This window comes from Lysobacter sp. P5_B12 (assembly GCF_056400425.1).
This window is the reverse complement of the sequence record NZ_JBFULG010000007.1, coordinates 1-113,185: the sequence shown is the minus strand read 5'-3', so window position 1 is coordinate 113,185 and position 113,185 is coordinate 1. Positions and strand designations below refer to the sequence as shown.

Genomic DNA, 113,185 nt, shown 5'->3' with positions numbered 1-113,185 from the left:
CCGGCCACCCGGGCGAGGACGCGAAGTTGTTCGACGCCGTGCGCGCGGTCGGCATGGAACTGGCGCCCGAGCTCGACCTGAGCATCCCGGTCGGCAAGGACTCGCTGTCGATGCAAGCGCAGTGGACGGCCGACGGCATTGCGCAGAAGTCGGTGTCGCCCGTTTCGCTGATCATCTCCGCGTTCGCGCCCGTCGACGACGTGCGCCAGCAGCTCACGCCGCTGCTCGTGCGCGAAGCCGACACCGAGGTGTGGCTGATCGGCCTGGGCGGCGGTAAGCAGCGCCTGGGCGGTTCGATCCTCGCGCAAACGCATCCGGCCTCCGGTGTCGGCGCGGCCGCGGCCTTGCCTGCATTCGCCGGCCCCGTGCCAGACCTCGATGATCCGCAGCGTTTGCGCGCGTTCTTCGAATTGATCCGCGATGCGCGCCAGGCCGGTCTTGCGCAGGCGTACCACGATCGTTCCGACGGCGGCGCGTTCGCGGCGCTGTGCGAAATGGCGTTCGCTTCGCACCTGGGCCTGGACATCTCGCTCGACAACTGGGGCGAGGATCCGTTTCGCACGCTGTTCAACGAAGAACTCGGCGCGCTGGTGCAGATTCGCGCGGAGGATCGCGCGGAGTTCGCCGACCTCGTCGCGCGCCATGGCCTGATCGATTGCGCGCAACGCATCGCGCGCCCGACCACGGCGCCCGCGATCCGCGTGCTGCGCGAAGGCGCGGTGCTGACCGAATGGCGCTGGGAGGCCTTGTTCGACGCATGGTGGTCGGTGACGCACGCGATGCAGCGCCTGCGCGACAACCCCGAATGCGCCGATGAAGAGCAGGCGACCGCGCGCCGTTTCGACGCGCCCGGCCTGCAGCCGCGCCTGAGCTTCGATGCGTCCGACGACATCGCCGCGCCCTACATCAACACCGGTGCGCGCCCGCGCGTGGCGATCCTGCGCGAGCAGGGCGTCAACAGCCAGATCGAAACGGCCTACGGTTTCGACCGCGCCGGCTTCACCGCCGTCGACGTGCACATGAGCGACCTCATCGCCGGCCGCGCGACGCTGGCGGACTTCAAGGGCTTCGTGGCCTGCGGCGGCTTCAGCTACGGCGACGTGCTCGGCGCGGGCCGCGGCTGGGCGACCTCGGTGCTCGAACGTCCGGAGATGCGCGAGCAGTTCGCGCGCTTCTTCGAACGCGCGGACAGCTTCGCGCTCGGCGTGTGCAACGGGTGCCAGATGCTCGCGCAGCTCAAGCCGATCATCCCCGGCGCCGAACATTGGCCGCGCTTCCTGCGCAATCGCAGCGAGCAGTACGAAGCGCGCCTGGCCTTGCTCGAAGTGTTCGACTCGCCGTCGGTCTTCCTGCACGACATGGCGGGCGCGCGCATCCCGGTGGCGGTGGCGCACGGCGAAGGCCGCGCGGCCTTCGTCGACGAGGCGGATGCGAAGCGAGCGCTCGTCGCCCTGCGCTACGTGCATGGCGACGGCAAGCCGGCGACGCTGTATCCCGCGAATCCGAACGGTTCTCCGGATGCCATCGCGGGCCTGACGACCGCCGACGGCCGCGTGACCATCCTGATGCCGCATCCGGAACGCACGCTGCGCAGCGCGAACTACAGCTGGGCGCCGCGCGACTGGCCCGACGACAGCCCGTGGATGCGGATCTTCCGCAACGCGCGGAAGTGGGTCGGCTGAAACGAGAAGGGCCCGCGAAACGCGGGCCCTTCTGCATTGCGGCGAAGGCGCGTTACTTCTTGAAGATGAAGTTCGCCACCTGCGTGGTGCCGTCGGAGAACTTCAACTGCAACTGCCGGCACGAGTTCGCCCACGCCTTGTCGGTTTTCCAGACGTAGTTGTACTGGCCGTCCGACGAATACGACAGGCTGCTGTTGCCCGCGGTCACCGTTTCCTCCACGACATCCTGCACGCTGTTGGCCTGGCAGCTCATGACCGCGACCTTCGGCCAACCGGCCGTGAAGATCGACAGGCCCTGGTCGCCGCCCAGCGAGAACTTCACCGGGATCGCCTGGCCTGCATTGACGCTGTTGACGATGGGCAGGTTGTCGATCGGCCGGAAGAAGCCGTTGAAGGCGTAGCGCACGTTGACCTTGAAGGTGCTCTGTCGGCTGTTGCCGGCGGCATCGGTCGCGGTGCAGGTCACGGTGGTCGTGCCGGCCGCGAAGCTCGAACCCGACGCCAGCACGCATGTGGTTGCGACGTTGCCATCGACCAGGTCGGTGGCGCTCGGGTTCACATACGTCACCGCCGCCGTCGAATGCGACTGCGCGGTGGCGTCGACGTCGGCGTGCGCGGCGATCGTCGGCGCGGTGGTATCGACGATGCGGATCTTGAACGACCCGGTGGACGTATTGCCTGCATCGTCGGTCGCGCTGCACGACACCGTGTTCCAACCCAGCGCGAACGTGCTGCCCGACACCGGCAGACACGCGGCGGCGACGCTCGTGTCGACGATGTCATCGGCAGTTGCGACATATGTCGCGACCGCGCCGGCGGCGGAGGTCGCTTCGCGCGTGAAGTCGACTGGCAGGTGGAGGTTCGGCGCCGTCGTGTCGCGCACGGTGACCGTGAACGATCCGCCGCTGCTGTTGCCGGCATCGTCCGTCGCGCTGCACGACACGGTGGTGATACCCAGTCCGAACGTGGCGCCGGAGGCCGGCGTGCAGGCGATCGCGACGCTCGCATCGACCAGGTCGGTCGCGCTCGGCGTGAAGTGCACGGTGGCACCGGAGGGCGAGGTCGCTTCGGCGACGATGTTCGCCGGCACGGTCAACTGCGGCGGCGTCGTGTCGACGACCGTGACCTGGAACGTCGCGGTCCCGGTGTTGCCCGCGCCATCGGTGGCGCTGCAGGACACCGTCTTGGCGCCCAGTGCGAACGTCGTCCCCGAGGCCGGCACGCATGTGGTCGGCAGATTGCCGCTGACCAGGTCGCTCGCGCTGGTCGCGAAGGTCACCGACGCCCCCGCGGCGGAGGTGGCTTCACTGACGATGTCGTCGGGAACGTCGACGGTCGGCGGCGTCGTATCGACCACCGTGGCGACGAAGCTGCCGCTGCCCGTGTTGCCTGCGTCGTCCGTTGCGCTGCACGAGACGGTATGCGGGCCGAGTGCGAGCGTCGTGCCCGAGGTTGGCGTGCACGTCACCGGCACGTTGCCGCTCACCAGGTCGCTGGCGGAGGCGAGGAAGTTCACGGCTGCGCCGGTCGGCGCGGTCGCTTCGACGTCGAAGGCATCCGGCAACGTAAGCGCCGGCGGCGTGGTGTCCTGCACGCGAACGTTGAAGTCGCCGCTCGCGGTGTTGCTCGCGCCATCGGTGGCGGTGCAATGCACCGTCGTGTCGCCCAGCGCGAACTGTGCGCCCGACGCCGGCGTGCACACGACCGGGACATTCCCGCTGACGATGTCGCTCGCCGTCGCGGTGAATGTCACGTGTGCGCCCGCGGCCGTGGTCGCTTCTTCGATGCGGTCATCGGGAAGCGTGAGCACCGGCGGCGTGGTGTCGCGCACCACGATGTCGAAGGCGGCACTGCCGGTGTTGCCGGCGGTGTCGGTGGCGGCGCACGACACATGGTTCGTGCCCAGCGGGAAGATCCCGCCGGAGGCAACCACGTTGCCGCCGAGTTTGCAGACGGGCGTCAGGTCGCCGTCGACGAGATCGCTCGCCGACACCGCGAATGTCGCGGCCGCGCCCTGCGGCGACGTCGCTTCGCGGGTGATCGTGTCGGGCACGACGACGTTCGGCGCCGTCGTGTCTTCGACGCTGAAGGTGAACGTTTTGTCGACCGCGGCGTTGTGGTGCGCATCGCTCGCCGAACAGGTCACCAGCGTGTCGCCCAGCGGGAAGACGCTGCCGGACGGCGGTATGCACGTCGCATTGTCCGGACCGTCGACGCTGTCGGACGTGGTGGCGACGTAGGTGCCGATCGCACCGTCCGGACCGGTGGCTTCGACCATCGTGTCGCCGGGCACGGTGAGCGTCGGTGCGGTCGTGTCGACCACCGAGATCTTGAAGCTCGCGTGCGACGCGTTGCCCGCGGCGTCGACGGCATCGCATGCGACGGTCGTGCTCGCATCCAGCGCGAAGACGTTGCCGGACGGCGGCGCGCATCCGATCGGCACGGGCAGCGCGTCTTCGACCGCATCCTGTTTCGTCGCCGTGTAGAACACCTGGGCGCCGGCCGACGAAGTCGCTTCTTCGACCTTGTCGTTCGGCACCATGAGCACGGGCGCGGTCTTGTCGTTGATGAACAAACCGCACGCCGCCGATGCCGAGACGCCGCTGTTGTCCGTCACCGTCGCGGTGATGGTCATGGCGCCGAGTTGATTGAGGCCCAGCTGCGGCGCGGTGAACGTGATCGAGGGTGTGGTGAGGGAACCGATGCCGAGGTTCGGCAGGCCGATGTTCTGCGCCCACGCATACGCGGCGATCGCGCCTTCGGAATCGCTCGATCCGCTGGCGTCGAAGGTGACCGACTGGCCTTCGTCCACCACGCGCACGCCGCCGGCGGGGCAGGTGAGCGCCGCGAGCGGGGGATCGTTCGTCCAGACGATGCTGACGGTGCGATCGGCGATGCCGGACAACGTTCCGTCCGACACCGTGAGGCGGAAGCCGAGCGTGCGCGTGGTCGGCACGTTGGGCGCGATGAAGGTCTTGATCGAACCGTTGCCGCTGGCGTTGGTGAGCGTGACCGTCGGCGTGCCGGAGATCTGCGTCCACGCGTAGCTGAGGGTCTGGCCCGGATCGGGGTCGAACGAGGCCGACCCATCGAGCGTGACGAGCTGGCCTTCGGTCGGGTTGACCGGCGAGATGAAGGCCGACGCGGTGGGCGGCGAGTTGGTGAAGACGTCGGTGACGTTGACGACGGTCTCGAGCGAATCGGTGCCGTTGCAGGTCACGTTCAACTTGAACCGCAGGGCCGCGCCGCCGACGCCGACGTCGGGCGCGGAGAAGGTCGGGGTCCGCGAGGCGGGGTTGTTCAGCGTGACCGACAGCCCGGCCGGGGTGCTCCCCAGGTATTGCCAGCCGACCACGACGTCGTTGTTGTTGGGGGTCGAACCGCTGCCGTTGAGCGTGACCACCGTGGGCACGCCCCCGGTGCGCTCGGGCACGGTCTGGGTGCCGGGGTCGATGCGGGCGTGGGGCGTGGCGTTGCAGGCGGCCCAGGCCGGTGCTGTGATGGATGAAGCGAGGAGTGCGAGGGTCAATAACCCCCATCCCCGGCCATTGGCGAGGTGCGTGTGCATCCGACGGTCCCCTGTTGATCCCTGTGTTCAGCGCCAACGGTGCAAATTCGGGGAACCGGTCACAGTTTTCGTGCGACTGGGCGGGAAAGGCCGTCGAATCGGCCGCCACGGACCCTCTGCTACAGTCGCGACCCGGGATGTGAAGGCCCGCCGTCGCACCGCACCGAGTACGCATGAACGCCATCGTCGACACCACGGAACAACCGGGCGGCACCGAGGTTGCGGCCGACGACCGCATCGTCGCCGCCCTCGTCGAACGCGGCCGCCTGAAGGACGCCGACCTCGCCCGCGCCCGCCGCCTGCAGGAAGAAACCGGCGGGAGCCTGCTCGGCCTGCTCGCGCGCCTGGGCCTGGTGTCCGAACGCGACCATGCCGAAACCGCGTCCGCCGTCCTCGGCCTGCCGCTGGTCAGTTCGAAGGACGCGCCCGAGTTGCCGCCCGAATCGGTGGTGCTCTCGGTGAAGTTCATGAAGCAATTCCACGTCGTGCCCGTCGCCGAGCGCGACAACGTGGTCGACGTGCTGATCGCCGATCCGCAGGATCTGTACGCGCTCGACGCCGTCCGCCTGGCCACCGGCCGCGACGTGCGCCCGAACATCGCGCTGCGTTCGGAGATCGACGACCTCATCGAACGCTGGCACGGCCAGGGCCGCAGCGCGATGGGCGCGATCATCGAAACGGCCGAGGGCGAAACCGGCGACATGGACGATGTCGAGCACCTGCGCGACCTCGCGTCCGAGGCGCCCGTCATCCGCCTGGTGAACCTGATCATCCAGCGCGCCGTCGAATTGCGCGCGTCGGACATCCACATCGAACCCTTCGAAAACCGCCTGAAGGTGCGCTATCGCGTCGACGGCGTGCTGGAGGAATCGGAAAGCCCGCCGGCCAACCTCACCGCCGCGATCATCAGCCGCATCAAGATCATGGCGAAGCTCAACATCGCCGAACGCCGCCTGCCGCAGGACGGCCGCATCATGCTGCGCGTGCAGGGCAAGGAACTGGACCTGCGCGTGAGCACGATGCCGACCTCGCACGGCGAGAGCGTGGTGATGCGTTTGCTCGATCGCGAGACGGTCGTGTTCGATTTCGAGCGCCTGGGCTTCACCGAGGAATTCCTGCCGCAGTTCCGGCACGTGCTCGAACAACCGCACGGCATCCTGCTGGTGACGGGCCCGACCGGTTCGGGCAAGACCACCACGCTGTACACCGCGCTGAGCAAGCTCAACACCAGCGACGTCAAGATCATCACCGTCGAGGATCCGGTCGAATACCAGATCGAAGGCATCAACCAGATCCAGGCCAAGCCGCAGATCGGGCTGGACTTCGCCAACGCGTTGCGCTCGATCGTGCGACAGGACCCGGACATCATCATGATCGGCGAAATGCGCGACCTGGAAACCGCGCGCATCGCGATCCAATCCGCGCTCACCGGCCACCTGGTGCTGTCCACGCTGCACACCAACAACGCGGCCGGCGGCATCACGCGCCTGCTGGACATGGGCGTGGAGGACTACCTGCTCACCTCGACGGTCAACGGCATCCTCGCCCAGCGCCTGGTGCGCCGCCTGCATACCGAAAGCGCGGAGCGCTATCGCGCTTCGCCCGAGGAAATCGAGAAGTTCGGCCTGCGCAAGTACCAGCCTGAAGGCGACATCCACCTGTATCGCCCACGTCCTTCGGAGTTTTCGCCCTCCGGTTACCTCGGGCGCACGACGATCATGGAGTTCCTCGTGATGAACGACGAACTCCGTCGCGCCGTCATGCGCCACGCAGGCATGGGCGAACTCGAACAACTGGCGCGCACCTCCGGCGGCATGCGCACGATGTACGAGGACGGCATCGTCAAGGCGCTCGCGGGCGTCACCACCATCGAAGAAGTCCTGCGCGTCACCGAAGACGCCTAAACCCATGCCCTTATTCCGCTACAAGGCGCTCAACAACCGCGGCGAAATGCTCGACGGCCAGATGGAAGCCGGCAGCGCGGGCGAAGTGGCCTTGCGCCTGCAGGAACAGGGGCATCTGCCGGTCGAGACGCGGCTGGCCTCCGAAGGCGGCGGCGAATCGGCATGGCGCGCCTTGTTCAAGCCCAAGCCGTTCGCCGGCGAACGCCTGGTGCAATTCACGCAACAACTGGCGACCTTGCTCGGCGCGGGGCAACCGCTCGATCGCGCGCTGACCATCCTGCTGGAACTGCCGGAAGACGAAGCGGCCAAGCGCACCATCGCCGACATCCGCGATGCGGTGCGCGGCGGCAGCGCGTTGTCCACCGCGCTGGAGCGCCAGCACGGCACGTTCTCGCGGCTGTACGTCAACATGGTGCGCGCGGGCGAAGCCGGCGGCACGCTGCACGAAACCCTGCAGCGCCTGGGCGAATATCTCGAACGCAGCCGCGCGCTGCGCGGTCGCGTGGTCAACGCGCTGATCTATCCGGCGATCCTGCTGCTCGTCGTCGGCGGCGCACTGTTGTTCCTGCTGGGCTACGTCGTGCCGCAGTTCTCGGCGATGTACGCCAGCCTCGATGCGCAGCTGCCGTGGTTTTCGCGGATGGTGCTGGGCTTGGGCCTGTTCGTGCGCGACTGGTGGATCGTCATCGTCGTGCTGCCGGCGCTGGCGCTGTGGTGGTTCGATCGCAAGCGGCGGGATCCGGCGTTCCGCGCCCGGTTCGACGAATGGCTGCTCGGCAAGAAGATCGTCGGCCCGCTGATCGCGCGGCTGGAAACCGCGCGGCTGGCGCGAACGCTGGGCACGCTGCTGCGCAATGGCGTCCCCTTGCTGACCGCGCTGGGCATCGCGCGCAACGTGATGGGGAACCTCATGCTGCAAGCGGATGTCGAATCCGCCGCCAACGACGTGAAGAGCGGCGTCGGCCTGTCGACGGCACTCGGCAAGGGCAAGCGTTTTCCCCGCCTGGCCCTGCAGATGATCCAGGTGGGCGAGGAATCCGGCGCGCTCGACACCATGCTGCTGAAAACCGCCGACACGTTCGAAGCCGAAACCGGACAAGCGCTGGACCGCATGCTGGCCGCGCTCGTCCCCGTCATCACGCTGGTGCTCACCGCCGTCGTCGGCGTCGTGATCATGGCGGTGCTGATGCCCATCTACGACCTCACCAACGCCATCGGATGACCGCCATGAACCGAAACGCCAGGGCCCCCGTCGCCCGCGCAGCACAGTCGGGCTTCAGCCTGATCGAAATCATCATCGTCGTCGTGCTCATCGGCGGCATCGTCGCCTTCGCCGCCACGCGCATCCTCGGCGGCAGCGATCGCGCCAAGGTCAACCTCGCCAAGGCGCAGGTGCAGACCATCGCCGAGAAAGTGCAGCAGTACGAACAGGACACCGGCACGCTGCCGCCGACGCTCAACGCGCTCGTGCAAAGCGATGCGAGCGGCTGGCTCGGTCCCTACGCCAAGCCCGCCGAGCTCAACGATCCCTGGAACCATCCCTTCGCCTACAAGACGCCGGGCGAGGGCAAGCCGTTCGACCTGATGAGCCTGGGCAAGGATGGCAAGCCGGGCGGCACGAGCGTCGACGGCGACATCGCGTTCGAATAAGCGCATGCGCCCGGTCGCGTTACCGCGCGGCTTCACGCTGCTCGAAGTGCTGATGGTGCTGCTGCTGATCGCAGTGGCCAGCGGCATCGCGGCCGCGGCGATCACCGGTGGCTTCTCCGGCATGCGCCTGCGCGCCGACGCCAAACAGATCGCCGCGCAGTTGCGCTACACGCGCGCGCAGGCGATTTCGACCGGTGAATCGCAACGCTTCATCATCGATCCGGCCGCGCACACCTGGGCGGCGCCGAACGATCGCGGCGGCACCGTCGACAAGAAATTCGGCATCACCTTCACCGGCGCGCGCGAAGTGAAGCCGGCCAACGGCATCGGCGGCATCGTGTTCTTCTCCGACGGCGCTTCCACGGGCGGGCGCGTGCAGCTCAGCGAAAAGAACGCGGCGTGGAATATCGATGTCGCGTGGCTCACCGGCGAAGTGAAAGTCCGTCGCGGGGAGGTGGCGCGATGAACCTGCGTCGCCGCGCAACCGGTTTCACGTTGATCGAAGTGATCCTCGCCTTCGCGTTGCTCGCGCTCGGGCTGACGATCCTGTTGGGTATCCTGTCCGGCGCGACCAAGCAGGTGCGCTGGGCCGACGACGCCGGGCGCGCGGCGATGCACGCGCAGACACTGCTCGCGCAGCAGGGCGTCGGCGAGCCGCTCGAACAGGGGCACAAGGAAGGCGATTTCGAGCAGGGCCGTTACCGCTGGACGATCGACGTCGAACCCTGGCGCGACCCGAGCATCGTTTCTGAGAATCCGCAGCCGCAGGATCCGAGCGCGGCGAAGATGTATGCGATCGACCTGCAGATGCAGTGGGGCGATGGCTCGCCGCGCAATCGCTTGCACGTGCAGTCCTTGCGCCTCGTCGCGCCGACCCTGCAGGGAGGCATGCGATGAGGGCAGAGCGCGGCTTCTCGCTGATCGAAGTCCTGCTGGCGACGATGCTGCTCGCCGCGGGCCTCGCGCTCGCGTTCGCATCCCTGCGCGCGGCGACGGCCACCGCCACGCGCGGCGAAAACATCGCGCAGCGCAACGAACACATGCGCGCGGTCGAACTGTTCCTGCGCAGGCGCATCGGCGGCGCGCGCCCCGTGCAGTTCGGCCTCAACCAGGACACCGGCATGCCGCGGCGCTTCGAAGGCGACGCCACGCACATGCGCTTCGTCGCCGACCTGCCCGATTACCTCGGGCGCGGTGGCCCCTACCTGCACGAACTCACGCTCGTCGATGGCGACGACGGGCAACGCCTCGAAGTCACCTTCACCCTGGTGCTCGCGGGCGAAACCAAGGCCGAGACGCCGCCGCGCGCACCGGAAATCCTCGCAGGCCCGTTGCGCGAGGCGACGTTCCGCTATCGCGCGATGAAGGCGGACAACACGCTGGGCGATTGGCAGGACCAGTGGACGGCGGGCGATCGCCTGCCCTTGCAGGTCGAAGTCACGCTGCGCGACGCCGATGGGCGCGCGTGGCCGCCGATGGTGATGGCGCTGCCGCTCGCGGCGGGTTACGTGGGGTCGGCGTTGTGAGCGCGCATCGTACGCATCGCACGCAACGCGGCATCGCGCTGCTGCTCGTGCTGTGGATGATCGCCTTGCTCACCGCGCTGGTGGGTGCGTTCGCGCTGACGGCGAAGATCGAAGGCCTGCAGGGGCGCGTGTTGCATCGCGGCGTGATCGCCGACGAAGTGGCGCGCGCCGGTTTCGAATATGCACTCACGCGCGTCGTCGAACCCGACCCGCGCCGCCAGTGGCGCCCCGACGGCCGCGACTACGACTGGAAGTTCGCCGACGCCGACGTCAAGGTTTCGCTGACCGACGAGAACGGGAAGATCGACCTCAACCAGGCGGACATGCCCTTGCTGGCGGCCTTGTTCCAACAGCAGGGCGGGATGTCGATGGAGGACGCGCGCAAGATCGCGGCCGCGGTGATGGACTGGCGCGACCCGGACGTGCTCACGCAGCCCGAAGGCGGCGCCGAAGACCCCGATTACGCGTCGGCCGAACGCCCCTACGGCGCGAAGGACGCGCCCTTCGAAAGCGTCGCCGAACTCGAACAGGTGCTGGGCATGACGCCCGCGTTGTACGCGAAGGTCGCGCCGGACCTGACCGTCTTCAGTGGCCGCACGCGCCCGGACCCGGCCTTCGCCTCGGCGCCGGTGCTGCAGGCGATGGGCCTGGACCCCGAAGCCACGATCAAGCGCCGCCGCGCATGGGATCCGTCTTCCGGGCAACCCGCGCCGGTCCTGGAAGGCGGCGAACCTTTAGTGAGCAGCGGCAGCGGCACGTATAGTATCGACAGCCGTGCACGGCTTCGCGATGGACGCGAAGCGAGGCTGCGCGTCGTGGTGCGTGCGGGGGGCAACGGCCTGCCGGGCTCCGCGTACACGCCGCTGCGCTGGGAGGAGGGAGCATCGCCGCGATGAATGCACTGCGCGACCGTATCGGCCGCATCCAGACTCGTGTCCTTCCGGGCGCGGGCGGATGGCTGTCGTGGTGGTCGCGCGCGCTCGCGGCGTGGTTGCCGATGCGCTGGCGCACCGCGCTGGGCCTCGGCCGCGATCGCCTCCTGCTCTCGCAGGACGCCGGCACGGGCGAAGATGCGTTGCAGGTTCGCCTGCAGGCCGGCGACATCGACGCCGCCGCGATCCGCGACATCGGCCGGCTGCCCGCCGGCGAAGACCTCGGCATCGACGCCGATCCCCTCGCCACCGTGCTCACCCCTTCGATCGCCGACCTGCCGCGTTGGCTCGTCATGCCCGCATCGACGGGTTTGCGCCGACGCCTGACCTTGCCCGCCGCCGCCGCCGAACGCCTGCGCGACGTGGTGTCCTTCGAAATCGATCGGCAGACGCCCTTCACCGCGGAGACGGCGGCCTTCGACGCGCGCATCCTCGGCCGTCGCGCGAGCGACGGCCAGCTGGATGTCGAACTCGTCGCCGTTCCGCTCACCGCGATCCAGCCGCGCATGGCCGCGCTGGGCGGGATCCAGTCGACGCTCTCGGGCATCGACCTGTCCGACAGCAACGGCGTCCCGCTCGGCGTCAACCTGTTGCCGCCGGCGCAACGCCGCCATCGCGCCGATCCGCTGGCGCGATGGAACTGGGTGTTCGGCGTGGTCGCGTTGCTCGCCCTCGGCCTCGCGCTCTGGCAGATCCTCGAGAACCGCCGCGCAGCCGCCGATGCCTTCGAAACGCAGGTCTCCGCGCAGAGCGCGAAGGCGCGCACCGCCTCGCAGCGTCGCCAGGAACTGGTCGACATGGTCGAAGGTCAGGCTTATCTCGACCAGATGCGCCGCGGCCGGCCGAGCGCGATCGAAGTGATCGATGAACTCACGCGACGCCTGCCCGACTCGACCTACATGGAAAAGGTCGCCATCGAAAACGACAAGCTCACGCTGATCGGATTGAGCAGCGAAGCCTCCTCGCTCGTGCAGCGCCTCGAAGGATCGCCCCTGTGGCGCGCGCCGGCGCTGACCGGCGCGCTGCAACCCGATCCGCGTTCGGGCCGCGACCGCTTCACGCTGACGGCCGACATCGCGGTCGTGCAACCCACCGTGCAGAACCGCCAGGAGACCGCGCCCAGTGGCCCCGGCAACGACTGACCGCGATCGCTGGCTCGCGCTCGGCCTGCTCGTGGCCGCGCTCGCGCTCGCGTACTTCGTGCTGCTGCATCCGTGGTGGACGGTGCCGATGATGGACACCGAAGACCGCATCGCGACGCTGCAGGCGCGCGAATTGCGCGTGCGCACGCAACTGGCGCAGGCGCCCGCCGTCGAACGTCGCCTGGTGCAAGTGCGCGAAGCGCTGCGCGGCCGCCCCGGTTTCCTGCCGGAGGCCACGCCGGAACTCGCGACGGCGGGCCTGGTGAAACGCCTGGAAACCGTCGTCGTGCAGGCGAGCCCCGGCAATCGCAGTTGCGCGATCACCAATCGCTCGCCGCTGTCCGAACAGCGCCCCGCCGAACGCTTCCCGCGCGTCACCGTGCAAGTGCGCCTGCGTTGCGGCGCGGGTGAACTCGCGAGCGTGCTGCATTCGCTGGAGAGCGGCAGCCCGCGTGTGTTCATCGAAAACCTCAACATCCTCGCGCAGCGTTACTTCTACATGCCGGGGCAGGGCAAGGCGCAGAGCGGCGGCCTGGACGTGAGCTTCGACCTGTACGGTTACATCGCCCCGCGCCCGGCCGGGAAGACGGCGCGCGCGTCGGCGCCGACGCAGGCACCGGCGCCGGAAGACATGCAAATGTCGGAGCCGGGAGGTCTCAATGAGACTGAGTGACGCTGGCCCGCGCACCTGGCTGCTTGCGACCGTCGCCGGCTGGGCCTTGCTCGCCTGGGTGCTCGCACTCGTGGGCATGGGCGGGCGCATCGGCACCTTGCCCGACGATCCCTCGCTCTCGCGCGCCTTGCCGGACGTGCCGAAGGTGCAGCCCGAACGCATCGGCCCGATCGCGCAGTACGCCGAAACGGCGCAGCGTCCGCTGTTTTCCGAAGATCGCCGCCCGCAGCCGTTCTCGTTGCAACCGCAAGGCGATGAGAATGCAGCGCAGCAGTTCGAATTCGTGCTCACCAGCGTGTTGATCACGCCGAAACTGCAGATGGCGATCATCACGCCCACCAACGGCGGCCAGCCGATCCGCATGAAGCAGGACGAAGCGCCGGCCGAAGCGCAGGGTTGGCGCCTGGTGTCGCTCGAACCACGCGCGGCCACCTTCATCGGCCCGCAGGGCGAGAAGCGCATGGAGTTGCGCACCTTCGACGGCAAGGGCGGCACTGCGCCGACCACGACGGCCGCACCCGACATCACCATGGATGCGCCGGCCGACGCGACGTCCGTCGCCGCGCCCCCGCCGGTTCCGCCGCCGGCCGCCGCCAACGCGGCTGCACCGCAACAAACGGGTTCGACCCTCGAGGAAGCCCCGATGACGCCCGAGCAACAGATGGACGCGATCCGCAAACGCATCGAGCAACGTCGCGCGCAGCTGCGCCAGGAAGCGCAGCAACAAAACAACCAGAAGACTCCGGCGCAATGAGCAGAGAGCGAGCCATGACGAATTTCCGATCCAGACTCGCGACGCTCGCGATCACCGCCTGTCTCGTGGCACTCGCCGGTTGCACCTCGCAACCGGTGGCCACGATCAAGAAGGAAGGCGATCGCGGCGTACCGGTCATCCAGTCCAACCTGCCGCGCCCGCAGATGGACACGACCACGGGCACGACGACCACGCCCGTCGGCGAGACGCCACCGGCCGAAGGCGCGCCGACGGCGCAGCTCAAGCGCGGCACCGGCGAAGTCATCAACCGCAGCGCGGCGAGTGCGCCGCCACCGAACCTCGGCGGCAGCTCGGGCGCGGCGACGTTCAACTTCGAAGGCGAATCGCTGCACGCGGTGGTCAAGGCGATCCTCGGCGACATGCTCGGCCAGAACTACGTGATCGCGCCGGGCGTGCAGGGCACCGTGACGCTGGCCACCCCGCGCCCGGTGAGCCCGGCGCAGGCGATGTCGCTGCTCGAACAGGTGCTGGGCTGGAACAACGCGCGCATGGTGTACGCCGACGGCCGCTACAACATCGTCGCCGCCGATGCCGCGCTCGCCGGCACCGTCGCGCCGCGCACCGGTTCGCCCGCGCTCGCGCGCGGTTACGAGGCGCGCGTGGTGCCGCTGCGCTTCATCTCCGCCGAGGAGATGAAAAAGGTGCTGACGCCCTACGCGCGCCCGAACGCGATCATCACCACCGACAACGCCCGTAACGTCATCACCATCGGCGGCACGCGCGCCGAACTCGAAAACTACATGCGGACGATCGAGATCTTCGACGTCGACTGGCTCAAGGGCATGTCGGTGGGCGTGTTCCCGCTGAAGTCCGGCAAGGCCAGCAAGGTCGTCGGGGATCTGGAAAAGGTGTTCGGCGAAACGAGCAAGTCGCCGGTGGCCGGCATGTTCCGCTTCATGCCGCTCGACGGCGCGAACGCGGTGCTGGTGATCACCTCGCAGCCGCGTTACCTCGACGAAATCCAGTCGTGGCTCGATCGCATCGAAGGCGCGGGCGGCGAAGTGCAGCTGTTCTCCTACGAGCTGAAGTACGTCAAGGCCAAGGACCTCGCCGATCGCCTCGCGCAGGTGTTCGGCGGCAGCAGTCGCGGCAGCTCGGACCAGGGCACGGGGTCGCCTTCGCTGATGCCGGGGCTGGAGTCCACCGAAATCAAGGACGCCGGCGTCGACAGCAACGGCACGAGCAATGCCTCGCTCGGCGGCGATTCCTCGGACAGCTCCGGTGGTGGGCTGGGTGAAGGCATGTCGCTCAATCCGCGCAACGGCGGCGGCAACGGCAACGTCACGTTGCAGGTCGACGGCGGGACCGTCGGCGTTGCGGCGGTCGATGAAACCAACACGCTGCTGGTGCGTGCGAACGCCGGTGCGTGGGCCTCGATCCGCGACGTGATCGAACGCTTGGACACGATGCCGCTGCAGGTGCATATCGAGGCGCAGGTGGCGGAGGTGAAGCTCTCCGGCGACCTGCGTTATGGCGTGAATTGGTATTTCGAAAATGCGATTCCGGATCCGACCCTGCGCGCGCTCGCCTTGGGACGTTCGATCTGGGGGTCGACAGCCGGTTCCGCGGGCGGCGTGTCGATCGGCGCCGACAACTCGATCAGTGGCGGCTTGTCCTTCACCTTCCTCGGCCCGAACGCGATGGCGGTGATCAACGCGCTGGATCGGGTTTCGGACGTCAATCTGTTGCAGACTCCGTCGGTCGTCGTGCGCAATAACGCCGAAGCGACGTTCAACGTGGGCAGCCGCATTCCGATCCAGTCGGTGAGCGTGAACACCGGTACGTCCGATCCCACGAACACCATCAGCCAGGTGCAATACCTCGACACCGGCACGATCCTCAAGGTGCGCCCGCGCATCACCAAGGACGGCATGGTGTTCCTCGACATCGTGCAGGAAGTCAGCACGCCGGGCGCAATCGCCGCCGACGCGCAGGGCAACGTGCGCATCGACACGCGACGGCTGAAGACCGAAGCGGCGATCCAGAGCGGTGAAACCGTGATGCTCGCCGGGTTGATCCAGGATCAGCGCGAGAAGGGATCCTCGGGCGTCCCCGGCCTGGCTCGCATTCCGTGGATCGGTGGTCTGTTCGGCACGCAGACCAACGCGACGACGCGAACCGAGGTGATCGTGTTGCTCACCCCGACGATCATCCGCAATCCGCAGGAAGCACGCGACCTGACCGACGAATACGGTCAGAAATTCCGCGCGCTGGAGCCGCTGTATCGCAAGTAAGCGGAGCGCTCTTCCACTGGCGTTCGCAGAAGCAGGGCGGCGACGACACGTCGCCGCCTGATAGGCGCAGGACAGGTTGAAAGCGAATCCTCCGGGCAGGAGACGAATCCACGTCTCACCTCGGAGGAACGATGAACTTACGGATCCTGATCCTGGCTGGGTTGGCGGCGATGCCGGTGCCGGCGCTTGCGCAGGTCGTCAACGGCCACTTCGACCAAGGTGTCGCGAACTGGACGTGGAGCGATTCCACGTATGTCCTGGCCGCTGGCACGGATTGCTCGAACGTCCCGTACGTGCCGGCGACCGCCAACAGCACCAAGGTCACCAACAAGGGGGCCGCGCCCGCTGCGGGGCCTGTCGGCTACCTGATCCCGCCCAAGCCCTACGCCGTGGGGACTTGGGGCATGTGCAGGTTGATGGAGCAGCACGTCTACGTTCCGCACGGCGCGAAGTTGACCTTCGCGGCGCGCATCGGCGACAGGCTGAGCGCCAATCCACCTTTCATCCAGAGCGCAGGTTTTGCCGTCCTGGTCGACGACGGGACGACGACGACAAACCTCTACGCGTTCTCCGGAGCCTCGCGCGTGTGCGACGGGTGGTCCGTGCCGTGCCCCGTTTACACGACGCGCACCGTGGACTTGGCCCCTTACTGGGGCAAACACGTAAGATTGATCTTCAGGGGCGCCACATCGGGGCAGAATACGTCGACGTCCCAGGTCTTCGGAGAGCCGTCGCCAGTCTATGTGGACAACATCCGCATCCAATGACGCAAGGGGCGCAGCCGCGAGGCTGCGCCTTTCCTGAACTTGGCGCCCATCGTCGTCCTGCCCGTATCGGTCGACGATGGCGCGCTCGATGCGTGCCTGGCCGCCATCGACGCCGGCACGCAGCCGGGGACGCGGGTGTGGCTCGCCGACGACGCACGCGCCGGTCCGCGCGAACACGCCATCATCCAGGCCTGGCTCGCGCGGACGCCGATGGAAGCCCACTACACGCGCCGGCAGCGCATGGCCGGCGACGTCGCGCATCTCGACGAAGTGCTCAACGCTTGCGGCGATGCCGATGTCGTCGTCCTCGCGCCCGATGCGCAACCCGCGCCCGGTTGGCTCACGCAACTCACCGCGTGCCTGGCGCGCGATGCGGCGATCGCGACGGCCACCCCATGGAGCAACGCCGGCGAAGTGGCCGCATGGCCCCGCGTCGGCGAGATCGCCCCGCTGCCCGCCGACCTCGAACGCATCGCGCGCGCCTGCGCCGCGATGGCGCCCACGCATCCGGAATTGCCGGCCGCCGTCGGACACGCCGTGTTGTTGCGCGGTCGCGCGCGGCAACGCGCGGGCGGGCTCGACGCCGCGAGTTACGCGTCGTGGATGGCGGCCCTGATCGATCTGTCGCTGCGCCTCTCCGGGTTGGGCTGGCGCAACGCACTGTGCGAAACCGCGTTCGTCGCACGCCCGGGCGAAGGCTTTCCGTTCGACGGCGACATGGATGCGCTCGCGGCGCGCTGGCCGGCGTGGCACTCGCGCCTCGCGCAATTCCTGATGAACGATCCCTTGCGCCACGTGCGCGAGGAACTTACCGCGACGCTCTCCACAGTCGGGCCGCCGGCGCCGCAGCGGGAGTTGTTCGCATGACCGACGGCCCCATCGCCGTGGTCGTCGTCGCGCACGAAAGCGCGGACACGCTCGAGGATTGCCTCGTGCGGCTGCGCCAGGCGCGGGAGGTCGGGCAGGTCCGCATCATCGACAACGGTTCGGGCGACGGCACGCTGCAGATCATGCAACGCCACGCCGCCGCGGATCCGCGCGTGCGTTTCGTCGCCAACCCCGACAACCCCGGCTTCGCGACCGCCTGCAACCAGGGCGCTTCCGAATGCGACGCGCCATGGCTCGCCTTCGTCAATCCGGATTGCCTGGTCGAACCCGACACGCTGCAGCGTCTGCGCGAGGCTGCCGAAGACCTCGGCGGCGCAGCCATCGTCGGCGCCGACCAGGTCGACGCCAATGGCGTGCGCGACGCCGCGGCGCGCCGACGCGACCCGGACTTCGCGGCGATGCTGCATTCGCCGTCGAACGCGAACCTCGGCGTGCCGATGGACCCCGACGAACCCCTGCAACGCGTCGATGCCCTCTCCGGTGCGTTGATGTTGCTGCCGCGCGCCCTGTTCGAACGCCTGCAGGGCTTCGATACGCAGTATCGACTGCATGCCGAAGACCTCGACCTGTGCCGTCGCGCGCGTGCGCTCGGCGCCACGGTGGCGGTCGCCAACGACGTGCAGGTCGTGCATGTGCGCGGCGTGTCGTCGCGCGCGCGGCCCGTGTTCGTCGAATGGCACAAGCATCGTGGGCTGTGGCGCTATTTCCGCAAGTTCGAAGCGCTGCAGCGATCGACGTTGCAACGCCTCGGGGTGTTCGCGCTCATCTGGGCGCGCTTCCCGTTCGCGACGGCGCGCGCGCTGTGGCGCGCGCTCGCCGGTTGACGCCTTTAGTACTTCACGAACTGCCACTTCACGTTGTCGGAGGCGTCGCACGCCCAGGCCGTGATCGTTTCGCCTTCCGGAACGGCGCTGCCGCGACGCGCGTGGAGGCATTGCCCGGTGCCGACGTTCTGCACCTGCCAGAACGCCCGCATCTCGCCGATCGGCGCCGGCGATTCGAAGCCCGCTTCGACCATGCGCCATTGGCTGTTCAAGCCGGCGATGCAGGTGTCGTAAACAACCGCGCTGCCACCGTCCATCAGGCACGTGCCGTCGACGGGGCCGTCGAAGCGGAAGGTCGTGGCGGCCGCATCGACCGGAACGAAGCGCAGGTTGCTGCGACCGTTGTTGGAGCACGCCACCGAGACGGGAAACTCGTCGAGGCTCATGCATTGACCGTCGATGTCCGAACGCAATGCGAGCGCACCGCTCGGAACGCGCGCGCCCTGGCGACCGACCATCCACGTCGGGCCCTGGCCCAAGCCGAAGCTGCACGTCGTCTGCGCCGCGACACCCAATGAGAAGTCCAGGCACATGCCGGTCTGCTGGCTGCGGATCATCGCGTTGCCCGGGTTGCCTTCCGAGTGATTCACGTCCCAGCGTTGCGACAGCGCGCCGTCGCAGGTGAAGGCTTCAACCATGTCGCCGGGCGCCGAACCGGATTCGGCATTCAGGCAGCCCTGCGATTTCACGTTGCGGATCTGGTAACCGCCCTGCACGGCGGGTTCGAACTGGAACATCTGCCCGTGGCCCACTGTCAGGCATTGGGCCTGCATCACCTTGAAGCCGTAGTCGGGCGGGTCGGGGATGTGCAGGCAGGCATTCGCGGCGGGCCCGTCGAACATCGCCAACTGCACCGGCACGTTGGCGGGCGGCGCATCGGCGAAGGCGGGCAGGGCGGCGCAACACAGGGACAGCGCAAGCATCGTTCGCAGTGAATGCAACATCGGAACCTCCTCTCCTGAAGGAAGTCCAGCGTCGCGCACCGACCTGCGTTGCGTCGCTCAGCGCACGGCGCGACATTCGCGCGCCGATTCGCCCGACAAGTCGGAATCAGCCGCGTGCGGCGTTGATTGTGTCCCGCAGCTCGCGTGCAGCGCGCCCTGCGGCGTCGGCGAAATCGGCGCCGGACGAGGCGTAGAGGATCGCGCGCGAGGAACTCACCAGCAGGCCGGTGCCGTCTTTAGTCGATGCATTGCGCACGACCGCTTCGGCATCGCCACCCTGCGCACCGACGCCCGGCACGAGGATCGGCATTTCACCGATGATGGCGCGTACTTCGCGCAGTTGTTCCGGCCACGTCGCGCCGACGACGAGCGCGCAGTTGCCGTGCGTGTTCCATTCGTTCGCGACTTTTTCCGCGACGCGCTGGTAGAGCGGACGCCCATCGACGAGCAAATCCTGCAGATCGCCCGCGCCGGGATTCGAGGTGCGGCACAGGATGACCACGCCGCGGTCGGCGCGATCGAGGAAAGGCTGCACCGAATCGCGGCCGAGATACGGATTGGCGGTGACCGCATCGGCGGCGTAGCGATCGAACGCTTCGCGCGCGTATTGCTGCGCCGTGCTGCCGATGTCGCCGCGCTTGGCGTCGAGGATCACCGGAATGCCGGGATGCCTGGCATGGATGTGCGCGATGAGGCGGGTCAGCGCGTCTTCGGCGCGCAGCGCCGCGAAGTGCGCGATCTGCGGCTTGAACGCGCAGGCGAACTGCGCGGTCGCATCGACGATGTCGCGGCAGAAGGCGAAGACCGCGTCGTCGTCTTGCGCGAACGACGCGGGGAACTTCGCCGGCTCCGGATCGAGCCCCACGCAGACGAGGGAATTGCTGGACGACCAACGATCCTTCAGCGCCTGCATGAACTGCATCGATCGCTCCTTTACTTGAGGGCCTTGAAACGCAGGCGGTGCGGCTTGGCGCCTTCTTCGCCCAGGCGACGGCGCTTGTCTTCTTCGTACTCGCGGTAGTTGCCCTGGAAGAACTCCACGTGCGAGTCGCCTTCGAAGGCGAGGATGTGCGTGGCGATGCGGTCCAGGAACCAGCGGTCGTGCGAGATGACGAAGGTGTTGCCGGGGAATTCGAGCAGCGCGTCTTCGAGCGCGCGCAGCGTTTCGACGTCGAGGTCGTTGGACGGTTCGTCGAGCAGCAGCACGTTGCCGCCCTGCAGCAGCGTCTTGGCCAGGTGCAGGCGGCCGCGTTCACCACCCGACAAGGCGCCGACCATCTTCTGCTGGTCCTGGCCCTTGAAGTTGAAGCGGCCGATGTAGGCGCGCGACTGGATCTCGATGCCGTTGATGTTGAGGATGTCCGCGCCGCCGGAGACTTCCTGGAAGACGTTGTGGTTGCCTTCCAGCTTGTCGCGGCTCTGGTCGACGTAGGCGAGCTTGACCGTCGAACCCATCTCGATCGAACCGCTGTCCGGCGTTTCCTGGCCGATGATCATGCGGAACAGCGTCGACTTGCCGGCGCCGTTGGGGCCGATGATGCCGACGATCGCGCCCGCGGGGACCATGAAGCTGAGGTCGTCGATCAGCAGGCGTTCGCCGAAACGCTTGGAGACGTTCTTGAACTCCAGCACCTTCGCGCCGAGGCGTTCGCCCGGCGGGATGAAGATTTCATTGGTTTCCTGGCGGCGCTGGTAGTCGACCGACTGCAGTTCCTCGATGCGCTGCAAGCGCGCCTTGCCCTTCGACCGGCCGCCCTTGGCGTTCTGGCGGGCCCATTCGAGTTCCTTCTGGATCGCCTTCTGGCGCGCCTTTTCGCCGGACTCTTCCTGCTTCAGGCGCTCGTCCTTCTGGATGAGCCACTGCGTGTAGTTGCCCTTCCACGGAATGCCGCGGCCGCGATCGAGTTCGAGGATCCACTCGGCGGCGTTGTCGAGGAAGTAGCGGTCGTGGGTGACGGCCACCACGGTGCCCGGGAAGCGGGCGAGGAATTGCTCGAGCCACTCGACCGATTCGGCGTCCAGGTGGTTGGTCGGCTCGTCGAGGAGCAGCATGTCCGGCTTCTGCAGGAGCAGGCGGCACAGCGCGACGCGGCGCTTCTCGCCACCGGAGAGTTTGCCGACGATGGCTTCCCACGGCGGCAGGCGCAGCGCGTCGGCGGCGACTTCGAGCTGGTTTTCCAGGGTGTGGGCATCGCCGGCGGCCAGGATCGACTCCAGGCGCTGCTGCTCGGCGGCGAGCTTGTCGAAGTCCGCGCCTTCCTCGGCGTAGGCCTCGTAGATGCGGTCGAGCGCGGCCTGGGCCTGCAGCACCTCGCCGACGCCTTCTTCCACGGCCTCGCGCACGGTCATGGCCGGGTCCAGCTGCGGTTCCTGCGCCAGGTAGCCGACCTTGATGCCCGGCTGCGGGCGGGCTTCGCCGCTGAAATCGGTGTCCGCGCCGGCCATGATCTTCAGGACCGTCGACTTGCCGGCGCCGTTGAGGCCCAGCAGGCCGATCTTGGCGCCCGGGAAGAAGGACAGCGAGATGTCCTTGATGATCTGGCGCTTCGGCGGCACCGTCTTGGAGACGCCGTTCATGGTGTAGATGTATTGCATCGATGCTCCGCAGGCGGGCGCGGGCGAGCTGCCAGGGAGCAGGGCCGCGAGGGGTATTCGGGATCGCGGGATTATAGGGGACGCCGGCCGCCGGGGCGCCCCGAAACGCTAAACTTGCCGCCTTTCCCCACGCCTCCGGACCGCCGAATGTTCCCTCGCGACGCCCGCATCGAAGGTTTCGACCCCGAACTCGCAGCTGCCATCGCCGGCGAGAACCGCCGCCAGGAAGACCACGTCGAGCTGATCGCGTCGGAAAACTACGCCAGCCCGCGCGTGATGGAAGCGCAGGGCAGCCAGCTGACCAACAAATACGCCGAGGGCTATCCCGGCAAGCGCTATTACGGCGGCTGCGAATACGTCGACGTCGCCGAGCGCCTGGCGATCGAACGCTGCAAGCAGCTGTTCGGCGCCGACTATGCGAACGTGCAACCGCATTCGGGTTCGCAGGCCAACCAGGCCGTGTACCTGGCGTTGCTGAATCCGGGCGACACGATCCTCGGCATGTCGCTCGCCCACGGCGGGCACCTCACGCACGGTGCGAAGGTCAACATCAGCGGCAAGCTCTTCAACGCCGTGCAGTACGGCGTGGACGAGAAGGGCCTGATCGATTACGCCGAAGTCGAACGCCTGGCGCTGGAACACAAGCCGAAGATGATCGTCGCCGGCTTCAGCGCCTACTCGCAGGTCGTGGACTGGGCGAAGTTCCGCGCCATCGCCGACAAGGTCGGCGCGTTCCTGTTCGTCGACATGGCGCACGTCGCCGGCCTCGTCGCCGCCGGCGTGTATCCCAACCCCGTGCCGCACGCGCACGTGGTCACCTCGACCACGCACAAGACGCTGCGCGGCCCGCGCGGCGGCATCATCGTGGCGAAGGCGAACGAGGAACTCGAAAAGAAGCTGCAATCCATCGTGTTCCCCGGCATCCAGGGCGGCCCGCTGATGCACGTGATCGCGGCGAAGGCCGTGGCCTTCAAGGAAGCGCTGGAACCGGAATTCAAGGCCTACCAGCAGCAGGTCGTGAAGAACGCGCAGGCGATGGCGAAGACCATCATCAAGCGCGGCTACAAGATCGTCTCGGGCGGCACGGAAAACCATTTGATGCTCGTCGACATGATCGGCAAGGGCATCACCGGCAAGGACGCCGAAGCCGCGCTCGGCAAGGCGCACATCACCGTGAACAAGAACGCGGTGCCCAACGATCCGGAAAAGCCCTTCGTGACCTCGGGCCTGCGCCTGGGCACGCCGGCGGTCACCACGCGCGGCTACGGCGAAGCCGAGTGCGTCGCGCTGGCCAACTGGATCTGCGACGTGCTCGATGCGCCCAACGATGCGGACGTGATCAAGCGCGTGCGCGGGGAAGTGACGAAGCAGTGCAAGGCATTCCCGGTGTACGGCTGACCGATGCATTGCCCCTTCTGCCAGCACGTCGACACCCGCGTCATCGATTCGCGCGTGTCCGAAGACGGCGCCACCATCCGGCGGCGCCGTGAGTGCGAGGCGTGCGGGGAGCGGTTTTCGACGCTGGAAACGATCGAACTGAAGTTGCCGCTGATCATCAAGGGCGATGGCCGGCGGGAAGCGTTCGATGCGCGCAAGTTGCGCCTCGGCTTCGATCGCGCGCTGCAGAAGCGCCCGGTGTCGGAAGAACAGATCGAAGCCTCGGTGCGCGCGGTGGTGCATCAACTGCGCATGACGACCGAGCGCGAACTCGCATCGCGCCGCGTCGGCGAATTCGTCATGGCCGAACTGCGCAAGCTCGACCACGTCGGTTACGTGCGCTTCGCGTCGGTCTATCGCTCCTTCGAGGACGTGGCCGATTTCCGCGAGGAGCTCGACCGCCTCGAACGCGAGTTGCCGCCGGGCGAGGGGCAACTGCCCCTGCTCGAAGGCGAGCCGAGCGAGAAGGCGCGGCGCCGGTGAACGCGCTGCGCGCCTTGCTCATCGCCGTCGCGCTGGCCTGGGCGCCGGGGGCAATCGCGCAGGATGCAACGCAGCATGCCGCGCCTGCGACGCAAGCCGCGCTCGCGGGCGATTACCATCTCGACGGCGTGATGGAGACCGGTTCGGGCCTGCGGTTGAAAGCCGACGGCACGTTCGAATGGTTCTTCACCTACGGCGCGCTCGACCTGGCCGCACGCGGCAAGTGGTCGCGCGCGGGCGACGGCATCGACCTGGTCGTTGCCGAAATGGGTTTCCCGCCGCAAATGCCCGAAACGAAATTCGACCGCATGCACCTGCGTATCGACGACGGCGAGCTCGTGCCGGCGTGGCCGTGGGACATGGATGATTTCCGCAAGAACCAGGAACGCGGCGCTTACGTGCGCGAAGAATGATGTCGCAACCGCAACAGGCCTACACCGCCACCGACCACGCGATGATGGCGCGCGCGCTGCGCCTGGCCGAGAAGGGCGCGTACACGACCCGGCCCAATCCGATGGTGGGCTGCGTGATCGCGCAGGGCGAAGAAGTCGTCGGCACCGGCTGGCATGAGCGCAAGGGCGGGCCGCACGCGGAAGTCTTCGCGTTGCAGGCCGCGGGCGAACGCGCGCGTGGCGCGACGGCCTACGTCACGCTCGAACCGTGTTCGCACGTCGGCAGCACCGGCCCGTGCGCCGATGCGCTGATCGCGGCGGGCGTGACGCGCGTGGTGGGTGCGATGCGCGATCCGTTCCCGGAAGTGGATGGCAGCGGTTTCGAAAAGCTGCGCGCCGCCGGCATCCAGGTCGACATCGGCCTGATGGAAGCGCAGGCGCGCCAGCTCAACAAGGGATTCCTCTCGCGCATCGAACGCGGGCGTCCGTGGGTGCGCGTGAAGCTCGCGACGAGCCTGGATGGCCGCAGTGCGCTGGCCTCCGGCGACTCGAAGTGGATTTCCGGCGAAGCCGCGCGACGCGACGTACAGAAGTGGCGCGCACGCGCCGGCGCGATCCTCACCGGCGCAGGCACCGTGCTGATCGACGATCCGCATCTCACCGTGCGCCTGGGCGACGACACGCCCTTCGTGCCGCCGCTGCGCGTCGTACTCGATCCGGGCCTGGCGACCGTGCAACGCGGCCATGTGCGCGAGGGCGGTGCGCCGACCTTGTACATCCACGCCGCCGATGCGCGCATGCCGCGCGGCGTGGAAGCCGATCACGTCGGCGTGCCCGTCGAAGCGGGGCGGATGGACCTCGCCGCCGTCCTCAAGCTGCTCGCCGAGCGCGGGATCAACGAAGTGCAGGTCGAAGCGGGCGCCACGCTCGCCGGCGCCTTCCTGACCTCGGGCCTGGTGGACGAATTGCTGTTGTATGTCGCGCCGGTGATGCTGGGCGAACGCGCGCGGCCACTGTTCGACAACCTGCACATCGACGAAATGACCGAGCGCCTGAACATGCATGTCGCCGAAACGCGCCGCATCGGCGAGGACATCCGCGTCTTCGTCCATCCGGGCCGCGCGCCGCAATGAACGACAGTTTCAAGGATCACTTTTCCGCCGTCGCCGCGCAGTACGCGCAGGCGCGGCCGGACTATCCGCCCGAGCTGTACGGCTGGATCGAATCGATCGTGATGGTCCATGGCCTGGCGTGGGAACCGGGGTGCGGCAGCGGGCAGGCGACGCGCGATCTCGCGCCGATTTTCGACCGCGTGCATGCGACCGATCCGAGCGCCGCGCAGATCGCGCAGGCGCATGGGCCTTCGAATGTCACCTTTCGCGTCGAGCCCGGCGAGGCGACGACGCTCGGCGACGGTACGGTCGATGCAGTGTGCGTCGCGCAGGCGTTGCACTGGTTCGACCAGTCGAAATTCTTCGCCGAATGCGCGCGCGTACTCAAGCCCGGCGGCGTGCTGCTCGCGTGGGGCTACCAGGACATGATCGCGCCGTCCGAATTGGACGCGGCCTTGCAGCCCTTCCGCGACGCCATCGAACCGTATTGGCCGCCGGAACGGCGACTGATCGACGAGGCCTACCGCGATTTCGCGTTCCCGTTCGACTGGATCGAACCGCCCGTGTTCGAACTGCGCGCACAGTGGAACCTCGCGCGCATGCTGGGGTACTTCTCCAGTTATTCGGCGACCAAGCGTTTCATCGATGCGAACGGAAGCGACCCGGTTGCGGCGCACGCCACGGCGATCGCGAAGACGTGGGGCGACCCCGAACAGATTCGCCTGCTGCGCTGGCCGATGTTCGTGCACGCGCGCAGGAAGTTGGAGGACTGATGTTCACCGGATTGATCGCCGGCGTGGGCCGGCTGGCGGCGCGCGAGATGCGTGGCGGCGACGCGCGCTTGCGCATCGAAGTCGGCACCCTGCCGTGGGGCAAGGGCGCCGATGTGCGCATGGGCGAAAGCATTTCCGTCAACGGCACGTGCCTGACGGTCGTGGCGTTCGACGAAGCAGGTTTCGAAGCCGATGCGTCGAACGAAACGCTCGCGCTGACGACGCTGGGCGATTTGCCCGTCGGCCGCGCGTTGAACCTCGAACGCGCGATGTTGCCGACCGATCGCCTCGGCGGCCATCTCGTCAGCGGGCACGTGGACGGCGTGGGCACGGTCGCCCACACGTGGGACGACGGGCGCGCGCAACGCTGGGTGTTCGCGGCGCCTGCGACGTTGCGGCGTTACATCGCGGCGAAGGGGTCGATCTGCGTCGACGGCGTGAGCCTCACGGTCAATGCCGTCGACGATGCGGGTTTCGAAGTCGCATTGGTGCCGCACACCATCGCGCACACGGCCTTCAGCGAGACGAAAGCCGGCGATGCGGTGAACCTGGAAGTGGACATGCTCGCGCGTTACGTCGAGCGCTTGATGAAAGAACGAGACCTGCACGCATGAGCTTCGCCACCATCCCCGAACTGCTGGACGAACTGCGCGCCGGCCGCATGGTCGTCATCGTCGACGACGAAGACCGCGAGAACGAAGGCGACCTGATCATGGCCGCAGAAGTCGTGCGGCCCGGCGACATCAACTTCATGGTCACGCATGCGCGCGGCCTGGTGTGCCTGTCGCTCACGCGCGAGCGCTGCCGCCAACTCGGCCTGCCGCCGATGGTGCGCGACAACACTTCGCCGCACGGGACCAACTTCACCGTGTCGATCGAAGCGGCCGAAGGCGTCACGACGGGCATTTCCGCGTACGACCGCGCGCACACGATCCGCACGGCGGTGCAGCCCGACGCGAAGCAGGACGATCTCTCGCAGCCCGGCCACATCTTCCCGCTGCAGGCGCAGCCCGGCGGCGTGCTCAGCCGCGCGGGGCACACCGAGGCGGCGAGCGATCTTGCGCAGTTGGCCGGATTCGAACCGGCGGGCGTGCTGGCGGAAATCCTCAATCCCGACGGCAGCATGGCGCGTCGCCCGGAGCTGGAAGTTTTCGCGCGCGAGCATGGTTTGAAGATCGGCTCGATCGAAGACCTCATCCGTTATCGGCTCACCACCGAGCACACCATCGAGCGCGTCGACCGGCGCGAGATCGACACCGAGCATGGTCCCTTCACGCTCCACACCTATCGCGATCGCGTGAGTCGCGCGCTGCACTTCGCGCTGTTGCGCGGCGATGCGGACGCAAGCGTGCCCACGCTGGTGCGCGTGCATGCGCTCAATCCGCTCGCCGACGCGGTGCATTGGCGCCGCCCGGATTTCGGTCCGGCCGTGGGCGACGTGCTGCAGGCCATCGCCGCCGAAGGCCGCGGTGCGCTCGTCCTGCTGGGCGAGGCCCCGGACGCCGAGGCGGTGCTGGCCCGCATCCGCGAGCAGCCCCCTGCGCCGCAGGATCGCGCTGGCGCGCTGGCCGAGTGGCGCCGCACCGGCGCCGGTTCGCAGATCCTCGCCGACCTGGGCCTGGGCAAGCTCCGCGTCCTGGGCACGCCGCGCAAGCAGGTGGGCCTGGCGGGCTTCGGCCTGGAGGTCGTGGCGCATGTCGAATGGCCCGCGCGCTAAACTGCGCGCCCCCCGCGGCCCCGCCACCGACGCCCCCCTCATGAAGTTCATCGAAGGCGACCTGCGCGCCGCACCCGGCGCCCGCTTCGCCATCCTCGCCGCCCGCTGGAACCCGCGCATCACCGATGCGCTGGTCGAAGGCGCGCGCAAGGCGTTCCTCGACAACGGCGTGCCGGCCGAGTCGCTCGACTTCGTGCGCGTGCCCGGTGCGTGGGAACTGCCGGTCGCCGCCGCGCGCCTGGGCGCCGCCGGCAAGCATGTCGCGATCGTCGCGCTGGGTTGCGTCGTGCGCGGCGACACGCGGCATTACGAACATGTTGCCGATGGTTGCGCCGAAGGCCTGATGCGCGTGTCGATCGACTATCGCGTGCCGGTGCTCAACGGTGTGCTCGCGGTGGAAATGTTCCAGGACGCCGAAGCGCGCGCCGGCGGCAGCCACGGCAACAAGGGCGAAGAAGCGGCGCTGGCCGCCATCGAAATGCACAACCTGCTGGAGAAGCTGCCTTGAACCGACGCCGCGACGGCATCGACCCGGTCCACCGTTCGCGCGCGCGACGCCGCGCGCTGCAGGCGTTGTATGCCTGGCAGATGTCGGGCGGCACGGCGCAGCAGATCATCGCGCAGTTCGCGCACGAGCAGGCGCACGAGATCGCCGACCTGGTGTATTTCGAAGACCTCGTCACCGGCGTGATGAAGAACGTGCGCGAACTCGATGCGGCCTTGCAGCCGTTCCTGGATCGCACGGTCGAGGAAGTCGACCCCATCGAACGCGCCGCGCTGCGCATCGCCGCGTACGAACTGCGCCATCGCGTCGACGTGCCGTATCGCGTGGTGCTCAACGAAGCCATCGACATCACCAAGCGCTTCGGCTCCGAGCACGGCCACACCTTCGTCAACGGTGTGCTCGACCATGCAGCCGCCGCGTGGCGCACGGCGGAGTTCGACGCCACGCGCAAGTGAGCACCAACGAGTTCGACCTGATCGAACGCATCCGCCGCCGCGCGACGACGACGCGCGAGGACGTGCTCCTGGGCATCGGCGACGATGCCGCGCTGCTCGAAGTTCCCGCCGGCCACGCCCTGGTGGTGGCCACCGACACGCTCAATGCGGGCGTGCATTTCCCCGTCGAAACGCCGCCCGCCGACATCGGCTGGAAGGCGCTGGCGGTGAACCTGTCCGATCTCGCCGCGATGGGCGCCACGCCCGCGTGGTGCACGTTGTCGGTGTCATTGCCCGACGCCGACGCGGAGTGGATCGACGCGTTCCTCGAAGGCTTCATGCGCCTTGCGGTCCTGCATGACGTCGCGTTGGTCGGCGGCGATACGACGCGCGGGCCCTTGTCGATTTCCGCGACGGTGCACGGTTTCGTCGACCCCGCGCGCGCATTGCGTCGCGCCGCGGCGCGCGAAGGCGACCTGGTGTGGGTGAGCGGCACGCTCGGCGACGCTGCCGCCGCGCTGGAACAGTGGCGCGCAGGTGCATTGATCGATCCGGGCCTGCGCGAACGCCTGGATCGCCCGACGCCGCGCGTTGCGTTGGGACGCGCCCTGGGCGGGATCGCGCGCGCTTGCATCGACGTGTCGGACGGATTGCTCGCGGATCTGGCGCACGTGTGCGCGGCGAGTGGCGTGAGTGCGCAGATCGATGTCGATGCCTTGCCTGCGTCGGACGTGCTGTGCGCGGAGTTCGGCGGCGACGCGCGGCGCCATCTGCAATCGGCGGGCGGCGACGATTACGAGTTGTGTTTCACCGCGCCGGCGGCAGCGCGCGAGGCGGTGGAAACGGCGGCGCGCAACGCGGACGTCTGCATCACTCCGATCGGGCGCATCGTGCCGCGGACGGCGGGCCCGGTGATGGCGCGCGATGCGCACGGCGCGGAGTGGATGCCCGGGACCACGGGCTGGCGCCACTTCGCCTGACTATTTCGCAGCGGCGATCACCACCGACATCGCGTCGGCTTTCACCACGGTCTTCTTCGGCGCGCCCTTCAATTGCGCCTGCGATTCCATCGGCGCGTCCGGCGTGACCGCGGCATTCGCCGGCAACAGCGCGAACGCCAGCGTGACATCTGTCGGCACCGGCCACGTACCGACGATGGCGTGGTGGAGTTGCGTCGCCATCACGAGCGTGGCGATCAGGCTGGGATGCAGGCCGTCGGGGAAGGTCGATTGCGTTCCGTTGCGATGCGCCAATGCGCGCAACGCCGTTCCCGCCGGGACCACGTTTGCATCGATACGCGCCGCGATCTGCTTCGCCCCGCGATCGAGTTTCGCTTGCCACGCATCGTCGGGTCCCCAGGTCGCGAGCACGTAGACCTTCGTGCCCGCCGCCTTGGCGCGCGCGGCGAATTCGCGATGCGCGCGTTCGCTCGCGCGGCACGCGGCGGAACTGCGTTGCTCGCTGTCGACCACGCACGCGAGCACGCCGCCGCGTTCCTGCAGGACCAATGCATCCCAATGCCCGGCGCCGAGCGCGGCGGCGGCCTTGCCGTCGTTCCAGCGATCGGCGAGCGAACCGCCGGGCGCCACGAAGGTCTGCGTTTCGATCGTCACCGGCGTGGGCTGCGTTGCGGCGATCGCGCGCAGGGTCGACGGCAGATCGTTGACGTAGGTCAGGCTGTTGCCGATGAACATCACGCGCAGGGTGCGCGGAGCAGTCGCCTGCGCGTTTCCGACGCCAGACAGCGCCAGCAACACGAGCGCAAGGACGGTGCGGCGGGCAACGAACGACATGGCCACCTCGCGGGGCAGGATGCGTGCATCGCACGCCCGGGGGCGGCCAGCGTCAAGTGCGCTTCGGCAGGTCGATGGCCTCAGGCCGTGAAGGCGGCGCGGATCCAGCGCAGGTCGGGCGCGTCGGGGTCGCCGCTCGCGTCCACGACGTCGAAGCGACACGGCGATTGCGACAGCGCCGGGTTTCGCATCAGGAAGACCTGCGAGGCGCGCACCAGTTTGCGCCGCTTGCCCGCGTCCACGGACGCCGCACCGCCGCCGTAACCGACGTGCGCGCGATAGCGCACTTCGACGAACACGACGGTCGCGCCATCGCGCAGCACGAGGTCGATTTCGCCGACCTTGCTCGCGGCGTTGCGCGTGACCAAGCGCAAGCCCCGGTCCTGGAGATACGCGAGCGCGGCGGCCTCGACGGCGGCACCGCGCGCGCGGCGATCGAGGGTCGCCTCAGGGCGCGGGCGCATCCGCGAGCGGAACCTGCGAACCGCCGCGGAACGTCGACCACGTGGGCGTATGCAGGATGTTGCCGACCGGATCCAGGCGCAGCGTGCCGGTCGCGCCCTGCACGACGCCGTTGGGATCCAGCGCGAGCTTTTCCAGGTACGCCGTGATCAGCCACGCGTCGTAACCGAAGGCGAACAAGCGCGCCGCGGGACCGCGCGCGGTCTTCAGTTGCGAAGCGACGCCCGCCGCGGAGGGCAGGCCGGAAATGCCGCGCACCGTCCACGGTTCGGTGGGATAGGCGATGCCGTCGAGTACCAGGTCATCGGCGGGCTTGCCCGTTCCCGATGCCAATGCGGACGTCGCCACCAGCGGTTTTCCGCCGAGGCCGGTCGAGCGCAGCAAGGGCGCGACCGCGCGCGCTTCCGATGCGCGCGTGGCGAGGAACACCGCGTCGACCTGCCCGGCCTTCTGCACGGACGCTTGCAGGCGCGCGAGTAGCGATGCGGCATCGCCGCCCATGTCGAGCGTTTCGACCACGGTGCCGCCGCGCTCGGCCAATGCGTCGCGCATCGCGGACACCGCACGGTGCATGCCTTCGTCGACGCCGGCGACCACGAGCACGCGCTTGGCGTTGTGCGCACGCAGGAATTCGGCGGCGGCGATGCCGTCGTCTTCCGGCGACAGCGAGAAACTCGCGTTGCCGGCCGGCGGCGGGATCGACGCGCGGTTGAGCGCGAGCATCGGCACGCTTGCGCCGGCATCGCGGAACACCGCGTTGACCTCGTCGCGACCGAGCGGACCGACCACGAAGTCGTTCCCTTCGGCGACCGCCTTCTGGTACGCGGCCACCGCGCCGCCCGGCGTGCCGGCGGTGTCGTAGAACGCGACTTCCGGGCGACGCCGCGATTCACTGTAGTAACCGGTGAGGAAGCCATCGCGCACCGGCGCCGCGGCCGGTGCCAGGCTGCCCGACAGTGGCAGCAGCACGGCGAGTTTCACGGGCGGGCGATAGCCATCGCGTTCGGCGGGCGGGCGGGCGCCCGCGTCGAATTTCCACGCACCGCGATCGAAGGGACGCGGCAGCGGCAGCCCGCGACGCTGCAAGGCGTGGCCGGCCTGGGGATACAGCGGGTCGCCGGCGGGCAAGGCCGCGGCGTCGGCGGACAGCGCGGCATCGTCGAGGCCGGCGAGCAGCTTCTCGATCGCGCGGTCGTTCTCGGTGCGCTGCGCCGCGGGAAGCGTGGCGGCGTTGCGCGCCATCTCGCGCGCCTGCGCGAAGGCCGGCGAAAACACATGGCCGGCGGTTTCGGGCCCGGAGACCTTCACGGTCGCGCAACCGGCCATGCCGATCGCGAGCACACCCAGCACCACGGCACGCAGCCAATGGGCCCGGGTCAACATCCTGTTCCAACGCATCGATACCTCGGCCGCGGGCGCGGCGTGGGGGGAAGCGGCTAGGATTCTACCCGCCCGCCCGTCGATGCCATCGTCGACGTGCGCATTTCGCCGAAGGGTTCCCGATGTCCTCCCCAGTTCGACCCGGCACGCTCCACGTGATCGCGACGCCCATCGGGAATCTGCGCGATCTCTCGCCGCGCGCGCTCGATACCCTGCGCAACGTCTCGGCGATCTGCGCCGAGGACACACGCCACACGCGCCAATTGCTCGCGCACTACGGGCTCGAACGGCCGTTGGTGGCGCTGCACGAACACAACGAGGAACAACTGGCCGACAAGCTCGTCGCGCGGTTGCAGGCCGGGGAATCGCTGGGACTGGTGTCGGACGCAGGCACGCCGCTGGTCAGCGACCCGGGCTTTCGCCTCGTGCGCGCGGCGCGCGCGGCGGGCATCGCGGTGAGCCCGGTGCCCGGTGCGTGCGCCTTCGTCGCCGCGCTGAGCGTGGCCGGCTTGCCGAGCGATCGCCTCGTGTTCGAAGGCTTCCTGCCGGCGAAGGGCAACGCGCGCCGCGAACGCCTCGCGCCGCTCGCGTCGGAAACGCGCACGCTCGCGTTCTACGAGTCGGCGCACCGCATCGAGGAAGCGCTGGCCGACATGGCGGCGATCTTCGGCGCGCAACGCCGCGCGGTCATCGCGCGCGAGCTCACCAAGCTGTTCGAAACCGTCCTGGACGGCACGCTGGAAGACCTGCAGGCGCGCGTGGCCGCCGATGCGAACCAGCGCAAGGGCGAGTTCGTGGTCCTGGTGGAAGGTGCGGGGGAGGACGAGGATGCGCGCCTCGCCGAAGGCCGCCGCCTGTACGCGAAACTGGGCGAGCATCTGCCGCCCTCCACCGCCGCGAAACTCGCAGCCGAATTGAGCGGCGCCCCCCGCAAGGCCTTGTACGGCAGTTGATCGCCCACCAAAAAGCCCGCGCAAGCGGGCTTTTTGGTGGCGGAGCCGGCCGATAAGCCGGGTTCTGTCGTGGACAACCATTCCTCTGGACGCATCGTCGCCGATGCGCCTCAAGCAGCCTACCCGGACCCGACGCGGGCAACGTCATGGGGTCCCTATTTGGCCTTGCTCCCGGTGGGGTTTGCCGTGCCGGTCCGTTACCGGACTCGCGGTGCGCTCTTACCGCACCATTTCACCCTTGCCTGATCCCCGAGGGGCCATCGGCGGTTTCTTTCTGCTGCACTTTCCGTCGGCTCGCGCCGCCCAGGCGTTACCTGGCACCGTGCCCTGTGGAGCCCGGACTTTCCTCGGCGCGCTTGCGCGCGACGCGGTTGCCTGGCCGACTCCGCCGCCGGGGATTGTGTCAGAAGCGGCGCCCGGCGGGTGGGGGCGGGTCCGGGGGCGGGAGGGGCCAAATCTCAAAATTTGAGACGGATCAGCGCTTAGTGGATAACTCTTGATCCAGTCTCTGAAGTTCGCTGCAAGCCATTGATGGCAAAAGCGAAATCTTGTCCCCAAGCCTGTTGACAACCCTGTGGGCGGGGCCTAACGTGGCGACTCGTGGGGATTCCGGGAAATCCGTGGAGACCCATCCTAACGAGCCCGCGGCAGACGGGCAAAACCGGGCAGGGCGATGTTCCAGGGTGAGACCGCCATCACAATCGACGACAAGGGCCGGCTGGCCATTCCGACCAGCTACCGGGATGTCGTCGCGCGCGAATGCGGTAACCGCCTGGTCGTCACCTACAGCCCCTTCGATGCGGGTTGCCTTTACATCTACCCGATGCCGGCCTGGGAACGCGTCCGCGACCAGGTCAATGCCTTGCCGCGCACGAAGAGCGTCAGCCGCAACCTGCAGCTGAAGCTGGTCGGCGCGGCCACCTTCGTCGAACCCGACGCCAGCGGCCGCATCTCGCTGCCCGCGAGCCATCGCAACGCTACCGGCCTGGAAAAGAAGGCCGTGCTGTTGGGCATGGGCGACAAATTCGAACTGTGGAGCGAGCAGTCGCACCTCGCGCAGATCCGGCAGACCTTGTCGGACGACGACCTGGGCGACGGGTTGCTGGAATTGCAGTTGTGACCGGCGGTGGCGCGGATGCCCGGTCCGCCCACCTTCCGGTCTTGTTCGCGCAGGTCATGGAAGGCCTGCGTGTGCGCAGCGACGGACGTTACTTCGATGGGACTTTCGGCCGCGGCGGCCACGCCGCCGGCGTGTTGGAACGGTTGGGCGCAGGAGGGCGCTTGCTGCTGATGGACAAGGATCCCGAGGCGATCGCCGAGGCCGGCCGCAAGTTCGGCACGGATGCGCGCGTCGCGATCCGCCGCGGCAGCTTCGCCGACCTCGCGCACTGGGATCTCGTCCGCGAAGGCCTCGACGGCGTGTTGCTCGACCTCGGCGTTTCCTCGCCGCAGCTGGATGTCGCCGAACGCGGCTTCTCCTTCGCGAAGGACGGCCCGCTCGACATGCGCATGGATCCGGATTCGGGCGAAAGCGCCGCGCAGTGGCTCGCGCGCGCCGACGACCGCGAAATCGCCGACGTGCTGTTCACCTACGGCGAAGAACGCCAGTCGCGCCGCATCGCACGCGCGATCGTCGCGCGCCGCGCAACGCAACCGCTGGAGCGCACCGCGCAACTGGCCGAGCTCATCGCTTCGGTCATGCCGCGCGGCGACTCCAAGATCCATCCGGCCACGCGTTCCTTCCAGGCCATCCGCATCTTCATCAACCGCGAACTGGCCGATCTGGAAACCGGCCTCGACGCGGCGCTGGCCTGCCTCAATCCCGGCGGTCGCCTCGCGGTGATCTCCTTCCATTCGCTCGAAGACCGCATCGTCAAGCAATTCATCGCGCGCCACGCGAAAGCGCCGCCGACCAATCGCCGCATGCCGGTGGTGCCCGATTTCGTGCCCACGCTGCGCATGATCGGCGATGCGACCAAGGCCGACGCCGCCGAGCTCGCGGCCAATCCGCGTGCGCGCAGCGCCGTGTTGCGCGTCGCCGAAAAGCTCGGGGAGGCCGCGTGATGTTCCTGCGCAGCCTGATGTTCCTCCTCGTCGCGGCGAACGTGGCCTCCGCCATCGGCGTGGTGTACGCACGCCACGAACACCGCCAGTTGTTCGTCGCCTTCAAGCGCCTGGAGCGCCAGCGCGACGAGCTCAACATCGATTTCGGCCGCCTGCAGCTGGAACAGGCGACGTGGGCCGAAGCCAATCGCATCGACCAGGTCGCCCGCAACAAATTGGGCATGGCCTTCCCGTCGGCCGAAGAAACCGTGGTGGTGCGCCCATGAGGCCGATGCCGCCGAACGAAAAACGCGGCCCGAACGGTGTCGGCCGCCTGCGCGCGTTGTTCGGTGCGGGGCGGCAGAAACCGCGCGGCCGCGCGCAGTTCAATCTGCGCGGGCGCCTGGCGATCGTCGCCGGCACGCTGGCCCTGTGTTCGACCGCGCTGCTCGGCCGCGCCTTCGACCTGCAGGTCGTGCACCAGAAGTTCTACCAGGCGCAGGGCGACGCGCGCTTCCTGCGCGAAATGCCGATCGCCACCTCGCGCGGCATGATCACCGATCGCAACGGCGAACCGCTCGCGGTGTCCACGCCGGTCGAATCGATCTGGGCCAATCCGCAACTGCTGCTCAAGTCGCCCGAGCGCATTCCGGAACTCGCCAAGGCGCTCGGCGTGCCGGCCGACCACCTCGCGCGCAAGCTCTCGCAGCGCGCGTCGAAGGAATTCGTCTACCTGCAGCGCCGCATGCGCCCGGAAACGGCGCAGGCCATCATCAAGCTCGGCATTCCCGGCGTGTTCTCGCAGCGCGAATACCGCCGTTTCTACCCGCAGGGCGATGCCGTCGCGCACGTGCTGGGCTTCACCGACATCGACGACAGCGGCCAGGAAGGCCTCGAGCTGGCCTTCGACGAATGGCTGCGCGGCACGCCCGGCGCGGAGAAGGTGATCCGCGATCGCCGCGGCCGCATCGTCGAGAACGTCGACCTGGTCCGCGCCGCATTGCCGGGCAAGGACCTCACGCTGTCGATCGACCGCCGCATCCAGTTCCTCGCCTATCGCGAACTGCGCAATGCGCTGTTGGAGAAGGGCGCGAGCAGCGGTTCGGCCGTCGTGCTCGACGTCACCACCGGCGAAGTGCTGGCGATGGCCAACCTGCCCTCGTTCAATCCCAATGCGGTGGAAAGCGCCAATCGCGAAGCCCACCGCAACCGCGCCGTGACCGACCTCATCGAGCCGGGCTCGACGATGAAGCCGATCACCGTCGCCGCGGCGCTGGAAAACCACGTCATCACGCCGTCCACGCGTTTCGACACCAATCCGGGCTGGATCCCGAACGGCCGCTTCCGCACGACCGACACGCACAACTACGGCGTGCTCGATACCACCGGCGTGATCACCAAGAGCTCCAACGTCGGCGCGGCGCTGATCGTGCACCGCCTGGCGGACCGCACGTTCTACGACTACATGCGCAAGCTCGGCTACGGGCGCACGACCGAAAGCGGATTCCCGGGCGAAGCGGCCGGCCTGCTGCCGGCGCCGGACCGTTGGAGCGGCACGAGCAAGCAGACGATGGCCTACGGTTACGGCCTGAGCGTGACGCCGCTGCAGATCGCGCAGGCGTACGCTGCGATCGGCAACGGCGGCAAGTTGGTCGCGCCGACGTTCGTGAAAGGCCAGCGCAACGAGGCCCACCAGGTGATGGATCCGGTGGTCGCCAACGAAGTCTTGCGGATGATGGAGACGGTGACGATGCCCGGCGGCACCGCGACGCAGGCGCGCGTGCTCGGTTATCGCGTCGCCGGCAAGACCGGCACCGCGCGCAAGGCCAGCGCAGGCGGCTACTCGCGCCGTTACGTCGCCTTCTTCGCGGGCCTGGTGCCGGCGAGCAATCCGCGTTTCTCGATGGTGGTGGTGATCAACGATCCCGCGCCCGAACTCGCGTATGTCGGTGGCCTGGTTTCGGCGCCGGTCTTCCAGCACGTGATGGATGGTGCGCTGCGCCTGATGGATGTCGCGCCGGACGATCTGGATGCGTGGCTCGCCGTGCAGGCCGCCGCGGAAGCCAAGCGCGCGCCGAAGAACAAGCAGGGCGCCGCCGTTGCGACGCCCGCGCCGGCAGCACCGGTTGCACTGCCGGTCGCGCCGACGCCGGGAGCACGCCAATGACCCGCGCGATGCGCCTGGCCGACTTGCTGCCGGATGTTGCGGCGGTGCCCGCCGACCTGGAAATCACCGGGTTGGTGATGGACAGCCGCGCGGTGAAGCCGGGCGATGCGTTCGTCGCGATCGCGGGCTTCGGTGCGCATGGCTTGCTGTTCGCCGAACAGGCGAAAGCCAGCGGCGCACGCGCGGTCCTGTTCGAACCACCGGCGCCCGAAAACGCGCCTGCGCCCGCCGATGCGATTCCGGTTCCCGGTTTGCGCGCGCGCCTGGGCGAACTGGCCGATCGCTTCCACGATTTCCCGTCGCATGCGCTGACCACGGTCGGCGTCACCGGCACCAACGGCAAGACCTCCACCGTGCAGTTGCTCGCGCAGGCATGGACGCTGCTCGGCACGCGCGCGGCGTCGATCGGCACGCTCGGTGCGGGGCTGTATGGACAGGTCGTGCCCACCGGCTTCACCACGCCGCTCGTCCTGCAGGTGCACCAGCTGATCGCGGAGTTGCGCGACCAGGGCGCGCAGGCGCTGTCGATGGAAGTCAGCTCGCACGCGCTCGACCAGGGCCGCGTGGCCGGCGTGCATTTCGACGTCGGCGTGTTCACCAATCTCACGCGCGACCATCTGGACTACCACGGCGACATGGCCAGCTACGGCGCCGCGAAGGCCAAGCTGTTCGGCTGGCCCGGCCTGCGCGCGGCGGTGATCAACCTCGACGACGATTACGGGCGCGCGATGTTCGATGCGCTGCCCAAGACCGTGCGCCACGTGGGCGCGAGCGCGCGCGGCGATCGCAATGCGACGGTGCGCGCGGAGAACATCACGCTCGACAATCGCGGCGTCTCCTTCGACCTGGTGGTCGGCGACGAACGCCATCCGGTGCGCTCGCCGTTGCTCGGTCGCTTCAACGTCGACAACCTGCTTGCCGTCGCCGGCACGCTGGTGGCGCTCGATCACGACACTGCGCAGGTCGCCGACGTGTTGTCGCGCCTGCAGCCGATCCACGGCCGCATGAACCGCCTCGGCGGGCAGGGCGATGCGCCGCTGGTCGTCGTCGATTACGCGCACACGCCCGATGCGCTCGAACAAGCGCTGACCTCGCTGCGCGCGCACGCCGCTGCACAGCTGGCCTGCGTCTTCGGTTGCGGCGGCGAACGCGATACCGGCAAGCGTCCGCAGATGGCCGCGATCGCCGAACGGCTGGCCGACCGCGTGATCGTCACCGACGACAACCCGCGCGGCGAGAACGGCGACCGCATCGTCGACGACATCGTCGCGGGCTTCAGCGACGCGATGCGCGTCGACCCGCGCCTGACCATCGAACGCGACCGCGCGAAAGCCATCGCGCGCGCAGTCGGCGAAGCCGGTCCGGACGACATCGTGCTCATCGCCGGCAAGGGGCACGAGCCGTACCAGGAAATCGACGGCATCCGGCATCCCTTCGACGACACGGACGTCGCGAGCCGTGCACTGCAACGGCGAGCATCGGAGGCGCGCCCATGAACCCCATGCCGCTTTCCCGCATCGCGAACCTCGTCGGGGGCCGTGTCGTGGGCGATGACGTCCTGGTCGACGTCCTCGCCACCGACACGCGCGCGATGCCGAAGGGGCATCCGCTGTTCATCGCGCTCAAGGGCGAGCGCTTCGACGGCCACGACCACCTGTCGATGGCGGCGCGCAACGGCGCGATCGCCGCGCTCGTTTCTCACCAAATCGATTCGCCGCTGCCGCAATTGATCGTCGCCGACACCGAACGTGCGCTCGCCGCATTCGCCGCCGGCGTGCAACGCGAGCGCAAGACGAAAGTCATCGCGATCACCGGCAGCAACGGCAAGACCAGCGTGAAGACGCTGGTCCTCGCGATCCTGCGCGCGGCATTCCCGGAAGAAGGCGCGGTCTACGCCAATCCGGGCAATCGCAACAACGAGATCGGCCTGCCGCTCGCGGTGCTCGACGCACCGGAGCAGGCGCAGATCGCCGTGTACGAAATGGGCGCCGGCAAGCCGGGCGACATCGCGTATCTCACCGCGATCGCGCGTCCGGACATCAGCGTGGTCAACAACATCGCGCCCGCGCACCTGGAACGCATGGGCAGCCTGCTCGGCGTGGCCGACACGAAGGGCGCGATCTACGACGCGCTGCCGGCCGACGGCGTGGCCGTGATCAATGCCGACGATGCCTTCGCACCGTATTTCGCCGAGCGCGCGCACGGCCGCCGGCTCATCCGCTATGGCCTGGAAGCGAGCGCCGACGTCACCGCGCACGCGATCGACCTGCTGCCCGACAGCGCGCACTTCACGCTGGTCACGCCGATCGGCGAAGTCGAAGTCGGCCTGTCGCTGCCCGGCCGCCACAACGTGTTGAATGCACTCGCGGCCGCGGCGATCGCGCTCGGCGCGGGCATCGATCCGGAAGTGATCGCCGATGGCCTGGCCCGTGCGCGTTCCGTCGCCGGCCGGCTGGTCACGCATCGCCTGCACGACGGCGCGGTGCTGATCGACGACAGTTACAACGCCAATCCCGGTTCGCTCAACGCCGCCATCGATACGCTCGCTTCCAGCGGCGATCGCGCATGGCTCGTGCTCGGCGACATGCGCGAACTGGGCGCGGATGCAGAAGTGCTGCACGCCGAAGCCGGCCGTCGCGCGAAGAGCGCGGGCATCGCGCGCCTCTACGCGCTGGGCGCGTTGAGCAAGCACGCCGTCGACGCATTCGGCGATGGCGGCAAACATTTCGAGACGCACGCTGCATTGGCGCAGGCGCTGGAGCGCGACCTGCAAGCGCAGGACGTGCAGGAAGGCGTCCGCATCCTGGTCAAGGGCTCGCGCGGAAGCGCGATGGACAAGATCGTGTCGGCGCTGCTGCGCGACGAGGGGAACGATCCGCATGCTGCTTGAACTCTTCCGCTGGCTGGAACAACTCCAGAGCCTGTTCGGGCTCTTCGGATACCTCACGTTCCGCGGCATCCTCAGCGCGCTCACCGCGCTGGCGCTGTCGCTCTGGTGGGGGCCAGCGATCATCCGCCGCCTGGCGCTGCTGAAGGGCGGCCAGCCGATCCGCAAGGACGGCCCGCAATCGCACTTCTCCAAGGCGGGCACGCCGACGATGGGCGGCGCGCTGATCCTGCTCACGATCGCCGCGTCGGTCCTGTTGTGGGGCGACCTGCGCAACCGTTACGTGTGGCTGGTGCTCGGCGTGATGATCGCCTTCGGCGCGATCGGCTGGTGGGACGACTGGATCAAGATCGTCAAGCGCGATCCCAACGGGATGAAGTCGCGCTGGAAGTATTTGCTGCAGTCGCTGTTCGGCCTGGGTGCCGGCCTGTTCCTCTGGTACACCGCCGATACGCCGGCGGCCACCACGTTCTACATCCCGTTCTTCAAGACCGTCGCCTTGCCGCTGGCGTCGATCACCTTCGTCGCGCTCGCGTATTTCTGGATCGTCGGCTTCTCCAACGCAGTGAACCTGACCGACGGCCTCGACGGCCTGGCGATCATGCCCAGCGTGCTGGTCGCGTGCGCGCTCGGCGTGTTCGCGTATGCATCGGGCAACGCGGTGTTCTCCGAATACCTGCAGATCCCGCAAGTGCCCGGGGCGGGCGAGCTGGTGATCATCTGCGCGGCGATCGCCGGGGCAGGGCTCGGATTTTTGTGGTTCAACACCTATCCGGCGATGGTGTTCATGGGCGACATCGGCGCGCTCGCGCTGGGTGCGGTGCTCGGCACGATCGCGGTCATCGTGCGCCAGGAACTGGTGCTGGTGATCATGGGCGGCATCTTCGTCGTCGAGACGCTCTCGGTGATGATCCAGGTCGCTTCGTTCAAGCTCACGGGCAAGCGCGTGTTCCGCATGGCCCCCATCCACCACCATTTCGAGCTCAAGGGTTGGCCGGAGCCGCGCGTGATCGTGCGCTTCTGGATCATCTCCGTGATCCTCGTTTTGGTCGGCCTCGCCACGTTGAAGGTGCGCTGATGAGCGACGGCAACAACGGCCGGCACCAGGCGACACGGCTCGACGCGATCGAAGGCCGCTTCGATCCGTGGCTGATGGGCGCGGCGATCGCGCTGGCCTCGCTGGGCGTGGTCATGGTCGCCTCGAGCTCCATCGCCATCGGCGAAGGGATGCACGTGGGGCCGTTCTATTTCCTGATCCGCCACCTGGTGTTCCTCGCCGGCGGTTGTGCGCTCGCGTTCTGGATGATGCGCACCGAGCTCAAGACCATCGAAGCGAAGAACCACCTGCTGTTGCTGGCGTGTTTCGCGCTGCTGCTCGCGGTGTTCGTGCCCGGCATCGGCCGCACGGTGAACGGCGCGCGCCGCTGGCTGAACTTCGGCGTGTCGAACTTCCAGGCCGTCGAAGCGGTGAAGCTGCTCTATATCGTGTGGCTCGCCAGCTATCTCGTGCGCTTCCGCGATGAAGTCAACGCGACGTGGATGGCGATGCTCAAGCCGCTCGGCGTCGCCGCGCTGCTGGTGGGCCTGCTGATCCTGCAGCCGGACTTCGGTTCGCTCTCGCTGATCCTGGCGATCACCGCCGGCATGCTGGTGCTCGGTGGCGTGAACATGCCGCGCATGTTCGGCCCGGTGCTGGTCGGCCTGCCGATCCTCGCGGCGATCGCCATCGCCGAACCCTATCGCGTGCGCCGCTTCACCTCGTTCATGGATCCGTGGGCCGATCCGTTCGACAGCGGCTACCAGCTCACGAATGCGTTGATGGCCGTGGGTCGCGGCGAGATCTTCGGCGTGGGCCTGGGCGCGTCGGTGCAGAAGTTGTCGTACCTGCCCGAAGCGCACACCGACTTCATCCTCGCGGTGATCGCCGAGGAACTGGGCCTGGTCGGCGTCGCACTGGTGATCGGCCTGTATGCGTTGCTCGCCGGTCGCGCGTTCTGGATCGGGCTGAAGTGCGTGGAGATGCGGCGCCATTTCGCCGGCTATTGCGCGTTCGGCGTCGCGCTGTGGATGAGCCTGCAAAGCTTCGTGTCGATCGGCGTGAACCTCGGCCTGCTGCCGACCAAGGGCCTCACGCTGCCGTTGATTTCCTCGGGTGGTTCGAGCGTGCTGATGACCAGCATGGCGATCGGCCTGTTGTTGCGCGTGTCCTATGAACTGGAACGCGCCGAACGCCAGGTCGCGCGCCTGCGCGGCGAAGCGCTGCAACCGGCGCCGGGCAACGTGCCGGCGACGACGCAGCCGCCGGTGACGACCGCCGCCACCGCGAGCGTGCGCGGCACCAGCCGCCTGCGCCAGCGCGTCGAACCCACGCTCGGGAGGACCGCATGACGGCCCCCGCACGCGTGATGATCCTCGCCGGCGGTACGGGCGGCCACATTTTCCCGGGCCTCGCGGTCGCACGTGCCTTGCGTGCGCGCGGCGCGGAAGTGACGTGGCTCGGCGCCGACGGCCAGATGGAAACGCGCCTGGTGCCGCAGCACGACGTGCCGATCGACACCATCGCGGTGAAGGGCTTGCGCGGGAAGGGCATCCTCACGCTCCTCGGCGCACCGGTGCGCGTGCTCAATGCCGTTCGCGCGGCGGCGCGCGTGATTTCGAAGCGGCGTCCGCGCGCGGTGATCAGCTTCGGTGGTTACGCCGCAGGCCCCGGCGGCGTCGCCGCGCGGCTGGCGGGCATCCCGTTAATCGTGCACGAACAGAACCGCGCGCCCGGCTTCACCAATCGCGTGCTCGCGCGCATGGCGCGTCGCGTGCTGACCGGGTTCCCGCAGACCTTCGCCAGCAGCGTGATCGCCGAAGTCGTCGGCAATCCGGTGCGCGAGGAAATCGCCGCCGTGCAGCCGCCGCAGATGCGCATGGCGCGCGGCAACGACCGCATGCGCCTGCTCGTCCTCGGCGGCAGCCAGGGCGCGCGTGCGCTGAACATGGCGGTGCCCAAGGCGCTGCAGGCGCTGAACGATCCGACGATCGAAGTACGCCACCAGTGCGGCGAAAAGCTGCGGGCCGATGCCGACACCGCGTACGCCAACGCCGGCATCGTGGCGCGCGTGGAGCCCTTCATCGCCGACATGGCCGATGCCTATGCATGGGCCGACGTCGTCGTGTGCCGCGCCGGTGCCCTGACGCTCGCCGAACTTTGCGCCGCGGGCGTGGGCAGCGTGCTGGTGCCCTTCCCGCAGGCCGTCGACGACCACCAGACGCGCAACGCCGAGTATCTCGTCGAGCGCAATGCGGCCGTGTTGTTGCCGCAGAACGACGCACTCGCCGATCAATTGCGCAACGTGTTGATCGACCTGCGCGGCAACCCGGTCAAGCGCAGCGCGATGGCCGAAGCCGCGCGTTCCATCGCGCGCCCCGATGCGGCGGCGCGCGTGGCGCAGATCGTGCTCGAGGAAATCGCGCGCTTCGACCAGACGCACAGGGAGGCGGCATGATGGCCAACGTCCACCGCCGCCTGCAGGCCACCGGCGATCTCGCCAAGGCCTATCCGCGCGTGCATTTCATCGGCATCGGCGGCGTCGGCATGAGCGGTATCGCCGAAGTGCTGTGCACGCTGGGTTACCAGGTGTCGGGCTCCGACAACGCGGACAACGCCGTCACGCGTCGCTTGTCGCAGCTCGGCGCGAAGGTGCACCGCGGCCACAGCGCGGCCAACGTGCTCGACACCGATTGCGTCGTGGTGTCCAGCGCGATCCGCAAGGACAATCCCGAATTGATGGAAGCGCGCGCGCAGCGCATTCCGATCGTGCCGCGCGCCGAAATGCTCGCCGAACTCATGCGCTTCCGCCGCGGCATCGCGGTGGCGGGCACGCACGGCAAGACGACCACGACTTCGCTGGCCGCGAGCGTGCTGGGCGAAGGCGGGCTGGACCCGACCTTCGTCATCGGCGGCAAGTTGCTCGCCGCCGGCGCGAACGCGCGCCTGGGCGGCGGCCAATGGCTGGTGGCCGAAGCCGACGAAAGCGACGGCTCCTTCCTGCGCCTGAATCCCGCGGTCGCGGTGATCACCAACATCGACGCCGACCATCTCGAAAATTACGGCGGCGACTTCGCCAAGGTGCAGGAAGCCTTCGCCGAATTCCTGCATCGCCTGCCGTTCTACGGCCTGGCAGTGCTGTGCATCGACGATCCGGAAGTCGCGACGCTGGCGAAGAACACGCCGCGCCACGTGATGACCTACGGCTTCGATGCGCAGGCCGACGTGCGCGCCGAAGACGTCAGCCAGATCGGACCGAACATGCATTTCACGCTGCACCTGCCGGATGGGTCGCGCACGCCGGTCGAGCTCGCGCTCCCGGGCCGGCACAACGTGCAGAACGCGCTGGCCGCGGCCGCGATCGGTTGGCAACTGGGCGTCGCGCCGGACGCGATCGCCTTCGCGCTGAAGAAGTTCGAAGGCATCGGCCGCCGGTTCAATCTGCTGGGCGAGCTGCGCACCGGGAAGGGCGCGACCGTGCAGCTGGTCGACGACTACGGCCATCACCCGAAGGAACTCGAAGCGGTGTTCGCCGCCGCGCGCGGCGGTTGGCCGGACAAGCGCCTGGTCGTCGCGTTCCAGCCGCATCGCTACAGCCGCACGCGCGATCTGTTCGACGAGTTCGCGGCGGTGTTGTCGACGGTCGATGCGCTGGTGCTGACCGAGGTCTATCCGGCGGGTGAAGCGCCGATCGCGGGCGCCGACGCCAAGGCGCTGGCACGCGCGATCCGCACGCGCGGTCGCGTCGATCCGATCGTCGTCGGTGGCGCGGGCGAGTTGTCGACCGTGTTGCCGGATGTGTTGCAGGACGGCGATCTGCTGTTGCTGATGGGCGCCGGCGACATCGGCGCGGCGGCGCAACAGATCGCGACGCAAGGTTTCGAAGGAGCAATGAAGTGAGCGGCAACGAGAAATTCCCACCGCTGCGCGTGACCGACCCGGCCGTGTTCGGCCGCGTCGCCGTGTTGATGGGTGGCACCAGTTCCGAGCGCGAGGTTTCGCTCGACTCCGGCCGCAACGTGCTGGAGGCCCTGCGCGCGCGCGGCGTCGCCGCCGATGCGGTCGACGGCATTCCGAATCTGATCCGCGAATTGCAGGACAAGCATTTCACGCGCGTGTTCAACATCCTCCATGGCCATGCCGGCGGTGGCGAAGACGGCGTGCTGCAGGGCCTGCTGGATGCGATGAACGTGCCGTACACCGGTTCGGGTGTCCTGGGTTCGGCGCTGAGCATGGACAAGATCCGCACCAAGCAGGTGTGGCTGTCGCTCGGCTTGCCCACGCCGAAGTACGTGCAGCTCGGCAAGGGCGCCGACATCCATGCCGCGGCGATGTTGCTCGGCCTGCCGGTCATCGTGAAGCCCGCCGCGGAAGGTTCGAGCGTCGGCGTTTCGCGCGTCTACGAAGAGAAGGACCTCGACGCCGCCGTCGAACTCGCCAAGCGCTACATCGACGAAGAAGCGCGCGGCGAGTTGCTGATGGAGCAGCTGATCGAAGGCGACGAGCTGACGGTCGCCGTGCTCGGAGAAACCGCGCTGCCCTCGATCCGCATCGTGCCCAAGGGCCAGTGGTACGACTACCACGCCAAGTACGTCGCCGAAGACACGCAGTATCTGTGCCCGGGCCTGGATGGCGACGCCGAAGACGAGATCCGCCGCCTCGCGGTCGCCGCGTTCAAGGCGGTGGATTGCAGCGGCTGGTCGCGCGTGGACGTGATGCGCGATCGCACGAGCGGCAAGTTCTTTCTGCTCGAAGTGAACACCGCGCCCGGCATGACCTCGCACTCGCTGGTGCCCAAGGCCGCGCGCCAGGTCGGCATCGATTTCGAAGAATTGTGCTGGCGGATCCTCGAAACCTCGCTCGACCGCGACGGGGGTGCGCGCAAGTGAACGCACTGCTGCGCATCCTGGCGTGGACCCTGGCGGTGGCACTGGTCGTGCTGCCGGTCGTTGCGTTGCTCAACGGCTGGGTCGCGTCCGAGCGCTGGCCGCTGCGCACGCTGCGCGTGCAGGGCACGCTGCACAACGTCGACGAATCGCAGTTGCGCGCCACGGTGCTGCCGTATGCGCAGCGCGGGTTCTTCGCCGTCGACCTGGAAGCGGCGCAGAACGCCGTCGCGCGCCTGCCGTGGGTCGAGCGCGCCGAAGTGCGCAAGCACTGGCCCGACGTGCTGGAAGTGCAGGTGATCGAACATCGCCCGTTCGCGCGCTGGGGCGCCGATCGATTGCTCAGCGAACACGGCCGCCTGTTCCCGGTGAAGGGCATTCGCGTGCCGGCCAGCCTTCCGGAACTCGCCGGCCCCGACGCGCGCGTCCAGGATGTAGTCGCGCTCTACAACGAATCGCGCGCGCTGTTCGCCAGCACCGGCCACGACGTGCGTTCGCTCGCGCTCGATGCGCGCGGCAGCTGGTCGCTGGTGTTGAACGATGGCACCGAAGTGGTCGTCGGCCGCAGCGATGCGCGCCCGCGCCTGGACCGCTTCGCACGGATGCTTCCGCAACTGACGGCGCAACCGCAACGGCTGTTGCGTCGCGCCGACCTCCGCTACACCAACGGGTTCGCATTGCAGTGGGCCGATGCACCGGCCGCCGCCGCGGCCGCACCCGTCACGAATTCGCAGGGAAACACATGAACCGCAAAGGCGACAAATCCTTGATCGTGGGCCTCGACATCGGCACGTCGAAGGTCACGGCGCTGGTGGGCGAATACTCGCCGGGCAGCCCGATCGAGGTGATCGGCATCGGCTCGCACGAATCGCGCGGGCTCAAGCGCGGCGTGGTCGTGGACATCGAGTCGACCGTGCAGTCGATCCAGCGCGCGGTCGAGGAAGCCGAACTGATGGCCGGCTGCGAAGTGCGCTCGGTCTACGCCTCGATCTCCGGCAACCACGTGCAGTGCCGCAACTCGCAGGGCATCGCGCCGATCCGCGACGGCGAAGTCACCTACGCCGACCTGGACCGCGTGCTCGAGGCGGCGAAGGCCGTCGCGATCCCCGCCGACCAGCGCATCCTGCATGCGATCCCGCGCGACTACGTGCTCGACGATTCGCAGGAAGGCATCCGCAATCCCGTCGGCATGACCGGCGTGCGCCTGGAAGTGCACGCGCACCTGGTCGTGTGCGCGCAATCGGCGGCGGCCAACATCAGCAAGTGCGTGCAGCGCTGCGGGTTGCAGGTCGACGACCTGATCCTGGCTTCGCTCGCTTCGAGCACCGCGGTGCTCACGCCCGATGAGCGTGAGCTCGGCGTCGTGCTCGTCGATCTCGGCGCCGGCACCACCGACATCGCGGTCCACGTGCAGGGCGCGATCGCCCATTCGGCCTCGTTGCCGATCGCCGGCGACAAGGTCACCGAAGACATCGCACACATGCTGCGCACGCCCACGCCGGAAGCCGAGCAGATCAAGGTGCGTTACGCCTGCGCGCTCGCGCAGCTGGCCACCGCGGAAGAAAGCATCCAGGTGCCGAGCGTCGGCGATCGTCCGCCGCGCCGCCTGCCGCGCCATTCGCTCGCGCAGGCGGTGCAGGCGCGTTACGAGGAAATCTTCGAAATGGTGCAGGCCGAACTGCGCCGCAGTGGATTCGAGCAGCACGTGCGCGCCGGGATGGTGCTCACGGGCGGTGCTTCGAAGATGGAAGGCGTCGTCGAACTCGCCGAGGAAATGTTGCAGATGCCGGTGCGCGTGGGCATTCCGCAGCACGTCACCGGCCTGGGCGAAGTCGTCGGCAATCCCGTGCACGCCACGGGCGTCGGGCTGCTGCTGATGGGCAGCCAGATCGAAAACCCGCGCAGGCCGTCGATCTCGGCGGGCCGCGCAGGCTCGTTCTTCAACAAGTTGAAGAACTGGTATCGCGGCGAATTCTGAGGAAGGCGGGCAAGGCGGAAGGGACGGCGAAGATAATTTTTGCAACAAGCATTACGTAGTTCATAAAACACTTATAAGAGGACACGGACATGGCGCATTTCGAACTCGTTGAAAAGATGGCCCCGAACGCGGTGATCAAGGTCGTCGGCGTCGGCGGTGGCGGCGGCAACGCGGTCGCCCACATGGTCAACAGCAGCGTGGACGGCGTGGAATTCATCACGGCGAACACCGACTCGCAGGCCATCAAGAACTGCGGCGCGAAGCTGCAGCTGCAACTGGGCTCCAACGTCACCAAGGGCCTGGGCGCCGGCGCGAATCCGGAAGTCGGCCGCCAGGCGGCGCTGGAAGATCGCGAACGCATCATGGACGCGCTGCAGGGCTCGGACATGGTGTTCATCACCGCCGGCATGGGCGGCGGCACCGGCACGGGCGCGGCGCCCGTGGTCGCGCAGCTCGCCAAGGAAATGGGCATCCTCACCGTCGCGGTGGTGACCAAGCCCTTCCCGTTCGAAGGCCGCCGCCGCATGCAGGTGGCGCTCAAGGGCATCGACGAACTCGGCCAGCATTGCGATTCGCTGATCACCATCCCGAACGAAAAGCTGATCACCGTCCTGGGCCGCAACGCCACGATGATCCAGGCCTTCCGTGCCGCCAACGACGTGCTGCTCGGCGCCGTGCAGGGCATCGCCGACCTGATCGTGCGTCCGGGCCTGATCAACGTCGACTTCGCCGACGTGCGCACCGTCATGTCCGAAATGGGCCTGGCGATGATGGGCACGGGTGCGGCGCGCGGCGACGATCGCGCGCAGGCCGCGGCCGAATCGGCGATCCAGAACCCGCTGCTCGACGACGTCAATCTCTCCGGCGCCAACGGCATCCTGGTCAACATCACCGCCGGTCCGGACTTCACGATGGCGGAGTTCGACGAAGTCGGTCGCACGATCGAGAACTTCGCTTCGGAAGACGCGACCGTCGTCATCGGCACCGTGCTCGATCCGGAAATGCAGGACGAAGTGCGCGTCACCGTCGTCGCCACCGGCCTGAATCGTGCGGTTTCGCGCCAGGCCCTGCCGACGCGCGAACACGGCACGGCCTACCAGGGCCGCGAGTCGATGGTGCGTTCGCCGATCAAGCTGGTGCGCAACGCGACGACGGGCCAGCCGGACTTCGACGCGATGGCCAACCTCAACGAACCGGTCGTGCCGAACTTCTCCAATGCGACCTCGGGCAACCTGCGCGGCAATCGCAGCGAGCCGGCCGCGGCGGACTTCGGTGGCGACAGCAGCTACCTGGACATCCCGGCGTTCCTGCGCCGCCAGGCGGACTGAGCAGCAAAACGGCTGAGAAGCGCGGGGCTGCGCCAGGCCCCGCGCCGTGTCCTTCGGTCGGCCGGACCCTACCGGCCGACCCCTTTCGGGCACGTCTTCGCCGAACCCGGCGCACCCTAGGGACGCACCCACAAGGCACGTCCACGGGACGGTCCATCCCCGTTTGCCAAAGCGTTCAGCAGTCAGCGTGGTACCCTTTGCGGCCGCTGCGCCACCGGCGCAGCCCGTATGAATCCCCCCGCCTCGGTCCGAGGTGCGAAGAGTCCAGACCGCACGCACACGATGCTGCCCCAACGCACCCTCAAGAACGTGATCCGCGCGACCGGCGTGGGCCTGCACAGCGGAGAGAAGGTCTATCTCACGCTGCGCCCGGCCGCCGTCGATACGGGCATCCGTTTCCGGCGCGTGGACCTGGATCCGGTCGTCGAGATTCCGGCCGACGCCGGCCTCGTCACCGAGACGATGTTGTGCACCGGCCTGTCGTCCAACGGCGGCAAGGTCATGACGATCGAACACCTGATGTCGGCCTTCGCCGGCCTGGGCATCGACAACGCGTACGTCGACCTCTCGGCGCCGGAAGTGCCGATCATGGACGGCTCGGCCGGCCCCTTCGTGTTCCTGCTGCAGTCGGCCGGGATCTCGGAACAGTCGGCGCCCAAGCGTTTCATGCGCATCCGCAAGACGGTCGAAGTGCGCGACGGCGACAAGGTCGCCCGCTTCGAACCCTACGACGGCTTCCGCATCGGATTTACCGTGGTCTTCGACCATCCGGCCATTCCCGCCGCGCAGTCGCGCGCGGAGGTCGATTTCTCCACCACGTCCTACGTCAAGGAAGTGAGCCGCGCGCGCACCTTCGGGTTCATGCGCGACCTGGAGTTCATGCGCGAGCGCAACCTGGGCCTCGGCGGCTCGATGGACAACGCGATCGTGCTCGACGAGTTCCGCGTCCTCAACGACGACGGGCTGCGCTACGCCGACGAATTCGTGCGCCACAAGATCCTCGACGCCGTCGGCGACCTGTACCTGGCCGGCCGGCCGATCATCGGGGCGTTCGAAGGCTTCAAATCCGGCCACGCGCTCAACAACAAGCTGGTCCGCGCGCTCCTGGCCGATGCCTCGGCATGGGACGAAGTGACCTTCGACGACCCGGCCGCAGCGCCCGTGGTCTACGGCAACCCCGCCATCGCCTGACCGGCGGTCGCCCCCGGCGTGAACCCTCACGCCCATCCTCAGCCCGATCCGACAGCGCAGTCACCTCGGTGATCGATCTGTGAACCGGATTGTTCGGTTTAACGCGGTCTTAACGAATTCTGAATGATTCGTTAGCGAATGAGGGGCAAGGGGCGGGGTAGCATCCCCTCCAAGCCGAAACCGACCTCCCGCGCAAACGTATTCGGAGAGGGCGATCGGCCAGAGTCAGGAGTCTTTGGAACCCGTGTCTTTGGGATCCACGAGGGACGCCAGCGCGGACTGCAACGCTTCTTTCGCAGCCGCCGACATCGTTGTGACTTTCCGTTCCGGTCGCTCAGGCGGTTGGAACGGGTGGGTCGTCGTTTTGACGACCAGCTCAGTCACTTCGAGCCCGAGGGATCGGGCCGCGTCGAGGAGTTGCAGTGCGACGAGCCGCAGTTTGGCCCGCCACACCGGCGCATCCACGACGTAGACGAGCCTGCCGCCGTCGACGTTCGCCACCCGCGCATGCGGAGCGAGCCCGGGGGGCAGGGAAGGGCGCAACCGCTGATCCAGCGCGTCAAGCCATAAGGCACGGCGCAGGGGATCGAAGGCGACGTCCGCGAGCAACGCCTCCATGGGCGCTTGCGGACCCGCGTTTCGATTTGCGCGTGCAGGCTTCGGCTTGCTGGACTTGGGATCCGATATCGACATGAGCTTCAAGATCGTACTGAACAATCGCCACCGACAGCCGACCGGCCTGGTGGGCCGCCTTTCCGACAGCGCACAGCGCCGTCCTGGTGTCGCCGCCGGCATTCTCCTCGCTTCGGGCCTCGTGTTGGGGCTCGGCGCCAGCGTCGGCGTTGCCGGCGCGTACAACGCCCACTTGTCGGCCAAGGTCCACAAGCAGGAAACCGAGCTCGCCGCGACGCGCGCGAACTCGCAACGCGAAATCAATGCGCTTGCCGCGCGCCTGGGTGAACTCCAGGCCCAGGCCAACCGCCTCAACGCACTCGGCGAGCGCCTCACGCGCGCCGGCCAGCTCGACGACGGCGAGTTCGATTTCGAACAGCCGGTCCCGACCGGTGGTGCGGACGCGGTCCGCGACATGCCCCGCGACGAGCTCCAGCGCGAGCTGGCCTCGCTCGAACACGAATATGCGGCGTCGGGCCAGCAGCTCTCCGTGATGGAATCGCTGCTGTTCAACCGCGAGCTCGACCGCAACGCGGTCCCCTCGCGCGATCCGATCGCCAACAGCTACATCACCTCCGGCTTCGGCGGCCGCGCCGATCCCATCGTCGGCGGCCACCAGTTCCACAAGGGCATCGACTTCAAGGCGAAGGTGGGCGATCCCGTGCTCGCCGTCGCCAACGGCGTGGTCTCCTTCTCGGGCGTGCGCTCGGGCTACGGCAACGTCGTGGAGATCGACCACGGCAACGGTTACGTCACCCGTTACGCGCACAACTCGCGCCTGCTGGGCCGCGTCGGCGACCTCGTCCGCGCCGGGCAGCAGATCGCGAAGGCCGGCTCCACCGGCCGTTCCACCGGCGCCCACGTGCACTTCGAAGTGTGGGACAACGGCCGCGTCGTGAATCCGCGCAAGTTCCTGGGCCAGAACGGCAACCGCTCCGCCACGCGGGGCTGATCCGGGGCGGGGAACTCCGAACGCTGCGCCCGGTCACATGCGGGCTTGATAGGCGCAGCGACGGACCCCAGCTACAATGCCGCGTTGCCGTACAAAGGGCGCCCCGCGCCCTTTTTTGTTGCCGGACGCCTCCCCTGGCAGGCCCGGCCCACTTCCCGGAATTGGTGTCCCACGATGCTCAACAGCTTGCTTACCCGTGTTTTCGGCAGCCGTAACGAACGCCTGCTCGGCCAGCTCGGGGGCATCGTCAAGAAGATCAACGCGCTCGAACCGCAGATGCAGGCGCTGTCCGACGCCGACCTCCAGGCGAAGACGCCGGAGTTCAAGGAACGCATCGCGAAAGGCGAGTCGCTCGACAAGGTCCTGCCCGAAGCCTTCGCCGTCTGCCGCGAAGCCTCGCGCCGCGTCATGGGCATGCGCCATTACGACGTGCAGCTGATCGGCGGCATGGTGCTGCACCTGGGCAAGATCGCGGAAATGCGCACCGGCGAAGGCAAGACGCTCGTCGCCACGCTGCCGACCTACCTCAACGCGCTCGAAGGCAAGGGCGTGCACGTGGTGACGGTCAACGACTACCTCGCGCGCCGCGACTCGGCGTGGATGGGCAAGTTGTACAACTGGCTCGGCCTCACCGTCGGCGTGGTGTATCCGGGCATGCCGCACTCGGACAAGCACGGTGCCTACGGCGCCGACATCACCTACGGCACCAACAACGAATTCGGCTTCGACTACCTGCGCGACAACATGGCGCTGGCGAAGGAAGACCGCTACCAGCGCGGCCTGCATTACGCGATCGTCGACGAAGTCGACTCGATCCTCATCGACGAAGCGCGCACCCCGCTGATCATCTCCGGCCCCGCCGACGAATCGCAGGATCTGTACGCCGCCGTCGACGCCATCGTCCCCGCACTCTCGCGCCAGAAGGAAGAGGAAGGCGCAGGCGATTACTTCGTCGACGAGAAGGGCAAGCAGGTCCACCTGTCCGAAGCGGGCATGGAGCACGTCGAAGACCTGCTGCGCCAGGCCGGCGTGCTGAAGGGCGACGACGACGCGCTGTACGGCGCGCAGAACATCCACGTCGTGCACCACCTCAATGCCGCGCTGCGCGCGCATGCGATCTACCAGCGCGACGTCGACTACATCGTGCGCGACGGCGAAGTGGTCATCGTCGACGAATTCACCGGCCGCACGCTGCCGGGCCGCCGCTGGTCCGACGGCCTGCACCAGGCGGTGGAAGCGAAGGAACGCGTGCCGGTGCAGCGCGAGAACCAGACGCTCGCTTCGATCACCTTCCAGAACCTGTTCCGCATGTACGGCAAGCTCTCGGGCATGACCGGCACGGCGGACACCGAAGCCTACGAATTCCAGAACATCTACGGCCTGGAAGTCATCGTCATTCCCACGCACCGCCCGATGGTCCGCAAGGATCAATCCGACCTGGTGTTCCTCAATCGCCCCGGCAAGTACCGCGCGGTGGTCAAGGAGATCCAGGAATGCCACGCGAAGGGACAGCCGGTGCTGGTCGGCACGACCTCGATCGAAGTGTCCGAACTGTTGTCCGAGCAGCTGCAGGAAGCCGGCGTCGCGCACGAAGTGCTCAACGCCAAGCAGCATGAGCGCGAAGCGCACATCGTCGCCAACGCCGGTCGTCCGGGCGCGGTGACGATCGCGACCAACATGGCCGGCCGCGGTACCGACATCGTGCTCGGCGGTTCGCTGGAAGCCGAACTCACCGCGCTGGGCGAAGACGCATCCGACGCCGACAAGGCGCGCGTGCGCGAAGCCTGGCAGCAGCGCCACGAAGCGGTGAAGGCGGCCGGCGGCCTGCACATCGTCGGCACCGAACGCCACGAATCGCGCCGCATCGACAACCAGCTGCGCGGCCGTTCGGGCCGCCAGGGCGACCCGGGTTCCTCGCGCTTCTATCTGTCGCTCGAAGACAACCTGATGCGCATCTTCGCGGCCGACTGGGTGCAGCGCGTCATGGCGCGCATGGGCCTGAAGGAAGACGACATCATCGAAAGCCCGCTGGTGACCAAGCAGATCGCCAACGCGCAGCGCAAGGTCGAGGCCCACAACTTCGACATCCGCAAGAACCTGCTCGACTTCGACGACGTCAACAACGATCAGCGCAAGGTCATCTACCAACAGCGCGACGAATTGCTCGACGCCGAAAGCGTCGAGGAGAACGTGGCCGGCATCCGCGAGGACGTGGTCGCCGACCTGGTCGCGCGCTTCGTGCCGATCAACTCCATCGACGAGCAGTGGGACCTGCAGGGCCTGGACGCCGAACTGCAGAACGAGTTCAACGTCGAACCCGGCATCGCGACCTTCGTCTCCTCGCGCAAGGAAATCGACGCCGAGGGCATCGCCGCCGAAGTGCAGCGCCGCCTGGAGCAGATGTTCGCCGACAAGCAGTCGCAGATCGGCCCCGAGAACATGCGCATGCTGGAAAAGCACATCATGCTCAACGTGCTCGACCAGAACTGGAAGGAACACCTCGGTCGCATGGATTACCTGCGCCAGGGCATCCACCTGCGCGGCTACGCGCAGAAGCAGCCCAAGCAGGAATACAAGAAGGAAGCGTTCGAGCTGTTCGGCGAGATGCTCGAGAAGGTGAAGCGCGAAGTGGTTTCGCTGCTCGCCCGCGTGCGCATCCGCGACGAGGCGGAAATCGCGCAGGCCGAAGCCGCCGAACGCGCGCGCGCCGAAGCGATGGCCCGCCAGATGCAGTTCCAGCACCCCGACATGGGCGGGCTGGGCGCCGACGAGGAAGCCGCGCAGCTGGCCGCCGGCACGCAGACCACGCTCGAGATGCTGCCGCCCGGCCGCACCGACCGCGTCGGCCGCAACGATCCCTGCCCCTGCGGCAGCGGCAAGAAGTACAAGCACTGCCACGGCCAGCTGGCCTGACATGGGTGGGCCGGTCGAGGTGGTCGCGGGGGTCATCCGCGACAAGGCCGGCCGCATCCTGCTCGCCCGCCGCACCGAAGGCCGCGATCTCGCCGGCCTCTGGGAATTCCCCGGCGGGAAGCGCGAACCCGGCGAGTCGCCCGAAGTGGCGCTCGCCCGCGAACTCCACGAAGAACTCGGCATCGACATCACCTGCGGCGCGCCGGTGATCGCCGTGCCGCAGCGTTATCCGCACAAGCGCCTGCGCCTGGACGTGCGCCACGTCGCCAGTTGGCGCGGCACGGTGAAAGGGCACGAAGGGCAGGCGCTCGCCTGGGCGCCGCCGCACACACTCGGCGCGTATGCGATGCCGTCGGCGGACATCCCCGTCGTCGCCGCGCTGCTGCAACCGGATCGCTATCTCGTCACGCCGGCGCCCAATGGTTCGGATGCGGCGTGGCTCGAGGATCTCGAAGCCGCGCTCACCGCCGGCATCCGGCGCGTGCAATTGCGCGCGCCGCATTGCCCGCCGACGCGCTGGACCTCGCTGGTCGAAGCTGCCGTCGATGCGTGCCGCCGGCATGGCGCGGAGGTCCTGGTGAACGGCGATGTCGCGCTCGCACAGGCGCTGGACATCGGCGTGCACCTGCGTTCGGCGCAGTTGGCTGCACTGGATGCGCGGCCCTTGCCGAAAGAACAGCGCGTCGGCGCCTCATGCCACACCCTCGAAGACCTGCGGCGCGCCGAAGCGATCGGTTGCGACTTCGCGGTGCTGGGCCCGATCGCGGCGACGCCGACGCACCCGGAGGCGATGCCACTGGGATGGGATGGGTTCGCGGCGATGCGCGAAGAAGTCGCACTCCCGATCTACGCGATCGGCGGCATGCGCATCGAAGACATCGCCCTCGCGCGCGCACATGGCGCGCAGGGCATCGCGGCGATCCGCGGCTTGCGGGTCAGCGGTTGATCGCAGCGAGCGCCCGGTAGCGCGCATCCAATGCCGCGACGTGCGCATCGAGCGCGTCGATGGAACCATCGTTCACCACCACGTCGTCGGCGATCGCAAGGCGCGCCTGCCGGCTCGCCTGCGCCGCCAACATACGTTCGGCGAGCACCGCATCGATGCCATCGCGGCGCATGACGCGTTCGACCTGGAGGGCGCGCGGCACGTCGACCACCAGGATGCGCGCGAGCCACGGATACGCCACGCGCCCACCCCCTTCGGCGAGCAGCGGAATCGCGACGATGCAGTAGGGCCCCGACGCGCGTTGCGCATCGTCGTGCAGCATCACGCGGATGCGCGGATGCAGGATCGCTTCGAGGCGTCGACGCGCGGCGTCGTCGCCGAACACGTGGCGACGCAAGGCCGCACGATCCAGTTCTCCATCGGCCTGCAGGACATCCGCGCCGAAGGTTTCCGCGATTTCGGCCAGCGCCGGTTGCCCCGGCGCCACGACTTCGCGCGCGGCGATGTCCGCATCGACGATGGCCACGCCGCGTTCGGCAAACGCCGCGGCCACCGCGCTCTTGCCCGAAGCGACCCCGCCGGTCAGGCCGATCGCGAACACCGGGCCGGCCGCGGCCATCGCCTTATTTCAGGCCGAAGAGGGACAGGTAGGCATCGACCATGCGATCGCTCCAGAAGAACGCGATCCAGCCGGCGATGGCGAGATAGGGGCCGAAGGGAATCGGCGTCGCGCGATCGCGGCCCTTCATGGCCAACCACGCCGAGCCGATGATGGCCCCGACGATCGAGGACAGCAGGATCGTCGGCAGGATGCCCTTGAGCCCCACCCAGGCGCCGATGGCCGCCAGCAACTTGAAGTCGCCGTGGCCCATGCCTTCCTTGCCGGTGAGCTGCTTGAACACCCAGTACACCGACCACAGCGAGAAGTAGCCGGCCATCACGCCCAGCAGCGCGGCCTTCTGCCCGATGTAGAGGTTTTCCACGCTCGCGATCAGGCCCAGCCACAGCAGCGGCAGCGTGAGCTGGTCGGGCAACAGGCGGGTTCGCAGGTCGATGCCCGCCAGCGACACCAGGAAACAGGAGAACAGCACCGCGCCGAACCCGCGCCAGCCGAAGCCGAACTGCCACACGCACGTGAGCACGAGCAGCATCGTCAGCGCTTCGACGAAGGGGTATTGCACCGAGATCGGCGCGCGGCAATGGCGGCACTTGCCGCCCTGGATCAACCAGCTGACGAGCGGGATGTTCTCGTACCAACTCAGCCGGTGCTTGCAGTGCGGACAGTGCGAGGGCTCGACGACGATCCCCGGCGGCGGCGGATCGTATTCCTCCGGCTCGCCGAGCACTTCGCGGCTGTCGCGCCGCCACTGCCATTCCAGCCGGCGCGGCAGGCGCAGGATGACGACGTTGAGGAAGCTGCCGAGCGCAAGCCCGAAGGCGGCCGCGGCGGGGAAGCCGAGGCCGGGGTTCTGGTCAAGGAACGCCATTCAGGTCAGACGACCGAGGCGAGCTTGAAGATCGGCAGGTACATGGCGACCACCATGGAGCCCACGATCACGCCGAGCATGACGACGATGATCGGTTCGAGCAGCGAGGCCAGCGCGTCGACCGCGTTGTTGACCTCCATCTCGTAGAACTCGGCCACCTTGTACAGCATGGTGTCGAGCGCGCCGGCTTCTTCGCCGATCGCGGTCATCTGCACCACCATGTGCGGGAACAGGTTGGTCTGCTTCATCGCCAGGTTGACCTGGTAGCCCACGGCCACGTCGTCGCGCACGCGATTGACCGCATGCTCGTACACCGTGTTGCCGGTGGCGCCGGCGACGGTGTCGAGCGCTTCGACCAGCGGCACGCCGGCGGCGAAGGTCACCGCGAGGGTGCGTGCGAATCGCGCCAGCGCCGCCTCGTGCATGATCTTGCCGATGACCGGCAGCTTGAGGATCACCCGGTCGAGGAAGTGCGCGAAGGCCGTCGAGCGTTTCTTGATCATGACGAAGGCGACGATGGTGCCGGCGATCACGCCGAAGATCGCCCACCACCACTTCACCATGAACTCCGAGAGGTTGATCACCAGCATGGTGAAGGCCGGGAGCTCGGCGCCGAAGTTGGCGAAGACTTCCTTGAACTGCGGGACCACGAACACCAGCAGGATCGCGCTGACCAGCAAGGCCACCGCGACGACCATCGCCGGGTAGAACATCGCCTTCTTGATCTTGCCCTTCAGCGCTTCGATGTTTTCCTTGTACGTGGCGACCGTGTCGAGCACGGTGTCGAGCACGCCCGCCGATTCGCCGGCCTTGACCAGGTTGCGATAGAGCTCGTCGAACTGCACCGGGTGCTTGCTCAGCGACTCCGACAGCGACGAACCGCTTTCGATGTCGGTGCGGATGCTGTTGACCAGGTCGCGCATCTTCGGGTTCTTCTGGCCGCCCGAGATGATTTCCATCGAGGTCACGATCGGCACGCCCGACTTGAGCATGGTCGCGATCTGGCGCGAGAACACCGCGATGTCCTTCGGCGTGATGCGCTTGCCGCTGCCGCCGAAGAGCGGCTTGGTCTTCACCTTCACCACCGTCGGGGTGATGCCCTGCTTGCGCAACTCGGCGCGCACCAGGTTGGCGTTGCGCGCGGCCGACTCGCCCTTCATCTTCACGCCGCGCTTGTCGTTGCCTTCCCACACGAAGATGGGCATGGCCTCCTGGCGCCTGACGGCGGGTTGCTTGGCGGCGGTACGTGCTGCGTTCTTGGTCACGGCCATGCGGCGTTCCCCCAATCCCTGTCTCGTTAGTCTTTCGTCACGCGGTTGATTTCCGCGAGGCTGGTCACGCCGTTGCGCACTTTCATCAGGGCGGATTGACGCAGGTCCCGCACGTTGGAACGTTGCGCGGCTTCACCGATCTGCATGACGTTGCCGCCCGAGAGGATGATTTCCTGGATCTCTTCGGTCATGGGCATGACCTGGTAGATGCCCGTCCGGCCCTTGTAGCCCTCGGTGCAATCCTGGCAGCCCACCGCCTCGTACATCTTGAAGCCGGCGTGGATCTCGTCGGCGGTGAAGCCTTCGGCCAGCAGCGCGTGGTCGGGCAGGTGCACTTCGCGCTTGCACTCGTGCAGCCGGCGCGCCAGGCGCTGGGCGATGACGAGCGTCACCGACGAGGTGATGTTGTAGGGCGCAACGCCCATGTTCATCAGGCGCGCGATGGTCTGCGGCGCATCGTTGGTGTGCAGCGTGGAGAGCACCATGTGGCCGGTCTGCGCGGCCTTGATGCCGATCTCGGCGGTCTCCAGGTCGCGGATTTCGCCGACCATGATCACGTCCGGGTCCTGGCGCAGGAAGGAGCGCAGCGCCGCGGCGAAGGTCATGCCGCGCTTGACGTTCATCTGCACCTGGTTGATGCCGGGCACGCGGATTTCGACCGGGTCCTCGACGGTGGAGATGTTGCGCGTTTCGTCGTTGAGGATGTTGAGCGCGGTGTACAGCGAGACCGTCTTGCCCGAACCGGTCGGCCCGGTGACCAGCACCATGCCGTAGGGCTTGAGCACCGCGTTGACGAACAATTCCTTCTGGTCTTCCTCGTAGCCCAGCTTGTCGATGCCGAGCTTGGCGGCGCCGCCGTCGAGGATACGCAGCACGACCTTCTCGCCGAACAGCGAGGGCAGGGTGCTGACGCGGAAGTCGATCTGCTTGGACTTGGACAGGTTGAGCTTGATGCGGCCGTCCTGCGGCACGCGCTTCTCGGCGATGTCCAGCTGCGACATGACCTTCAGGCGCGCGGCGATGCGCGAGTGCAGCTTCACCGGCACGCGGGCGACCTGCTTGAGCAGGCCGTCGATGCGCAGGCGCACGCGGTATTCGGTTTCGTAGGGCTCGAAGTGGATGTCCGACGCGCCGCGGCGGATCGCATCCACCAGCACCTTGTTGATGAACTTCACGACCGGCGTGTCGTCGCCCTTGGCGTCGACGCCCGAATCGTTGGAGAGGTCTTCGTCCCCGCCGGTGGTCTCGAGGGTGTCGAGGCCTTCGCCGTCGCCCATCTCGTTGGCCAGGGCGTCGGCGTTCTCGAGCCACTGGTCGATCGTGCGACGGATCTTGTCGTCGTCGACGAGGATGGGCTCCACCGCCAGGTTGGTGTGGAACTTGATCTCGTCCAGCGCATGGCTGTTGGTGGGATCGGACAGGCCCACGAAGAGGCGGCCGCCGCGCTTGAACAGCGGCAACACGCCGTGCTTGCGGACCAGTTCCTCGCTCACCAGCTTGATGGCGGACTGGTTGGGGTCCAGCGCGCTCACGTCGAAGATGGGCATGCCGAATTCGGCCGAGTTGGCCGCGGCCAGCTGGCCGGAGGTGACCAGCTTCTTTTCGGCCATGAACAAGGCGAGCGGCTTGCGCTCGCGGGTGGCCTGGTCCATCGCCTCGCGGGCGCGGGCCTCGTCCAGCACGCCGTCCATGACCAGTCGCCGGGCAATGCCCGTGATGCCCACCAGATTGGCGGTCGCAACGGTCGCCATTTGATCTATCCCCCAATACTTGTGCCGAAGATACCGCAAACCCCACGTCACACAACGGATGCCCGTCGCTATTCCGGTCGTTCGCGGACTTGTTAACCTGTACAGGTCAGTGGAGTGGCCATGCGCATCTCGATCATCCTTCCGGCCAAGAACGAAGCCAACGGGCTGCGGCAGACCCTGCCCGGCCTCAAGGCGGCCTATCCGGAAGCCGAAGTCATCGTCGTGGACGACGGTTCGACCGACGAAACGGCGGCCGTGGCCGTCGAAAACGGCGTGCGGGTGCTGTCCTCGCCCTATTCGATGGGCAACGGCGCGGCGATCAAGCGCGGGGCCAGGGCGGCCTCGGGCGAGATCCTCGTGTTCATGGATGCCGACGGCCAGCACAACGCCGGGGACATCGCCAAGCTGCTGGAGTGCCTGGATGCCGGCTACGACATGGCCGTGGGCGCACGCAACGCCGGTGGGCAGGCCAACGTGGGGCGGGGGGCGGCCAACGCCCTGTACAACCGGCTGGCGAGCTGGATGACCGGCCACCGCATCGCCGACCTCACCTCGGGGTTCCGCGCGGTGCGCGCCGAGCGCTTCCGCGAATTCCTGCACCTGCTGCCCAACGGGTTCAGCTACCCGACCACCAGCACGATGGCCTTCTTCCGCAGCGCCTATCCGGTGGCCTACGTCCCGATCGACGTCGCCCGCCGGATCGGCCGCTCGCACATCCGGCCGCTGCGCGATGGCGCGCGCTTTTTGATCATCATCTTCCGCATCGCCACGCTGTATTCGCCGCTCAAGCTCTTCGCGCCCACGGCGCTGGGCTTCGGCGTGCTCGGGGTGCTGTATTACGCCTGGAGCTTCGCGAAGTACGGCCGTTTCACCAACATGAGCGCGCTGCTGATCAGCGCGGCGGTGGTGGTGTTCCTGATCGGCCTGGTGTCGGAGCAGATCACGGCGCTGACCTATCGCCGCGATGACTGATCCGCGCCGCACCTCCTCGAAGCCGACCGTCCTCGTCCTGGCGTCCACCTATCCGCGGTGGGCGGGCGACGTCGAACCAGGTTTCGTGCACGAACTCTGCAAGCGCCTGACGACGCGCTTCAACGTGATCGCGCTGGTGCCGCATGCCGATGGCGCGCAGTCGGGCGACATCGAAGGCGTCGAGGTCGTCCGCTATCGCTACGCGCCCGCGCGATTGGAAACGCTGGTCTACGGCGGCGGCATCGCGGCCAACCTGCGGCGTTCGAAGTGGAAGCACCTGCTGCTGCCGTCCTTCGTCGGCATGCAGTGGCTCGCGGTGAAGCGCCTGTTGCGCACGCGGCGCATCGATGCGATCCACGCGCACTGGCTGATCCCGCAAGGCTGGGTCGCCCGCAAGGCCACGCGCGACGTGCCCTACCTGGTGACTTCGCACGGCGGCGATCTGTTCGGCCTGCGCGGCAAGTTCCTGGAATCGATGAAGCGGGACGTCGCCAACGGCAGCGCCGCGATGACGGTCGTGAGTTCGGCGATGGCGAACGAAGCGCGCCGCATCGGCCTGACGCCGCCGCGCCTGGACATCCTGCCGATGGGCGTGGACCTGCGCGAGCGTTTCGTGCCCGACGCCCGCGTGCCGCGCGAAGCCGACGTGCTGCTCGCCGTCGGGCGCCTCGTGCCGAAGAAAGGTTTCAATTTCCTCCTCGACGCGATGCCCGCGATCGTGCGCGCGCGCCCGAACGTGCGCCTGGACATCGCCGGCTTCGGCCCCGAAGAAGCCGCGTTGCGCGCGCAGGCCGAACGCCTGGGCGTGAAGCACCACGTGCGTTTCCTCGGCGCGATGCCGCAGGGCAAGTTGCCGGCGCTCTACCGCGCTTCCACGCTCCTCGTCGCGCCGTTCGTGCGCGACGACGCGGGCGACCAGGAAGGCTTGCCCGTCGTGTTGATGGAAGCGATCGGCTGCGGCTGCCCCGTCGTCGTCGGCGATGTGGCGGGCGTCGACGATCTGCTCGGGGAGATGAAGTCCGAAGTCTGCGTCGACCCGCGCAATACCCAACAACTCGCGAACGCCATCATCGCCGCACTCGGCGACCCGGACGCGCTCGCGCGCCGTGCCGAAGCGATCCGCGCGATCGCCGCTTCGCGCGTGGACTGGGAACACATCGCGACCGCCTACGGCCACCTCATCGCGCATTGCATCGAACACCCCCGCGCGTGAACTCCGCCGTTCGCCAACCGCACATCGCGCCCGACCTCGCTTCGCGCAGGCCGAAGGCGGAGAAGATCCTGCGCCTGCTCGACCTGCAGCCGCGCACCACGCCCTGGCGCGTCCTGGAAGTCGGCACCGGCAGCGGCGGCATCGCGCATTTCCTCGGCACGCATCCGACCATCGCCTGCGATGTCACGTCGGTCGATGTCGTCGACCTGCGCATGGTGCGCGGGGGTTACACATGGCAACGCGTCGAAGGCACCACTCTGCCGTTCGCCGACGACGCATTCGATGTCGTCATCACCAACCACGTGATCGAACACGTCGGCGAACACGCCGAACAATTGCACCACCTGCGCGAATGCCGTCGCGTGCTCGCACCGCAGGGGCGCGGCTATCTCGCGGTGCCCAATCGCTGGGGCGTGGTCGAGCCGCACTTCCACTTGCCCTTCCTGAGCTGGCTTCCGCGTGCGTGGCGCAGTCCTTACGTCCGCGCGATGGGGAAGGGTGCGGGCTACGACTGCGAGTTGCTCACGCTGCCGGGCATCGAAGCGCTGTTCGCGCAAGCGGACCTGCACGCGCGCAACGTCGGCGTCGAAGCCTTGCGCGCGATGCTGGCGATCGAAGGCACGCGCGGTGTGTTGCGCAAGTGCGTCGCCGTGGTGCCCGATGGGGTGTGGCGCGCGCTGTCGCCGTGGATCCCGACGCTGATCTATCGTTTCAACCGCTGACCAGGCGCCGCATCGTCGGTTCGATTGCGCCGATCACTTCGCTCCAGTCGCGGATCGGCACGTCGGCCTTGCGCGGATTGCACAGCTGCATTTCGAGCTTGTCGGCGAGGTCTTCGGCGTTGCCCGCCTGGTAGAGGAATTGCGGCATGTCGGCGAACAGGTGGTGCATCGCACCGACATCGCCCACGACGACGGGCAAATCGCACGCCAGCATCTCGTAGGCCTTCTGCGGGAAGCAGTAACGCCCGAACTCGGTGTCGAGGATGCAGATCGCGCCGACGTCCAATGCGCCGAACACCTGCGCGACGCGCTCATGCGGCAAGGCACCGAGCGAATGCACGCGATCCCCCGTCGGCGGCGGAAAGCCGTGCGGCCCGGCGAGCACCAGATGCAGGTTCGGCATGCGACGCTCGAGGATCGCCCACGCCGCATACAAGGCTTCGATGCCTTTCTCGCGATTGAGCCCGCCCGCCGTTCCGACCAGCAACGCATCCTGCGGCAGGCCCAGTGCCGAGCGGCACGCGGCGCGATCGCGCGGATGGAACACGGCGCGGTCGATGGTGCTCGGCATCGCGACTACCTCGCCCTTCGCGCGATAGTTGTCGACGACCAGTTCGCGCAAGGGCTCGCTCGTCGTCAGTACGAGATCGGCCTTACGCGTCGCCCAGCGCAGCAGCGATACGAAGCCCGGGATCTTCGCCTGGCCGAAGCCTTCGAAGTTGTCGTACAGATCGACGACCAGCGGTACGCGCAACTTGCCCTTCAACCATGCGCCGAGCGCGACGTGCGGAATGTCGGTGCCCGCGATGATCAGATCGGGTTTGAACTTGCGCAGCGCGCGCAGCAGGCGCCACGGATACGTCGGCAGGCCCGGCATCGCCGGCTCCGAATGCCACGTCAGCGTGCCCGGCGCAGCGTCATGCGTCCACGTGCCTTCCTCGCGTTCCTTGCGATAGCTCAGGCACCACGCTTCCACTTCGTGCCCGTGCGCGGCGAGTTTCGCGGGAATCTCGTACACGCGCGCATAGCGGTCCAGGACCACGTCCTTGCTCATGTAGCGGCGCTTGCACAGGTACGCGATGCGCATCGTCGTCTCAGTCCAGCAGGCGGCGGACCGCGGCGAGCGCCGCGCCGACCACCTGGTCCATGTTGTAGTAGCGATACTGCGCGAGGCGACCGACGAAGGTGACGTCGCGTTCTTCCGCGCCCATCGCCTCGTAGCGCTTGAACAGCAGTTCGTTCTCGGTCCGCGGAATCGGGTAGTACGGGTCGCCCTCGGCCTGCGGATACTCGCGCACGATCGACGTACCCGCATGCTGCTGGCCCGTCAGGTGCTTGAACTCGGTGATGCGCGTGTAGGCGTGGTCGTTCGGATAATTGACCGTGCCGACCGTTTGATACTGCGCGACGTCCGGCAGGTGTTCGTGCGCGAAACGCAGCGAACGGTACGGCAGGCGCCCGTGGCAATGGTGGAAATACGCGTCGATCGGCCCGGTGTACACGGTGTGCGCGAACCCGCCACGCCGGCGCACGTCCTCGAAGTCGACATCCAGTTCGACGCGGATGTTGGGATGGTCGAGGATCGCCTCGAACATCTTCGCGTACCCGAACTTCGGCATCGCCTGGAAGGTATCGGTGAAATAACGATCGTCGGTGTTGGTGCGCACCGGGATGCGCGCGGCGACGCCGGCCTTCAACTCCGATGGATCCAGGCCCCACTGCTTGCGCGTGTAGTGCAGGAAGAACTTCTCGTACAGATCGCGGCCGACGCTGTTGAGGACGACGTCCTCGCTCGTGCGCACCGGATCGCGCGGCTCGCGCGCGCGTTCGAAGAAGGCCTCGGCGCCCGCTTCGTCGAGGTCCAGCCCATACAGCGCGTTGAGCGTGTCGCGATTGATCGGGAAGGGATACTCGCGCCCGTCGACGACGCCGCGCACGCGATGCTCGTACTCGCGCCATTGCGTGAAGCGCGACAACCACTCCCAGATGCGCTCGGCATTGGTGTGGAAGATGTGCGGCCCGTAGCGATGCACCAGCACGCCGTGCGCGTCGAGCTCGTCGAAGGCATTGCCCGCGATGTGCGGCCGCTTGTCGATGACCCGCACGCGCTTGCCGGCATCGGCGAGTTCGCGGGCGACGACGCTGCCGGCGTAGCCGGCGCCGACGATGAGGGTTTCAGGAGCGCTGGACATCAGGGGGTGGTGCCTTCCGGAATGCGATGGGGACTGGCGGCGAGCGACCGGTCGATTTCCGCGCGATCGCGCAGGTGCGCCAGGCGTTCGAGCCAGGCATCCGACAGCAGGCCATGCCCGCGCAGCCAGTGCGCGAGGATCCGCGGACCATCCTCCCGGCTCCACAGCGCGCGCGCGGTGCGCAGCGTGATGCGCCGATCCGTCGTGCGCAAGAGGTTGAACAGGTGGGATTTGCGTTGGGCCGGGGTCATCTGCCCGCGGTACTTGCGCCAGACCCGCCAGACGCCCTGTCGGCGGCGGCGCGAGGTGCTCACGCGCGCGCGGCTGGCCTGCGCGTGGACCACCTGCAGGGGCGTGGCCAGCCCGATGCCGTCGCCGGCCCGCGCCGAGAGGCGGATCCAGAGATCGTAATCCTGCGAGGCGGTCAGGGCTTCGTCGAAGGCGCCGCAGGCCAGCACGTCGGCCTTGCGGGCCAGCACCTGGTTGCCGACGACATTGCGCCGCAGGAGCGCGTCGTGCGTGATGCGGGCCGGCCGGCGCGCGAGGTGGCGCGTGCCGTCGTCGCGTTCGACGATGTCCGACGCGGCCACGAACCCGACGCCCGGCCGCAATGCCTCGACGAGCTGTCGCAGGCGATCGGGCAACCATGTGTCGTCGTCGTCCAGGCCGGTGACCAGGTCGTAACGTGCCTGCGCGAGCGCGAAGTTGCGCGCGGCCTGCGCACCCCGCGGCGCATCGAAATGGAAGGCACGGACGCGCGGATCGGCTGCGAAGGCCTGCAACCATTCGCGCGTGCCATCACGCGAGCCATCGTCGACGACGATCACTTCGAAATGCGGCCAGGTCTGCGCGAGGACCGATCCCAGCGCGCGTTCGAGCAGCGCGCGCCGCTCGTGCGTCGGAACATAGATGCTGACGAAGCCCGGCACGTTCATCGGCGCGCACCCATGGGCATCCGTGCCATTTCGCGCACGGCAAGGAGCCAGGGACGATTGATCAGCGCGCTGATTCCGAGATAAATCACGCCGCCGACGAGGCCGCCGACCGCCATGCGCAACGTGCCGTGCGGCAGTCCATGCGCCGCCGTCCAGGCCCCCGCGCCGGCGAGGAGGGCCGCCACGAGCGGGATGGTGATTTCCCGCAGGTACGCACCGAACCCGAGTGCGCAGGCGGGGTGCACGAGCCAGCGCCAGGTCGGCCACACCAGCAGYGCCTGCATGCCGACGACGGTCGCGACCAGACCGTCGAGCCCGGCGACGCGCAAGCCGATCCAGTACGCCAGCGGCATCAGCGCCAGTTGCACCAGGTTCCATGCGAATGCGCGACGCGCCTTGCCCACTGCGTACAACACGCTGCCGGCCGGATTGCCGATCGATCGCACCAGGCCCCAGACCGCGAACACGCGCATCAGGTCCGCCGCGTCGCGGAAGCGGGGGCCGTACAGCAGCATCACGACTTCGTCGGCGAACACCGCCAGGAACACGAACACCGGGAAATTCACCGACGCGGTCATCCGCAGGGTCTTCGCGTAGATGTCCGCGAGCGCGACTGCGTCGTGCTTGACGCGCGACATCACGGGGAATGTCACCCGCGTCACGACCTGGTTGATCATCATCGAAATGCGCAGGTTGAGATCGCGCGCAAGCGAATACAGGCCGAGCGTCGCGCTGCCGAGGAACCAGCCGCCCAGGAAGATGTCGGATTGCCGCGTGAGCGTGGACGCGGCGTTCTCTCCCACCATGTAGCCACCGAAGCGCAGGAAGGGCATGGCCTCGTGCAGGTCCATGTGCCACGCGGGGCGATGACCGGCGGACAGGCGGATCCACGCGAGCGATGCGCCGACGATCGCAGTCGTCAGCGCTGCGGCGACCAACGCGAATACGCCGGCATCCAGCCATGCCGCGGACACCACGCATGCGATGAAGCCGGCCAGCGCCGCGGCGAGTTCGTTCTGCGCCGGCTTGGCGAACTCCAGTTCCTTTTCCGCAAGGGTGTTGAACTGTTGCCCCAGACTGGTGACGAACAGGATCGGCGCGGTCCACGTCAGCACCCACGTCAGCGGGGGATTGACGTAGAAGCGCGCGATGAACGGTGCGCAAGCCACGACGATGGCGGACAGCCCCGCCGCCAGCAGCACGTTCAACCAATACAGGGAAGAGCGCGTGCGGTGGTCGACGTGATCGAAGTGAATGATGCCGCGGCTGATGCCGAAGTCCGCGATCACGCTCAGCACGCCGAGCAGCGCCATCGTGATCGCCATCAGGCCGAAGTCGGCCGGCGCCAGGAAACGCGCGACGACGACCACCTGCAGCATCTGCAGGCCGCTGCGGCCGATCGCGGACACCGTGGTCCAACGGCCCGCGGAAATGGCGCGCGTCCGCAGCTTCATGGCTTTCGCGCCGTGACGAAATAGCCGGCCGCCTCGCGATCCTCGTGCCACACGCGGTCCAGCTGCGCGGCGATGGGCTGCGCCATCCACCAGAACGCGATCAGCGGTGCGCGCATTGCGGCCCGCAGCCAACGGGGACCGCGTGGCAAGCGCGCAAGCTGGTAGTTGAGCTTCAAGGTCCACATCAACCAGAAGCCGGTCGTGTTACGCACGACGATGTCGACGAAGCCGGCCTTCTCCAGCTGGTAACGCAAGCCGTGACGCGTGAAGCGCTGGTAGTCCCAGGGCGCTTCGTGCTCCCACCACTGGAACGGCGCGGACAACGTGAGTTGTCCGCCGCCGCGCAGGATGCGCGCGGCCTCGCGCAGCATCGTCGCCGGTTCGGCCAGGTGCTCGATCACCTCGAAGGACACGACGTGGTCGGCCATCGCATCGGGCAGGGGCAGGGCCTGGTTGAGATCGGCCACGATGTCCGCACGCGAGTCGTGCAGGGTGTTGGTCCAGTCGATGCCGATGTACTCGCGCGCATGCGCGAGGATGTCGTCGCGGAAGGGTGCCGTTCCACAGCCGAGGTCGACGACCGTGCCCGTGATCGCCGGCAGGCGTTCGCGGACGAGCGCGTTCATGCGCGTCTTGGCGAGGCGATTGTGGGCCCACCACTTCACGGGATACATGCGGGCTCCCGGCTGCGATCGACCTGCTCCAGCAAGGCGCTGGTCCGCCGATGGTGGTTCTGCGCCCCGAAGACAGCGGAAACCGCTTTCCGCTGGCGTGCGATGTCGCCGTCGGACAAGGTCGCGGACGCCAGCGGATCCGCGATGTCGTCGACCGGGAGGCCGATCCCGGCCAGATACGGAAACAAGGGATTCGCACGTTGCATGGCCACGCGCGTGCCGGCCTGCAGCGCGATCAACACATTGGTGAAGCCTTGCTGCCGAAGATGATTCATCACCACGTGGCTGGAACCCGCGATCAATCGCGCGTAGGCCTCCGCCGCCATGTACTCGGTGAGCGGGCGGAAGCGTTCCCCGAGCCGTGTACGACCGGCGTGCAGGATCGCGTCGCGATACGCGGGATTGCCGTAGCTGAGGGGCACGACGATCTCCCCATCGAAATCCGCAAGCGCGTCGAAGGCTTCCAGGTGGTTGCACTCCGGCGTGGCACTGTTGCCGACGATCACGCGATGCGCGCGACGGCTCGCCGGCGCGGCGACCGGATCGACGATATCGTGTGCGCCGTAGTTCCACGATGCGAACCGCGGCTTGAAGTCCGGGTGCCGCTCGCGGATCAGCGCGTCTTCGGTCGACAACACGGGCGCAAAGAACTGGATCTTCTGCAGGAGCGCATATTCCTCGCTCCCGCCCGGGCCCAGGCGCCTGGACCGCAATGCCGTCCGGATTCGCCGCGGCGAGGCGACCGCCGCCTTCGCGAGGGCGGCGATCGAGCGTGCCTTCTTCCCGTCGTGCATGGACTGCATCAGGGCGCGCGTCTTCGGCAGCCAGAGCTCGCCCGCCGCGCGGATCAGTCCGTAGTAGTCGAACCCCCAGCCCAGCCACACGAAGCGCGTATCGGCGGGAGCTGCGTCGACGATCAACCGGTTCGGCTTGTTGAGCGAATGCAGGAAGACCGCATCGTAGGCCGGCAAGCGCGTCGTGAAGTCGCGATGGAGGAGCGTTTCCAGCGGCATGCGCCGCGGTTCGAAAGTCTTGATGTACTGCAACGCCGCAGGCGCGTCGACCACGACGAATTCGTGCCGGCCCGGTGCGGCGCGCTCGAACGCGTCGTGCGCGGCGTCGATGAACTTCTCGTCGTGCGACAGGTGCAGGAACATACGCGGCGCTGCGATCCCTATCGCTTGCGCACGGCGATCATGGCGTGCCCAGCACGCGCAGCGCCGAAGTGATCAGGTCGATGTCGTCGAAGGACGTGGCCGGCCCGTTCGGCAACACGATCACCCGGTTGGCGACCAGTTCGGTGTTGGGCAGCACCAGGCGCGCGTGCGGGAACAAATCGCGGTAGGGCTTCATCCCGTGCGCGCCCGGCCAGAAATACTTGCGCGCCAGCACGTTCTCGGCATGGAGCACGGCGACGATCTCGTCGCGCGAGGCGGGAAACCCCGGATCGACTTCGACGACGACGTAGTGGTAGTTCGGCGAGGTCGCGGGGTCGTAGCGCAGCAGGCGGACACCGTCGACGCCGGCCAGGCCGGTCGCGTAACGCTCGTAGTTGGCGCGATTGGCTTCGACGAAGCCCTCGACCGCGTCGAGGTTTACCAGCCCCATCGCGGCATTGATTTCCACCATTTTTCCGTTCGTGCCCGGATGGACGACATTGTCGTAGCCACGGAACCCGAAGTTGCGCATCAGCTGCATCGTTTCGGCCAGCGCATCGTCGTTGGTGACCACCGCGCCGCCTTCGAAGGTATTGAACACCTTGGTGGCATGGAAGCTCAGGACTTCGCAGCGACCGAAGTTGCCCAGCGGCCGTCCCTCGAAGCTGCAATCGAAGCCGTGCGCAGTGTCGTACATCAACTGCAGGCCGTGCTCGTCGGCGAGATCCTGCAACGCGTGGACAGGCGCGGGACGCCCCCACAGGTGCACGCCGATGATGCCGGTGGTGCGGGGCGTGATCATGCGGCGCACGGCCTCGGGATCGAGGTTGTGGGTGTCCGGGTCGATATCGGCGAACACCGGCGTGATCGCCTGCCAATGCAGCGCATGGGCCGTGGCGACGAACGTCCACGAGGGCACGATCACTTCGCCTTGCAGGTCCAGCGCACGGATCGCGATTTCGAGCGCGACGGTGCCGTTGCACATCGCCACGCAATGCTTGACGCCGAGGCGTTGCGCGATGCGCGCTTCCAGTTCCTGCACGAGCGGACCGTTGTTGGTCAGCCAGGCGCGGTCGAACATTTCGCCGGCCAGGCGCAGGAAGTGTTGCCGGTCGCCGACATTCGGGCGGCCGACGTGGAGTGGCTCGGCGAAGGCCGGCGCCGCGCCGTTGACGGCGAGGTCCGCGCGGCTGGCGATGCGCTTCATGGGTTGGGTCGATTCGGCACGCATGGGGCCCCCTGCATCAGTGCGTGGACGAGTTTGCGGGGGCGCCCGGAGAAAGTCCAAGGCGGCTTTCCAGTTCCGCGGCCGCCGCCTCCTCTTCGCCGAAACGCCCCAGTTCCCGGAGGCGGGCGATCTGTTCGCGCGCCTTTTCGTCCTGCCCGAGCGAGATGTAGACCTTCGCCAGGTTGACGCGGTACTGCGAGACCTCCGGGTGCAGCTTCACGGCGGCCTCGAACAGGGCCTGCGCGCGATCGGGCTGTTTCAGCACGTTGAGCGTGTAATCGCCGTACATCGTCTGCATGTCCGCATGGGGGCGCGCGAGCGCGGCCTCGAACATCCCGACCATGTGTTCCTCGGAAAACACGCATTCGTGGTTTCGCGCGCAGCGCATGATGCTGCCCACCGCGTTGATTTCCTGCGGGCCGATGGGGCCCCGGCGCAGGCGCGCGTTGACGTCGGCCCACCAGGCGTCCTTCTGCGGCAGGTTGGTGTGCGATGCCAGCAGCAGGAGTGCGCTGTGCGGGAGGATGCCGCTCTGCGGCAGGGTGATCGCGCGCTCGAGTTCCCTGACCGCCACGGGCACGAACGGAGAGTCCGGCGCGTATTTCGAAGCGATCACCAGCATGCGGCCGTAGGCATAGGTCGCGCGCGGCGACTGCGGGCGCTTCTGCGCTTCGACGTCGGCGAAGCGCAGCGGGTTGGACCACTCGCGCGCACGCAGGTGCGTGGTGCCCGCATAGCCGAAGGTCGCCAGGATCGCGACGAGGGCGCCGATGCGCTGCAGCGCGCCGCGCGGCGCAAGCAGCAACAGATCCGCCAGGGCGATCAGCACGCCCATCGACGCGAAGTAGTTGCGATGTTCGTACACCAGTTCCAGCGGCACGACGGTGGCGGTGAGCGCCTGCGCGGCGAGGAACCAAAGGATCCCGAGCGCCATCAGGGGCCGGCGCGCACGCACCCACCAGGCGAATGCGGCGAGTGCGAGCAGGCCCAGCATCGCGAACAGCGTCGATGGCGGCGACATCCATCCGCGCGAGACCACGTAGTCGTCGTGGAATAGCGTCAGCTCGCGAAGCGGCGGCGCCAAGGTCCAGCGCAGGTAGTCGACGACCACGCGCCCTTCGGTCAGCAGCCGCTCGGCGAGGCCGAAGTCGCGGGTGATGAACGCGTGCGGCGCGGTCACCCGCGGATACAGCCAGAACAGCCCCGCGATCAGTGGCAGCCACAACACCGCCGCGAACAACTTGCGCACGTCGCCCTTTTGCGGCGAGTTGCGCAGCGCGGGGATGCACGCTTCGGCGAGCCATGCGTAGAGCGCCAGCAGGACCGCCGACTCCTTGCACAGGATCCCCAGCGCGGTGCAGCCGAACAGGCCGGCGGCGATCCACCAGCGCCCACTTTCGCCCGCCAGTTGCCGCTGCCGCCCGACCAGGTACAGCCAAAGCCCGGCGAACACGAAGGTATGCGCCAGGCTTTCCATGCGTTGCACGATGTACAGCACGCTCATCGTGTTGATCGGGTGCAGCGCCCATGCGACGGCGACGAAGGCCGCGGCCCACGTGCGGCGACGTGCGTCGACACTGGGCGCGCCGAGCGCGAACAACAGACGCACCAGGCCCAGGACCAGCAGCGCATTGATCGCGTGGATGGCGAGGTTGGTCGCCTTCATCGCGACCGGATCCATGCCGGCGAAATAGGTGTTCACCGCGAAGCTCAGCATCGCGATGGGCCGCTGCAGGCTGCCGGCGTTCGACGAGAACGCCGCCGCGCGCCATGCGGGCCCGTCCAGCGTGTCCAGCTTGAGCGCCTGGTTGTCGACGATGTTCGGATAGTCGTCGAACGCGAACCCCCCGTTCAAACCGGGCCAATAGATGGCGAGCACCAGCAGTGGCAGTGCGATCAGCACGAGCCATCGGCGATTCGAAGCGAGGAAGCGTCGTGGGGTCATCGGCATTGCGTTGCGCCGTGGCGGCGGAAGTCGTCGTCGAGGTTGGTGCGCATGCGGGTGAGTTCGTTGGTCCAGTAATGCTGGCGGAGGAGAATCGCTGCATGCAGCCGGCCCATTGTGCCCGGCGCGTCGGCGACTTCGGACAAGGCGCCGCCGCGTTCCAGCGATGCGTAGTGATCCAGGTGCTCGCGTGCTTGCGCGTAACAACCGGCGGAGGCGAGTAGGGATGCTTGCTGCAACGCGGCCTGCGTCGACGGCCAGGCGTCGAGGGCCTGGTCGAATTCGGCGCGCGCCGCATCCACTTGCCCGCGGGTGAGCGCGAGCTCCCCGGCGATCGAATGCAGCTCCTGCCGGCGAGGGCGGGCGGCGTAATGCGGATTGGCGCGCGCGGCGGCGATCCACGCATCCATCGACTCGAGGTTCATGCCGCGGCAGCCGTTGGACCGCGCGGTGTGGAGCGCATCGGTCAGCCAGCGGTGCATCAACGCGTTGCTTTCGGTCGTGTTGCGCAATGCGTACGTGACGTCGGCGACATTGCGATGCGTCACGCCGCGGAGCGCGCAACGGGCGTCGGCCAGGTTCACCGCGAGCTGCAGGTCGGCGGGATCGCGTTCGGACAAGGGCTGCAGGCGGATGACGGCAAGCAGAGGGTGGCCACTTTCCCGCTCGAAGATCGCTGCCGTCGACTGCGCGCGCGACGAGGCGGGATTCGTGCGTGCCCAGATTTGCGCCATCTCGTCCTGTCGCGCCCAGAGGGACGCGCGCTGCCAGGTGATCGTCGCCAGGCCGCCGAAGAGCAGCACCACCAGCGCAATGCGCGCGGGTGCGGGAATCGACCACCGCATCAGCGCGCGGCCGACGGGCCAGCCGAGCAGCAGGGCCGGCAGGTAGTTGCGATGCTCGTAATACAACTCCAGCGCGAGCACCGTGGATTCGAGCAGGTGGCCGGCGAAGAAGAACAGCACGGCGCATGCGAAGACCGGCGCGCGGCGGCGCAGCGCGAATGCCGCAGCGACGAGTCCGAGCACGACGAGCATCGCCAGCCATGTCGAAGCGGGCGAAGCGAGCCCGGTGGATACGATGTAGGCATCGTTGTACAACCCGGTCGACAGCACGCGCGGGACCGCCAGCAACTGCAGGTAGTCGACGAGCACGCGCGGTTCGGTGAGCAGGCGTTGCGCGACGGTCCATGGGCGCGAAGCGAGTGTGTCGTGCATCGCCGGCAGCTTCGACAGCAGCCAGGCGAACAGCAGCGCACTGGGAAGCATCAACATCGCGCCACGCAAGAGGCGCAGTCGGCGATCCATCGGCGGCGCATCGTTCCGGCGCAGCACCACCGCATCGACCACCCAGGCCAGCACCGGCAGCAATGCCCCGTTCGCCTTGCTGGCCACGGCGAGGATCGTGCATGCGCCGAAAACGCCGACCATCCAGAGCACCGCGATGCGCGGCGATCTCGCCAGGCGTGCGCGCCCGTGTACCCACGCCAGCAGCCCGAGCAGGGTGAACGTCGCGGGCAACATCGCTTCGCGCTGCACGATGTACAGCGTCGTCGACACGAACAGCGGATGCAGCACCCAGAGGCCTGCGCCGATCAGCGCTGCGCCATCGCGCACGCGCCGGTCATCGCCCAGGCGTGCGCCGAGGACGCGCAACAGCACGAACAGCAACGCACCGTTCAACAGGTGCAGCATCAGGTTGGTGCGCAGGAAGGGCGCGGGGTCGGCGGGCCAGGTGCGCGCGTCGAGCAGGAAGGTCAGCAGCGAGAACGGACGCCCCGTGGGGTCGGCGACGCCCGAGGTGATGTAACGCCAGAAGGCGGGCGCATCATCGATCGGCCCGTATCGACCGAGCGCCGGCAGGTTGACCAGGTCGTCGAACAGGAACCCGCCCGACAGCCCCGGCCGATAGGCGAGAAAGGCGAGAAGCAGGACGCCAGCGAAAGCCAGCGGGGCCAGGTGGTCCTGCGGTCGGAACGAACGAGGGGTCATGCGGCGCCTGCGGAACGCCGCTTTCGGCGCAGGCGCATCGTAGCGAAACCCCGTCGCGGTCGGCGACGGGGTGGGCGGAAATCAGGAAATCAGTTGTCGCGGCAAGCCGGCGGAACGTACTTTTCGTTGAGCGTGGCGGAGCGATTGCAGACCCACTCGATGCTGCCCCCGTGCACGATCGGCGAGAAGGTCAGGTGCCGGCCCTGCAGCTCGGCGTGGGACGTGTTGCCGAAGGTGACGTCGATGATGCCGCCCGCCGTATCGAGCTGCTGCACGTAACGGCCCGCGATCGACGCCGGGGGTGCAAGCCCGAAGGAGACGTTGTCCCCCGCGAAGCGCCCCATGTTCTGGTAGAACTCGGCGACCGAGGACTTGACGCCGTCGGCCAGGGACGCGCCTTCGGAGACCTGCGCGCGGATGGCGTAGTCCTTGTACTGCGCGATGGCGATGGCTGCGAGGATCGCGATGATCGCCACCACGATCATCAGCTCGATCAGGGTGAAACCGGACTGGTCGGATTTCATGCAGCGCCCCCCCGGGCATGAATGCGTTAAGAATCTGACCGGGTATGACGCAAGCAGCGTGCCATGCCGGTGTTCGGGAGTGTGCCCTCCCTCACAAATAAGAAGGGCCGCTTGCGCGGCCCTTCGGAGACTGCACCCGGGCCGATTATTCGCGGCAGGGGGTCGGACGGTACTTGTTGAGGATCGAGGTGCCGGCGCTGTTGTCGCAGGACCACTCGATCGAGCCGCCGTGGACGATCGGCGAGAACACCAGCGTGTTGGCGCCGGCGGCCTGGATGGCCGTGTGCGCCTGGTTGGCGAAGGTCACTTCGATCTTGCCGCCAGCGGCATCGACCTGCGAGACGTACTTGCCGGAGATCGAGCCCGGAGGCGTCAGGCCGTACGACTGGTTGTCCGCCGGGAAGCGACCGTAGTTGTTGTAGAACTCGGCGACCGCGGTCTTCGTGCCGTCGGCGAGCGACGAGCCTTCCGACACCTGCGAGCGGATCACGTAGTCCTGGTACTGGCTGATGGCGATGGCGGCCAGGATCGCGATGATGGCGACCACGATCATCAGTTCGATCAGCGTAAAGCCCTGTTGCTTCTTCATTTGTGTATCCCCTAGGAGTGTTTTGAACGTCACGTGCCTCGTTCAGGCCCGGCTTTTCCGGATCCGTCGGGCAGCCGTGCAACGGTGCACGTGCTCGTAAGGATACGCAGGTTGTGTGCCAAAGGGGACACGCCTACGCGTTCCGAATGAAGGGTGTCGAACATCACGAATTCACTGATTTTGCGAGGGTTTTTGCCACTTGTCGGAACCATTGCGTCAGTAAGTGACAAGCCTTGTCACTCCACTTCGCGGCCGGCCGAGCTTGCGGCCGCCGGCGAGCGCCGCTTGCGCAACCAGTCGGCGCCGCAGGCCAGCGCGGTCATGGCCAGCACGCACTCGATGCCGCGATAGGCGATGGCATAACGCGGCTCGGCCTGCAGGACGACGTGCACCGCGGTGAGGTAGAGGGCCAACGCGCCCGTCGCCGCGGCGGGCATCGCCTCGCGGTTCCGCACGCCGCGCCACGCGAGGACCAGTGCGGCGGCCAGCGCTAGGGTCGTCAGCAGCGGATTGACCGCCGCGTAGGTGGTGCGCATTGCGCGCAAAACGCCCGGGCGCTCGAACGGCGAGCGCCGCACTTCCAGGAACGCGATGTCGCTCCCGCCGAAGGGCATCCGCCATCCCCACAGGCGCCAAGGCTTGGAGGCGTACCACTTCGCGTAGAAGGCCGGGTCGTCGGCCATGCGTGCGCCGATGCGTGCCAGGCCCGCGACCGGGTCCTGGCGCAAGGCGCGCTGTTCGGCGTCGATCTCGTTGGTGATGGCGATCGCGCGCGGATCGCCGCTGCGCAGGCGCTGGGCCGCGGCGTGGTAGTCGGGCCAGGAGCCCTGCACGAAATTCAGCGACATGCGGTCGCCGCCTTCGGGGCTCGCGACGCTGGTGTTGCGGATCGCCAACGCGATCACCGGCACCAGGAAGACGGCGAGCAACACGCCCGCCGAACGTCGCTGGCCATGCCACGCCACGAGCAGCGCGAGGAAGGGGACGAACAACAGCGCAACCGGATTGACGAGGGTCGCGAATCCGAACAGCACACCGGCCGCGACGTACCAACCGACGCGCTGCGAAACCCACGCACGCGCGAACGCCATCAGGCCCGCCATGAGCACGCACCCGAACAGGACTTCGGACAACAAGGTATTGGTGGCCACGACGTGATGCGGCCAGCAGGCGAGCAACAGCCCCGCGAGGATCGCCCACGTGGCGCTCAACCAATGACGCGCGAGCAGTGTCGTGCACACGACGGTCGCCGTGCCGAGCAGCACCTGCAACTGCAACATCCACGGATACCAGGGGCCGGCCTGATCCCACGCCGGCGCCTGGCCGAACAGCTTCATCAGCAACGCGATGACCCACGGATACCCCGGCGCGCGATAGTCGTCGGGCACCGGCATCTGAGGCGGGAACGTCTTGCCGAACACGCCGTGCTCGGCAAGATTCCATGCGTACGCGACGTACTCGCGGATGTCGCCGCGGATCGGCCAGTCGACGATCGTCGACAGGACGTAGTGCTCGCGCAAGGCGAAGGCGAGCAGCGCAAGCAGCGCGAGCATCACGCCGAAGCGTGGCGCCCGTTGCGAACGCGCCCCCGACGCGCCCGCGCGCATCAATCGATGCCGAGCTTCTTGAGCTTGTAGCGCAGCGCCCGGAAGGTGATGCCCAGTTGCGCGGCGGCCTTGGTCTTGTTGTAGCGGTTGTCTTCGAGCGCCTGCTGGATCGCGTTGCGCTCGATTTCCTCGATGTAGCTGGGCAGGGCACTGCTCATGCTGTCGCGCGGGTCGACGTGGCGCGGGTCGCGCTGGGTGGGCTCGCGCGGCGGCGTGGACGGGCGCGGCGCCGATTGCGACAGCGCATTCGGGCCATAGACCGGCAGGCGCAGATCGCTGGCTTCGATGCGGTCGTCTTCGGCGAGCGCGAGCGCGCGCTCGAGGATGTTTTCCAGTTCGCGCACGTTGCCGGGGAAGGGGTAGGCGCGCAGCGCTTCGACCGCCTCGGGCGTCAGCGTGGGAAGCGGGCGGCCCTGCTGGCCGGAGAGGCGTTGCAGGATCGCGGCCGACAGGCCCGGCAGGTCGTCGAGGCGTTCGCGCAGGGGCGGCACGCGCAATTCGATGACGTTGATGCGGTAGTACAGATCGTGGCGGAAGCGCCCGTCCTCGATCTGCCCGGCGAGATCCTTGTGCGTGGCCGACAGGATGCGCACGTCGACCGGCACTTCGATGTTCGCGCCGACCGGGCGGATCGATTTTTCCTGGATCGCGCGCAGCAGCTTGACCTGCATCGGCAGCGGCAACTCGGCGACTTCGTCGAGGAACAGCGTGCCGCCGTCGGCGGCCTGGAACAGGCCGGGCTTGTCGACGTGCGCGCCGGTGAAGCTGCCCTTCTTGTGGCCGAAGAATTCGCTTTCCATCAGCTCGGCGGGGATCGCGCCGCAGTTCACCGGCACGAACGGCCCGGTCGCGCGCGCGCCCTGCTCGTGGATCGTGCGCGCGACGAGTTCCTTGCCCGTGCCCGATTCGCCGGCGATGTACACCGGCGCCTGGCTGCGCGCGACTTTGCCCAGCGTCTGCTTCAACGCGACGATCGCCGGCGAGTCGCCGTAAAGGCGCGTGGCGAGCGCATCGCTCGCCGGTGCGCTGCCCGCGGGGCGGCGCGCGCCCTTCTGCGGGAGGTCCAGCGCGTGCTTCACCAGGCCGCGCAGCACCGAGAGATCGACAGGCTTGGCGACGAAGTCGAAGGCGCCGGCCTTCAGCGCTTCCACCGCGGCTTCCATGTTGCCGAAGGCGGTGATCATCGCCACCGGCGTGTGCGGATATTGCGCGGAAATCTCGGCGATGAGGTCGATGCCCGAGCCGTCGGGCAGGCGCATGTCGGTCAGGCACAGGTCGAAGCGGTGCGTCGCCAGCAGCGCGCGCGCTTCGTTGAGGCTCGACGCCGTCTCCGTCCGCAGGCCCATGCGGCCCAGCGTGAGGACGAGCAGTTCTCGGATATCGCGCTCGTCGTCGACGATCAAGGCGCTGCGTTGGTCGTTCATGCGTTCCCTTTTCCCCCCGCGCAAAACATTACAACAAAGGCCCTGCTTTTCACGCGGGCAACAATGAATGCGGCCCGGCCAGGCGAATCCGGAAGCAACAGCCGCCCCCCGGCATCGCCACGTATTCCAGCGTGGCCTGGTTCGCCCGGCACAACTCGCGGGCGATATAGAGCCCCAGGCCCGTGCCGTGGCCGGAGGTGGTGAAGAACGGCCGGAACAACTGCGAGGCCACCATCTCCGGAATGCCCGGCCCGCGGTCCTGCACGTCGAGCTGCGGCCCGTGCGCATTGGAAATGTGCAGGTGCACGCGCGCCGGTTCCCCCGGCATGCGGCCGTAGGTGAGCGCGTTGTGGATCAGCGCGACGAGCACCTGGTGCAACTGACGCGGATCGGCCAGCGCGGGCACGGCCGGCTGGTCGGCGGTGACCTGCAGCGTGTCGCCTTCCAGCGGATGGTTGGTGCGGTATTCCTCGATGAAGCGCCGCGCGAAGCCGACCAGTTCGACGTATTCGGGCTGCGCGCGCTCGCGGCGCGCGAGGCCGAGGACGTTTTCGACGATCCCGTTCATGCGTTGCGTCTGCTGGTGGATGATCTCCAGCAATCGGCGGTCCGCGTCGAGGATCTCCTTCGACTCTTCCAGCAACTGCGTCGCGTAGCTGATCGCCGCGAGCGGATTCCGGATCTCGTGCGCGAGGCTGGCGGAAAAGCGGCCCAGCGTGGCGAGCGTCAGGGATTCGGCGCGGCGCGACAGCAGCGAGGTGTCGTCGAGGAAGACCAGCGACTGGTCGCTGTCGGCGAGCAGGCGCGTGAAGCGCGGCACGATCTCGGGCAGGTCGGGGCCGAACTGCATCGGCGTTTCATCCGCGACGCCATCGTGGCGCCAGCGACGCAGGCGGCGATCCAGGTCGGGCGAAAGCGTATGCAGGGCATCGCCCTGCGATCCGGCAATCACCAGCAGCGCCGCTTCGTTCGCCAGGCGCACGGCGCCGCTGCCATCGACGAGCAACACGCCGGTGCGCATGCGCCGGATGATCAGTTCGCTGACTTCGGCCATGTTCGCGGCCTGCGCGCCGCGGTGTTCGGCGAGCGCCTGGCTGGCGCGCATCTGCCGCCCGAGCAGGTTGGTCAGCGTGCCGACGGCGACGAAGCTGATCGCATACATCAACAGTTCGGCCGGCTGCCGCGCCGAGGCCACGCCTTCGGCGCCGCTCCAGAGGTATTCGAGGATCAGCGCGACGCCGGCGAAGGCCGCGATCGCGATGCCCGTGCGCATCGACAGGAACAACGCCGCCGCGCCCACGTTGAACAACAACATCAGCGCGACGCCCGAGGCGGCGGTGGGCAGTGCGTGCATCGCCAGCGTCGCCGCCGCGATGTCGACCAGCACGCCGACCAGCGCCTGCACCTTCAGCGAGCCGCTGCGCCCCGTATAGAGGAGCACGACCGCGGCGACCAGGTAACCGGTGGCGGCCATGCCGCCGAGCATCGGCAGGGCCGGCTCGGCGAAGTAGTTGCCGAACGGGCTGAAGACGACCAGGGCGAGCAGCCCGGCCTCCAGCGCGCGATAGAGGGTGAACAGATAGAGCTCGCGGCGAAGCGCGCTCTGCGTGGTGGCGGGGGCGGGCGTGCGCGGCAAGCGGGGGTCCCCGATGAGGTTGGCGGGAGTATAGGGGGAGGCGGCTTTGCCCCGGGGGTCCCGCTTCGGCGACAATACCGCCCCTTTTCGCGCGTAACCCCCCATGAACTTCCACGAATACCAGGCGAAGCAGTTGTTTGCCGATTACGGCATCGCGGTCCCGGCAGGGCGCGTCGCCCGAACGCCAGAAGAGGCCGTCGACGCGGCCAAGGCCATCGGCGGCGACTTCTGGGTCGTCAAGGCCCAGATCCACGCGGGCGGCCGCGGCAAGGCCGGCGGCGTCAAGCTCGCCAAGACCTTCGACCAGGTGCGCGAATACGCCAAGGGCATGCTCGGCACGAAGATGGAGACCTACCAGTCCGCCGGCGTGGCCCTGCCCGTCGACTGCGTGCTGGTGACCCAGGCCACCGACATCGCCAAGGAGCTGTACCTCTCGGTGCTGGTCGACCGTTCGAGCAAGGCGATCACCTTCATCGCCTCGGCCGAAGGCGGCGTCGAAATCGAAAAGACCGCCGAGGAAAACCCCGACGCGATCAAGACGCTGCACGTGAACTACGTGCAGGGCCTGCAGCCCTACCAGTGCCGCGACATGGGCTTCGGCCTGGGCCTGGACGCCAGGCAGGTGAACCAGCTGACGAAGATCATGCTGGGCCTGGCCAAGCTGTTCAACGAGAAGGACCTGGCGCTCGTCGAACTCAATCCGCTGGCGATCATGACCGACGGCAACCTCGCGGTCCTCGACGGCAAGATCAACTCCGACGACAACGCGACCTTCCGCCATCCGGAACTCGCCGCGATGCGCGACATCCGCCAGGAAGACGAGACCGAAGTGCTGGCCAGCCAGCACGACCTCAACTACGTCACGATGGACGGCAACATCGGTTGCATGGTCAACGGCGCAGGCCTGGCCATGGCGACGATGGACGTCATCAAGCTCAATGGCGGCGAGCCGGCGAACTTCCTCGACGTGGGCGGCGGCGCGACGAAGGAACGCGTCACCGAAGCCTTCAAGCTGATCCTGCGCGACGCGCACATCAAGGCGATCTTCGTGAACATCTTCGGCGGCATCGTCCGCTGCGACATGATCGCCGAAGGCATCATCGCGGCGGTCAAGGAAGTCGACGTCAAGGTGCCGGTGATCGTGCGCCTGGAAGGCACGAACGTCGAAGAAGGCAAGCAGATCCTCAAGAATTCGGGCCTGGCGATCATCGCCGCCGACGACATCAACGACGGCGCGAAGAAGGCGGTTGCCGCCGCCGCCGGCAAGTAAGGACCCGACACATGAGCGTTTTGATCGACAAGAACACGAAGGTGATCGTGCAGGGCTTCACCGGCTCGCAGGGCACCTTCCACGCCGAACAGATGATCGACTACGGCACCAAGGTGGTCGGCGGTGTCACGCCCGGCAAGGGCGGCACGCAACACCTCAACCTGCCGGTCTTCAACACCGTGCGAGAAGCGGTGGAAGCCACCGACGCCGACGCCTCCGTCATCTACGTGCCGCCGCCGTTCGCGGCCGACGCGATCCTCGAAGCCGCCGACGCGGGCATCAAGGTCATCGTGTGCATCACCGAAGGCATCCCGGTGCTCGACATGCTGCGCGTCAAGAACGCGCTCAACGGCTACGAAGACGTCGTGCTCGTCGGCCCGAACTGCCCCGGCGTGATCACGCCCGGCGAGTGCAAGATCGGCATCATGCCGGGCCACATCCACCTGCCCGGCGTCGTGGGCATCGTCTCGCGCTCGGGCACGCTGACCTATGAAGCCGTGAAGCAGACCACCGACGTCGGCCTCGGCCAGTCGACCTGCATCGGCATCGGCGGCGACCCGATCAACGGCACGAACTTCATCGACGCGCTGCGCTGGTTCCAGGACGACCCGCAGACCCAGGGCATCATCATGGTCGGCGAAATCGGCGGCAGCGCCGAAGAAGAAGCGGCCGAATTCATCTCGCAATACGTGACCAAGCCCGTCGTCGGCTTCATCGCCGGCGCCTCCGCCCCGAAGGGCAAGCGCATGGGCCACGCCGGCGCGATCGCCTCCGGCGGCAAGGGCACGGCGGAAGGGAAGTTCGAAGCGATGGAGAAGGCCGGGGTCACGACGGTGAAGTCGCCGGGTGATCTGGGTGCGGCGATTGCGAAGCGCTTGAAGAAGTAATCGCGCTCGACGCCGGAATGAAAAAGCCCCGCACTTGCGGGGCTTTTTTTACGCCGAACGCTCCCTCGGGAATCGCTGGCGGATCTCCGGGATGAAGTAAATCAGGGAGGCCACCAGTGCGGTCAGGGCCCCTTTTAGGATCAACGGCGTCATGAAGCTCAACGGCGTGCCTGCGTTGTAGCTCAATTTTCCGATCAGCAGACCGGACGCGCCTCCAACGAGCACCGGGATGAAAAACGGGCCGTACTTGATCTTCAGCGAAAGAAACAGCGCCACGAAGCCGACAACGAAAATAGGAAACAGCGAATACAGGTACGCAATACCGCCTAGTACAAGCAACGTGGTCAGGTCCCACGAAGAATCCGGCGAGACCACCACGCTATAGACCAAGGGCACGAGGCCGGCGATCAGAAAAGCAGGCACGGCCCGAAGCAAGTTCATGCGTGCCGGCTTCCACGCTTTTTCTTGTGCCGCGCCTTCACGAATCACGGATTTTCCTCGCCGCTCGAATCACGTCCGTTTTCGCCTCGGTTGCGACGACGGGAGGCTGCAATCAAGGCGACGCCTGTCGCCAGGAGCGCGCACAGCGGAAACAGCGCCATCCACCACCAACGCAACACGGTCGCGCCCAGCGAACACGCGAGGCCCGTATCGGTCTGGCAGTTAGCCAATTGATGGTTGATCAAGGGCTGCAATCCGAACGGGATCGTCGCTGCGAACAACATAACGAAGAGGAGGGAACATGCCTCATACCTTGCTCCCCTCCTGGTTCGTGGACGCAGCCCGAGCAGGAATCACGACCCGGGCCAGAATATTCGAACTCGAATCGTGTGCGCACGGTCGTACGACTCGATCGCACGACGCAAGGAAATGCATCAGCGATCGAATCTCTTGAATAGTCGGTCGATCACGATCGACAGATGAAGCAAGAACCCTACGAAGGCTACAGAGAACCCCAGCCAAAACACTGCAACGCCGACTGGCTTGCTGAAAATGGCCGCGATACCGAATCCAAAACCGGCCAGCGCAAAACCAACCAAGCCTGTCCACACGCCCTGGAACAAATTGGTCGCTGATTCCTTCTTCATCGGCCACCACGCTCGCGCACGGGCAACGCCGGTCTTCCGGCATCGATCAACATGTAGGCGACCATCGTCGCAGATGCAACGAGAAACGCGAGGCCCGTCCACGCGCCTTCCCGGCTGAGGAACGTGTACTGCGCGCAAACCAGGTTCAGTTGCAGGAGAAAAAGCGCCACCGCGCTCCCGGCAACGACCCAGCGGCGCCGCCCCTGCTTTCTGCGGCAGAAGAGCAACCACGCCAGCTGCAGAACGCCCATCAACAGCGTTGCAAACAGTCCGGCCATCATGAAATACCCAAGCACTTCCACGCTGGTCACCTCGGCATCGTAATCAGGCGATCACCAAATCAGGTATTGCCATCCCGTTTGTAGACGATCGCGGTTGAGGGAAGGTCCACGTCGGGGTACGCCCACAACGTATCGCCAGATTGCCAAAAAATTCCCGTGCCGTATGGCGTCGTGCATCGCTTGTCCGAGAGTTCCGAGAACTTGAGAAACACCCTGTTGTCCTCGCGCAGGTATTCCCAAGTCCCCCGGCCGTCGACATCCCCGGTCGCGTTGTCGTCCGAGCATGCCACCGCGCTTGGAAATCGCAGCGCCTCGAACCGCCCGTCCTTGCCAAGTTCGACGACCCGGCGATTCGCACCGGGTTGTTCGTTGAACCAGCGCCCGACGATGTCGTTTGTGGAGCTGCGTTCCGTGCAGCCCGACATCGAAATTGCGCAAAGCAACACGGCGAGAATCATGCGAACGTGCATGTGCGTCGTCATGCCGCCATCGCTCACGAAGTCAGCGCGCGCCAACGCTTGAACCAATAACCCAATTCCTGGGCACTGCTATCTCCCGAACATTCGAGTGCTGGCAGCGCTCGGTCGAGACTTGCACGTTGCAGGTCACTCAGTCCGCCGAAGACCGCCGACAGCTCCATCGCAAATAGAAAGGAATAGGCCGCGGCAAACGCTTCGATATCGCCCGTTGCCGATGACTGCGCCTGCACCAAATGGAACCTGTACAAGTTGTTCTTGAACAGTTCGACGTGCTTCACGAGAAGCGTCGAAGGCCCATCCGGAAGGTCTCGCTCGATCTGATGCTCGCTGTTGAACGCCGCAACGGCCTCCCCACATTCGTCCAAGACCAGCCGCCTGGCGGGGGTAATCAGCTGCGAGGTTTTTCGTTCGAGGGAGACCGAATAAACATCCACCTCCAAGTTCCCCGTGTCGGCAACTTGTAGTGCAACGCCGTGACTTCCAGAAATCAGGAGGCCCATGCTCGAAGTGTTCACGCTTTCAAGAAAAATGATCGGCCAGTGCGAAGCTTGCTTCGCACCCCCCAACGAATCACAGAGGCGGAAGCCCCCGACCGAAGCGACCCGCAAGGTGATGCCCCACCACGTTCGGGCGACGCGCCAATGATCGCAGCAACCCCTCAGGGCTCCAGAAAAATCAACCACGCCGCCACAGCAATCAACGCAAACCCGGCCCAGTGATTCCACCGCAACGGCTGCCCGAGATACCACGCCGAGAACCCCGCGAACACCACCAGCGTGATCACCTCCTGCATCCCCTTCAACTGCGGCGCCGAGTAAACCGCGCTCCCCCAGCGATTGGCCGGCACCATCAGCGAATACTCGAACAAGGCGATCCCCCAACTGGCGAAGATCGCCAGCGCCAGCGGCGCAGACTTGTACTTCAGGTGCCCGTACCAGGCGAAGGTCATGAAAACGTTGGACCCCAGGAGCAGCAGGATCGGGATCAGGCGGTCGAAACTCATGGAAGGGGGTCCTCGAAGGGCGGGGAATGGCATGGATATTGACGCGGATGAGCTTCTTCACGGAGCCTCGACCCCCGGATCGGCACCTTCACGAACCTGAAGACCCACCCAGGAGCCCTCCCATGCGCAGCAGTGAAGAACCCGCTGGCCTCGTCCTCATCGTCGAAGACAACCGCAACATTTCGGAAATGGTCGGCGAATACCTCGAAGGCCGGGGATTCGAAGTCGACTACGCCTCCGACGGGCTCGACGGCTATCGACTCGCGGCCGAAAACAGCTACGACGTCATCGTCCTCGACCTCATGCTCCCGCGCCTGGACGGCCTGGAAGTGTGCAAGCGCCTCCGCGAGGAAGCCCGCAAGTCGACCCCGGTCCTGATGCTGACCGCCCGCGACACCCTCGACGAAAAGCTCACCGGCCTCGGCGCCGGCGCCGACGACTACCTCACCAAACCCTTTGCGATCCAGGAACTGGAAGCGCGACTGCGCGCCCTGATCCGCCGCGAACGCCGCCAGGTGGGTGCCGAGGTCCTCAAGGTCGCCGACCTCGTCCTCGACCCGGCCTCCCTGCGCGCCACCCGCGCCGGCAGCGAACTGCAGCTCTCGCCCATCGGCCTGAAACTGCTGACCATCCTGATGCGCGAATCGCCGCGCGTGGTGAGCCGCCAGGAGATCGAGCGCGAGATCTGGGGCAACGGCCTGCCGGATTCGGATACGCTGCGCAGTCATCTCTACAATCTCCGGAAGACGATCGACAAGCCGTTCGAGAAGCCCTTGCTGCACACCGTGCAGAGTGCCGGCTACAGGATCGCGGACATCGAACAACCGCCGGCCTGAGGATCGAAGTGCCCCAAGGGTTGCCACGCAAGATCCGGATCGCCTTTCTCCTCCAGGTGGTGCTGGTCAGCCTCGCGGTCGTGATCGCAGGCTGGCTGGTGTCGCTGGTGATACGGGTCGGTTTCGTCCGCTCCGCCTCCGAAGCCGAGGCGGCGGACTTCTTTGCGCAAAAAGCGGTCAACGCCGAGTACTCGCTGCCGCACGGGCGCAACTTCAAGAGTTGGTTCGTGCCCGATGGCGACCTGCCGGTGGGCATGCCGCCCGGCATCGCGCAGTTGCCCGTCGGCCATCACGACCTGCGCGATCGGGACATGCAGGTCCGCGTCGCGAAGGGCGGCGGCGGCACGCTGTACATCGTGTACGACCAGGACCGCATCGACCGGCTGATGTATGCCTACGCGGTGTTGCCGGTCGCGCTGGGGCTGGCGGCGGTGTTCGCGGTGTCGCTGCTCACCTATCGCGTTTCCAAACGCCTGGTCACGCCGGTCAATTGGCTTGCGCGCGAAGTGGCGGCCTGGGATCCACGACAACCCAACATCGATGCGCTGGCACCGCACCGATTGCCGGCGGACATCGGCAGCGGCGAGGCGCGACAACTCGCCAAGGCCCTGCATACGCTCGGCGAGCGCGTGGAATCCTTCGTCGCGCGCGAAAGAAACTTCACGAGAGATGCCAGTCATGAGCTGCGAACGCCGCTGACGGTGATTCGCGTCGCGGCGGATCTTCTCGAAGCCGAACGCGATCTCAGCGCACGCGGCGAGCGATCGCTCCGTCGCATCCAGCGGGCGAGCCGCGACATGGAAGCGGTCATCGACGCCTTCCTGATCCTCGCGCGCGAAGCGGACATCGAACCGCAATCCGAGCACTTCGTCGTGTCGGACATCATCGACGAGGAAGTCGAGAAAGTGCAGCCGTTGCTGGACGGCAAGCCGGTGGCGCTGAAAGTGATCAAGGACGCCAGCCCGGAATTGCACGCACCCTCGCGCGTGCTGGCGGTGATGGTGGGCAACCTGCTCAGCAATGCCTGCCAGTACACCGACAGCGGCGACATCGAAGTGCGCATCGGGCAGGACCGCGTCACCGTGCGCGACACGGGCATCGGCATGACGCGCGAAACGCTGCAGCGGGCCTTCGATCCGTTCTATCGGGCCGACCAGGACACGGGCGGCATGGGCCTGGGCCTGTCGGTCGTGCGGCGCCTGGGTGAACGTTTCGGCTGGCCGGTGGTATTGGAGAGCGTGCCCGGCAGCGGCACGTTGGCGACGATCCAGTTCGTTCCCTGAACCGCGGAACCTCGGACGGGGCGCGTGGTCAACGCGCCGCGCGACGGCGCGTTCCCGCCGTCGACACCCCTCTCCCCGGACCCGACCCTTCCGCATGGCTGCTTCCCGTCCCGCGCCCGCCCGCAAGAAGCGTTTCGCCCTCCCGCCGCGTTCGGTCGCGGTGGTCCTGGCCCTGCTCGCGCTCATCGCCGCCGGTTGGTGGTGGACCCAGCGCAACGCACAGGCCGCACAGGGCGCCTTCCGCACGGCAGCGGTGGAACGCGGCGACATCCGCGTGGCGATCTCGGCCACCGGCACGCTGAGCGCGATCTCCACGGTCGATGTCGGCAGCCAGATCTCCGGGCAAGTCACCGACGTGTTGGTCGACTTCAACGATCGCGTCAAGAAGGACCAGGTGCTCGCGCGCATCGATCCGAGTACGTACCAGGCGCAGATCGCGCAGGGTGCGGCGTCGGTGTCCAGCGCGCGGGCCAACCTCGAAACCGCGCGCGCTTCGCTCGCCAACGCCGAAGCCGATTACCAGCGCAAGGCCGGCCTGTCGAAGGACCAGTTGATCGCGCGCAGCGACCTGGACCTCGCCAAGTCCGCGCGCGACCAGGCGCGGGCGCAGGTCGCCGCCGCGCAGGCGCAGATCACGCAGCAGCAAGCCTCGACGCAGACCTCGCAACTCAACCTGCAGCGCACGGTGATCCGCTCGCCGGTGGACGGCGTGGTGCTGACGCGTTCGATCGAACCCGGGCAGACCGTCGCCGCGAGCCTGCAGGCGCCGGTATTGTTCCAGATCGCCGAAGACCTCTCGAAGATGGAAATCGTGCTGCAGATCGACGAGGCCGACATCGGCCAGGTGAAGTCGGGGCAGGGCGTGAACTTCACCGTCGATGCGTTTCCCGATCGCTCCTTCCGCGGAAACGTGCAGCAGGTGCGCCTGTCGGCGACCAACACCAACAACGTGATCACCTATCCGGTGGTTGTGTCGGTCGACAATCGCGATCAAGTGCTGCTGCCCGGCATGACCGCGAATGCCGAAATCGAAGTGAGCCGTCGCGACGGCGTGCTCAAACTCCCGAATGCCGCGTTGCGCTTCAAGCCCGCCGACGAGAATTCGTCGTCCGCCGGTGCCGCGCCGACGCAATCGCGTGGTGCGCTCGCCGGCGAGTTGCCGAATCTCGCGGCCACGTTGCAGCTGCAGCCCGCGCAGCAAGCGGCGTTCGACGACGCGCTCAAGCAGATGCGCGAGCGGATGGCCGCGCGCCAGGCACCGGCGGCGTCGCAGCAGGGCGGTGGCAGCGCGTTGTTCGGCCGCGGCCCGGGCGGCGGCCCGTCCAGCGGCAACAACAGTGGTGGCGGAGCGAATCCCGCGATGCGCCAGAAGATGCTGGAGCGCTTCAACCAGCAGTTCGCCGCATTCCGCGCGACGCTAGACGACAAGCAACGCACGCAGTGGGATGCGGGCGTCGCGGGCCTGGTCGGCGCACGGCGCGCACCGATCTACAAGCTCGTCGACGGCAAGCCGCAGATGGCGATGGTGCGCGTGGGCGTGTCGGATGGTTCGAACACCGAAGTCTCCGGCGACATCGCCGCGGGCGATGCGGTCATCGTCGGTGCGCAGCGCGCCGAGCAGAAGACCACGCAATGAAAGCCCTCCTCCGCGACCCCGCCCGCGACGGGGCGGTGATCGAAACCCGCGCACTCGGCAAGGTCTACGCGGTAGGCAGCGAGGCCGAAGTGGTCGCATTGCGCGATGTCGACCTGCGCATCGGGCGCGGCGAGTTCGTCGCGATCATGGGGCCGTCGGGTTCGGGCAAGTCGACGCTGATGAACCTGCTCGGTTGCCTGGATACGCCGAGCAACGGCACCTACTGGTGCACCGGCGTGGATGTCGCTTCGCTCGATGCCGAAGGCCGCGCGCGCCTGCGCCTGGACAAGATCGGCTTCGTCTTCCAGGGCTTCAACCTGTTGCCGCGGATGGACGCACTCGAAAACGTCGCGATGCCGATGGGCTATGCGAACGTGCATCGCGACGAGCGCTTGCAACGCGCGCAGGCGGCGCTGGAAGCGGTGGGCCTGGGCAATCGGCAGCATCATCGGCCCAGCGAGATGTCGGGCGGGCAACAGCAGCGCGTCGCGATCGCGCGCGCGCTGATCAACCGCCCGCCGATCCTGCTCGCCGACGAACCCACGGGCGCGCTGGATTCGAAGACCGGCGAGGAAATCCTCGCCCTGTTCAAGCAATTGCAGCAAGAAGACCACACGGTCGTGCTGATCACGCACGATCCGGACGTCGCCCACCATTGCGACCGCATCTTCACCATGCGCGACGGCCTGCTGACCGAAGAGGTGCGCGCATGAATCCGATGGAGATCCTGCGCACCGCGTTCTACGCCTTGCGCGGCAACTGGATGCGCAGCGCCCTCACTTCGCTCGGCGTGATCATCGGCATCGCGGCGGTGATCGTGATGGTGTCGGTGGGGCAGGGCACGCAGGCGGAAATCGACAAGATGGTCGCCGGCCTGGGTTCCAATCGCCTGGATATCAGCGCCGGTTCGGGCCGCGGCTTCGGCGGCGTGCGCATCGGCAGCGGCAACACCTTCACGCTCACCGAAGACGACGCGCACGCGATCCGCACCGAGATTCCGGAAGTGCAATTCGTCGCGGGCAGCCTGCGCGGCAGCAGCCAGCTGGTTTACGCGGAGAACAACTGGTCGAGCAGTTGGCAGGGCGTGGAAGCCGATTGGTTCGACATCAACGGTTGGAAGATCGCCACCGGCGGCGGCTTCGATGCACGCGCCTACACGGGCGCGGCGAAGGAAGTGATCCTCGGCGAAACCGTGCGGCGCGAGTTGTTCGGCGAAGACGATCCGCTCGGGCAGACGATCCGCATCGGGCGCGTGCCGTTCACCGTGGTCGGCACGCTCAAATCGAAAGGCCAGGGCGGCTTCGGCCAGGACCAGGACGATGTCGTCGTGGTGCCGCTGGAAACCGCGCGCCGCCGCCTGATGGGCGCGATGGGCCTGCCGCCGGGCGCGGTGATGCAGATCGCGCTGGGCGTGGGCAACGCGAACGACCTGGACTACGTGCAGGGCGAAGTGGAAGCACTGTTGCGCCAACGCCACAAGATCCAGCCCGGCGCCGACGACGACTTCAACGTGCGCAACATCGCCGAGATCATCAGCACGCGCACGGCGACCACCAACCTGATGTCCAAGCTGCTCGGCGCGGTGGCGACGATCTGCCTGATCATCGGCGGCATCGGGATCATGAACATCATGCTGGTGTCGGTGACCGAGCGCATTCGCGAAATCGGCTTGCGCATGGCCGTGGGCGCGGGACCGCGCGACGTGCGGCGGCAGTTCCTCGCCGAAGCGATGCTGATCTCGATGATCGGCGGCGTCATCGGCATCGTCATCGGGATCGCGGGGGCCCTGCTCGTCGGCAAGTTCAGCGAATTGCCGGTGCAGGTGAACGCGAACGTGGTGGGCCTGGCGGCGGCGTTCTCGATCGCGACCGGCCTGTTCTTCGGGTACTACCCGGCGCGCAAGGCGTCGATGCTGGACCCCATCGAGGCGTTGCGGCAGCAGTAGATCTGTTCGCAGCGGAGACGTTTCTCCGCTGCAATCGCGTCGGCAACCACGTAGTGCGGGCAAGCGCGCGTCCGTAGCGTCGCGCCATGCCTCCGATTCCCACGACCCGCAGCCGCGCATGTGTGCTCGGCGTCGTCGTGCTCGCGCTCGCGTTCGCCTTTCTCGGCACGCGCGGATTATGGGAGCCCGATGAAGGCCGCTACGTCAACGTCGCGCTGGTGATGCTCGATCGCGGCGATTGGCTCGTGCCGATGCGCAACGAAATCACCGGGCACTGGACCAAGCCGCCGATGACGTATTGGTTGATCGCCGCGAGCGTGTCGGCCTTCGGCCAGCACGCGTGGGCGGCGCGGTTGCCGATCGCGCTGGCGTTCGTGGCGTGCGTGGCCTGCGTGGGTTGGATCGCGCGGCATTGCGCGCCGGGCCGCGGTGCGAAGGCTTGTCTCGTGTTCGCGACGATGCTCGCGCCCGCGAGCGCCGCGCAATTGGTGACGACGGATTTCCCGCTCGCGGCGGCCGAAGCACTGGCGATGGCGGCCTTCGTGCAATCGCGGTTCGGCGACGCGCGATGGCGCGGTGTTGGGTGGCTCGGCGCGTGGGCGGGTTTCGGCGTCGGGTTCCTGATCAAGGGGCCGCCGGCGTTGTTGCCGTTGCTGGCGGTGGCGGCGCTGGCGTGGTGGGCGCCGTCGGGGCATCGATTGTCGTGGCGCTGGCACGCGGGCGCCGTCGCGCTTTTCCTTGGGATCGCATTGCCGTGGTACGTCGTGGTCGTCGCCCGGCACGAAGGGCTGCTCGCGTATTTCCTCGGCGCCGAAGTCGTGGATCGCATGGCGTCCGACCGTTTCGCGCGCAATGGCGGCGCGTTCGGGTGGGCGATCGTGTACGGGCCGATGCTCGTGCTCGGCACACTGCCCTGGACGCTGGCCTTCGGCCGATGGTGTTGGCGCATCGCGTGTCGGCTGCGCGGATGGCGCGATGCGGCCACGCGCGCCGCCGACGCGAAGGATGTCTTGCTGCTGGCGTGGGTGGTGCTGCCCTTGCTCGTGTTCTGCTTCGCGCAGTCGCGGCTTCCCTTGTACGTGCTGCCCTTGTTCGTGCCGATCGCGGTCGCCATCGCGCGCGTCGATGGGCGATGGCCGCGCTGGAGATGGCTGGCACTTTGGGTCGCGGGGTTGTTGGCGGTGCGGTTGGTCGCCGCCCATTGGCCCACCTCGCAGGATGCGTCGGCGTGGGCGAAGGCGTTGAACGCACGCGTCGACGATGTCGTCGTGCGCAAGGTGGTGTTCGTCGACGACACGCCACGCTGGGGCCTCCATCTGCACCTGGATGTGCACGTCGAACGCAGGACGCGCGCGATGCATGCCGATGCACCCGTTCATGGCCGGCGCTTCGATGGCGGCGTGGTGGAGGCTTTCGCCGACTCGGGCACTGTCTTCGTCGCGCAGCATGCGCAGTGGCCGGAATTGCAGCGCCTGGCGACCGACCACGGATACGAAGCGCAGGCACGGGGCGCGCCCTTCGAAGAGCGGCAGGTCTTCACGCTGCAGCCTGCGCCCTGATCGGGCTATGCTCGGCGCCAAACCAGCCGGTGCCCGCCATGCGCACGTCCCTCCTGTTCGCCACGCTGCTCTGCTTCGCCGCCGCCATGCCCCTGCACGCTGAAGAAACCGCGAAACCGAAGACCGCGCTCGTCATCCACGGCGGCGCCGGCGTGATCGAACGCGGTTCGATGTCGAAGGAAGAAGAGGCGCAGGTGCGCGCCGCGCTCGACAAGGCGCTCGATGCGGGCAACGCGGTGTTGTCGAAGGGCGGGACCGCGCTCGACGCGGTCGTCGCCACCATCCGCGTACTCGAGGAAGACCCGCGCTTCAACGCGGGCAAGGGCGCGGTGTTCAACGCCGACGGGCACCACGAACTCGACGCCTCGCTGATGGAAGGGCACACGCAACGCGCCGGTGCGGTGGCCGGTGTTTCGACGGTGCGCAGCCCGATCAATCTCGCGCGCGCGGTGATGGAACATTCCAAGCACGTGATGCTCGCCGGCGCGGGCGCGGAGAAGTTCGCCGATACGCAGCCCGACATCGAACGCGTGCCGAATTCCTGGTTCGACACCGATAACCGTCGCAAGCAGCTCGAAGACGCGCAGGCCGCGGAGAAGGCGAACAAGCAGGCCGGCATCGATTTCCCCGGAACGCACTTCGGCACCGTCGGCGCCGTCGCGCTGGATGCGCAGGGCCACATCGCCGCGGGCACGAGCACCGGCGGCATGACCAACAAGCGTTACGGCCGCGTGGGCGATTCGCCGATCATCGGCGCGGGCACCTGGGCCGATGCGCGCTGCGGCGTGTCGGGCACGGGTTGGGGCGAGTTCTACATCCGCGCCGCGGTCGCGCACGACATCTGCGCACGCGTGGCCTACAGGGGCGATGCGCTGGCCGTGGCGGCCGAGGAAGTCGTCGACAAGATCGTGCCGGCGATGGGTGGCGACGGCGGTGCGATCGCACTCGACGCGCAGGGCAACATCGCGATGCCGTTCAACACCGCGGGCATGTATCGCGCCTGGATCAAGCCCGACGGCTCGCGCGGCACGGCGATCTATCGCGACGAAGCGGCCAAGGATTGAGTGCGCGCCGCGGACCGTAACCAGGCCGCGGCGATGCACAACCACGCGAGGATCGATGCGATCACGCAGCGCTGGGTGAGCCCGCGGGGCCATTCGCGCACCAGTGCGTGGATCCACAGCCCCGCGAAACAGGCCAGCGCCAGCGCGAACGCGGGCGCGAAGCGGTGCCGCCACGCCGGGTCGTATCGCAAGTGCCAGGACTGCAGCAGCATCGCCACGGTGGCGGCCAGGAACGCGATCGGTGCCGCGATCGCATGCACGTATCCCGACGTCGTTCGCGGCGCACCCGGCAGGTGCGTGTCGGCGAAGGCGGTCACCAGGATCGAGACCGACGCCGCACCGAACAACCAGGGCGCCAGATCGCTGCGGGCGCCCGGCCGCAGCGCCCGGAAGAACTGCAGGCCGATGAGCGTCAGCGACAGCGCGAGACCGGCATAGGCGGTCTTCAACAACGCACCGTAAGCACCGACCAGATAGAAGCTCAGGGGCGCGAACACCCAATCCAGGTCGACGCGCATCCACTGGACCGCAAGCGCGGTGAACCCGAATGCCGCCAGCCCCGCGAGCGAGACGTTCGCGACGGGAACCGAATGCAATTGCGGAAGCGGGCGCGCCATGCGCGCAAGTCTGCCGCTCGCGCAACACGCGTCAACAGCAATCGGCAGATTGGCGAAGCCTCGCGCGCCTCAGGCGATGTTGGCCTGCGCGTACTGCGCCTTCGTCCATTCCTTCATGCGCGAGGCGAGGTCTTCGGGCGAGACGTCTTCCTTGTGCGTGCCCAGCGTCCACTTGTGGCCGAAGGGGTCGATCACCGTGCCCATGCGGTCGCCCCAGAACTGGTCGGCGATCGGCTTGTCGACGGAGGCCCCTGCCTTCACGGCCTGGTTGAAGGCCGCGTCGCAGTCGGGTCCGTAGATGACGAAGCTCGTCGTCGCACCGCCGCGGCGTTTCGGGCCGAGCGCGCCCATGTCGGGCCATTCGTCGCAGAGCATCAGGTTGGTATCGCCGATGCGGATCTCGGCATGGCCCACCCGTTCGGCGCCGTCGGGCCCGGGAACGGGCAGGCGGTAGAGCTCCTTCGCGCCGAAGGCAGCGGTGTAGAAATCGATGGCCCGGGCCGCATCGTCGACGATGAGGTAGGCATTCACGGTGTGATACCCCTCGGGAATGGGGCTGACGGCCATGGCGGCGCCTCCGGCTCGGCAAGCCGGCACCGTGCGCCGCCCAACGTTATGGGTCGGTGACCGGGACGTTTCGCGGTCGCCGCGCCCCGGCCGACGTGGCAGAATCCCGGCTTCTTGCGGTTCGCCGCGTCCGAAGATCGTTCATGGCCGACCAATTCGGGCATATGCCCCGCGGTCCGGGAAGGATCCTGAAAGCCGCGACGTGGTCGATGCAGGGCCTGCGGGCGGCGTGGCTCCACGAGTCGTCGTTCCGGCTCGAGGTCTACCTCTTCGCCGTGCTGGGCCCGCTGGGCCTCTGGCTCGGCCAGTCGGGCGTCGAACGCGCGCTGCTGGTCGGCAGCGGTTTGCTGGTGATCGGCGTGGAACTGTTGAACTCGGCCATCGAGGCGGTGATCGAACGGTATGGCCCGGAATTCCATGAGCTGGCCGGGCGCGCGAAGGACATGGGCTCGGCGGCGGTGTTCGTGCTGATGCTCAATTTCCTGCTGGTGTGGGGCCTGATCCTGGGCGCGCGGTACTTCTGAAGACGCTGTAACCGAATACGTAGAGGAATCCGATGTTCGATTGGTTGGCCGACCCACAGGCCTGGCTCACCTTGTTCACCCTGAGTGCGATCGAGATCGTGCTCGGCATCGACAATCTCGTGTTCATTTCGATCGCGGTCAGCAAGCTGCCGCACGAAAAGCGGGAGAAGGCGCGCAAGTTCGGCATCGCGGTCGCGTGCATCACCCGCATCCTGCTGCTGCTCACCCTGGCGTGGCTCGCGGGCCTCACCGCCGATCTGTTCACGCTGTTCGGCCAGGGCATCTCGATGCGCGACCTGGTGCTGATCCTCGGCGGCGTGTTCCTCGTGGTGAAGGGCATCATGGAAATCCGCGACCTCGTCGCGGGCCAGGACGAATCGGAAGACATCCACACCAAGCCGCTGGCGTCCTTCGGCATGGTGATCGCGCAGATCGCGATCATCGACATCGTCTTCTCGCTGGATTCGGTCATCGCCGCGGTCGGCATGGCCAACCACACCACGATCATGGTCGGCGCGATCCTGCTCGCGGTCGGCGTGATGCTGATGGCCGCCACGCCCCTGGGCCATTTCATCGAACGCCACCCGACGATCAAGATGCTGGCGCTCGCCTTCATCGTGCTGGTGGGTGCCTACCTGCTGCTCGACGGCTTCGAGATGCACATCCCGAAGGGCTACCTCTACGGCGCCATGGGCTTCTCGGCCCTGGTCGAATGCCTGAACCTCTGGGCCCGGCACCGCGCCGCGCGGCGGAGCCTCGCACCCTGACGGCCCGCGCCCCGGCCGGGGCGCGGCGAAACGTCTTGATTGCCACGACACACCGCCGGTGTTCGAATGCCGCGTCCCCCACGCGGAGTCCACCCCCATGCGATCGATGTCCCTGCGCCCCACGTCGAACGTTTCGATGGGCCTGCGCGCCCTCCTGCTCGTCTTCGTGCTGACCCTGCTCTCGGGCTGCGGTTACAACCAGATCCAGCAGAAGGACGAGGCGACCAAGGCCGCCTGGTCGGAAGTGCTGAACCAGTACAAGCGCCGCGCCGACCTCATTCCCAACCTGGTCAACACCGTGAAGGGCTATGCCGCGCAGGAGAAGGAAGTCCTGATCCGCGTGACCGAAGCGCGCGCGAAAGTCGGCCAGATCAACGTCAATGCCGAGGATGCGGCGTCGCTGGCCGCCTTCCAGAAGGCGCAGGGCGATCTGTCCCAGGCGCTCTCGCGGCTGATGGTGGTGACCGAAAACTACCCGAACCTCAAGTCCGACCAATCCTTCCGCGACCTGCAGGCGCAACTGGAAGGCACGGAAAACCGCATCACGGTCGCGCGCGGCCGCTACATCACGACCGTGCAGGACTACAACACGTACATCCGCCAGTTCCCGCAGAACTTCACGGCGAAGATGTTCGGGCACAAGGAAAAGCCGAACTTCACGGTCGAAAACGAGGCCGCGATTTCCAACGCACCGAGCGTGGACTTCGGCGCCACCGCGCCGCCGGCCGCTTCGACGCATTGACGCCATCGCGCTGATGCGCCGTTCGATCGCCACGTGGCTGGCGTGCCTGCTGCTCGCATGCGCGCCGGCCTTCGCGCAACAACTCGCCGCGATCCCCGCGCTCGACAAGCCGGTGATCGACACGACGGGCACGCTCGATGCCACGCAGGTCTCGGTGCTCGATGCGCAGGCGCGCGCGCTGCAAAAACGCAAGGGATCGCAACTGCAGATCCTGGTGGTGCCGACGACGCAACCGGAAACCATCGAGCAGTACACCGTGCGCGCGTTCGAGCAGTTCAAGCTCGGGCGCAAGGGCGTGGACGACGGCGTGCTGATCGTCGTCGCGAAAGAGGACCGCCGCGTGCGCATCGAACCGGGGTACGGGCTGGAAGGCGCGATTCCCGATGCGATCGCCAACCGCGTGATCCAGGAATACCTCGTGCCGAAATTCCGCGCCAACGACTACGGCGGCGGCCTGATCGATGCCAGCGCCGCGCTGGTGAAACTGATCGACGGCGAACCCCTGCCCGCGCCGATGGCCGACAACGCTCCCTCGCGCGAGGGCGGCGGCGGACACAACTTCCTGTTCGCGTTGTTCGCCGCGTTCCTCGTCGCGCAAGTGGCACGCGGGATCTTCGGGTTCCTGCCGGCGGGCGTTCGCGGGATCGTCGGCGGCGGCGTCGCCGGTGGCATCGCCTGGTTGATCGCCGCGAGCCTGCTGGCGGGCGGCATCGGTGGGGTGATCGGTCTGTTCATCGGGCTGGCGGGCAACGGACCGGGCGGCCGCTTCGCGCGCCATGGCGGTTGGGGCGGCATGGGCGGCGGATTCGGCGGCGGCGGTGGCGGATTCGGCGGTGGCGGCGGTTGGTCGGGCGGCGGCGGCATGAGTGGGGGCGGTGGCGCCTCCGGGAGTTGGTGATGCGCTTGCTCCGTCACTTGTTCGCACCCTCCGCCCAGGCCTGGCTGCCGGCCGACGCGATGGCGCGCATCACCGCGGCCATCGACGCCAGCGAGCTGCAGCATTCGGGCGAAATCTGCTTCGCGGTCGAACCGGCGCTGCACTGGCGCCATGTCCTGCGCGGCACCGATCCGCGCGAACGCGCCGAGCAGGCCTTCGCCAAGCTGCGCGTGTGGGACACCGAAGGCAACACCGGCGTACTGCTCTACGTCCTGCTGGCCGACCACCGGCTGGAAATCGTGGCCGACCGCGGGCTGCGCGGCGTGGATCCGGCGGCCTGGCGCGCGGTCTGCACGACGATCGAAGCGGGGCTGCGCTCCGACGATCCGGGCAGCGCGATCGTGCGCGGCATCGAGGCGATCTCCGGCCTGCTGGCCGAACATGCGCCGCGCATCGCCGGCCGCGAGGATCGCGACGAGCTGCCGAACAAACCGCGCTTCCTCTGACGCCCGATGTTGCACAATTGGGCGTCCCCGCCGACGGATTCGACGCCTTGCACGACCTGACGTACCTGCTCCAGGCCGACCCCATCGCCTTCGCGATCGGCCCGCTCAAGATCCACTGGTATGGCTTGATGTACCTGCTCGGTTTCGGCGTCGCCTGGTGGCTGGGCAATCGCCGCGTGCGCGCCGGTCGCCTGCCGGGCGTGGATGCGCAGGGCTTCGGCGACCTGATGTTCTACGCGATGGTCGGCGTCGTGCTCGGCGGCCGCCTCGGCTACATCCTGTTCTACGACCTGCACACCTACATCGCGCATCCGCTGCAGATGCTCAAGGTGTGGGAAGGCGGCATGAGTTTCCACGGCGGCTTGCTGGGCGTGGTCGCCGCCGTGTGGTGGTGGTCGCGCAAGCACGCGCTGCATGTGGTCGACACGCTGGAATTCATCGCGCCGCTGGTGCCGCCGGGCCTGGGGTTCGGGCGCTTGGGCAACTTCATCAACGGCGAGTTGTGGGGCAAGGAAACCGGCGCGGGTTGGGGCGTGGTGTTTCCTTCTTCGCTCGATGCCAAGTACCGCGCGCTGCCGCCCGATGCGCTGCGCGAGTTGTTCGACAGCGGTGCGCTGAATGCCTTCGCGCGCCATCCCTCGCAGCTGTACCAGGCCTTCCTCGAAGGGCTGGTGCTGTTCACCGTGTTGTGGGTGTATTCGCGCAAGCCGCGGCCGCGCTATGCGGTGGCGGGCCTGTTCGTGTTGCTCTACGGCGTGTTCCGTTTCCTCGTGGAGTTCGTGCGCGTGCCCGATGCGCAACTGCAATACCTCGCGTTCGGTTGGGTGACGATGGGCCAGGTGTTGAGCCTGCCGCTGATCGTCCTGGGCCTGGTCTGGTTGTGGATGTCGCGCCGCGCGCCGACGCTGCAGCCCCGCGTCGCCTGATTCCACGGAGCGTCCCATGCGCCAGTACCTCGACCTGATGCGCGAAATCCTCGAGCACGGCACGCCCAAGGGCGACCGCACGGGCACGGGCACGCTGAGCGTGTTCGGACGGATGATGCGGTTCGACCTGCGCGAAGGCTTCCCGCTGGTGACGACCAAGAAGCTGCACTTGAAGTCGGTGATCCACGAGCTGCTGTGGTTCCTGCAGGGCGACACCAACGTCGGATACCTGCGCGAGCGCGGCGTCACGATCTGGGACGAATGGGCGACCGACGAGGGCAGCCTCGGCCCGCTCTACGGCGCGCAGTGGCGCAGCTGGCCCACGCGCGATGGCGGGACGATCGACCAGATCACCGCGCTGATCGACGGGATCAGGAAGAAACCCAACTCGCGCCGCCACATCGTCAGTGCCTGGAACGTCGAATATCTCCCCGACGAATCCCGCAGCCCGCAGGACAACGTCCGCGATGGCCGCATGGCGCTGGCCGCGTGCCACACCCTGTTCCAGTTCTACGTCGCCAACGGCCGCCTGTCGTGCATGTTGATGGCGCGCAGCCAGGATTTCCTGCTCGGCACGCCGTTCAACATCGCCAGTTACGCGCTGCTGGTGCACATGGTGGCGCAGCAGTGCGACCTGGACGTCGGCGAATTCGTCTGGGTCGGCGGCGACGTCCACCTTTACAACAACCACCTCGAGCAAGCGCGCCTGCAACTCACGCGCGAGCCCCGACCGCTGCCGCAGCTGGCGATCCTGCGGAAACCGGAATCGATCTTCGACTATCGATTCGAAGATTTCGAGATTCGCGGCTACACCCCGCACGCGGCGATCAAGGCCCCGATCGCGGTCTGAAGCGTCCTTGCCCTTAAGGGAGCCTTTGACCCGTCATCCTGCGGGCGTATGCTCGCCGGCGCCGAGGTTTCAGGGCTCGCACATGCGCATTCTGGTTGCGGACGATCATCCCATCATCTGCGTCGCACTCGGCGAAATGTTGCGCGTTGCGTTCCCATCGACGCTGCAGGACGTGGACATCGTCGTCGACAGCGACGCACTGCTCGCGCATCTGGCCACCGACGTGCCGTGCGCGTTGCTCGTGCTCGACCTGTTCATGCCCGGCGCCGTCGGCAGCATCCCGCTGCTCGAACGCGTCGTCGCGCTGCGGCCCGGCCTGAAAGTCGTGACCTACACCGGCGCCAACCAGCCGATGCTGGCGCAGCAGGCCTTGTCCGCCGGCGCGCGGGCCTTCGTGTCGAAGGCCAGCGGACCGGAAGTCGCGCTCGATGCGATCCGCGTCGTGCTCGGTGGACAGGTGTTCGTCGATCCCCGCATCGACCTGGACGTCGCGCGCAAACATCCCTGGCACCTGCTGACGCCGGGCGAACGCGGCGTCATCGTCGCGCTCGCGAGCGGGCACCACCTCCACGGGATCGCGCTCGACAGCGAACGCAGCTACAAGACGGTCACCGCGCACAAGTACAACGCGCTGCGCAAATTGCAGCTGGATTCCAAGACCGACCTGAAGCACTACCTCTCGCAGATCGGACTGGGTTACCTGCTCGGTTCGCACTGAAGCGACGCCGCGGCCTCGAGCTGCGCCTGGACCAGGTCGAGCGCCGCTTCCAGCGCCGCCTTGCTCCACTCTTCGCAACCGGCTTCGCCGCGCGCGCACGCGGCCGCGACATCGTTTTCGCCGAGCATCATCGCCGCGCCGCCGATGCGATGGAACAGCGCGCGCAATTGCGCGAGGTTGCCGTTGCGCAAGGCCGCGCGCGCCTGGCGCAAGTCCTGGTGCGAGGTGCCGACGAACAGCTCCCATTGCGCCACGTTGCGCGCACGCGCCTGCTCCGGCGCACGCGTGCGCAACAAGGTGCCGAGCAGGGTGTCGAGCGTGGCCAGCGGAATCGGCATCGGCAGGCACGCGCGCATGCCGGTCTGCATCGACAGGGGCGTATCGAGCGCGGCGTCGTTGCTGTAGCCGACGATCGGACACGCATCGACGCCGCGCGCGATCGCCAGGTCGTTGATGCGCACCGCGAGCGAGAAGCCATCGCTGCCCGGCATGCGGCATGCGGTGAGGACGAGGTCGAACCGCGACGCATCGAGCAGTGCGAGCGCCTGTTCCGCATCGTCGACGCACAGCGGCGCATGGCCGAGCGTGGTCAGTTGTTCGGCAACGACGAGGCGATTGAGCGGATGCGCGTCGACGACGAGGATGCGATGCGGCATGCGAACTCCGGTGCTGGTCAGCGAGCCCAGCATCGTGGCGGATTTGCGTCCATGCAAGGCGGCAAAAACGTGCATCGGGGAAAACCTCAGGGAATTCGGGGAAGTTTCCCAATAGCTGTTTCCACCTAATCGCGCGTAGTTTGGAACTGTCGTCACCTCTGGGACGAATCGGCAGGGAGACAGGGCAATGAATGGGCTCGCGGATTTCGAAAAAGGCGTCAACGCGGTGGTGATGGATGAGGGCCTGGTCCACGTGGTGGACGAGGATGCATCGGTGCGCGAAACCTTGCGGCGGATGTTGGAGGCCGATGGATTCGCGGTGCGCTGCCATGCCAGTGCGCGCGGATTTCTTGCGGCGTGGCCGTCGGCGCCGGGCTGCGTGCTGCTCGACGTGCGCATGCCGGGGGCGGATGGTTTCGACCTGCAACTGGCGTTGGCGTATCGCCACGACGCGTTGCCGGTCGTCTTCATGGGGGCCTACGGCGATTTGCCGATGAGCGTGCTCGCGCTCAAGCGCGGCACCGTGCATTTCGTCGCCGAACCCATCCAGCGCGAGGCGTTGCTCGTCGCGGTGGGGAAGGCGGTGGAGCGGAGCCAGGCGCAGCGGGAACTCGATTGCCGCCGCCGCGCGATGCGCGAGCGTTTCCTGACGCTCACCGTGCGCGAACGGGCGGTGTTCGAACAGGTCACCGCGGGGCGCCTCAACAAGCAGATCGCGGCGGCCCTGTGCACCTGCGAGCGCACCGTGAAAGCGCATCGCGCCAACATGATGCACAAGCTGCAGGCGCATTCGGTGGCCGAGCTGGTGCGCATCGCCATCCACATCGAAGCGGACGCAGAAGTCGCCGCCTGAACGCGCGCCGTTTTCGTTTCGCCGCGGTTACGCGATGCCGCACTTGTCGGTTGTTCCGCATCCCGCGCCGCTGGCACGCTGGGTCCGCGCGCAAGATCGCGCGCGCTGCTTCCAACGGCCATGCATCGACTCGTCGTTGCCGACGACCATCCCATCGTCTTCCGCGCGGTGCGCGACGCGTTGCCGCCGGGCGGTTTCCGCATCGTCGCCGAGTGCACCGATGCGGCAACCGCGATCGCGGCGGTGCATGCGCATACGACCGCGACGCACCCCGTCACGCTGATCCTGGACCTGGAACTCCCCGGCAGCGGCGTCGCCGTGTTGCGACGCCTGCGCGCGCAGCACGTGCCCGCGCGCGTGCTGGTGCTGTCGGGTGAAGAGGAACGCGCCGGCGGCCTGCGTGCGTTGCGCGCGGGCGCCGATGGCTATGTTCCGAAGACCGATTCGCTGGCCGATCTCTCGCTGGCCATCGACCTGGTCGCGCGCGGCAAGCGTTTCTTCCGCCCCGTGGTCACGGCCGGCGCGGGGCAGGGCGTGCAGGACGACGACACCTTGCTCGGCAGCCTGAGCGATCGCGAGTACGGCGTCCTCAAGGGCCTGGCCGAAGGCCGGAGCAACGGCGAGATCGCCTTCGACCTGGCGTTGACGCCGAAGAGCGTCAGCGCCTGCCGCAACAAACTGATGCGCAAGCTGGCCCTGGACAATCTGCCGGCGCTGATCGCATTCGCGCGCCTGAACCACGTGACGCACGACTAGTCAGGCGGCGCGCACCACCAGCGCAGCGAGCGCCGCCGCCAGCTTGTCGACCTGGAAGGGCTTGGCGAGATACGCATCCATGCCGGCGGCGAGGCACCGCTCGCGTTCGCCCTGCATCGCATTGGCGGTGAGCGCGAGGATCGGAAGCCGCGCACGTTGCCGCGACGCTTCCTGCGCACGCACGCGTTCGACCAGTCCGTAACCATCCAGACGTGGCATGTGACAGTCGGTGATCAGCGCGGCATAGCGCGTGGACAGCGCCGCATCCGATAACACCGCCCACGCGGCCTCGCCATCTTCGGCCATGTCGCACTCCCAGCCGAGCTTGGCGAGTTGGCCGGCGATCACTTCGCGATTGACCGGATGATCCTCCGCCAGCAGCGCGCGCAGCCCGCGCGGCGGGACAGCGGCCGTGGCCGCGGGTGCGCTGCGCGCCGGCATGGCCGCGGCCACGAGCGGCAAGGCGACCGTGAAGCAACTGCCCGCGCCGGGCGTGCTCTCGCAGGCGACGGTGCCGCCCATCAATTCGGCCAGGCGCTTGACGATGCTCAGGCCCAGGCCCGTGCCGCCGAAGCGGCGCGTGGTGGCCGCGTCGGCCTGTTCGAAGGGCCGGAACAACTGCGCCATCGCTTCGGCGGTCATGCCGATGCCGATGCCGGTGTCGCGCACGCGCAGTTGCAATGCGCTGCTGTCCACGCGCGCCTCGACGTCCACGCGACCGTCGCCGGTGAACTTCACCGCGTTCCCAGCGAGGTTGAGCAGGATCTGCCGCAGCCGCACCGGATCTCCGACGATCCAGGGCGGCACGTCGCCGCGAACCTGCACGCCGATGCGCACGTTGCGCGCCATCGCCTGTGGCGCCAGCGAAGCGCACACCTCGTCGATCAAGGGGCGCAGCGCCACCGGCACGTGTTCGAGTTCCAGCTTGCCGGCCTCGATCTTCGAGAAGTCCAGGATGTCGTCGAGGATGGTGAGCAGCGCGATGGACGACGCGCGGCAACTGTCGAGCAGCCGTTTCTGCGCGGGTTGCAGCGGGGTGTCGCCGAGCAGATCGATCATGCCCAGCACGCCGTTCATCGGCGTGCGGATCTCGTGGCTCATCATCGCCAGGAAACGGCTCTTCGCCGCCGCCGCGGCGTGCGCTTGTTCGACGGCGTGCGCGAGTTGCTGCTGCACGCGCCGCTCCTCGGTGCGGTCGATCGCGATGCCGACGATGCCGATCGCGCGCCCCCGCGCATCGAACACCGCCTGCTTCCGCGCGCGCACGTCGCGCAATTCGCCGTTGATGCGCATGCGCTCGTCGAAGGTGCGCGCTTCCCGGGAAACCAGCAACTGCCGGTCCTGCACGACGAAGCGGTCGTGCAGGCGCTTGCCGAACAACTCGCGGTCGTTGCGGCCGGTGATGGATTCGACCTCGCGCGCGAAGGTCGTGGCGAACGCACGGTTCACGCGGCGATAGCGCAGCGTGGTGTCCTTGAAGAACAGGATGTCGGGGACGGCGTCGAGGATGGATTGCAGCGTGCGTTCGTTCGCATCGTGGCGGCGCCGGCGCCGCAGGTCGAGGATCGACAGCACGGCGATCGCGCCCAWGCCCAGCAGCATGAACGCGCGCTCGTGCCAGTGCTGCGAAACGAACCAGAGCGCCGCGCCCATCGCGCAGATGAGCAGCGGCGTGGCGAGGCCCGCGTCGAGCTGGCGGCGGAGACGATGGCGCAGGGTCGGCATCGGCCGAGCATAGGCGCGCCGGATCGGGCAGGTGGCGCGAAAAGTACAAGCGCGAAATCTCGCACTCCATTGCGCCGGATTCGGCCGCTCGTTGCCCTTTGGGCCAATGTCGCGCGTCGACTGCGTCCGAAAGAATCCTCTTCCACCAGAAGAGGAATCACGGCATGGATCGGTTGCGCTCAGGTGTTGCAGGTCTCTTGCTGTGCTTGTCGCCCTTCGCCGCCAGCGCGGCGGCGCCCGACGGCAGCTGGGATTGGGTCGTGGCGCCCTACGCCTGGGCGGCGAGCATCGGCACCGACATGCGCACGAACACGCCGCCGACCGACGCCAGCACGGACACCGCGTTCCCCGATGTCGTCGACATCCTCGACGGCGTGTTCGAGGTGCGCGGCGAAGGGCAGGGCGATGCATTCGGCGCGTTCGCCGACTTCACGTACTTCGGCCTGGCCGATGATTCGCAGCGGCGTTTCCAGCGCACCGAGTCGGACCTCGACATGCGCTTGATCGAAGTGGCCGGCGTGTGGAGCCCCGGGCCCGCGCGTTTCACCGGGTTCGAGGCCTTCGCCGGCGCGCGCGTGATCGACCTGGATTTCACGCTGAACTTCCTGCCCGACAATCCCGCCTTCGCGCCGCGTTCGATCCGCAAGGGCGAAACCTTCTACGACTTCATGGCGGGCGCACGCTACACGTGGGCCTTCTCGGACCGCTGGTCGCTGACATTGCGCGGCGATGGCTCCTTCGGCGACACCGAGGGCACCTGGAACGCGAGCGTGCTCGGCCAGTACCACACCCACCATGGCAGTTGGGCCTTGGGTTACCGCTATCTCGATGTCGACCTCGAGGATGCGGGCGACACGCTGAGCGTGACGCTCGACGGCCCCGTGATCGGCTACGCCTTCCGCTTCTGAGGAATTCCCCATGCGCACGTTCCTGACTTCCTTCACCGTCGTGTTGCTCGCCTTCGCCGTGCTTCCCGCTTCGGCGCAAAAGCCCTCCGCGTATCCCGCCAAGGGCCAGTCGGCCGACCAGAAATCGCAGGACGATGCGGCCTGCGCGACCTGGGCCAAGCAGGACACCGGCATCGATCCGGCCGCGACGGCCGCAGCGCCGCCGCCGCCCACCGGCCCGCAGGGCGAACGCGCCCGGGGCGCCGTGCGCGGCGCCGCGGCCGGCGCGGTGATCGGCGAAGTGCACAACGGCGATTCCTCCGACGGCGCGAAGATCGGTGCGACGGCGGGCGTCGTCGCGGGCGGTCGTGCGGCACGTCGCAACCAGGCCGCGCGCACGCAGCAATCGCAACAGGCCCAGTCCGATGCGCACGCCAAGTACTGGAGCGCCTGGGGCGCGTGCATGGCGGGCAAGGGCTATTCGGTCAGTTGACCCCGGCCCGTCGGGGCAACGCCTGTACCGGTTCCAGTAAAAGTACGCTCGACAAGCCGACCGGGCCGGGCGATACCATCCGCCCAAACCTCGCCGAACCAGGCGGAGGAGGCCGGATGCATATGCTGCGCAAGGAATGGATCGCAGTGCTGTTGGCGTCGATGACCGCAGGTCCGGTGCTCGCGCAACAAACGCCGGCGCAGCCGGCGGCACCGGTGGCGACGTCGGCGATGCCTGCGAAAGCCTCGTGCGGCACGCGCGGCCCGGGCGACACGCGCCCGCGCATCGGCTTGGCCCTCGGCGGCGGCGGCGCGCGCGGCGTCGCGCACATCAGCATCCTCAAGGAACTCGAAGCGCTGCACATCCCGGTCGATTGCATCGCCGGCACCAGCATGGGCGCGCTGGTCGGCGGGCTGTACGCCTCGGGGCGGTCGACGCAGGACATGGAGAAGCTGATCCTCTCCACCGATTGGAAACAACTGTTCGACGACAACGTTCCGCGCGAAGAACGCTCGTATCGCCGCAAGCACGACGACCGCGATGGCCTGGCCACGGTCGGCGTCGGCATCAGCGGCGGGCGCGTGCGCGTCTCGCCGGGCCTGTTGCAGGGCGAGCGCATCCTGTCGATGTTCGAACGCGAAACGCTAGGCGTGAGCGAAATCGACGACTTCGACAAATTGCCGATTCCCTTCCGCGCCGTCGGCACCGACCTCAACACCGGCCAGCCGGTGGTGCTCGGCGCGGGCAGCCTGCCGATGGCGATGCGCGCGAGCATGTCGCTGCCGGGCATCTTCCAGCCGATGCAGATCGACGGCACCGTGCTGATCGACGGCGGCGTCGCCAACCAGGTGCCCATCGATGTCGTGCGCGACATGGGCGCGGACATCGTCATCGCCGTGGACGTCGGCACGCCGCTGGAAACGCTCGATCGCAACGCCAGCCTGTTGCAGGTCGTGTCGCAGATGAGCGGCATGCTTACCGTCGGCAACACGCAGCGCATGCTCGCGACGCTGGGCGATGGCGACGTGCTGATCGTGCCCAAGCTCGGCGCGGACGTGAAAACCGGCGATTTCGAAAAGGCGGCGCGTGCACTCGAAATCGGCAACGACGCAGCCGCGGCCGCGCGCCCGCAACTTGCGCGCCTGTCCGTCGCGCCCGACGTCTACCTGGCCTGGCAACAGCACCGTCCGCTGCCGGCGAGCGCGCCGCCCGTGATCGCCTTCGTGAAGCTCGACAACGAGACGCCGTATTCCAACGAATTCCTGCTCTCGCAGATGGACATCGACATCGGCCAGCCGCTCGACACGCAACGCATGGAAGAAAAGCTGATCCGCGTCTACAGCATGGGAACGCTGGCGAGCATCACCTACGACGTCGTGCGCGAAGACGGCAAGACCGGCTTGCGCGTGCACGCCCGCCAGAAGCCGCAGGGGCCGAACTACATCCAGCTCGGTTTCACCCTGAGCAGTGATTTCAAGGGCACGTTCGAAACCGCGCTGCGCGCCGCGATCCTGGTCACGCCCCTGTCGGAGAACGGTGCGGAAGGGCGCGTCACCGCGACGGTGGGCACCGAGCCGGCGTTGTCGGGCGAGTACTACCACCCCTTCGGCAAGTCGAATCGCTGGATGACCTACACGCGTGCCGGTTACTTCAACCCGAACTACCACGTCTTCGACGACGAAGGGAACGACGTCGCCGAGTACGACGTGCGTACCTTCCTCGTCGACTTCCAGTTCGGCCGCGAGTTCGGCAACTACGGCGCGGCGGGCCTCGGCATCCAGCGCGGCACGGGCCACGCGGAAGTGGAAACGGGCGATCCGCAACGACCGGATTTCGATTTCGACAGCGGTCGCGCCTACGCGTTCGTCAGCATCGATCGTGCGGACAGCCTGTATTTCCCGCGCAAGGGTTACTGGGGGAACCTGTCCTACACGGTCGCGCGCGAAGGCCTGGGCAGCGACACCGATTACGACTCGATCGACTTCGACATCATCGGGGCCAAGACCCTGAGCGGCCGGAACGCGATGCAATTCGGCGCGTCGTACCACGCGACCCTCAATGGCGAACTGCCGGTCCAGGATCGCTATCGCCTCGGCGGGCGCGGCAAGCTCGCGGGCTTCCGCACCAACGAACTCACGGGGCAGGACTACGCCCTGGTGTTCGTCGGTTACACGTATCAGTTGGCGGAAGTGTTCGGGCGCTCGGCGCTGGTCGGCGGGACGATCGAATACGGCAATGCCTGGGAGAAGCGATCGGACATGGCCTGGAACGACGGCATCCTCAATGCCAGCGCGTACCTGGGTTTCGATTCGTGGTTCGGGCCGATGCTCTTCGGCTACGGCTGGCGCGAAGGCGGGGACGGCGTGTTGTTCCTGGAGATCGGACGGACGTTCTGAGGAATGACGTTCTGACGGCATACTCCGCGACATGATCCTTTCGCTCATCGCCGCCCTCGACGACCACCGCGCGATCGGCAAGGGCAATGCCCTGCCGTGGCACCTGCCCGCGGACCTCAAACGCTTCAAGTCGCTCACCCTCGGCAAGCCCGTGTTGATGGGGCGCAAGACGGCCGAGTCGATCGGCCGCGCGTTGCCGGGCCGGCGCAACCTCGTGCTCACGCGCAGCGGGCGCGTGCCCTTCGACGGGATGGAAGCGGTGGCATCGATCGAAGCCGCGATGGAAACCGCCGAAGAGGTTTGCGTGATCGGCGGCGGAGAGGTATACGCGCTGGCCTTGCCGATGGCGACGCACCTGCACCTGACGCATGTCGACACGGTGGTGGAAGGCGCGGATGCCTTCTTTCCGCAGTTCGATTCGAAGGACTGGCGCGTGGTGTCTCGTGAATCGCATGCGATCGACGACAAGCATGCGCTCGCCTTCGCATTCGTCGACTACGAGCGCGCCCTGTCGTCCTTGTGATACGGCGGACGCGCATTCGGCGGTGAGGCCGGCACGTCGCGCCCCGCGACCTGCGCCAGGCGCAGTTCGTCGGTATCCAGTTGCAAGGCGGTGAGCTTGCCGCCCCACACCGCGCCGGTATCGATCGCGTGCACGCCGTGGCCGATGAACAGGCCCAGCGTCGACCAGTGGCCGCACACGATCTTCAGATCGCGTTCGGCGCGGCCCGGCACTTCGTACCACGGGTACAGGCCCGGCTGCTGCGTGCCCGGCGCGCCCTTCTCTTCGAACGCGATGCGCCCGCGCGGCGAGCAATAGCGCAGGCGCGTGAAGACGTTGATGATCGCGCGGTCGCGTTCCATGCCGGTCAGGCGCGGCGACCACGCGGGGCGGTCGCCGTACATGTTCTTGAGCAGTTTGCGGAAATCGTTGCCGCGCAGTTTCTGCTCGATTTCGTTGGCGTGTTTCTGCGCCAGTTGCGTCGTCCACTTCGGCGCCAGGCCGGCGTGCACCATCATCCAACCGAGTTGACGATCGGCGTGCACCAGCGGCTGCAGGCGCAGCCAGTCGAGCAGCTCGCGTGCGTCTTCGGCGAACAACACGCGCTGCAGGTCGGCGTTGACCTTGCGCTGTTCGTCCGGACGTCGCTCACCGATGGCGAGCAACGACAGATCGTGGTTGCCGAGCACCACGATGCTCTGCGCGCGCAGCGAATGCACCAGGCGCAGCGTTTCCAGCGATTGCCCGCCGCGGTTCACCAGGTCGCCGCAGAACCACAGGCGATCGACCGCCGGATCGAACCGGATGCGCTCGAGCAGGCGTTGCAGCGGGTCGTAGCAGCCCTGCAGGTCGCCGATGGCCCAGGTTGTCATTGGCGTCGCATCCGTGCGGCCGCGTCAGTGCAGCGTGCGCGGCGTGGTGAGCGTGAAGGCGGGGATGGGCGCCGCGAAGCGCGTCCCGTCGTCGGCGAGCATGTCGTAGCTTCCACGCATCGTGCCCAGGCTGGTTTCCAGCACCGCGCCGGAGGTGTATTCGAAATCTTCGCCGGGGCGCAGCCAGGGTTGTTCGCCCACGACGCCTTCGCCCGTCACTTCCTCGATCTTGCCGTTCGCGTCGGTGATCACCCAATGACGACCGAGCAAGCGCGCGGGCACCTTGCCGCGATTGCGGATGTGGATGGTGTACGCGAAAACGAAGCGGCCTTCGTCGGGAGCGGATTCCTCGTCGAGGAATCGGGTGGCGACATCGATGTCGAAGGCGTAATCGGTGGTACTCGTCATGCCGACAGTTTAGCCCGAGCGGTGCTGAATGCTAGGCGGCAGGCAGGTTCGCCAGGCGGATGAACCCGGCCACGTCGATCTGTTCGGCGCGTGCATCCGGGCGCAGGCCCGCCGCTTCGATCATCGTCGTATCGGCCACGCCGTTCAGCGCGTTGCGGAGTGTCTTGCGGCGTTGGCCGAAGGCGGCGCGCACCACGTGTTCGAAGCGCTTGCGATCGCGCACCGCGATCTCTTCACGCGGCAGCGGCACCATGCGCACGACGGCGGAGTCCACCTTCGGCGGCGGCTTGAACGCGCCCGGCGGCACCTTGAACAGCGGCGTGACGCGGCAGTAAGCCTGCAGCATCACGCTGAGGCGGCCGTAGACCTTGCTGCCGGGTCCGGCGGCCATGCGGTCGACCACTTCCTTCTGCAGCATGAAATGCATGTCGCGGATGACCGGGGCGTGGTCGAGCGCGTGGAAGAGGATCGGCGAAGAGAGGTTGTAGGGCAGGTTGCCGACCAGGCGGATCGGCTCGCCGCCCGCGAGCGCGGTGAAATCCACCGTGAGCACGTCGCCCTGCACGATGGTCAATTCGCCATGCGGCTTCGCCGCTTCGGTCAGCGGTGCGATCAGGTCGCGGTCGAATTCGATGACGGTGAGCGTGCCGTGGCGATCGAGCAGCGGAAAGGTGATCGCGCCCTGGCCCGGGCCGATTTCGACGAGGCGATCGCCGGGCTTGGGATCCACGGCCTGCACGATCTTCGAAATGATCCCTTTCTCGTGCAGGAAGTGCTGCCCGAGGTGTTTCTTCGCTTCGCGCTGGAAGGTCGGCTTCTCGCTCATGCGTGCGCCTTCGCACGCGCCAGGCGCGCGCAGGTTTCGACCGCGGCCAGCAGGCTCGAGGGATCGGCCACGCCGCGCCCCGCAAGTTCCAGCGCCGTGCCGTGATCGACGGCGACGCGCGGATACGGCAGGCCGAGGGTGAGGTTCACCGCGGTTTCGAAACCACTGAATTTCAGCACCGGCAATCCCTGGTCGTGGTACATCGCCAGCACGGCGTCGCACTCGCGCAACCTGGCGGGAAGGAACGCGGTGTCGGCGGGCAGCGGGCCGTCGATCACCATGCCCTGTGCGCGTAGGGCGTGCAGGACCGGCGCGATCGTGTCGATTTCTTCGCGGCCCAGGTGCCCGTCTTCGCCCGCGTGGGGATTCAGGCCGAGCACGGCGATGCGGGGATGTTCGATTCCGAAGTCGCGGCGCAGCGCGCGGTGCAGGGTACGCAGCGTGCGTTCCAGGCCATCGCGCGTGATCGCATCGGGCACCGCACGCAGCGGCAGATGCGTCGTGGCGAGCGCGACGCGCACCGTGTCGTTCGCCAACATCATCACCACGTCGCAACCGGCTTGCTGCGCGAGCAATTCGGTCGTGCCGGTGTAGGGAATGCCGCCGGCGTTGATCGTCGCCTTGTGCACCGGCCCGGTGACCAGGCCGTCGAAGCTGCCGTCCAGGCAATGCTGCGCGCCCAGGTGTAGCGCTTCGATCACGGCGCGCGCATTGCGCGGATCGGCTTGACCGAACGCGACGGGCGCCTTGTTGGGGACGGGGTGGACGACGATGTCGCCCGCTTGTTCCGCGTGCCCGCCCGGGGCGAGCACGCGCAGCGGCAGATCGAGTGCATCGGCGGCCGCCTGCAAGGCGGCCGGATCGGCGAAGACAGCGAGCGTGCAATCCGTCCGCGGCCCCTGCGCAAGACGCACGCAGAGTTCGGGGCCGATGCCGGCCGGTTCGCCCGGCACCAGCGCCAGCCGCGGCAGCGCCACGTCAGCCGCCGTTGGCGGGCGGGATCGCCGGCGTCGTCGGGGCGGGCGTCGCGTCGGCCGGAGCCGCCGGCGTCGCGTCGGCCGGAACCGCCG

General features: G+C 67.6%; 109 protein-coding genes, 1 other RNA gene and 2 pseudogenes (1 of these 112 cut by a window edge). 71 read left to right on the top strand and 41 right to left on the bottom strand.

Annotation, left to right across the window (positions count from 1 at the left end):
* Positions 1-1,682, top strand: partial view of a phosphoribosylformylglycinamidine synthase gene (gene purL / locus AC1DOM_RS12285; RefSeq protein ID WP_498963677.1) — the 3' end only. 2,239 nt of this gene lie to the left of the window's left edge; 1,682 of the gene's 3,921 nt are visible here — the last part of the coding sequence; its start codon lies off the left edge, out of view; the stop codon is at positions 1,680-1,682.
* Positions 1,683-1,734: 52 nt separating this feature from the next.
* Here the strand turns inward: purL and AC1DOM_RS12280 are convergent, their stop codons facing one another.
* A complete protein-coding gene (locus AC1DOM_RS12280; protein WP_498963675.1) occupies positions 1,735-5,211 on the bottom strand; it encodes an HYR domain-containing protein in 3,477 nt (1,158 codons plus the stop codon).
* A gap of 212 nt (positions 5,212-5,423) precedes the next feature.
* Between AC1DOM_RS12280 and gspE the strand changes: the two genes are divergently transcribed.
* The 14 genes from gspE to AC1DOM_RS12210 all read left to right on the top strand — a co-directional run bounded on the left by gspE (position 5,424) and on the right by AC1DOM_RS12210 (position 18,565).
* Positions 5,424-7,154, top strand: a complete 1,731-nt coding sequence (gene gspE / locus AC1DOM_RS12275) for a type II secretion system ATPase GspE (protein ID WP_498963673.1) — start codon at positions 5,424-5,426, stop codon at positions 7,152-7,154.
* A 4-nt stretch (positions 7,155-7,158) separates the two neighbouring features.
* Positions 7,159-8,376, top strand: a complete 1,218-nt coding sequence (xpsF, locus tag AC1DOM_RS12270) for a type II secretion system protein XpsF (RefSeq protein ID WP_498963671.1) — start codon at positions 7,159-7,161, stop codon at positions 8,374-8,376.
* Positions 8,373-8,804 carry a type II secretion system major pseudopilin GspG gene (gspG, locus tag AC1DOM_RS12265; RefSeq protein ID WP_498963669.1) on the top strand — a complete coding sequence of 144 codons (432 nt, stop codon included), beginning with the start codon at positions 8,373-8,375 and terminating at the stop codon, positions 8,802-8,804. The genes xpsF and gspG overlap by 4 nt, the downstream gene beginning before the upstream one ends.
* Positions 8,805-8,808: 4 nt before the next feature.
* Positions 8,809-9,270, top strand: coding sequence for a type II secretion system protein XpsH (xpsH, locus tag AC1DOM_RS12260; protein WP_498963667.1), 462 nt, complete (start codon positions 8,809-8,811; stop codon positions 9,268-9,270).
* The gene (gene xpsI, locus AC1DOM_RS12255; RefSeq protein WP_498963665.1) at positions 9,267-9,701 is read left to right on the top strand and encodes a type II secretion system protein XpsI; all 435 of its coding nucleotides are present in this window, start codon (positions 9,267-9,269) and stop codon (positions 9,699-9,701) included. The genes xpsH and xpsI overlap by 4 nt, the downstream gene beginning before the upstream one ends.
* Positions 9,698-10,330 carry a prepilin-type N-terminal cleavage/methylation domain-containing protein gene (locus tag AC1DOM_RS12250; RefSeq protein WP_498963663.1) on the top strand — a complete coding sequence of 211 codons (633 nt, stop codon included), beginning with the start codon at positions 9,698-9,700 and terminating at the stop codon, positions 10,328-10,330. Before xpsI ends, AC1DOM_RS12250 begins: the two co-directional genes overlap by 4 nt.
* 56 nt (positions 10,331-10,386) lie before the next feature.
* Positions 10,387-11,226, top strand: a complete 840-nt coding sequence (locus AC1DOM_RS12245) for a type II secretion system minor pseudopilin (protein ID WP_498963863.1) — start codon at positions 10,387-10,389, stop codon at positions 11,224-11,226.
* The gene (locus tag AC1DOM_RS12240) at positions 11,223-12,404 is read left to right on the top strand and encodes a PilN domain-containing protein (protein ID WP_498963661.1); all 1,182 of its coding nucleotides are present in this window, start codon (positions 11,223-11,225) and stop codon (positions 12,402-12,404) included. The genes AC1DOM_RS12245 and AC1DOM_RS12240 overlap by 4 nt, the downstream gene beginning before the upstream one ends.
* Positions 12,385-13,077 (top strand): type II secretion system protein GspM, encoded by a 693-nt coding sequence (gene gspM / locus AC1DOM_RS12235; RefSeq protein ID WP_498963659.1) that lies wholly within the window; start codon positions 12,385-12,387, stop codon positions 13,075-13,077. The genes AC1DOM_RS12240 and gspM overlap by 20 nt, the downstream gene beginning before the upstream one ends.
* Positions 13,064-13,831 (top strand): type II secretion system protein, XpsN-like, encoded by a 768-nt coding sequence (locus AC1DOM_RS12230; RefSeq protein WP_498963657.1) that lies wholly within the window; start codon positions 13,064-13,066, stop codon positions 13,829-13,831. Before gspM ends, AC1DOM_RS12230 begins: the two co-directional genes overlap by 14 nt.
* 14 nt (positions 13,832-13,845) lie before the next feature.
* A complete protein-coding gene (gspD, locus tag AC1DOM_RS12225) occupies positions 13,846-16,086 on the top strand; it encodes a type II secretion system secretin GspD (protein WP_498963655.1) in 2,241 nt (746 codons plus the stop codon).
* Between the two features lie 131 nt (positions 16,087-16,217).
* Positions 16,218-16,853, top strand: a complete 636-nt coding sequence (locus AC1DOM_RS12220) for a hypothetical protein (protein WP_498963653.1) — start codon at positions 16,218-16,220, stop codon at positions 16,851-16,853.
* Positions 16,854-16,892: 39 nt separating this feature from the next.
* Positions 16,893-17,720, top strand: a complete 828-nt coding sequence (locus AC1DOM_RS12215; protein ID WP_498963651.1) for a glycosyltransferase family 2 protein — start codon at positions 16,893-16,895, stop codon at positions 17,718-17,720.
* On the top strand, positions 17,717-18,565 hold the full coding sequence (locus AC1DOM_RS12210; protein WP_498963649.1) for a glycosyltransferase family 2 protein: 849 nt from the start codon (positions 17,717-17,719) through the stop codon (positions 18,563-18,565). The genes AC1DOM_RS12215 and AC1DOM_RS12210 overlap by 4 nt, the downstream gene beginning before the upstream one ends.
* Positions 18,566-18,570: 5 nt before the next feature.
* Here AC1DOM_RS12210 and AC1DOM_RS12205 read toward each other — a convergent pair whose 3' ends face one another.
* From AC1DOM_RS12205 to ettA, 3 genes are all read right to left on the bottom strand, one after another.
* Entirely contained in the window at positions 18,571-19,509 is a 939-nt protein-coding gene (locus AC1DOM_RS12205; RefSeq protein WP_498963647.1) for an RICIN domain-containing protein, read from the bottom strand.
* A gap of 106 nt (positions 19,510-19,615) precedes the next feature.
* Positions 19,616-20,431, bottom strand: a complete 816-nt coding sequence (pyrF, locus tag AC1DOM_RS12200) for an orotidine-5'-phosphate decarboxylase (RefSeq protein ID WP_498963645.1) — start codon at positions 20,429-20,431, stop codon at positions 19,616-19,618.
* Positions 20,432-20,442: 11 nt separating this feature from the next.
* Positions 20,443-22,104: an energy-dependent translational throttle protein EttA gene (ettA, locus tag AC1DOM_RS12195; RefSeq protein WP_498963644.1), complete on the bottom strand. Its 1,662-nt coding sequence runs from the start codon at positions 22,102-22,104 to the stop codon at positions 20,443-20,445.
* Positions 22,105-22,251: 147 nt separating this feature from the next.
* Between ettA and glyA the strand changes: the two genes are divergently transcribed.
* The 10 genes from glyA to thiL are packed head-to-tail and all read left to right on the top strand — an operon-like array spanning position 22,252 to position 29,937.
* Complete coding sequence (glyA, locus tag AC1DOM_RS12190; RefSeq protein ID WP_498963642.1) at positions 22,252-23,502, top strand: serine hydroxymethyltransferase; 1,251 nt, start codon at positions 22,252-22,254, stop codon at positions 23,500-23,502.
* A gap of 3 nt (positions 23,503-23,505) precedes the next feature.
* Positions 23,506-24,024, top strand: coding sequence for a transcriptional regulator NrdR (gene nrdR, locus AC1DOM_RS12185; protein WP_498963640.1), 519 nt, complete (start codon positions 23,506-23,508; stop codon positions 24,022-24,024).
* A complete protein-coding gene (locus tag AC1DOM_RS12180; RefSeq protein ID WP_498963638.1) occupies positions 24,021-24,437 on the top strand; it encodes a hypothetical protein in 417 nt (138 codons plus the stop codon). Before nrdR ends, AC1DOM_RS12180 begins: the two co-directional genes overlap by 4 nt.
* Positions 24,434-25,549 (top strand): bifunctional diaminohydroxyphosphoribosylaminopyrimidine deaminase/5-amino-6-(5-phosphoribosylamino)uracil reductase RibD, encoded by a 1,116-nt coding sequence (gene ribD, locus AC1DOM_RS12175; RefSeq protein WP_498963636.1) that lies wholly within the window; start codon positions 24,434-24,436, stop codon positions 25,547-25,549. Before AC1DOM_RS12180 ends, ribD begins: the two co-directional genes overlap by 4 nt.
* Positions 25,546-26,301: a class I SAM-dependent methyltransferase gene (locus AC1DOM_RS12170; RefSeq protein ID WP_498963634.1), complete on the top strand. Its 756-nt coding sequence runs from the start codon at positions 25,546-25,548 to the stop codon at positions 26,299-26,301. Before ribD ends, AC1DOM_RS12170 begins: the two co-directional genes overlap by 4 nt.
* Positions 26,301-26,915 carry a riboflavin synthase gene (locus AC1DOM_RS12165; RefSeq protein ID WP_498963632.1) on the top strand — a complete coding sequence of 205 codons (615 nt, stop codon included), beginning with the start codon at positions 26,301-26,303 and terminating at the stop codon, positions 26,913-26,915. Before AC1DOM_RS12170 ends, AC1DOM_RS12165 begins: the two co-directional genes overlap by 1 nt.
* Positions 26,912-28,018, top strand: coding sequence for a 3,4-dihydroxy-2-butanone-4-phosphate synthase (gene ribB / locus AC1DOM_RS12160; RefSeq protein WP_498963630.1), 1,107 nt, complete (start codon positions 26,912-26,914; stop codon positions 28,016-28,018). The genes AC1DOM_RS12165 and ribB overlap by 4 nt, the downstream gene beginning before the upstream one ends.
* Positions 28,019-28,058: 40 nt before the next feature.
* On the top strand, positions 28,059-28,526 hold the full coding sequence (gene ribH, locus AC1DOM_RS12155) for a 6,7-dimethyl-8-ribityllumazine synthase (protein WP_498963628.1): 468 nt from the start codon (positions 28,059-28,061) through the stop codon (positions 28,524-28,526).
* Positions 28,523-28,978, top strand: a complete 456-nt coding sequence (gene nusB / locus AC1DOM_RS12150) for a transcription antitermination factor NusB (RefSeq protein ID WP_498963626.1) — start codon at positions 28,523-28,525, stop codon at positions 28,976-28,978. The genes ribH and nusB overlap by 4 nt, the downstream gene beginning before the upstream one ends.
* Positions 28,975-29,937 (top strand): thiamine-phosphate kinase, encoded by a 963-nt coding sequence (gene thiL, locus AC1DOM_RS12145; protein ID WP_498963624.1) that lies wholly within the window; start codon positions 28,975-28,977, stop codon positions 29,935-29,937. Before nusB ends, thiL begins: the two co-directional genes overlap by 4 nt.
* On the opposite strand, the gene AC1DOM_RS12140 is transcribed toward thiL, so the two are convergent.
* From AC1DOM_RS12140 to AC1DOM_RS12130, 3 genes are all read right to left on the bottom strand, one after another.
* Positions 29,938-30,750 carry an SGNH/GDSL hydrolase family protein gene (locus AC1DOM_RS12140; protein WP_498963622.1) on the bottom strand — a complete coding sequence of 271 codons (813 nt, stop codon included), beginning with the start codon at positions 30,748-30,750 and terminating at the stop codon, positions 29,938-29,940.
* An 80-nt stretch (positions 30,751-30,830) separates the two neighbouring features.
* Positions 30,831-31,214, bottom strand: a complete 384-nt coding sequence (locus tag AC1DOM_RS12135; protein ID WP_498963620.1) for a YraN family protein — start codon at positions 31,212-31,214, stop codon at positions 30,831-30,833.
* Positions 31,198-32,592: a penicillin-binding protein activator gene (locus AC1DOM_RS12130; protein ID WP_498963618.1), complete on the bottom strand. Its 1,395-nt coding sequence runs from the start codon at positions 32,590-32,592 to the stop codon at positions 31,198-31,200. The genes AC1DOM_RS12135 and AC1DOM_RS12130 overlap by 17 nt, the downstream gene beginning before the upstream one ends.
* A gap of 122 nt (positions 32,593-32,714) precedes the next feature.
* Here AC1DOM_RS12130 and rsmI point away from each other — a divergent pair, with 122 nt between their 5' ends.
* On the top strand, positions 32,715-33,545 hold the full coding sequence (rsmI, locus tag AC1DOM_RS12125) for a 16S rRNA (cytidine(1402)-2'-O)-methyltransferase (RefSeq protein WP_498963616.1): 831 nt from the start codon (positions 32,715-32,717) through the stop codon (positions 33,543-33,545).
* A 37-nt stretch (positions 33,546-33,582) separates the two neighbouring features.
* On the opposite strand, the gene rnpB is transcribed toward rsmI, so the two are convergent.
* Positions 33,583-33,932: RNase P RNA component class A (gene rnpB, locus AC1DOM_RS12120), an RNA gene on the bottom strand.
* Positions 33,933-34,218: 286 nt separating this feature from the next.
* Here rnpB and mraZ point away from each other — a divergent pair.
* The 15 genes and pseudogenes from mraZ to lpxC all read left to right on the top strand — a co-directional run bounded on the left by mraZ (position 34,219) and on the right by lpxC (position 51,061).
* Complete coding sequence (gene mraZ / locus AC1DOM_RS12115; protein ID WP_498963614.1) at positions 34,219-34,665, top strand: division/cell wall cluster transcriptional repressor MraZ; 447 nt, start codon at positions 34,219-34,221, stop codon at positions 34,663-34,665.
* Complete coding sequence (gene rsmH / locus AC1DOM_RS12110) at positions 34,653-35,609, top strand: 16S rRNA (cytosine(1402)-N(4))-methyltransferase RsmH (RefSeq protein ID WP_498963862.1); 957 nt, start codon at positions 34,653-34,655, stop codon at positions 35,607-35,609. The genes mraZ and rsmH overlap by 13 nt, the downstream gene beginning before the upstream one ends.
* Positions 35,609-35,875 (top strand): cell division protein FtsL, encoded by a 267-nt coding sequence (ftsL, locus tag AC1DOM_RS12105; RefSeq protein ID WP_498963612.1) that lies wholly within the window; start codon positions 35,609-35,611, stop codon positions 35,873-35,875. The genes rsmH and ftsL overlap by 1 nt, the downstream gene beginning before the upstream one ends.
* 5 nt (positions 35,876-35,880) lie before the next feature.
* Complete coding sequence (locus tag AC1DOM_RS12100) at positions 35,881-37,755, top strand: peptidoglycan D,D-transpeptidase FtsI family protein (protein ID WP_498963860.1); 1,875 nt, start codon at positions 35,881-35,883, stop codon at positions 37,753-37,755.
* Complete coding sequence (locus tag AC1DOM_RS12095) at positions 37,752-39,251, top strand: UDP-N-acetylmuramoyl-L-alanyl-D-glutamate--2,6-diaminopimelate ligase (protein ID WP_498963610.1); 1,500 nt, start codon at positions 37,752-37,754, stop codon at positions 39,249-39,251. The genes AC1DOM_RS12100 and AC1DOM_RS12095 overlap by 4 nt, the downstream gene beginning before the upstream one ends.
* On the top strand, positions 39,248-40,645 hold the full coding sequence (locus AC1DOM_RS12090; RefSeq protein ID WP_498963608.1) for a UDP-N-acetylmuramoyl-tripeptide--D-alanyl-D-alanine ligase: 1,398 nt from the start codon (positions 39,248-39,250) through the stop codon (positions 40,643-40,645). The genes AC1DOM_RS12095 and AC1DOM_RS12090 overlap by 4 nt, the downstream gene beginning before the upstream one ends.
* On the top strand, positions 40,635-41,720 hold the full coding sequence (gene mraY, locus AC1DOM_RS12085) for a phospho-N-acetylmuramoyl-pentapeptide-transferase (protein WP_498963606.1): 1,086 nt from the start codon (positions 40,635-40,637) through the stop codon (positions 41,718-41,720). The genes AC1DOM_RS12090 and mraY overlap by 11 nt, the downstream gene beginning before the upstream one ends.
* Positions 41,720-43,030 (top strand): putative lipid II flippase FtsW, encoded by a 1,311-nt coding sequence (gene ftsW, locus AC1DOM_RS12080; RefSeq protein ID WP_498963604.1) that lies wholly within the window; start codon positions 41,720-41,722, stop codon positions 43,028-43,030. Before mraY ends, ftsW begins: the two co-directional genes overlap by 1 nt.
* A pseudogene (murG, locus tag AC1DOM_RS12075) lies at positions 43,027-44,097 on the top strand (undecaprenyldiphospho-muramoylpentapeptide beta-N-acetylglucosaminyltransferase); the annotation flags it as partial. The gene ftsW and the pseudogene murG, both read left to right, overlap by 4 nt.
* A gap of 38 nt (positions 44,098-44,135) precedes the next feature.
* A complete protein-coding gene (murC, locus tag AC1DOM_RS12070) occupies positions 44,136-45,578 on the top strand; it encodes a UDP-N-acetylmuramate--L-alanine ligase (RefSeq protein ID WP_498963858.1) in 1,443 nt (480 codons plus the stop codon).
* Positions 45,575-46,567, top strand: coding sequence for a D-alanine--D-alanine ligase (locus AC1DOM_RS12065; RefSeq protein WP_498963602.1), 993 nt, complete (start codon positions 45,575-45,577; stop codon positions 46,565-46,567). The genes murC and AC1DOM_RS12065 overlap by 4 nt, the downstream gene beginning before the upstream one ends.
* A pseudogene (locus AC1DOM_RS12060) lies at positions 46,564-47,247 on the top strand (cell division protein FtsQ/DivIB); the annotation flags it as partial. The gene AC1DOM_RS12065 and the pseudogene AC1DOM_RS12060, both read left to right, overlap by 4 nt.
* 59 nt (positions 47,248-47,306) lie before the next feature.
* Positions 47,307-48,542, top strand: a complete 1,236-nt coding sequence (ftsA, locus tag AC1DOM_RS12055; RefSeq protein ID WP_036169410.1) for a cell division protein FtsA — start codon at positions 47,307-47,309, stop codon at positions 48,540-48,542.
* A gap of 89 nt (positions 48,543-48,631) precedes the next feature.
* Complete coding sequence (gene ftsZ / locus AC1DOM_RS12050; RefSeq protein WP_498963600.1) at positions 48,632-49,870, top strand: cell division protein FtsZ; 1,239 nt, start codon at positions 48,632-48,634, stop codon at positions 49,868-49,870.
* 282 nt (positions 49,871-50,152) lie between these two features.
* Positions 50,153-51,061, top strand: a complete 909-nt coding sequence (gene lpxC / locus AC1DOM_RS12045) for a UDP-3-O-acyl-N-acetylglucosamine deacetylase (protein ID WP_036169406.1) — start codon at positions 50,153-50,155, stop codon at positions 51,059-51,061.
* Positions 51,062-51,286: 225 nt separating this feature from the next.
* Here lpxC and AC1DOM_RS12040 read toward each other — a convergent pair whose 3' ends face one another.
* Positions 51,287-51,754: a DciA family protein gene (locus tag AC1DOM_RS12040; protein WP_498963855.1), complete on the bottom strand. Its 468-nt coding sequence runs from the start codon at positions 51,752-51,754 to the stop codon at positions 51,287-51,289.
* Between AC1DOM_RS12040 and AC1DOM_RS12035 the strand changes: the two genes are divergently transcribed.
* From AC1DOM_RS12035 to AC1DOM_RS12025, 3 genes are all read left to right on the top strand, one after another.
* A complete protein-coding gene (locus tag AC1DOM_RS12035; RefSeq protein ID WP_498963598.1) occupies positions 51,753-52,685 on the top strand; it encodes a M23 family metallopeptidase in 933 nt (310 codons plus the stop codon). The genes AC1DOM_RS12040 and AC1DOM_RS12035 overlap by 2 nt on opposite strands.
* Positions 52,686-52,859: 174 nt before the next feature.
* Positions 52,860-55,598 (top strand): preprotein translocase subunit SecA, encoded by a 2,739-nt coding sequence (gene secA / locus AC1DOM_RS12030; protein WP_498963596.1) that lies wholly within the window; start codon positions 52,860-52,862, stop codon positions 55,596-55,598.
* Between the two features lies 1 nt (position 55,599).
* A complete protein-coding gene (locus AC1DOM_RS12025; protein ID WP_498963594.1) occupies positions 55,600-56,544 on the top strand; it encodes a Nudix family hydrolase in 945 nt (314 codons plus the stop codon).
* Here AC1DOM_RS12025 and coaE read toward each other — a convergent pair.
* Genes coaE through pilB form a run of 4 tightly spaced genes read right to left on the bottom strand, consistent with a single transcriptional unit; the run spans position 56,534 to position 61,053 of the window.
* Complete coding sequence (coaE, locus tag AC1DOM_RS12020) at positions 56,534-57,163, bottom strand: dephospho-CoA kinase (RefSeq protein ID WP_498963592.1); 630 nt, start codon at positions 57,161-57,163, stop codon at positions 56,534-56,536. The genes AC1DOM_RS12025 and coaE overlap by 11 nt on opposite strands.
* A gap of 4 nt (positions 57,164-57,167) precedes the next feature.
* Positions 57,168-58,031 carry a prepilin peptidase gene (locus AC1DOM_RS12015; RefSeq protein WP_498963590.1) on the bottom strand — a complete coding sequence of 288 codons (864 nt, stop codon included), beginning with the start codon at positions 58,029-58,031 and terminating at the stop codon, positions 57,168-57,170.
* Positions 58,032-58,036: 5 nt separating this feature from the next.
* The gene (locus AC1DOM_RS12010; protein ID WP_498963588.1) at positions 58,037-59,302 is read right to left on the bottom strand and encodes a type II secretion system F family protein; all 1,266 of its coding nucleotides are present in this window, start codon (positions 59,300-59,302) and stop codon (positions 58,037-58,039) included.
* Between the two features lie 26 nt (positions 59,303-59,328).
* Entirely contained in the window at positions 59,329-61,053 is a 1,725-nt protein-coding gene (gene pilB, locus AC1DOM_RS12005) for a type IV-A pilus assembly ATPase PilB (protein WP_498963586.1), read from the bottom strand.
* Positions 61,054-61,173: 120 nt separating this feature from the next.
* Here pilB and AC1DOM_RS12000 point away from each other — a divergent pair, with 120 nt between their 5' ends.
* From AC1DOM_RS12000 to AC1DOM_RS11990, 3 genes are read left to right on the top strand one after another with little or no spacing between them, the layout of a single operon-like run.
* A complete protein-coding gene (locus AC1DOM_RS12000) occupies positions 61,174-62,025 on the top strand; it encodes a glycosyltransferase family 2 protein (RefSeq protein WP_498963584.1) in 852 nt (283 codons plus the stop codon).
* Complete coding sequence (locus tag AC1DOM_RS11995; RefSeq protein ID WP_498963582.1) at positions 62,018-63,238, top strand: glycosyltransferase; 1,221 nt, start codon at positions 62,018-62,020, stop codon at positions 63,236-63,238. Before AC1DOM_RS12000 ends, AC1DOM_RS11995 begins: the two co-directional genes overlap by 8 nt.
* Positions 63,235-63,960 (top strand): class I SAM-dependent methyltransferase, encoded by a 726-nt coding sequence (locus AC1DOM_RS11990; RefSeq protein WP_498963580.1) that lies wholly within the window; start codon positions 63,235-63,237, stop codon positions 63,958-63,960. Before AC1DOM_RS11995 ends, AC1DOM_RS11990 begins: the two co-directional genes overlap by 4 nt.
* On the opposite strand, the gene AC1DOM_RS11985 is transcribed toward AC1DOM_RS11990, so the two are convergent.
* From AC1DOM_RS11985 to AC1DOM_RS11920, 14 genes are all read right to left on the bottom strand, one after another.
* Positions 63,950-65,047, bottom strand: coding sequence for a glycosyltransferase family 4 protein (locus AC1DOM_RS11985; RefSeq protein ID WP_498963578.1), 1,098 nt, complete (start codon positions 65,045-65,047; stop codon positions 63,950-63,952). The genes AC1DOM_RS11990 and AC1DOM_RS11985 overlap by 11 nt on opposite strands.
* 7 nt (positions 65,048-65,054) lie before the next feature.
* A complete protein-coding gene (gene glf / locus AC1DOM_RS11980) occupies positions 65,055-66,152 on the bottom strand; it encodes a UDP-galactopyranose mutase (protein ID WP_498963576.1) in 1,098 nt (365 codons plus the stop codon).
* Positions 66,152-67,087 carry a glycosyltransferase gene (locus AC1DOM_RS11975; RefSeq protein WP_498963574.1) on the bottom strand — a complete coding sequence of 312 codons (936 nt, stop codon included), beginning with the start codon at positions 67,085-67,087 and terminating at the stop codon, positions 66,152-66,154. The genes glf and AC1DOM_RS11975 overlap by 1 nt, the downstream gene beginning before the upstream one ends.
* Positions 67,084-68,541, bottom strand: coding sequence for an MOP flippase family protein (locus AC1DOM_RS11970; protein WP_498963572.1), 1,458 nt, complete (start codon positions 68,539-68,541; stop codon positions 67,084-67,086). Before AC1DOM_RS11970 ends, AC1DOM_RS11975 begins: the two co-directional genes overlap by 4 nt.
* The gene (locus AC1DOM_RS11965; protein WP_498963570.1) at positions 68,538-69,215 is read right to left on the bottom strand and encodes a class I SAM-dependent methyltransferase; all 678 of its coding nucleotides are present in this window, start codon (positions 69,213-69,215) and stop codon (positions 68,538-68,540) included. The genes AC1DOM_RS11970 and AC1DOM_RS11965 overlap by 4 nt, the downstream gene beginning before the upstream one ends.
* Complete coding sequence (locus AC1DOM_RS11960; protein ID WP_498963568.1) at positions 69,203-70,372, bottom strand: TDP-N-acetylfucosamine:lipid II N-acetylfucosaminyltransferase family protein; 1,170 nt, start codon at positions 70,370-70,372, stop codon at positions 69,203-69,205. The genes AC1DOM_RS11965 and AC1DOM_RS11960 overlap by 13 nt, the downstream gene beginning before the upstream one ends.
* A gap of 37 nt (positions 70,373-70,409) precedes the next feature.
* Positions 70,410-71,579 (bottom strand): DegT/DnrJ/EryC1/StrS family aminotransferase, encoded by a 1,170-nt coding sequence (locus tag AC1DOM_RS11955; protein ID WP_498963566.1) that lies wholly within the window; start codon positions 71,577-71,579, stop codon positions 70,410-70,412.
* Between the two features lie 37 nt (positions 71,580-71,616).
* The gene (locus AC1DOM_RS11950) at positions 71,617-73,545 is read right to left on the bottom strand and encodes a tetratricopeptide repeat protein (protein ID WP_498963564.1); all 1,929 of its coding nucleotides are present in this window, start codon (positions 73,543-73,545) and stop codon (positions 71,617-71,619) included.
* Complete coding sequence (locus AC1DOM_RS11945; RefSeq protein ID WP_498963562.1) at positions 73,542-75,536, bottom strand: tetratricopeptide repeat protein; 1,995 nt, start codon at positions 75,534-75,536, stop codon at positions 73,542-73,544. Before AC1DOM_RS11945 ends, AC1DOM_RS11950 begins: the two co-directional genes overlap by 4 nt.
* Positions 75,537-75,625: 89 nt before the next feature.
* Complete coding sequence (locus AC1DOM_RS11940) at positions 75,626-76,060, bottom strand: pilin (protein WP_498963560.1); 435 nt, start codon at positions 76,058-76,060, stop codon at positions 75,626-75,628.
* A gap of 145 nt (positions 76,061-76,205) precedes the next feature.
* Positions 76,206-76,649 (bottom strand): pilin, encoded by a 444-nt coding sequence (locus AC1DOM_RS11935; protein ID WP_498963558.1) that lies wholly within the window; start codon positions 76,647-76,649, stop codon positions 76,206-76,208.
* 236 nt (positions 76,650-76,885) lie between these two features.
* On the bottom strand, positions 76,886-78,202 hold the full coding sequence (locus AC1DOM_RS11930) for an ArnT family glycosyltransferase (RefSeq protein WP_498963557.1): 1,317 nt from the start codon (positions 78,200-78,202) through the stop codon (positions 76,886-76,888).
* A 53-nt stretch (positions 78,203-78,255) separates the two neighbouring features.
* Positions 78,256-79,680 (bottom strand): sigma-54-dependent transcriptional regulator, encoded by a 1,425-nt coding sequence (locus AC1DOM_RS11925; protein WP_498963555.1) that lies wholly within the window; start codon positions 79,678-79,680, stop codon positions 78,256-78,258.
* A gap of 49 nt (positions 79,681-79,729) precedes the next feature.
* On the bottom strand, positions 79,730-81,316 hold the full coding sequence (locus AC1DOM_RS11920; RefSeq protein ID WP_498963553.1) for a sensor histidine kinase: 1,587 nt from the start codon (positions 81,314-81,316) through the stop codon (positions 79,730-79,732).
* Between the two features lie 103 nt (positions 81,317-81,419).
* On the opposite strand from AC1DOM_RS11920, the gene sucC reads away from it, so the two are divergent.
* Positions 81,420-82,586: an ADP-forming succinate--CoA ligase subunit beta gene (gene sucC / locus AC1DOM_RS11915; protein WP_498963551.1), complete on the top strand. Its 1,167-nt coding sequence runs from the start codon at positions 81,420-81,422 to the stop codon at positions 82,584-82,586.
* Between the two features lie 11 nt (positions 82,587-82,597).
* Entirely contained in the window at positions 82,598-83,473 is an 876-nt protein-coding gene (gene sucD / locus AC1DOM_RS11910) for a succinate--CoA ligase subunit alpha (RefSeq protein WP_498963549.1), read from the top strand.
* A 48-nt stretch (positions 83,474-83,521) separates the two neighbouring features.
* Here sucD and AC1DOM_RS11905 read toward each other — a convergent pair whose 3' ends face one another.
* Positions 83,522-83,962: a hypothetical protein gene (locus AC1DOM_RS11905; protein WP_498963547.1), complete on the bottom strand. Its 441-nt coding sequence runs from the start codon at positions 83,960-83,962 to the stop codon at positions 83,522-83,524.
* Positions 83,959-84,198: a hypothetical protein gene (locus AC1DOM_RS11900; RefSeq protein ID WP_498963545.1), complete on the bottom strand. Its 240-nt coding sequence runs from the start codon at positions 84,196-84,198 to the stop codon at positions 83,959-83,961. Before AC1DOM_RS11900 ends, AC1DOM_RS11905 begins: the two co-directional genes overlap by 4 nt.
* 195 nt (positions 84,199-84,393) lie before the next feature.
* Here AC1DOM_RS11900 and AC1DOM_RS11895 point away from each other — a divergent pair, with 195 nt between their 5' ends.
* Complete coding sequence (locus AC1DOM_RS11895; RefSeq protein WP_498963543.1) at positions 84,394-84,549, top strand: hypothetical protein; 156 nt, start codon at positions 84,394-84,396, stop codon at positions 84,547-84,549.
* Between the two features lie 8 nt (positions 84,550-84,557).
* Here the strand turns inward: AC1DOM_RS11895 and AC1DOM_RS11890 are convergent, their stop codons facing one another.
* From AC1DOM_RS11890 to AC1DOM_RS11875, 4 genes are all read right to left on the bottom strand, one after another.
* Positions 84,558-84,872 (bottom strand): hypothetical protein, encoded by a 315-nt coding sequence (locus AC1DOM_RS11890; protein ID WP_498963541.1) that lies wholly within the window; start codon positions 84,870-84,872, stop codon positions 84,558-84,560.
* Between the two features lie 29 nt (positions 84,873-84,901).
* Positions 84,902-85,324 (bottom strand): hypothetical protein, encoded by a 423-nt coding sequence (locus AC1DOM_RS11885; protein ID WP_498963539.1) that lies wholly within the window; start codon positions 85,322-85,324, stop codon positions 84,902-84,904.
* An 11-nt stretch (positions 85,325-85,335) separates the two neighbouring features.
* On the bottom strand, positions 85,336-85,821 hold the full coding sequence (locus AC1DOM_RS11880) for a hypothetical protein (RefSeq protein ID WP_498963537.1): 486 nt from the start codon (positions 85,819-85,821) through the stop codon (positions 85,336-85,338).
* Between the two features lie 158 nt (positions 85,822-85,979).
* Positions 85,980-86,324 (bottom strand): DMT family protein, encoded by a 345-nt coding sequence (locus tag AC1DOM_RS11875; RefSeq protein ID WP_498963536.1) that lies wholly within the window; start codon positions 86,322-86,324, stop codon positions 85,980-85,982.
* Between the two features lie 122 nt (positions 86,325-86,446).
* Here AC1DOM_RS11875 and AC1DOM_RS11870 point away from each other — a divergent pair, with 122 nt between their 5' ends.
* From AC1DOM_RS11870 to AC1DOM_RS11840, 7 genes are all read left to right on the top strand, one after another.
* On the top strand, positions 86,447-87,160 hold the full coding sequence (locus AC1DOM_RS11870) for a response regulator transcription factor (protein ID WP_036170123.1): 714 nt from the start codon (positions 86,447-86,449) through the stop codon (positions 87,158-87,160).
* An 8-nt stretch (positions 87,161-87,168) separates the two neighbouring features.
* Entirely contained in the window at positions 87,169-88,443 is a 1,275-nt protein-coding gene (locus tag AC1DOM_RS11865; RefSeq protein ID WP_498963533.1) for a sensor histidine kinase, read from the top strand.
* 94 nt (positions 88,444-88,537) lie between these two features.
* The gene (locus tag AC1DOM_RS11860; RefSeq protein ID WP_498963531.1) at positions 88,538-90,079 is read left to right on the top strand and encodes an efflux RND transporter periplasmic adaptor subunit; all 1,542 of its coding nucleotides are present in this window, start codon (positions 88,538-88,540) and stop codon (positions 90,077-90,079) included.
* A complete protein-coding gene (locus AC1DOM_RS11855) occupies positions 90,076-90,792 on the top strand; it encodes an ABC transporter ATP-binding protein (RefSeq protein ID WP_498963529.1) in 717 nt (238 codons plus the stop codon). Before AC1DOM_RS11860 ends, AC1DOM_RS11855 begins: the two co-directional genes overlap by 4 nt.
* Positions 90,789-92,024 carry an ABC transporter permease gene (locus tag AC1DOM_RS11850; RefSeq protein WP_498963527.1) on the top strand — a complete coding sequence of 412 codons (1,236 nt, stop codon included), beginning with the start codon at positions 90,789-90,791 and terminating at the stop codon, positions 92,022-92,024. Before AC1DOM_RS11855 ends, AC1DOM_RS11850 begins: the two co-directional genes overlap by 4 nt.
* Positions 92,025-92,110: 86 nt before the next feature.
* Entirely contained in the window at positions 92,111-93,583 is a 1,473-nt protein-coding gene (locus AC1DOM_RS11845) for an ArnT family glycosyltransferase (RefSeq protein WP_498963525.1), read from the top strand.
* A 38-nt stretch (positions 93,584-93,621) separates the two neighbouring features.
* The gene (locus tag AC1DOM_RS11840; RefSeq protein ID WP_498963522.1) at positions 93,622-94,647 is read left to right on the top strand and encodes an isoaspartyl peptidase/L-asparaginase family protein; all 1,026 of its coding nucleotides are present in this window, start codon (positions 93,622-93,624) and stop codon (positions 94,645-94,647) included.
* On the opposite strand, the gene AC1DOM_RS11835 is transcribed toward AC1DOM_RS11840, so the two are convergent.
* Positions 94,620-95,264, bottom strand: coding sequence for a DUF998 domain-containing protein (locus AC1DOM_RS11835; RefSeq protein WP_498963520.1), 645 nt, complete (start codon positions 95,262-95,264; stop codon positions 94,620-94,622). The two genes, AC1DOM_RS11840 and AC1DOM_RS11835, sit on opposite strands and share 28 nt — an antisense overlap.
* Positions 95,265-95,333: 69 nt before the next feature.
* The gene (locus AC1DOM_RS11830; protein ID WP_498963518.1) at positions 95,334-95,831 is read right to left on the bottom strand and encodes a VOC family protein; all 498 of its coding nucleotides are present in this window, start codon (positions 95,829-95,831) and stop codon (positions 95,334-95,336) included.
* Positions 95,832-95,974: 143 nt separating this feature from the next.
* Between AC1DOM_RS11830 and AC1DOM_RS11825 the strand changes: the two genes are divergently transcribed.
* From AC1DOM_RS11825 to AC1DOM_RS11790, 8 genes are all read left to right on the top strand, one after another.
* Complete coding sequence (locus AC1DOM_RS11825) at positions 95,975-96,355, top strand: diacylglycerol kinase (RefSeq protein WP_498963516.1); 381 nt, start codon at positions 95,975-95,977, stop codon at positions 96,353-96,355.
* Between the two features lie 32 nt (positions 96,356-96,387).
* Complete coding sequence (locus tag AC1DOM_RS11820) at positions 96,388-97,122, top strand: TerC family protein (protein WP_498963514.1); 735 nt, start codon at positions 96,388-96,390, stop codon at positions 97,120-97,122.
* Positions 97,123-97,258: 136 nt separating this feature from the next.
* On the top strand, positions 97,259-97,864 hold the full coding sequence (locus AC1DOM_RS11815; RefSeq protein WP_498963853.1) for a LemA family protein: 606 nt from the start codon (positions 97,259-97,261) through the stop codon (positions 97,862-97,864).
* Between the two features lie 13 nt (positions 97,865-97,877).
* The gene (locus AC1DOM_RS11810) at positions 97,878-98,762 is read left to right on the top strand and encodes a TPM domain-containing protein (protein ID WP_498963512.1); all 885 of its coding nucleotides are present in this window, start codon (positions 97,878-97,880) and stop codon (positions 98,760-98,762) included.
* Positions 98,762-99,247, top strand: a complete 486-nt coding sequence (locus AC1DOM_RS11805; protein ID WP_498963510.1) for a TPM domain-containing protein — start codon at positions 98,762-98,764, stop codon at positions 99,245-99,247. The genes AC1DOM_RS11810 and AC1DOM_RS11805 overlap by 1 nt, the downstream gene beginning before the upstream one ends.
* Positions 99,248-99,303: 56 nt before the next feature.
* The gene (lgt, locus tag AC1DOM_RS11800) at positions 99,304-100,173 is read left to right on the top strand and encodes a prolipoprotein diacylglyceryl transferase (protein ID WP_498963852.1); all 870 of its coding nucleotides are present in this window, start codon (positions 99,304-99,306) and stop codon (positions 100,171-100,173) included.
* A gap of 16 nt (positions 100,174-100,189) precedes the next feature.
* Entirely contained in the window at positions 100,190-101,023 is an 834-nt protein-coding gene (gene thyA, locus AC1DOM_RS11795; RefSeq protein ID WP_498963508.1) for a thymidylate synthase, read from the top strand.
* A gap of 82 nt (positions 101,024-101,105) precedes the next feature.
* Entirely contained in the window at positions 101,106-101,741 is a 636-nt protein-coding gene (locus AC1DOM_RS11790; protein ID WP_498963507.1) for a response regulator, read from the top strand.
* On the opposite strand, the gene AC1DOM_RS11785 is transcribed toward AC1DOM_RS11790, so the two are convergent.
* Positions 101,720-102,397, bottom strand: a complete 678-nt coding sequence (locus tag AC1DOM_RS11785; protein ID WP_498963505.1) for a response regulator — start codon at positions 102,395-102,397, stop codon at positions 101,720-101,722. The genes AC1DOM_RS11790 and AC1DOM_RS11785 overlap by 22 nt on opposite strands.
* Positions 102,398-102,584: 187 nt before the next feature.
* Between AC1DOM_RS11785 and AC1DOM_RS11780 the strand changes: the two genes are divergently transcribed.
* Together AC1DOM_RS11780 and AC1DOM_RS11775 are read left to right on the top strand one after the other, a co-directional pair.
* Complete coding sequence (locus AC1DOM_RS11780) at positions 102,585-103,250, top strand: response regulator transcription factor (RefSeq protein ID WP_498963503.1); 666 nt, start codon at positions 102,585-102,587, stop codon at positions 103,248-103,250.
* Positions 103,251-103,370: 120 nt separating this feature from the next.
* Entirely contained in the window at positions 103,371-104,006 is a 636-nt protein-coding gene (locus AC1DOM_RS11775; RefSeq protein ID WP_498963501.1) for a response regulator, read from the top strand.
* Here AC1DOM_RS11775 and AC1DOM_RS11770 read toward each other — a convergent pair whose 3' ends face one another.
* Positions 104,007-105,731, bottom strand: a complete 1,725-nt coding sequence (locus AC1DOM_RS11770; protein ID WP_498963499.1) for a PAS domain-containing sensor histidine kinase — start codon at positions 105,729-105,731, stop codon at positions 104,007-104,009. It abuts the gene before it with no gap.
* 164 nt (positions 105,732-105,895) lie between these two features.
* Here AC1DOM_RS11770 and AC1DOM_RS11765 point away from each other — a divergent pair, with 164 nt between their 5' ends.
* The 4 genes from AC1DOM_RS11765 to AC1DOM_RS11750 all read left to right on the top strand — a co-directional run bounded on the left by AC1DOM_RS11765 (position 105,896) and on the right by AC1DOM_RS11750 (position 110,030).
* Complete coding sequence (locus tag AC1DOM_RS11765; protein ID WP_498963497.1) at positions 105,896-106,639, top strand: hypothetical protein; 744 nt, start codon at positions 105,896-105,898, stop codon at positions 106,637-106,639.
* 10 nt (positions 106,640-106,649) lie between these two features.
* Positions 106,650-107,111 (top strand): glycine zipper family protein, encoded by a 462-nt coding sequence (locus AC1DOM_RS11760; protein ID WP_498963495.1) that lies wholly within the window; start codon positions 106,650-106,652, stop codon positions 107,109-107,111.
* 116 nt (positions 107,112-107,227) lie between these two features.
* Positions 107,228-109,507 (top strand): patatin-like phospholipase family protein, encoded by a 2,280-nt coding sequence (locus tag AC1DOM_RS11755; protein WP_498963493.1) that lies wholly within the window; start codon positions 107,228-107,230, stop codon positions 109,505-109,507.
* Between the two features lie 31 nt (positions 109,508-109,538).
* The gene (locus AC1DOM_RS11750) at positions 109,539-110,030 is read left to right on the top strand and encodes a dihydrofolate reductase (RefSeq protein ID WP_498963491.1); all 492 of its coding nucleotides are present in this window, start codon (positions 109,539-109,541) and stop codon (positions 110,028-110,030) included.
* Here AC1DOM_RS11750 and AC1DOM_RS11745 read toward each other — a convergent pair.
* The 4 genes from AC1DOM_RS11745 to pdxA are packed head-to-tail and all read right to left on the bottom strand — an operon-like array spanning position 110,003 to position 113,092.
* On the bottom strand, positions 110,003-110,881 hold the full coding sequence (locus AC1DOM_RS11745; RefSeq protein ID WP_498963489.1) for a symmetrical bis(5'-nucleosyl)-tetraphosphatase: 879 nt from the start codon (positions 110,879-110,881) through the stop codon (positions 110,003-110,005). The genes AC1DOM_RS11750 and AC1DOM_RS11745 overlap by 28 nt on opposite strands.
* Positions 110,882-110,905: 24 nt before the next feature.
* Positions 110,906-111,289 (bottom strand): Co2+/Mg2+ efflux facilitator ApaG/CorD, encoded by a 384-nt coding sequence (gene apaG / locus AC1DOM_RS11740; RefSeq protein WP_498963487.1) that lies wholly within the window; start codon positions 111,287-111,289, stop codon positions 110,906-110,908.
* A gap of 31 nt (positions 111,290-111,320) precedes the next feature.
* The gene (gene rsmA / locus AC1DOM_RS11735; RefSeq protein WP_498963485.1) at positions 111,321-112,115 is read right to left on the bottom strand and encodes a 16S rRNA (adenine(1518)-N(6)/adenine(1519)-N(6))-dimethyltransferase RsmA; all 795 of its coding nucleotides are present in this window, start codon (positions 112,113-112,115) and stop codon (positions 111,321-111,323) included.
* The gene (gene pdxA, locus AC1DOM_RS11730; protein ID WP_498963483.1) at positions 112,112-113,092 is read right to left on the bottom strand and encodes a 4-hydroxythreonine-4-phosphate dehydrogenase PdxA; all 981 of its coding nucleotides are present in this window, start codon (positions 113,090-113,092) and stop codon (positions 112,112-112,114) included. Before pdxA ends, rsmA begins: the two co-directional genes overlap by 4 nt.
* Positions 113,093-113,185: the final 93 nt, after the last annotated feature.

Coding starts and splice junctions, on each gene's coding strand:
- thyA (WP_498963508.1), top strand. CDS start 100,190: ATGCGCCAGTACCTCGACCTGATGCGCGAAATCCTCGAGCACGGCACG.
- apaG (WP_498963487.1), bottom strand. CDS start 111,289: ATGACGAGTACCACCGATTACGCCTTCGACATCGATGTCGCCACCCGA.
- glyA (WP_498963642.1), top strand. CDS start 22,252: ATGTTCCCTCGCGACGCCCGCATCGAAGGTTTCGACCCCGAACTCGCA.
- AC1DOM_RS11960 (WP_498963568.1), bottom strand. CDS start 70,372: ATGTTCCTGCACCTGTCGCACGACGAGAAGTTCATCGACGCCGCGCAC.
- AC1DOM_RS12025 (WP_498963594.1), top strand. CDS start 55,600: ATGGGTGGGCCGGTCGAGGTGGTCGCGGGGGTCATCCGCGACAAGGCC.
- ftsW (WP_498963604.1), top strand. CDS start 41,720: ATGAGCGACGGCAACAACGGCCGGCACCAGGCGACACGGCTCGACGCG.
- AC1DOM_RS11760 (WP_498963495.1), top strand. CDS start 106,650: ATGCGCACGTTCCTGACTTCCTTCACCGTCGTGTTGCTCGCCTTCGCC.
- gspD (WP_498963655.1), top strand. CDS start 13,846: ATGACGAATTTCCGATCCAGACTCGCGACGCTCGCGATCACCGCCTGT.
- AC1DOM_RS11950 (WP_498963564.1), bottom strand. CDS start 73,545: ATGACCCCACGACGCTTCCTCGCTTCGAATCGCCGATGGCTCGTGCTG.
- AC1DOM_RS12040 (WP_498963855.1), bottom strand. CDS start 51,754: ATGTCGATATCGGATCCCAAGTCCAGCAAGCCGAAGCCTGCACGCGCA.
- murC (WP_498963858.1), top strand. CDS start 44,136: ATGGCCAACGTCCACCGCCGCCTGCAGGCCACCGGCGATCTCGCCAAG.
- pilB (WP_498963586.1), bottom strand. CDS start 61,053: ATGGCGACCGTTGCGACCGCCAATCTGGTGGGCATCACGGGCATTGCC.
- gspE (WP_498963673.1), top strand. CDS start 5,424: ATGAACGCCATCGTCGACACCACGGAACAACCGGGCGGCACCGAGGTT.
- AC1DOM_RS11870 (WP_036170123.1), top strand. CDS start 86,447: ATGCGCAGCAGTGAAGAACCCGCTGGCCTCGTCCTCATCGTCGAAGAC.
- lpxC (WP_036169406.1), top strand. CDS start 50,153: ATGCTGCCCCAACGCACCCTCAAGAACGTGATCCGCGCGACCGGCGTG.
- AC1DOM_RS12010 (WP_498963588.1), bottom strand. CDS start 59,302: ATGGCCGTGACCAAGAACGCAGCACGTACCGCCGCCAAGCAACCCGCC.
- AC1DOM_RS12095 (WP_498963610.1), top strand. CDS start 37,752: ATGACCCGCGCGATGCGCCTGGCCGACTTGCTGCCGGATGTTGCGGCG.
- AC1DOM_RS12100 (WP_498963860.1), top strand. CDS start 35,881: ATGCCGCCGAACGAAAAACGCGGCCCGAACGGTGTCGGCCGCCTGCGC.
- AC1DOM_RS11945 (WP_498963562.1), bottom strand. CDS start 75,536: ATGACCCCTCGTTCGTTCCGACCGCAGGACCACCTGGCCCCGCTGGCT.
- AC1DOM_RS11930 (WP_498963557.1), bottom strand. CDS start 78,202: ATGCTCGCGCTGCTTGCGCTGCTCGCCTTCGCCTTGCGCGAGCACTAC.
- AC1DOM_RS11775 (WP_498963501.1), top strand. CDS start 103,371: ATGCATCGACTCGTCGTTGCCGACGACCATCCCATCGTCTTCCGCGCG.
- AC1DOM_RS11835 (WP_498963520.1), bottom strand. CDS start 95,264: ATGGCGCGCCCGCTTCCGCAATTGCATTCGGTTCCCGTCGCGAACGTC.
- AC1DOM_RS11830 (WP_498963518.1), bottom strand. CDS start 95,831: ATGGCCGTCAGCCCCATTCCCGAGGGGTATCACACCGTGAATGCCTAC.
- AC1DOM_RS11925 (WP_498963555.1), bottom strand. CDS start 79,680: ATGAACGACCAACGCAGCGCCTTGATCGTCGACGACGAGCGCGATATC.
- AC1DOM_RS12135 (WP_498963620.1), bottom strand. CDS start 31,214: ATGCGCCCGCGCCCTGAGGCGACCCTCGATCGCCGCGCGCGCGGTGCC.
- AC1DOM_RS11845 (WP_498963525.1), top strand. CDS start 92,111: ATGCCTCCGATTCCCACGACCCGCAGCCGCGCATGTGTGCTCGGCGTC.
- ribD (WP_498963636.1), top strand. CDS start 24,434: ATGATGTCGCAACCGCAACAGGCCTACACCGCCACCGACCACGCGATG.
- secA (WP_498963596.1), top strand. CDS start 52,860: ATGCTCAACAGCTTGCTTACCCGTGTTTTCGGCAGCCGTAACGAACGC.
- mraZ (WP_498963614.1), top strand. CDS start 34,219: ATGTTCCAGGGTGAGACCGCCATCACAATCGACGACAAGGGCCGGCTG.
- AC1DOM_RS11940 (WP_498963560.1), bottom strand. CDS start 76,060: ATGAAATCCGACCAGTCCGGTTTCACCCTGATCGAGCTGATGATCGTG.
- xpsI (WP_498963665.1), top strand. CDS start 9,267: ATGAACCTGCGTCGCCGCGCAACCGGTTTCACGTTGATCGAAGTGATC.
- AC1DOM_RS12140 (WP_498963622.1), bottom strand. CDS start 30,750: ATGTCGTTCGTTGCCCGCCGCACCGTCCTTGCGCTCGTGTTGCTGGCG.
- AC1DOM_RS11805 (WP_498963510.1), top strand. CDS start 98,762: ATGCGCTTGCTCCGTCACTTGTTCGCACCCTCCGCCCAGGCCTGGCTG.
- AC1DOM_RS12165 (WP_498963632.1), top strand. CDS start 26,301: ATGTTCACCGGATTGATCGCCGGCGTGGGCCGGCTGGCGGCGCGCGAG.
- AC1DOM_RS12240 (WP_498963661.1), top strand. CDS start 11,223: ATGAATGCACTGCGCGACCGTATCGGCCGCATCCAGACTCGTGTCCTT.
- AC1DOM_RS11895 (WP_498963543.1), top strand. CDS start 84,394: ATGAAGCAAGAACCCTACGAAGGCTACAGAGAACCCCAGCCAAAACAC.
- AC1DOM_RS11855 (WP_498963529.1), top strand. CDS start 90,076: ATGAAAGCCCTCCTCCGCGACCCCGCCCGCGACGGGGCGGTGATCGAA.
- ftsL (WP_498963612.1), top strand. CDS start 35,609: ATGTTCCTGCGCAGCCTGATGTTCCTCCTCGTCGCGGCGAACGTGGCC.
- AC1DOM_RS11750 (WP_498963491.1), top strand. CDS start 109,539: ATGATCCTTTCGCTCATCGCCGCCCTCGACGACCACCGCGCGATCGGC.
- rsmI (WP_498963616.1), top strand. CDS start 32,715: ATGTCCTCCCCAGTTCGACCCGGCACGCTCCACGTGATCGCGACGCCC.
- AC1DOM_RS11840 (WP_498963522.1), top strand. CDS start 93,622: ATGCGCACGTCCCTCCTGTTCGCCACGCTGCTCTGCTTCGCCGCCGCC.
- AC1DOM_RS12015 (WP_498963590.1), bottom strand. CDS start 58,031: ATGGCGTTCCTTGACCAGAACCCCGGCCTCGGCTTCCCCGCCGCGGCC.
- ribH (WP_498963628.1), top strand. CDS start 28,059: ATGAAGTTCATCGAAGGCGACCTGCGCGCCGCACCCGGCGCCCGCTTC.
- AC1DOM_RS11785 (WP_498963505.1), bottom strand. CDS start 102,397: ATGCCGCATCGCATCCTCGTCGTCGACGCGCATCCGCTCAATCGCCTC.
- AC1DOM_RS12210 (WP_498963649.1), top strand. CDS start 17,717: ATGACCGACGGCCCCATCGCCGTGGTCGTCGTCGCGCACGAAAGCGCG.
- AC1DOM_RS11885 (WP_498963539.1), bottom strand. CDS start 85,324: ATGACGACGCACATGCACGTTCGCATGATTCTCGCCGTGTTGCTTTGC.
- glf (WP_498963576.1), bottom strand. CDS start 66,152: ATGTCCAGCGCTCCTGAAACCCTCATCGTCGGCGCCGGCTACGCCGGC.
- AC1DOM_RS11780 (WP_498963503.1), top strand. CDS start 102,585: ATGAATGGGCTCGCGGATTTCGAAAAAGGCGTCAACGCGGTGGTGATG.
- xpsH (WP_498963667.1), top strand. CDS start 8,809: ATGCGCCCGGTCGCGTTACCGCGCGGCTTCACGCTGCTCGAAGTGCTG.
- AC1DOM_RS11790 (WP_498963507.1), top strand. CDS start 101,106: ATGCGCATTCTGGTTGCGGACGATCATCCCATCATCTGCGTCGCACTC.
- AC1DOM_RS12230 (WP_498963657.1), top strand. CDS start 13,064: ATGAGACTGAGTGACGCTGGCCCGCGCACCTGGCTGCTTGCGACCGTC.
- AC1DOM_RS11955 (WP_498963566.1), bottom strand. CDS start 71,579: ATGAAGCGCATCGCCAGCCGCGCGGACCTCGCCGTCAACGGCGCGGCG.
- gspG (WP_498963669.1), top strand. CDS start 8,373: ATGACCGCCATGAACCGAAACGCCAGGGCCCCCGTCGCCCGCGCAGCA.
- AC1DOM_RS12205 (WP_498963647.1), bottom strand. CDS start 19,509: ATGTTGCATTCACTGCGAACGATGCTTGCGCTGTCCCTGTGTTGCGCC.
- AC1DOM_RS11810 (WP_498963512.1), top strand. CDS start 97,878: ATGCGCCGTTCGATCGCCACGTGGCTGGCGTGCCTGCTGCTCGCATGC.
- AC1DOM_RS11880 (WP_498963537.1), bottom strand. CDS start 85,821: ATGGGCCTCCTGATTTCTGGAAGTCACGGCGTTGCACTACAAGTTGCC.
- pyrF (WP_498963645.1), bottom strand. CDS start 20,431: ATGCAGTTCATGCAGGCGCTGAAGGATCGTTGGTCGTCCAGCAATTCC.
- nrdR (WP_498963640.1), top strand. CDS start 23,506: ATGCATTGCCCCTTCTGCCAGCACGTCGACACCCGCGTCATCGATTCG.
- ftsA (WP_036169410.1), top strand. CDS start 47,307: ATGAACCGCAAAGGCGACAAATCCTTGATCGTGGGCCTCGACATCGGC.
- AC1DOM_RS12035 (WP_498963598.1), top strand. CDS start 51,753: ATGAGCTTCAAGATCGTACTGAACAATCGCCACCGACAGCCGACCGGC.
- ribB (WP_498963630.1), top strand. CDS start 26,912: ATGAGCTTCGCCACCATCCCCGAACTGCTGGACGAACTGCGCGCCGGC.
- coaE (WP_498963592.1), bottom strand. CDS start 57,163: ATGGCCGCGGCCGGCCCGGTGTTCGCGATCGGCCTGACCGGCGGGGTC.
- AC1DOM_RS12000 (WP_498963584.1), top strand. CDS start 61,174: ATGCGCATCTCGATCATCCTTCCGGCCAAGAACGAAGCCAACGGGCTG.
- AC1DOM_RS11860 (WP_498963531.1), top strand. CDS start 88,538: ATGGCTGCTTCCCGTCCCGCGCCCGCCCGCAAGAAGCGTTTCGCCCTC.
- mraY (WP_498963606.1), top strand. CDS start 40,635: ATGCTGCTTGAACTCTTCCGCTGGCTGGAACAACTCCAGAGCCTGTTC.
- AC1DOM_RS12220 (WP_498963653.1), top strand. CDS start 16,218: ATGAACTTACGGATCCTGATCCTGGCTGGGTTGGCGGCGATGCCGGTG.
- AC1DOM_RS11935 (WP_498963558.1), bottom strand. CDS start 76,649: ATGAAGAAGCAACAGGGCTTTACGCTGATCGAACTGATGATCGTGGTC.
- AC1DOM_RS11965 (WP_498963570.1), bottom strand. CDS start 69,215: ATGTATCCCGTGAAGTGGTGGGCCCACAATCGCCTCGCCAAGACGCGC.
- AC1DOM_RS11875 (WP_498963536.1), bottom strand. CDS start 86,324: ATGAGTTTCGACCGCCTGATCCCGATCCTGCTGCTCCTGGGGTCCAAC.
- AC1DOM_RS11900 (WP_498963545.1), bottom strand. CDS start 84,198: ATGTTGTTCGCAGCGACGATCCCGTTCGGATTGCAGCCCTTGATCAAC.
- sucD (WP_498963549.1), top strand. CDS start 82,598: ATGAGCGTTTTGATCGACAAGAACACGAAGGTGATCGTGCAGGGCTTC.
- AC1DOM_RS11995 (WP_498963582.1), top strand. CDS start 62,018: ATGACTGATCCGCGCCGCACCTCCTCGAAGCCGACCGTCCTCGTCCTG.
- AC1DOM_RS12170 (WP_498963634.1), top strand. CDS start 25,546: ATGAACGACAGTTTCAAGGATCACTTTTCCGCCGTCGCCGCGCAGTAC.
- AC1DOM_RS11975 (WP_498963574.1), bottom strand. CDS start 67,087: ATGAACGTGCCGGGCTTCGTCAGCATCTATGTTCCGACGCACGAGCGG.
- AC1DOM_RS11815 (WP_498963853.1), top strand. CDS start 97,259: ATGGGCCTGCGCGCCCTCCTGCTCGTCTTCGTGCTGACCCTGCTCTCG.
- AC1DOM_RS11850 (WP_498963527.1), top strand. CDS start 90,789: ATGAATCCGATGGAGATCCTGCGCACCGCGTTCTACGCCTTGCGCGGC.
- AC1DOM_RS11755 (WP_498963493.1), top strand. CDS start 107,228: ATGCATATGCTGCGCAAGGAATGGATCGCAGTGCTGTTGGCGTCGATG.
- AC1DOM_RS12245 (WP_498963863.1), top strand. CDS start 10,387: ATGATCGCCTTGCTCACCGCGCTGGTGGGTGCGTTCGCGCTGACGGCG.
- AC1DOM_RS11825 (WP_498963516.1), top strand. CDS start 95,975: ATGGCCGACCAATTCGGGCATATGCCCCGCGGTCCGGGAAGGATCCTG.
- xpsF (WP_498963671.1), top strand. CDS start 7,159: ATGCCCTTATTCCGCTACAAGGCGCTCAACAACCGCGGCGAAATGCTC.
- AC1DOM_RS12250 (WP_498963663.1), top strand. CDS start 9,698: ATGAGGGCAGAGCGCGGCTTCTCGCTGATCGAAGTCCTGCTGGCGACG.
- rsmA (WP_498963485.1), bottom strand. CDS start 112,115: ATGAGCGAGAAGCCGACCTTCCAGCGCGAAGCGAAGAAACACCTCGGG.
- AC1DOM_RS11745 (WP_498963489.1), bottom strand. CDS start 110,881: ATGACAACCTGGGCCATCGGCGACCTGCAGGGCTGCTACGACCCGCTG.
- ftsZ (WP_498963600.1), top strand. CDS start 48,632: ATGGCGCATTTCGAACTCGTTGAAAAGATGGCCCCGAACGCGGTGATC.
- AC1DOM_RS11985 (WP_498963578.1), bottom strand. CDS start 65,047: ATGCGCATCGCGTACCTGTGCAAGCGCCGCTACATGAGCAAGGACGTG.
- sucC (WP_498963551.1), top strand. CDS start 81,420: ATGAACTTCCACGAATACCAGGCGAAGCAGTTGTTTGCCGATTACGGC.
- ettA (WP_498963644.1), bottom strand. CDS start 22,104: ATGCAATACATCTACACCATGAACGGCGTCTCCAAGACGGTGCCGCCG.
- AC1DOM_RS12090 (WP_498963608.1), top strand. CDS start 39,248: ATGAACCCCATGCCGCTTTCCCGCATCGCGAACCTCGTCGGGGGCCGT.
- AC1DOM_RS11820 (WP_498963514.1), top strand. CDS start 96,388: ATGTTCGATTGGTTGGCCGACCCACAGGCCTGGCTCACCTTGTTCACC.
- AC1DOM_RS11765 (WP_498963497.1), top strand. CDS start 105,896: ATGGATCGGTTGCGCTCAGGTGTTGCAGGTCTCTTGCTGTGCTTGTCG.